The sequence below is a fragment of the Pseudomonas sp. DC1.2 genome (genome assembly GCF_034351645.1).
GTDB lineage: Bacteria > Pseudomonadota > Gammaproteobacteria > Pseudomonadales > Pseudomonadaceae > Aquipseudomonas.
The window spans coordinates 2,874,087-2,989,429 of sequence record NZ_CP133782.1; the positions used below are offsets into that span (position 1 = coordinate 2,874,087).

At 57.2% G+C, this 115,343-nt stretch carries 88 protein-coding genes, 3 tRNA genes and 9 pseudogenes (2 of these 100 cut by a window edge); 38 read left to right on the forward strand and 62 right to left on the reverse strand.

Annotation, left to right across the window (positions count from 1 at the left end):
- From RHM68_RS13010 to RHM68_RS13040, 7 genes and pseudogenes are all read left to right on the forward strand, one after another.
- A protein-coding gene (locus RHM68_RS13010; RefSeq protein WP_322223592.1) for a hypothetical protein crosses the window boundary here: on the forward strand, positions 1 to 495 show its end. 804 nt of this gene lie to the left of the window's left edge; only the last 495 of its 1,299 coding nucleotides appear in the window; its start codon lies beyond the left edge, outside the window; it ends in the stop codon at positions 493 to 495.
- Between the two features lie 12 nt (positions 496 to 507).
- A complete protein-coding gene (locus RHM68_RS13015; protein WP_322223595.1) occupies positions 508 to 1,374 on the forward strand; it encodes a deoxyribonuclease in 867 nt (288 codons plus the stop codon).
- Complete coding sequence (locus RHM68_RS13020; RefSeq protein ID WP_322223597.1) at positions 1,371 to 2,006, forward strand: hypothetical protein; 636 nt, start codon at positions 1,371 to 1,373, stop codon at positions 2,004 to 2,006. Before RHM68_RS13015 ends, RHM68_RS13020 begins: the two co-directional genes overlap by 4 nt.
- A gap of 98 nt (positions 2,007 to 2,104) precedes the next feature.
- On the forward strand, positions 2,105 to 3,625 hold the full coding sequence (locus tag RHM68_RS13025) for a hypothetical protein (RefSeq protein ID WP_322223600.1): 1,521 nt from the start codon (positions 2,105 to 2,107) through the stop codon (positions 3,623 to 3,625).
- A complete protein-coding gene (locus RHM68_RS13030; protein ID WP_322223602.1) occupies positions 3,607 to 5,652 on the forward strand; it encodes a hypothetical protein in 2,046 nt (681 codons plus the stop codon). Before RHM68_RS13025 ends, RHM68_RS13030 begins: the two co-directional genes overlap by 19 nt.
- Positions 5,649 to 18,674: a LysM peptidoglycan-binding domain-containing protein gene (locus tag RHM68_RS13035; RefSeq protein ID WP_322223605.1), complete on the forward strand. Its 13,026-nt coding sequence runs from the start codon at positions 5,649 to 5,651 to the stop codon at positions 18,672 to 18,674. Before RHM68_RS13030 ends, RHM68_RS13035 begins: the two co-directional genes overlap by 4 nt.
- Positions 18,675 to 19,759: 1,085 nt before the next feature.
- Positions 19,760 to 20,259, forward strand: a pseudogene (locus tag RHM68_RS13040) (ParA family protein); the annotation flags it as partial.
- 165 nt (positions 20,260 to 20,424) lie between these two features.
- Here RHM68_RS13040 and RHM68_RS13045 read toward each other — a convergent pair.
- The 4 genes and pseudogenes from RHM68_RS13045 to RHM68_RS13060 all read right to left on the reverse strand — a co-directional run bounded on the left by RHM68_RS13045 (position 20,425) and on the right by RHM68_RS13060 (position 28,353).
- A pseudogene (locus RHM68_RS13045) lies at positions 20,425 to 20,900 on the reverse strand (hypothetical protein).
- Positions 20,901 to 21,306: 406 nt separating this feature from the next.
- Positions 21,307 to 22,248, reverse strand: coding sequence for an HNH endonuclease (locus tag RHM68_RS13050; protein WP_322223607.1), 942 nt, complete (start codon positions 22,246 to 22,248; stop codon positions 21,307 to 21,309).
- A gap of 2 nt (positions 22,249 to 22,250) precedes the next feature.
- The gene (locus RHM68_RS13055; RefSeq protein ID WP_322223609.1) at positions 22,251 to 24,548 is read right to left on the reverse strand and encodes an AAA family ATPase; all 2,298 of its coding nucleotides are present in this window, start codon (positions 24,546 to 24,548) and stop codon (positions 22,251 to 22,253) included.
- The gene (locus RHM68_RS13060) at positions 24,535 to 28,353 is read right to left on the reverse strand and encodes a hypothetical protein (RefSeq protein ID WP_322223611.1); all 3,819 of its coding nucleotides are present in this window, start codon (positions 28,351 to 28,353) and stop codon (positions 24,535 to 24,537) included. Before RHM68_RS13060 ends, RHM68_RS13055 begins: the two co-directional genes overlap by 14 nt.
- 385 nt (positions 28,354 to 28,738) lie before the next feature.
- Here RHM68_RS13060 and RHM68_RS13065 point away from each other — a divergent pair, with 385 nt between their 5' ends.
- From RHM68_RS13065 to RHM68_RS13075, 3 genes are all read left to right on the forward strand, one after another.
- Positions 28,739 to 29,287, forward strand: a complete 549-nt coding sequence (locus tag RHM68_RS13065; RefSeq protein ID WP_322223613.1) for a hypothetical protein — start codon at positions 28,739 to 28,741, stop codon at positions 29,285 to 29,287.
- A gap of 168 nt (positions 29,288 to 29,455) precedes the next feature.
- Positions 29,456 to 30,025: a hypothetical protein gene (locus tag RHM68_RS13070; protein ID WP_322223615.1), complete on the forward strand. Its 570-nt coding sequence runs from the start codon at positions 29,456 to 29,458 to the stop codon at positions 30,023 to 30,025.
- Positions 30,025 to 31,926, forward strand: coding sequence for a caspase family protein (locus tag RHM68_RS13075; RefSeq protein WP_322223617.1), 1,902 nt, complete (start codon positions 30,025 to 30,027; stop codon positions 31,924 to 31,926). The genes RHM68_RS13070 and RHM68_RS13075 overlap by 1 nt, the downstream gene beginning before the upstream one ends.
- A 373-nt stretch (positions 31,927 to 32,299) precedes the next feature.
- On the opposite strand, the gene RHM68_RS13080 is transcribed toward RHM68_RS13075, so the two are convergent.
- Positions 32,300 to 32,500: a hypothetical protein gene (locus RHM68_RS13080; protein ID WP_322223619.1), complete on the reverse strand. Its 201-nt coding sequence runs from the start codon at positions 32,498 to 32,500 to the stop codon at positions 32,300 to 32,302.
- 236 nt (positions 32,501 to 32,736) lie between these two features.
- Between RHM68_RS13080 and RHM68_RS13085 the strand changes: the two genes are divergently transcribed.
- Positions 32,737 to 33,899 (forward strand): IS3 family transposase gene (locus RHM68_RS13085; protein ID WP_322220497.1). Its coding sequence is split into 2 segments (ribosomal slippage): positions 32,737 to 32,989 and positions 32,989 to 33,899, totalling 1,164 coding nucleotides; the frame shifts between segments, so codons are not numbered across the junction.
- On the opposite strand, the gene RHM68_RS13090 is transcribed toward RHM68_RS13085, so the two are convergent.
- From RHM68_RS13090 to RHM68_RS13125, 8 genes are all read right to left on the reverse strand, one after another.
- Entirely contained in the window at positions 33,857 to 35,359 is a 1,503-nt protein-coding gene (locus RHM68_RS13090; RefSeq protein ID WP_322223621.1) for a hypothetical protein, read from the reverse strand. The genes RHM68_RS13085 and RHM68_RS13090 overlap by 43 nt on opposite strands.
- Positions 35,346 to 36,866, reverse strand: a complete 1,521-nt coding sequence (locus RHM68_RS13095) for a tyrosine-type recombinase/integrase (RefSeq protein WP_322223623.1) — start codon at positions 36,864 to 36,866, stop codon at positions 35,346 to 35,348. The genes RHM68_RS13090 and RHM68_RS13095 overlap by 14 nt, the downstream gene beginning before the upstream one ends.
- 11 nt (positions 36,867 to 36,877) lie before the next feature.
- A complete protein-coding gene (locus RHM68_RS13100; RefSeq protein WP_137205986.1) occupies positions 36,878 to 38,131 on the reverse strand; it encodes a tyrosine-type recombinase/integrase in 1,254 nt (417 codons plus the stop codon).
- 237 nt (positions 38,132 to 38,368) lie between these two features.
- A complete protein-coding gene (locus RHM68_RS13105; protein WP_322215231.1) occupies positions 38,369 to 38,665 on the reverse strand; it encodes a hypothetical protein in 297 nt (98 codons plus the stop codon).
- A 334-nt stretch (positions 38,666 to 38,999) separates the two neighbouring features.
- On the reverse strand, positions 39,000 to 39,446 hold the full coding sequence (locus tag RHM68_RS13110; RefSeq protein WP_322215233.1) for a hypothetical protein: 447 nt from the start codon (positions 39,444 to 39,446) through the stop codon (positions 39,000 to 39,002).
- Between the two features lie 817 nt (positions 39,447 to 40,263).
- Positions 40,264 to 40,758, reverse strand: coding sequence for a hypothetical protein (locus RHM68_RS13115; RefSeq protein WP_322215235.1), 495 nt, complete (start codon positions 40,756 to 40,758; stop codon positions 40,264 to 40,266).
- A gap of 138 nt (positions 40,759 to 40,896) precedes the next feature.
- Positions 40,897 to 41,259, reverse strand: coding sequence for a DUF4279 domain-containing protein (locus RHM68_RS13120; RefSeq protein ID WP_322215238.1), 363 nt, complete (start codon positions 41,257 to 41,259; stop codon positions 40,897 to 40,899).
- A gap of 328 nt (positions 41,260 to 41,587) precedes the next feature.
- Positions 41,588 to 41,860 carry a hypothetical protein gene (locus RHM68_RS13125; RefSeq protein WP_322215240.1) on the reverse strand — a complete coding sequence of 91 codons (273 nt, stop codon included), beginning with the start codon at positions 41,858 to 41,860 and terminating at the stop codon, positions 41,588 to 41,590.
- 248 nt (positions 41,861 to 42,108) lie between these two features.
- Here RHM68_RS13125 and RHM68_RS13130 point away from each other — a divergent pair.
- Positions 42,109 to 43,138: pseudogene (locus RHM68_RS13130) on the forward strand (IS110 family transposase).
- Here the strand turns inward: RHM68_RS13130 and RHM68_RS13135 are convergent.
- The 15 genes and pseudogenes from RHM68_RS13135 to RHM68_RS13205 all read right to left on the reverse strand — a co-directional run bounded on the left by RHM68_RS13135 (position 43,130) and on the right by RHM68_RS13205 (position 58,002).
- A protein-coding gene (locus RHM68_RS13135; RefSeq protein WP_322215242.1) for an IS3 family transposase occupies positions 43,130 to 44,346 on the reverse strand; the annotation gives its coding sequence in 2 pieces (ribosomal slippage) (positions 43,130 to 44,001 and positions 44,001 to 44,346; 1,218 coding nt in all). The pseudogene RHM68_RS13130 and the gene RHM68_RS13135 sit on opposite strands and share 9 nt — an antisense overlap.
- Before the next feature lie 2,042 nt (positions 44,347 to 46,388).
- Positions 46,389 to 46,475, reverse strand: a tRNA-Leu gene (locus RHM68_RS13140).
- Between the two features lie 197 nt (positions 46,476 to 46,672).
- Positions 46,673 to 46,746, reverse strand: a tRNA-Cys gene (locus RHM68_RS13145).
- A gap of 257 nt (positions 46,747 to 47,003) precedes the next feature.
- Positions 47,004 to 47,492, reverse strand: a complete 489-nt coding sequence (locus RHM68_RS13150) for an Lrp/AsnC family transcriptional regulator (protein WP_008055821.1) — start codon at positions 47,490 to 47,492, stop codon at positions 47,004 to 47,006.
- A gap of 45 nt (positions 47,493 to 47,537) precedes the next feature.
- Positions 47,538 to 48,204 (reverse strand): annotated as a pseudogene (locus RHM68_RS13155) (2-haloalkanoic acid dehalogenase).
- Between the two features lie 95 nt (positions 48,205 to 48,299).
- Positions 48,300 to 49,592, reverse strand: coding sequence for a 4-aminobutyrate--2-oxoglutarate transaminase (gene gabT / locus RHM68_RS13160; RefSeq protein ID WP_322215250.1), 1,293 nt, complete (start codon positions 49,590 to 49,592; stop codon positions 48,300 to 48,302).
- 284 nt (positions 49,593 to 49,876) lie between these two features.
- Positions 49,877 to 50,086 (reverse strand): annotated as a pseudogene (locus RHM68_RS13165) (ABC transporter substrate-binding protein); the annotation flags it as partial.
- 133 nt (positions 50,087 to 50,219) lie between these two features.
- Entirely contained in the window at positions 50,220 to 51,431 is a 1,212-nt protein-coding gene (locus RHM68_RS13170; RefSeq protein ID WP_322215253.1) for an ABC transporter substrate-binding protein, read from the reverse strand.
- The gene (locus tag RHM68_RS13175; RefSeq protein ID WP_322215256.1) at positions 51,428 to 52,435 is read right to left on the reverse strand and encodes a GTP-binding protein; all 1,008 of its coding nucleotides are present in this window, start codon (positions 52,433 to 52,435) and stop codon (positions 51,428 to 51,430) included. Before RHM68_RS13175 ends, RHM68_RS13170 begins: the two co-directional genes overlap by 4 nt.
- Positions 52,432 to 52,731, reverse strand: coding sequence for a hypothetical protein (locus RHM68_RS13180; protein WP_322215258.1), 300 nt, complete (start codon positions 52,729 to 52,731; stop codon positions 52,432 to 52,434). Before RHM68_RS13180 ends, RHM68_RS13175 begins: the two co-directional genes overlap by 4 nt.
- A 14-nt stretch (positions 52,732 to 52,745) precedes the next feature.
- Entirely contained in the window at positions 52,746 to 53,495 is a 750-nt protein-coding gene (locus RHM68_RS13185) for an SDR family NAD(P)-dependent oxidoreductase (protein WP_322215260.1), read from the reverse strand.
- Between the two features lie 68 nt (positions 53,496 to 53,563).
- Positions 53,564 to 54,325, reverse strand: a complete 762-nt coding sequence (locus tag RHM68_RS13190) for an SDR family NAD(P)-dependent oxidoreductase (RefSeq protein ID WP_322215261.1) — start codon at positions 54,323 to 54,325, stop codon at positions 53,564 to 53,566.
- 10 nt (positions 54,326 to 54,335) lie between these two features.
- Positions 54,336 to 55,676: an MFS transporter gene (locus RHM68_RS13195; protein WP_322215263.1), complete on the reverse strand. Its 1,341-nt coding sequence runs from the start codon at positions 55,674 to 55,676 to the stop codon at positions 54,336 to 54,338.
- 28 nt (positions 55,677 to 55,704) lie between these two features.
- Positions 55,705 to 56,586, reverse strand: coding sequence for a polysaccharide deacetylase (locus RHM68_RS13200; RefSeq protein ID WP_322215265.1), 882 nt, complete (start codon positions 56,584 to 56,586; stop codon positions 55,705 to 55,707).
- Between the two features lie 54 nt (positions 56,587 to 56,640).
- Positions 56,641 to 58,002, reverse strand: a complete 1,362-nt coding sequence (locus tag RHM68_RS13205; protein WP_322215267.1) for an amidase — start codon at positions 58,000 to 58,002, stop codon at positions 56,641 to 56,643.
- A 347-nt stretch (positions 58,003 to 58,349) separates the two neighbouring features.
- On the opposite strand from RHM68_RS13205, the gene RHM68_RS13210 reads away from it, so the two are divergent.
- Positions 58,350 to 59,351, forward strand: coding sequence for a GntR family transcriptional regulator (locus RHM68_RS13210; RefSeq protein WP_322215269.1), 1,002 nt, complete (start codon positions 58,350 to 58,352; stop codon positions 59,349 to 59,351).
- Between the two features lie 148 nt (positions 59,352 to 59,499).
- Here the strand turns inward: RHM68_RS13210 and RHM68_RS13215 are convergent, their stop codons facing one another.
- The 6 genes and pseudogenes from RHM68_RS13215 to RHM68_RS13240 all read right to left on the reverse strand — a co-directional run bounded on the left by RHM68_RS13215 (position 59,500) and on the right by RHM68_RS13240 (position 66,281).
- Positions 59,500 to 59,715 carry a TOBE domain-containing protein gene (locus RHM68_RS13215; protein WP_045061257.1) on the reverse strand — a complete coding sequence of 72 codons (216 nt, stop codon included), beginning with the start codon at positions 59,713 to 59,715 and terminating at the stop codon, positions 59,500 to 59,502.
- A gap of 194 nt (positions 59,716 to 59,909) precedes the next feature.
- Positions 59,910 to 60,401 (reverse strand): GAF domain-containing protein, encoded by a 492-nt coding sequence (locus tag RHM68_RS13220; RefSeq protein ID WP_322223787.1) that lies wholly within the window; start codon positions 60,399 to 60,401, stop codon positions 59,910 to 59,912.
- A gap of 221 nt (positions 60,402 to 60,622) precedes the next feature.
- Positions 60,623 to 61,492, reverse strand: a pseudogene (locus tag RHM68_RS13225) (type II secretion system protein GspD); the annotation flags it as partial.
- A gap of 676 nt (positions 61,493 to 62,168) precedes the next feature.
- Positions 62,169 to 63,155 (reverse strand): XopAH/AvrB family type III secretion system effector, encoded by a 987-nt coding sequence (gene xopAH / locus RHM68_RS13230; RefSeq protein ID WP_322215272.1) that lies wholly within the window; start codon positions 63,153 to 63,155, stop codon positions 62,169 to 62,171.
- A gap of 173 nt (positions 63,156 to 63,328) precedes the next feature.
- Positions 63,329 to 65,641, reverse strand: a complete 2,313-nt coding sequence (locus RHM68_RS13235; RefSeq protein ID WP_322215275.1) for a type III effector HrpK domain-containing protein — start codon at positions 65,639 to 65,641, stop codon at positions 63,329 to 63,331.
- A gap of 85 nt (positions 65,642 to 65,726) precedes the next feature.
- Positions 65,727 to 66,281: an RNA polymerase sigma factor gene (locus RHM68_RS13240; RefSeq protein WP_322215277.1), complete on the reverse strand. Its 555-nt coding sequence runs from the start codon at positions 66,279 to 66,281 to the stop codon at positions 65,727 to 65,729.
- A 244-nt stretch (positions 66,282 to 66,525) separates the two neighbouring features.
- Between RHM68_RS13240 and sctW the strand changes: the two genes are divergently transcribed.
- The 3 genes and pseudogenes from sctW to RHM68_RS26735 all read left to right on the forward strand — a co-directional run.
- On the forward strand, positions 66,526 to 67,632 hold the full coding sequence (gene sctW, locus RHM68_RS13245; protein WP_322215279.1) for a type III secretion system gatekeeper subunit SctW: 1,107 nt from the start codon (positions 66,526 to 66,528) through the stop codon (positions 67,630 to 67,632).
- The gene (sctV, locus tag RHM68_RS13250; protein WP_322215281.1) at positions 67,629 to 69,728 is read left to right on the forward strand and encodes a type III secretion system export apparatus subunit SctV; all 2,100 of its coding nucleotides are present in this window, start codon (positions 67,629 to 67,631) and stop codon (positions 69,726 to 69,728) included. Before sctW ends, sctV begins: the two co-directional genes overlap by 4 nt.
- A 33-nt stretch (positions 69,729 to 69,761) precedes the next feature.
- Positions 69,762 to 69,980: pseudogene (locus RHM68_RS26735) on the forward strand (FHA domain-containing protein); the annotation flags it as partial.
- Here RHM68_RS26735 and RHM68_RS26740 read toward each other — a convergent pair.
- The 8 genes and pseudogenes from RHM68_RS26740 to norR all read right to left on the reverse strand — a co-directional run bounded on the left by RHM68_RS26740 (position 69,971) and on the right by norR (position 76,588).
- Entirely contained in the window at positions 69,971 to 70,279 is a 309-nt protein-coding gene (locus tag RHM68_RS26740; protein WP_416195195.1) for a hypothetical protein, read from the reverse strand. The pseudogene RHM68_RS26735 and the gene RHM68_RS26740 overlap by 10 nt on opposite strands.
- Before the next feature lie 17 nt (positions 70,280 to 70,296).
- Positions 70,297 to 70,425: pseudogene (locus tag RHM68_RS13260) on the reverse strand (SCP2 domain-containing protein); the annotation flags it as partial.
- On the reverse strand, positions 70,419 to 71,309 hold the full coding sequence (locus tag RHM68_RS13265) for a U32 family peptidase (RefSeq protein WP_322215283.1): 891 nt from the start codon (positions 71,307 to 71,309) through the stop codon (positions 70,419 to 70,421). The pseudogene RHM68_RS13260 and the gene RHM68_RS13265, both read right to left, overlap by 7 nt.
- 10 nt (positions 71,310 to 71,319) lie before the next feature.
- The gene (gene ubiU / locus RHM68_RS13270) at positions 71,320 to 72,315 is read right to left on the reverse strand and encodes a ubiquinone anaerobic biosynthesis protein UbiU (RefSeq protein WP_322215285.1); all 996 of its coding nucleotides are present in this window, start codon (positions 72,313 to 72,315) and stop codon (positions 71,320 to 71,322) included.
- Positions 72,316 to 72,435: 120 nt separating this feature from the next.
- On the reverse strand, positions 72,436 to 73,671 hold the full coding sequence (glp, locus tag RHM68_RS13275) for a gephyrin-like molybdotransferase Glp (protein ID WP_322215286.1): 1,236 nt from the start codon (positions 73,669 to 73,671) through the stop codon (positions 72,436 to 72,438).
- Entirely contained in the window at positions 73,668 to 74,222 is a 555-nt protein-coding gene (gene moaB / locus RHM68_RS13280) for a molybdenum cofactor biosynthesis protein B (RefSeq protein ID WP_322215289.1), read from the reverse strand. Before moaB ends, glp begins: the two co-directional genes overlap by 4 nt.
- Positions 74,223 to 74,322: 100 nt before the next feature.
- Positions 74,323 to 74,970 (reverse strand): pyridoxamine 5'-phosphate oxidase, encoded by a 648-nt coding sequence (gene pdxH / locus RHM68_RS13285; RefSeq protein WP_322215291.1) that lies wholly within the window; start codon positions 74,968 to 74,970, stop codon positions 74,323 to 74,325.
- 88 nt (positions 74,971 to 75,058) lie between these two features.
- Positions 75,059 to 76,588, reverse strand: a complete 1,530-nt coding sequence (gene norR / locus RHM68_RS13290) for a nitric oxide reductase transcriptional regulator NorR (RefSeq protein WP_322215293.1) — start codon at positions 76,586 to 76,588, stop codon at positions 75,059 to 75,061.
- Positions 76,589 to 76,742: 154 nt separating this feature from the next.
- On the opposite strand from norR, the gene ytfE reads away from it, so the two are divergent.
- On the forward strand, positions 76,743 to 77,417 hold the full coding sequence (gene ytfE, locus RHM68_RS13295; protein WP_322215295.1) for an iron-sulfur cluster repair protein YtfE: 675 nt from the start codon (positions 76,743 to 76,745) through the stop codon (positions 77,415 to 77,417).
- 75 nt (positions 77,418 to 77,492) lie between these two features.
- Here the strand turns inward: ytfE and RHM68_RS13300 are convergent, their stop codons facing one another.
- On the reverse strand, positions 77,493 to 77,930 hold the full coding sequence (locus RHM68_RS13300; protein WP_322223789.1) for a hypothetical protein: 438 nt from the start codon (positions 77,928 to 77,930) through the stop codon (positions 77,493 to 77,495).
- A 28-nt stretch (positions 77,931 to 77,958) separates the two neighbouring features.
- Entirely contained in the window at positions 77,959 to 79,149 is a 1,191-nt protein-coding gene (locus RHM68_RS13305) for an NnrS family protein (protein ID WP_322215298.1), read from the reverse strand.
- A 475-nt stretch (positions 79,150 to 79,624) separates the two neighbouring features.
- On the opposite strand from RHM68_RS13305, the gene RHM68_RS13310 reads away from it, so the two are divergent.
- Entirely contained in the window at positions 79,625 to 80,308 is a 684-nt protein-coding gene (locus RHM68_RS13310; RefSeq protein WP_322215300.1) for a Crp/Fnr family transcriptional regulator, read from the forward strand.
- Positions 80,305 to 80,505 carry a protein DnrP gene (locus tag RHM68_RS13315; RefSeq protein WP_322215302.1) on the forward strand — a complete coding sequence of 67 codons (201 nt, stop codon included), beginning with the start codon at positions 80,305 to 80,307 and terminating at the stop codon, positions 80,503 to 80,505. The genes RHM68_RS13310 and RHM68_RS13315 overlap by 4 nt, the downstream gene beginning before the upstream one ends.
- A 23-nt stretch (positions 80,506 to 80,528) precedes the next feature.
- On the opposite strand, the gene RHM68_RS13320 is transcribed toward RHM68_RS13315, so the two are convergent.
- The 6 genes from RHM68_RS13320 to RHM68_RS13345 form a co-directional block, all read right to left on the reverse strand.
- Positions 80,529 to 82,370, reverse strand: a complete 1,842-nt coding sequence (locus RHM68_RS13320) for a nitric oxide reductase activation protein NorD (RefSeq protein WP_322215304.1) — start codon at positions 82,368 to 82,370, stop codon at positions 80,529 to 80,531.
- 77 nt (positions 82,371 to 82,447) lie between these two features.
- The gene (locus RHM68_RS13325) at positions 82,448 to 83,875 is read right to left on the reverse strand and encodes a cbb3-type cytochrome c oxidase subunit I (RefSeq protein ID WP_322215307.1); all 1,428 of its coding nucleotides are present in this window, start codon (positions 83,873 to 83,875) and stop codon (positions 82,448 to 82,450) included.
- A gap of 3 nt (positions 83,876 to 83,878) precedes the next feature.
- Positions 83,879 to 84,319 (reverse strand): cytochrome c, encoded by a 441-nt coding sequence (locus tag RHM68_RS13330; RefSeq protein ID WP_322215309.1) that lies wholly within the window; start codon positions 84,317 to 84,319, stop codon positions 83,879 to 83,881.
- A 103-nt stretch (positions 84,320 to 84,422) separates the two neighbouring features.
- A complete protein-coding gene (locus RHM68_RS13335; protein WP_322215311.1) occupies positions 84,423 to 84,680 on the reverse strand; it encodes a cytochrome C oxidase subunit IV family protein in 258 nt (85 codons plus the stop codon).
- 11 nt (positions 84,681 to 84,691) lie between these two features.
- Positions 84,692 to 85,279: a cytochrome c oxidase subunit 3 gene (locus RHM68_RS13340; protein ID WP_322215315.1), complete on the reverse strand. Its 588-nt coding sequence runs from the start codon at positions 85,277 to 85,279 to the stop codon at positions 84,692 to 84,694.
- A complete protein-coding gene (locus tag RHM68_RS13345; protein ID WP_322215317.1) occupies positions 85,263 to 86,066 on the reverse strand; it encodes a CbbQ/NirQ/NorQ/GpvN family protein in 804 nt (267 codons plus the stop codon). Before RHM68_RS13345 ends, RHM68_RS13340 begins: the two co-directional genes overlap by 17 nt.
- Before the next feature lie 199 nt (positions 86,067 to 86,265).
- On the opposite strand from RHM68_RS13345, the gene RHM68_RS13350 reads away from it, so the two are divergent.
- The 11 genes from RHM68_RS13350 to RHM68_RS13400 all read left to right on the forward strand — a co-directional run bounded on the left by RHM68_RS13350 (position 86,266) and on the right by RHM68_RS13400 (position 95,316).
- Positions 86,266 to 87,957: a nitrite reductase gene (locus RHM68_RS13350; protein WP_322215320.1), complete on the forward strand. Its 1,692-nt coding sequence runs from the start codon at positions 86,266 to 86,268 to the stop codon at positions 87,955 to 87,957.
- Positions 87,958 to 87,981: 24 nt separating this feature from the next.
- On the forward strand, positions 87,982 to 88,296 hold the full coding sequence (locus tag RHM68_RS13355) for a c-type cytochrome (protein ID WP_322215322.1): 315 nt from the start codon (positions 87,982 to 87,984) through the stop codon (positions 88,294 to 88,296).
- A 15-nt stretch (positions 88,297 to 88,311) separates the two neighbouring features.
- Positions 88,312 to 88,638 carry a cytochrome c gene (locus RHM68_RS13360; RefSeq protein ID WP_322215324.1) on the forward strand — a complete coding sequence of 109 codons (327 nt, stop codon included), beginning with the start codon at positions 88,312 to 88,314 and terminating at the stop codon, positions 88,636 to 88,638.
- Positions 88,635 to 89,813 (forward strand): cytochrome D1 domain-containing protein, encoded by a 1,179-nt coding sequence (locus tag RHM68_RS13365; RefSeq protein WP_322215326.1) that lies wholly within the window; start codon positions 88,635 to 88,637, stop codon positions 89,811 to 89,813. The genes RHM68_RS13360 and RHM68_RS13365 overlap by 4 nt, the downstream gene beginning before the upstream one ends.
- A 1-nt stretch (position 89,814) precedes the next feature.
- Positions 89,815 to 90,273 (forward strand): Lrp/AsnC family transcriptional regulator, encoded by a 459-nt coding sequence (locus RHM68_RS13370; RefSeq protein ID WP_322215328.1) that lies wholly within the window; start codon positions 89,815 to 89,817, stop codon positions 90,271 to 90,273.
- Positions 90,270 to 90,785: an AsnC family protein gene (locus RHM68_RS13375; RefSeq protein WP_322215329.1), complete on the forward strand. Its 516-nt coding sequence runs from the start codon at positions 90,270 to 90,272 to the stop codon at positions 90,783 to 90,785. Before RHM68_RS13370 ends, RHM68_RS13375 begins: the two co-directional genes overlap by 4 nt.
- A complete protein-coding gene (locus tag RHM68_RS13380) occupies positions 90,778 to 91,221 on the forward strand; it encodes an AsnC family transcriptional regulator (RefSeq protein ID WP_322215331.1) in 444 nt (147 codons plus the stop codon). The genes RHM68_RS13375 and RHM68_RS13380 overlap by 8 nt, the downstream gene beginning before the upstream one ends.
- Positions 91,196 to 91,687 carry a nitrite reductase gene (locus RHM68_RS13385; protein ID WP_322215333.1) on the forward strand — a complete coding sequence of 164 codons (492 nt, stop codon included), beginning with the start codon at positions 91,196 to 91,198 and terminating at the stop codon, positions 91,685 to 91,687. The genes RHM68_RS13380 and RHM68_RS13385 overlap by 26 nt, the downstream gene beginning before the upstream one ends.
- Before the next feature lie 38 nt (positions 91,688 to 91,725).
- Positions 91,726 to 92,904 carry a heme d1 biosynthesis radical SAM protein NirJ gene (gene nirJ, locus RHM68_RS13390; RefSeq protein WP_322215335.1) on the forward strand — a complete coding sequence of 393 codons (1,179 nt, stop codon included), beginning with the start codon at positions 91,726 to 91,728 and terminating at the stop codon, positions 92,902 to 92,904.
- A 70-nt stretch (positions 92,905 to 92,974) separates the two neighbouring features.
- Positions 92,975 to 93,814, forward strand: coding sequence for a uroporphyrinogen-III C-methyltransferase (gene cobA, locus RHM68_RS13395; RefSeq protein ID WP_322215337.1), 840 nt, complete (start codon positions 92,975 to 92,977; stop codon positions 93,812 to 93,814).
- Complete coding sequence (locus RHM68_RS13400) at positions 93,811 to 95,316, forward strand: cytochrome D1 domain-containing protein (RefSeq protein ID WP_322215339.1); 1,506 nt, start codon at positions 93,811 to 93,813, stop codon at positions 95,314 to 95,316. Before cobA ends, RHM68_RS13400 begins: the two co-directional genes overlap by 4 nt.
- 55 nt (positions 95,317 to 95,371) lie before the next feature.
- Here the strand turns inward: RHM68_RS13400 and RHM68_RS13405 are convergent, their stop codons facing one another.
- From RHM68_RS13405 to RHM68_RS13425, 5 genes and pseudogenes are all read right to left on the reverse strand, one after another.
- Positions 95,372 to 96,115: an SDR family oxidoreductase gene (locus RHM68_RS13405; RefSeq protein ID WP_322223791.1), complete on the reverse strand. Its 744-nt coding sequence runs from the start codon at positions 96,113 to 96,115 to the stop codon at positions 95,372 to 95,374.
- Between the two features lie 121 nt (positions 96,116 to 96,236).
- Positions 96,237 to 97,625 carry an oxygen-independent coproporphyrinogen III oxidase gene (hemN, locus tag RHM68_RS13410; protein ID WP_322215341.1) on the reverse strand — a complete coding sequence of 463 codons (1,389 nt, stop codon included), beginning with the start codon at positions 97,623 to 97,625 and terminating at the stop codon, positions 96,237 to 96,239.
- Complete coding sequence (locus RHM68_RS13415; RefSeq protein WP_322215343.1) at positions 97,609 to 98,994, reverse strand: coproporphyrinogen III oxidase; 1,386 nt, start codon at positions 98,992 to 98,994, stop codon at positions 97,609 to 97,611. The genes hemN and RHM68_RS13415 overlap by 17 nt, the downstream gene beginning before the upstream one ends.
- 120 nt (positions 98,995 to 99,114) lie before the next feature.
- Complete coding sequence (locus RHM68_RS13420) at positions 99,115 to 99,558, reverse strand: hypothetical protein (protein WP_322215345.1); 444 nt, start codon at positions 99,556 to 99,558, stop codon at positions 99,115 to 99,117.
- Positions 99,559 to 99,636: 78 nt separating this feature from the next.
- A pseudogene (locus tag RHM68_RS13425) lies at positions 99,637 to 99,806 on the reverse strand (cyclic pyranopterin monophosphate synthase MoaC); the annotation flags it as partial.
- Positions 99,807 to 100,158: 352 nt separating this feature from the next.
- Between RHM68_RS13425 and RHM68_RS13430 the strand changes: the two are divergent.
- Complete coding sequence (locus RHM68_RS13430; protein WP_322215346.1) at positions 100,159 to 100,839, forward strand: class I SAM-dependent methyltransferase; 681 nt, start codon at positions 100,159 to 100,161, stop codon at positions 100,837 to 100,839.
- A 185-nt stretch (positions 100,840 to 101,024) separates the two neighbouring features.
- Here RHM68_RS13430 and RHM68_RS13435 read toward each other — a convergent pair.
- The 6 genes from RHM68_RS13435 to RHM68_RS13460 form a co-directional block, all read right to left on the reverse strand.
- Positions 101,025 to 101,100, reverse strand: a tRNA-Gly gene (locus RHM68_RS13435).
- A gap of 63 nt (positions 101,101 to 101,163) precedes the next feature.
- The gene (gene pgsA, locus RHM68_RS13440; RefSeq protein ID WP_322215348.1) at positions 101,164 to 101,724 is read right to left on the reverse strand and encodes a CDP-diacylglycerol--glycerol-3-phosphate 3-phosphatidyltransferase; all 561 of its coding nucleotides are present in this window, start codon (positions 101,722 to 101,724) and stop codon (positions 101,164 to 101,166) included.
- Positions 101,725 to 101,757: 33 nt separating this feature from the next.
- Positions 101,758 to 103,581 (reverse strand): excinuclease ABC subunit UvrC, encoded by a 1,824-nt coding sequence (gene uvrC, locus RHM68_RS13445; protein ID WP_322215350.1) that lies wholly within the window; start codon positions 103,579 to 103,581, stop codon positions 101,758 to 101,760.
- Between the two features lie 2 nt (positions 103,582 to 103,583).
- On the reverse strand, positions 103,584 to 104,225 hold the full coding sequence (gene uvrY, locus RHM68_RS13450) for a UvrY/SirA/GacA family response regulator transcription factor (RefSeq protein WP_082069126.1): 642 nt from the start codon (positions 104,223 to 104,225) through the stop codon (positions 103,584 to 103,586).
- Between the two features lie 127 nt (positions 104,226 to 104,352).
- The gene (locus RHM68_RS13455; RefSeq protein ID WP_322215354.1) at positions 104,353 to 104,793 is read right to left on the reverse strand and encodes a GNAT family N-acetyltransferase; all 441 of its coding nucleotides are present in this window, start codon (positions 104,791 to 104,793) and stop codon (positions 104,353 to 104,355) included.
- A gap of 3 nt (positions 104,794 to 104,796) precedes the next feature.
- Entirely contained in the window at positions 104,797 to 105,555 is a 759-nt protein-coding gene (locus RHM68_RS13460; RefSeq protein WP_322215357.1) for a carbon-nitrogen hydrolase family protein, read from the reverse strand.
- Positions 105,556 to 106,180: 625 nt separating this feature from the next.
- On the opposite strand from RHM68_RS13460, the gene RHM68_RS13465 reads away from it, so the two are divergent.
- Positions 106,181 to 107,269: a 3-deoxy-7-phosphoheptulonate synthase gene (locus tag RHM68_RS13465; RefSeq protein ID WP_322215360.1), complete on the forward strand. Its 1,089-nt coding sequence runs from the start codon at positions 106,181 to 106,183 to the stop codon at positions 107,267 to 107,269.
- 72 nt (positions 107,270 to 107,341) lie between these two features.
- On the opposite strand, the gene RHM68_RS13470 is transcribed toward RHM68_RS13465, so the two are convergent.
- Positions 107,342 to 108,394, reverse strand: coding sequence for a hypothetical protein (locus RHM68_RS13470; protein ID WP_322215363.1), 1,053 nt, complete (start codon positions 108,392 to 108,394; stop codon positions 107,342 to 107,344).
- A 340-nt stretch (positions 108,395 to 108,734) separates the two neighbouring features.
- On the opposite strand from RHM68_RS13470, the gene RHM68_RS13475 reads away from it, so the two are divergent.
- The 6 genes from RHM68_RS13475 to RHM68_RS13500 all read left to right on the forward strand — a co-directional run.
- On the forward strand, positions 108,735 to 109,616 hold the full coding sequence (locus RHM68_RS13475) for a triacylglycerol lipase (RefSeq protein WP_322215366.1): 882 nt from the start codon (positions 108,735 to 108,737) through the stop codon (positions 109,614 to 109,616).
- Between the two features lie 122 nt (positions 109,617 to 109,738).
- Positions 109,739 to 110,020: a peptidylprolyl isomerase gene (locus tag RHM68_RS13480; RefSeq protein WP_322215368.1), complete on the forward strand. Its 282-nt coding sequence runs from the start codon at positions 109,739 to 109,741 to the stop codon at positions 110,018 to 110,020.
- Positions 110,021 to 110,154: 134 nt separating this feature from the next.
- Positions 110,155 to 112,023 (forward strand): extracellular solute-binding protein, encoded by a 1,869-nt coding sequence (locus RHM68_RS13485; RefSeq protein WP_322215371.1) that lies wholly within the window; start codon positions 110,155 to 110,157, stop codon positions 112,021 to 112,023.
- Positions 112,023 to 113,084 carry a microcin C ABC transporter permease YejB gene (locus RHM68_RS13490; protein ID WP_322215372.1) on the forward strand — a complete coding sequence of 354 codons (1,062 nt, stop codon included), beginning with the start codon at positions 112,023 to 112,025 and terminating at the stop codon, positions 113,082 to 113,084. Before RHM68_RS13485 ends, RHM68_RS13490 begins: the two co-directional genes overlap by 1 nt.
- Entirely contained in the window at positions 113,084 to 114,106 is a 1,023-nt protein-coding gene (locus tag RHM68_RS13495) for an ABC transporter permease (protein ID WP_322215375.1), read from the forward strand. The genes RHM68_RS13490 and RHM68_RS13495 overlap by 1 nt, the downstream gene beginning before the upstream one ends.
- 14 nt (positions 114,107 to 114,120) lie before the next feature.
- A protein-coding gene (locus RHM68_RS13500) for an ABC transporter ATP-binding protein (RefSeq protein ID WP_322215378.1) crosses the window boundary here: on the forward strand, positions 114,121 to 115,343 show its 5' portion. Its footprint extends 352 nt past the window's final position; 1,223 of the gene's 1,575 nt are visible here — the first part of the coding sequence; its start codon is at positions 114,121 to 114,123; the stop codon falls past the right edge of the window.

Here is a 115,343-nt window from a genome sequence, read left to right on the forward strand (position 1 = left end):
CTGGATAATAGCGGCCCGCAGCAACAGCTCAGCTCGTGGTTAATCGGAGCCGACACATTTGCCGATCTCGAAGCCGCCACTACCGACATTCTCAATGGCGGGACCGGCTGCGGCAAGCAGGTAAGCGGAAACCCGATTGTAAGCATCAGCTTTACCAGCAGGGTCATGCTGGTTCCCGAAATTACAGTACTTCTGAACGGCAATCCGATGCCCGTTCCATTAGGGACCACGGTCAAAAACCTGGTTGCGGAATATGCCGACCCGACATCGGCCCAATACAGGAACAGCAATAATATAAATTCCGACTTGAGCCTCGGCATGAACCGACGACTTCAGAACACTGGCGCGCCCAGCGCCGCGGCGACCACCAAGTACTATCAAGCCAACTTTATCTTTCTTCCGAGCAATTCGGCACAGCCTCCGATCTATTCGGGTAAAGCTGGGGATCAGTATGACTCGCCGCTCCTCAAGGGCGACTCTATAAATATCACCTGATGGGGTGGAATTATGCTTCGGAAGTTGAGCGTTCTCCTCTCGGCCTGGATGCTTGCGCTTTTTCTGAGCGCCAGCGCGAATGCAGCTGACCTGACAGTCGGCGCCTTAAATGCGCTCCATCTTGGGTGGGGCACGACAACCACCACAAAGAATAAATGTGATCAAATAAAAACCCTAATGGGTACAGTGGATATACTGTTTTTACAAGAGACAATGCAGACGTCCGTGCCGTGCACGGGGCTGGGTACTGGCATCAAGCAAGATTGCTCGGCAATGAAGGGGGCAAGTTCCTACAAGGAGGCTTACTGTTTCGTTTATCAATCCAGCAAGATAACAGTTATTGCCTATATCAATGCACCCAGCACTTCGTACAGTCGTCCTCCCTACGCGATACTTACACAAATCAAAGTGGCGGGGAAGGCCGACAAATATGCATGGTTCGCCAATATTCATTCTGTTTTCGGTAAGACGGTAAAACCACGTCAAGACGAGGCCACGGCAGCAGGCGCATTTTTCAAGAGCCTCACCACGACGACGTACGGCACAATAAAGATTCCTCCCTCAGGCTTTCCAGTGGTGATCGGTGGTGACTGGAATCTGGCAGTGACCAACAAAAAAAATGCCTATCAGAACGGCTTTAAATGGGCTGATCCGACAACGAATCCAACAACCGCGCCGTCGGCCTGTCCGACAAATACTCCGACCAGCCTGACCGCCAAGGGGGCGCCTTCCAGTCCTTATGACCACTTTGTAATAACCGGTGTTTCCCTGACGGGTGATCCTTCTTGTTACTTCACCACCAACAGTCTGTCCGGGCTCGGGTGGCGGCAAAACGTATCCGATCATAAGGCGATATACTGGGGAGTGACATTCAAATGAAACGCCACCTTACGTTTTTAGCCTTTACTGTTCTGTTGCTACCTCCTCGTTTGTACGCGGATACAGATTTTATTATTCCCGAGCAATGCACTCAGGGCGCAACTGGAGCAGCTTCCAGCGATCTGGCAACAGCAGGAGATCCGCCGATTGTAGAGGTTTACAGATCAAACACGTCAACCCCGGACAAGTACGCGACCGTCACCAATATATACACCGACGGCAGTAAAAATTGGTACGTGGAATTCGATGCTCCACAGTATGACTCCTACGCCATCAAGGCATCTTACACCCCGTTTTTGACCACTTATCAGTCGGCTTATTACTACCAAGGACCGTCTGGCAAGGTCGCCCTTGCTGTGCCTGTAGGCACTGCAAAGAGCCGTATCGGGGAGTATTACAATATAAAACTTGGGAATGCGTTAGGCGGCGCATTTATCGAGTTTGTGCCAGACATTGTCGCCGACGATCCATTTACCATGCAGGTGAATGACAGCGGCGATATAACGGTTTATTGCTATCAAGAGGTTTCCGGCGGTCAGGCCGTCACGGTTTACGATAAAGATCATGAGTTTTATGGCACTGGCAAAATACAAAGCGACGGCACTATCCGTTGGGACCAATCGGAACAATAACACTCTTACGAGGCCGGAAAATGTCAGCCCTTCGCCAATATCCGTCGCAGACTAGTTTATATGTGCCTGATGCCTTATCGCCTGGTGATAGCGTGTGGATGGCGTACCTGCTGCCAGCGAGTGTGACGGGGCCCCAAACGCTGAGCCTGTCCGATGCACTTTCCTCGCCGGGCTGGTTCATCGTGGTCCCTGGGTTGAAGCCGGCTCAAATCGACAGCTTTGTTTCAGCCGCTCAGGTCTATTTTGCCAACAGTGCCAGAGCCGGCGCGTTCGCCGCGTGGTTTCAAAACATTGAAAATCCCGCGGTCGGGCTAAGTGCCATGGTTGTCTATGCGGCTCGCTCCGGCGCGCAAGCTGTAATGAGCCGGTCGGCTCTGATCCAGGGTGCCAATCTCTCCATCAATATGGACAGTGGTTCCATTATTGCCGTTTCCGAAGATGGATTGAGCTTGTCCATCTCCGGAAGCGGCAATAGCTGGTCGGTGACCCCGTTCGGCTCACGCCAGCCCTATCAACTGCCTTGGTTGAGCGGCGGCGCCATTAATGTGCTCGGCCCAAGTGCCACCGCGGGTTGTTTTCAGTTTTTGGTGTCCGTCAGCGATGCCGCTGCCGAACAGTTGGATGTGGGCCTGCGCTCCTACACAGCGCCGGTTGGTGGCGGTTACACCCAGAGCGCCAGCCACAGGTTTCTGAATTTCGGCACCTCCGGCATCTTGCTGGACATGACGCTCGACCCATTGACTCCGCTCGACCATCTACGCAGTTTCGCGGGGTTTAGCGCCAATCAGTCGCCGCTAGCTTCAACCTATCGCACGGCCGTTGGCGAAACTGTCAGTCTTGCACCGGCCGCCAGTGCCTCGCTGGTATTTACTGATCGCCTGCTGGCGGTCGACAGCAACGGCAATCCTGTCGTCTTGTCAGGCAATAAGGTCGTTGCCATGACACCCAGCGGGGATTTCACTTTATCGCTGCCTGTGACCAAACAGGTGTCGCTGCCTGGTTCTGCACCAAACCTCAGCGCCACGCTGATGTGTGGCTTGTCTGCGGTGGAGTACCTGGATGTCAACGCGGCAGCGACGTTGAATTTCGTTCCGGATCAACCGGCATTTGCAGCGACGCTCAAAGCCGCCACCGGCACCGGCCCCAGTGAAACGAAGCGCGTGTTTGGGCCGCTCACCGGTTCAGGCCAGACTTCATGGGCATACTTGTCCGTAAACGACGGCTCGACCTACTTCGCGCAGCCCGACAGCTCGGTTTTGCACAATGGGCCGGGGGACACGACCTCTCCGTTCTTGAACTATCTGCCGGTGGAGCTCGGAGTACTCCCACCTTCAGCGTTGCGCTCCAATGCGCTTGGAGAGGGGCTGGATGGCTATCCGTTATTGCCTTACGCCGGTGTGACGGTCGGCGTCGGCCTGACCACCGATGACATCTCGCAGTTCGAAATGCAGGCCTGGGCCCCCAAGCGCAAGGCGCTGATCCAGCAGGCGGTCAATCTCAGCGCGAGCCGTCTCACCGCATCTGCCGCAACGCTACCCTCACCGCCGTTCGGCACAACCCCCAAGGCCTGCTGCTTGAGTTCAACCAGGCCGGAAACGAATTGGGCTGGGCTCACCTGACCCTGGGTAACTCTCCTTCAGTCGTGCCGATGTATCGCAGCGACACAGTCGTTCTCAGCGCTGTCGATGGCCCATTGAAGGACGCGCTACAAACAAACCAGTTGGCGCTCATCATGTCCTCTGGAGATCGCTTTGCGGCCTGTGGCAGCTTCCCATATGTACTGACGCAGGAACGCTATCTGACCCTGAAAAACGTCATCACGGATGCGAGTGTAACCACGGCGATCGCCCCCTTGGTTGTTGGCGTTAGCCCCGGTTCTGGCATGTGGCCAGATGAAGCCGCGCTGAACATTTCGCTGCAGAGTGTCCTGACGACAACTCAGTACGATACCTGGGCCCAGACAATCCGTTCTTATACCGGCGACTTCAGTCTCTTCGTCGCTGATTGGGAGTTTGACTTGTCCCCATGGCGCTGGGCGGATCACAACTCAATCGTCATTTTTAAATTCTGCAATAAGCAGTTGGTACAGATCGTTGCAGACACCGCTCAATGGACTGAGGGCGACGCCTTCAATACTTCGACGGCTGCGACTCAAAAGATCATCTCCGACATTTTCGATGACGCGACAAGCCGGCTGAAAGCAGGCGATACCCACCTCAGTTACTTCGTTAACACGGTGATGCTGAGCTCCAACTGGAACGGCATACTTGTGTTGAATGGAGAAGTCCCCCTTTCCGGACTGCCGCCGCAGTTGGAGGGACTTGCCGCCGGCATCGACGCGTCGAAGTTCCAGGCCCACCATTTAGGCATCACCGTCACCCCGGTCGTCACCGGTGCCGCTGAGTACGTGACGACAGCGAGCTCGGCGTTCGGCCTTATCGACTATAACTCGCTTGAACCTTTGACCAGCACTCAGCCATATGACTACAAGGTGCTGTCACTGAAGGTCGGGATCGCCAATTCAGAAATCATTTCGTTTTCCAGTTCGATCGAACTGATGATTAATGAACTGTTCTGCGAACAATCAACGCAAGAGAACGCGTCCGACAATAATCTGTTCCTCTACGGCACTTATCAGAAGAGCGGAGGGGTAGGGGCCTACTCCTTTACCAGTAATGGCCCCACGTCCTACAGCATGTCGAGCAGTACGCTCTACATGGTCAACATTCAGACCGCGTCCTTCATCACGGTGACCAGCGGTGAAGACGATCCAGGCGACACCACGGTTAATTCGCTTTTTCAACTGAGCGGTTCGGTGTCGTTCCTGCCGCAGACCGGGTTCGATCTTTTCTCCTATGGTCCCGAGCAAGCTGTCATCGATATCGGCGGAATAGGGAGCGGCCTTGCCTATTCGGCGTTGTCGATCGACATGACCTTCGATCAAGCATCGCCCACTTATCGGACGTTTGTGTTTGATGCCACAAAGATTTTGCTCGACCAGGGCGCCAGCCAGGTCCGAGCGCTCAGCCTGGCTGCCCACTTCCCAATGAAGCTAACGGGTTTGGTGCAGGGTACAGGGAAGACAACGCCGGACTCGATGGGCTTCATGGCTGTTGATTCTCCGATTCAGGGAAGCATGCTCACAGCGCCATGGTTCGGCCTGGAATTCGAACTCGATCTCGGGTCTCTTGGCGCGCTCGCTGCGCAGGCGGGCTTTACCGCATCGCTGATGTTGGGATGGGCGCCCAATCTGAACGGTGTAACCAACTATGTAGGCCTCAGCATGCCAGGCGTCAGCGCAGGTGATCGCGCGATTTCGCTGCAAGGCGTGCTCAAGCTGGCGTTCGGTGATGTTTCGTTCCTGGTTCAGCCACCGACTTACATTCTTCAGCTCAAAGACATCGCGTTGAAGTTCTTGAGCCTCAGTTTCCCGCCGAACGGGCAGATCAACATGCTGATGTTCGGCAATCCGGACGCCCAAACCAGCGGCGCCCTGGGCTGGTACGCCTCGTATCTGAAAAACGGCGCGGGCGGTAACACGGGTACAGGTAACAATGCTGTCAGCCGCCTCAAGGCCACTGCATACGGAAGTACGGTGCTGATTGCGCCGCAACACGAGATCAGAAGGCAGGGAGCCAAGAAATGAACATCCAGGATCTTTGGACCAGCCTCCACACGAATGACTATCTGAACGCTTCGAACACGAGCCTGGCCCTGCCGGCCGACAATCAACTGGGATCGGCACCTCTGACAGCGCTGCTCAGTGATGCCACGCTGTTTCCAAGCGCCAGCCTCGAAATGGCGCTCATAAGCGCAACGCCGCCGGGCACGGTCATCACACTTGTTGGCACGTTGACCGGCACCTTCATGGGCTTCACGAAGCCGGCTGCCACCGCCGTGTTCAGTGTCGATAGCAATGGAGTGGCCGAACTATCTCTCGCGGTCACTTTGGGTGACGGGCAGGTGCTGGGTATCGCGTTTGCCAAGATCGCCAACGACGTTCCAGGTCAATATGATTTCACGGGGGCCAGCCTGACTGCGGCGTCAGCAGCATCGGGCAGTACGCTGACCTTTTCAGGCGTGCCGGTTCCTCCCAAGACCTATGCCAAGCTCTGGAGCGGTTCCATTTCACCGGTGACCGGCGCAATCACAAGCTGGGCTAACCCTAGCACCACATGCCCTGTTTTCTCGCTCTCAAATAAGCTAGCTATCACCGCTCCACAGGCCGGGTTGCTCACCTTCAAGGCCCAAATCTCGCTGACGAGTTCGTCTTCCGGTGGTGCGGGTCAACTGGTCGGTGAGATCCCCGCCGGACAATTGGCGGTCAGTGCTGTCCCGATGTCGAGCGTATTGCCTGTCAATGAGGGGACCGGCCCGGTTTTCAGCACCGCGGATGGCTGGAAGCTTAATATCCCGGACCTTTCGAGCCTCGCTGCGCTGTTCGTCGGCACGCAGCTTGCCGCTTATGTCCCACCCCGTTTTCCCCTTGGAAGTGCACTCAACGTTACCCGTATAGCGTTGTCGCTGGCCTATGGCGGCGCCACATCGTCCGTGATGACTACAAAAGTGGTTGAGGACACCTCTGTCTCGCTACTGCCCCTTAATGCGGCGAACCTGGATAGCATCGAGTTCTCGTTCTCTATGGTGCTCACCAATGTGTTGAGCTTGAGTATCAGTGTCGGGGGCAATTTTCATTTCTTCGGTAGCCAGACCCTCAGCTTCTACGCAGGTGTCTCTGTTCCCTCACTGATCGGTCGGTTCTACAACAACAACGCTATCGACGTTTCTGACCTGCTTTCCGTTGTCGGTATAACGGGCATCCCGCAAAGCGGTTGTGTGTTCGACACGCTGAGCGCCACCGTAGATGTCAACAACGGATACTATTCCTTTACTGGCCAAGCACTCTTTAGCCAAGGTGACTGGTCAATCAATCTCGGTAGCGGAATTACACTTATCGAGATCGACAGTCTTGGCCTGACTATCAATAAATCGGCAGCGACCACAACGGCTCAGCTCTCGACTTCATTTGTGTTTCTAGGCTCTGAGTTTTACGCGACGGCTTATAACAGCTCCGGTTCAGCGGGGTGGGTATTAACCGGTACGATGTCGCCGAGCACACCGATGAAGATCGCCGATGTCGCGCGTCAACTCCTGCCCTGGATCGCTGACGCCGTACCGGACATCACCATCAACTACCTTCAGTGCCAACTCGACACCAGCAACAATACCTACATGGTCAACGTCCAGGTCATGTGGAAACTGGACATTTTGCCGATATCGATCGCGGCTGAATTCATGCTGCGATCCAGCCGCGTGAGTTCCACTGCTCCGGCCCAGTATTCCGGTTATGTTCGAGGCATCGTCGACATCAATGGCATGATCCTGGGCGTGGCCTACCTCTTTGATCCGACCACCAGCGACATCATCTTCAGTTACAAGAGCCTGTCGGTCACCTATCACAAAGACAACCAGGTAGCCGCCAATACCTATGTGGCGGTTAGTCTGAACAACAGCACCGTCGGCGATCTGTTCAGTTTCCTGTTGGAGTTCGCCGACCCGGGTCGGAACATCTCGCTCTCTTCGCCTTGGGACGTACTGGAAAAAATTGGCTTACCGAACCTGACAGTCAAAGTCTATCTCCAGACCAAGAACATTGAAGTCGACATGGATCTGAGCGTCGATCTGGGCTTCATGAAACTCACTAAATTTGTCCTGAAGTACAGCAAGCAGTATGGCAAATCGAAGTTCGACCTCCAGCTCAGCGGGAATTTCCTGGGGCAGGATTACGGCCAGAACGGCGCCGCGCCACTCAGTTGGGATCCGCTGAACCAGACACCGCCCGTTGTGCCAGGCTCCGGCACCCAAAGCTTCGATCTTGAATACCTTGGCCTGGGTCAGCGCATGGCCCTGCGAGAGACACCACCGGCGACGATGGATGGTGTCATCAAGGCACTTGAAAAAGCGCTGGTTCCAACGGGCAACCCCCAGCAAAATCCGGCCACACAATTACCAGGGCTTTCCTACGACGCGGGCTCTAACTGGCTGATCGGAACCCGTTTCACCGCGATGTCCACGGTGCAGCTCAGCGTCGTCTTCAACGACCCCAATCTCTACGGCCTGCTGATCCAGCTTTCCGGCAGCCGGGCAGGCTCTTTGGCGGGCCTTCGCTTCGAAATTCTGTACCGCAAGATCAGCGACACCATCGGCGTCTACCATATCGAGTTGACACTGCCCGATGCCATGCGACACATCGAGTTGGGCGAAGTGTCGATCACCTTGCCTATCATCACGCTGGACATCTATACCAACGGCAACTTCCGTGTGGACGTCGGCTTTCCGCCAAGTCTTACTGACTTTTCCAGATCCGGCTCGGTCCAGGTTTTCCCGTTCATTGGCTATGGCGGCTTTTACTTTGCGGTTCTCAACGGGACGACCTCGACCAACGTCCCCGTTATCTCTAACGGCAATTTCTCTCCTGTTCTCGAGTTCGGTCTGGCACTCCAGGTTGGCGTCGGAAAAACCATCTCACTGGGCATCCTGTCTGGAGGTATCAGCATTACTGTCGGTGGACAGGTTCAGGGGGTACTTGCCTGGTTCAATCCCACTTCGGCCAACCTGTCGCCGGAACGTTACCTGCATCTGCGCGGGACCGTGGCGGTTGTCGGTATTGTCTACGCGACCGTCGACTTCGGAATCATCCAGGCCAGCGTCAATCTCACAGTCTATGCTTCTGTTTCTCTGGACATGCAGAGCTACAAGGCCATCCTGCTTGAGATCAGTGCAGGGGTGCGCGTCAGTGTCTCGATCAAAATCGTCTTCATCCGCATCCGTTTCTCCTTCTCGGCCACCATCACCGAGAGCTTCACCATAGGCTCAGACTCCACCCCCCCCTGGCTCATTGCCTCGAATTCAAACCCTCAGAGCATCCTGCGGGGTTCTTACCGGACCCAGCCCCCGGTGCTGCGCCAGCGGCCCTACGCGAAGCTGCGCAGCCGACCCGCTCGCAGCCTGCAAAAGCGTGGCGTGCTGCTGCGCCGGTCCGCACTCAACCTGACAGCGACGACTACGGTCAACCTGACGACGATTCCCTTGATCTCCCAGGCGTTGCCCAGCGACTTCAGTTTCCCGGGTGCCCCGACCTTTCCTGGTACCAGCATGAACCCGGTACTTGCCCTGCTGCTGGGCATGGAGACGTCGACGGATCCCGCCTCTGGTACCAACCAGTTCCTGACATTTGTCACCGACTGGATCACCGATGCTATCGGTCACGCTCAGGAGACGCTTTCAGCTGCGGTGATCGACGAAATTCTTGACGCGTTGTCCTTGAGCGATGTGGCGTCCACGATCTTCACCTACAGCGCATTGGAGACGTTGTTCACCAGCAACAACATCCAGTTTGCGGTCGCGGCTCGGCCGACAACGGATCCCGGCGCAGAGATCCCCATGGCCTTGATGGCCATGATTCCCGAACTGACGATGTCTACGCCTGATTTCTCTATAAACTTCTTGTCTGACCGCGTGCCGGAAGGCGATTACGAACAGACGATCCAACAGTACTTTGCCGACCTAGCCGCCCAATTCGCCGCCCGTAATACGGGCCCAACCCTGCAGGCCGAGGAGTTGATGGACACGCCGCAATCCATGGCAACCCTCATATTCCGCTACTACTTTCAGATGCTGACCAAGGGGCTGATGCAACAGGCCAAGAGTCTGCTGGCCGATCTCGACCTGCAACTTGACGAAACCCAGACCGCAGCCGCCTCGCTGACCTCGATCGCCAACAACTTTACCAATAACTACACGGTACGTACCGGCGATACGCTTGCCTCGATTGCCCACTTATTCGGCGTGAGCGAAGCGGATCTCAGGGCGATCAATCCGCACTACCAGAGCGTTGACCCGACTGTCGGCCAGACGATTTTCATCCCCACGACTACGGTCACGTACACCAGCCAGAGCGGCGATACCCTGGCCGGGCTCAGTGCATGTTTCGGCGTCTCTCAGGCCGATCTTCAGGCCGCCAATCCCAGCGTGGACTTCGACAACCTACCGGCGGGGACTGCGCTCACGATCCCGGCGATGCGCATCCTGCACACTGTCATTGCCGGTGAAAGCGGGGCATCGGTCGCCGCAGATTTCGGCATCGATCCGGGCACGCTCAAAGCAGCCAACCCAGGTGTCGACTTTAATCCGCTGCCGGCCGGTACGGAGTTGTTGATACCTCTGCAGGTGACTCCTTATATGGTCGCCGCCGGTAATCAGGCCGCACAGAACGTCCTCAATACCGCGGTTACGCTTGCTCTCGGTGACATCATCTTTACGGCCAAATCAACCGACAGCATCACCTCGTTGGCGGCCCAGTTTGGCGTCACCGCCGAGCAATTGGTGACGACAAACGCCGAGAGCCTGACCGTGATAAACCCGGGCCAGTCAATTGTGCTCGGTGATCTGACCACGGTGACCCGGGCAGGGGACACCTACAACTCAATCATCGGTTACTGGTACGACCGTGTGGCTGATTTCGATCCTACGACACTGACCACAGCCAATCCGAACCTGACCTTTACGGGCGGTCAGACGCTCTCGATCCCGCAGACCACCACGAATAACACGATCTACACGGTTCACAATGAAGACACCTTCGCCAAGGTGGCCGCGGCGTATCCAGGCCTCACGCTCTCCCAACTGCTCAGCAACAACGCCGCAATCAGCCTGGATATCGGCCAAACCGTCAACTTGCCAGCCGTCTCGGTTCCAACCAGCAGCAGTTTCATCCTGCCCTATGCGGCCACGACGGGCGATACACTGACCTCTATCGCCGCAGCGTTCTTCGCGGCCGATGACCGAACCCAGGCGGCGGCGATCCAGAGTTTGCAACAGTGGAATGGCACCCTGGTCGCAACGGCCCCGCTGGCTGTCGGCCAGATCATCAACGTCCCGTATGCCAGCAGCTTCGGGAACATCCAGCGCCAGTATAAAGTCTCTGCGAAGTTGATCGCAGACAGCACGGCCTCAGGGATGGCATCACTTCTGGCCGCCCGGGCGTCGCTGACAGCACCGAATGTGGGCCATTCGATCGCGGCCGCCGACACCCTGGGCGGCATTGGCGCGGCCTACGACCTTTCCCTCGAACAGCTGACGGATCGCATCGCCTTGGTCACAGGCCTCTTTATGGTCGATGCCACGTCGAAGGTGCTGACCATGTCTGTTGTTGCTATCCCTGGCATGCGCTTGTCGGTGCTCACCAATAACCTGGCGTCCATGGGGATGTTCACCGATGCGCTGAACATGACCAGCCGTTTCATGATGAGCGGCCTGAGAGCCCCGGCCCCGCAGTTCGCTGGGCAGCCAGCGCCATCGGCAACGGTGGCATACCCGCTCTATGCCCTTATCGGTCAGGAGTACCCGCTGGGCGCGGTTGCCATTGGATACGACATCAACATTGGCAGCTCGGGTGCGTCGTGGGTGTCCGTTGACCCCAGCGCTGCCGTCATGCCGCTGGTCCAGCCAGAAGTCGACCAGATCAATAGCTTCAAGACGCTTACTTTCCAGCCTAGCGTCTCCCAAGCCATTGCATTGCCGCAGTTTAGCTACACGGCCGATTGCCAGTCGGTGGGCACGATCAATCGCTGGGTGACCCCGCAAGTTCCGGCGGCCATCGTCCCGAGTGGCCAGAAAGTGGTGCAGCCGTCGATGTGGACGCTGCCCGATGCCATGATATCGGCGCTTGCCGCCAGTCCGACCGGCACGCTGCTGTACCAGCCAAAATCCGGCACCACGGTGTCCGATGGCAGCATCGAGAGCGTTGTCCTCGAAAACGCGTGCTACGCGACCTCGATCAGCATCGATATCCAGACGATCCCTGACGCGCCCGATGGCACCTATATGGTCGCCGGAGCGGATCAGGCGGGGATGCAGCGGCTGTTGGCACTGTGGGAATTTCTTACCACCAACAGCGAGACCGCGACCCTCTATATCGCTTATCCGGATCAGAGCTCGTCCAGCACGACCGGCGTTCTGGTCTCTGACACGCTGAGCCGCACCGACAGCTTCATCCTGAAGACGAACCTCAGTACAGAAAGCCATGGCTCACCACAACTTACGCTGCGCAAAACGCCGATTCGCATGATCAACACCGGCCTTCTGGAAACGCCGCTGGCCGATCTCGAACCCGCCAATTCGCTCAACTTCCTGCAATTGCTGTGGGAATGCAGTGTGGTCAAATCCGGTGGTTACTATTTGCGCTATGTGACGACCGACGGAACACTGGGGCTGCCCCAAACCCTTTTCACCGGCGGAACCCAGGCGACCATTGAGATCATTGTTGTGGCCGACAATCAGGTGGCGGGTAGCCCGGTAGCGTACTCCTTCAACAACGTGGCGCTGATCGGTGACAACGTAGATGGCGGTACTCACAACATCTTTTTCGAGGCGCTGACCCATGAGGTCACGAGCTCAGACACGCTTGCCAGTGTGGCGCAGCTCTATGCCTCTTATGTCAGTCTTGATGCCGTCTCGCTGGCTGAGCTGAACCAGACCGTTGTCGGAACCATGGTGCCGGGCACCACCGTAACGGGAGCGTCCGGCCAGGTCGCAGCGCTGGCCACTGACAGTTTCCTCTGCCTGGCGCAGCGCGCCGGCGTGACGGTAGCCGCGATTGCAGCCGAGAAAGCCCAGGTGACTGGCTGGCTCCAACCGGGCAATGATCTTCAGTTCTCCGGTAACCCGGTCCAGGTCGTCGCGCCCGGCGATACGCTGGCATCCATCTCGCAGGAATATGACTTCCTCGATCCGGAGGCGCTGGCCGCTCTCAATCTCAACACGGTTAACCTGCTCTTGGTCGGGGCGACACTCACGATCCCAACTAAGGCTGACTACATCATTCAGGCCGGTGACACCTTTGGCAGCATCGCGTCTGCCCAGGCGATCGATCTGTCACTGATTGCCGATACAAACCAGGACGCGCAGATCCTGGCGGATGGCCAATCCATCATTGTAGGAGGCGGTACACTCAACCTCACCGCGACCTTGCCGCAAGGGCACATCGGTTTCGACGTCACCCGGGAGAACCCACAGCCGGCCGATCCAGCAGAGGAAACCGATCAGCAAGCGCTGAACACGCTCTTCAACCTGCTCGGCTTCCAGATCACAGAAACGGCTGCCCTCAAGGCCAGCAATGAGGGGCTGCCCGCCGGCCCCACGACTGAGAACGATGATGCCCCCTGGGATTACCAGCAGGTTATGTCGGTGCTTGCCTTTGCGAAGGTCAACCATGCGATCGACAGCGCTCCGTTGCCGCCTCCCGCGTTGAACCCCTATGCAGGCATCAGCCCCAATGCAATGTCCGAGGTCGCACTTGCGTTCCAGGATGTACTCGGCAACCGCACCAACGGCTCGATTCTAAGCCCCATCGATCAGCTGCTGGGCTACACCGATTCGATGGTTTCAGTCGGGGCGTGGCCCTCGGCGACGACGGCTTATCGTTTCTCTTCTCCGGCATCGGGGGGCAACAATCTGTCGGTCACCGTTTCGATTTCGCCGACTCAGTTCCTGCCGGACAACTCTGCACTGCAGATGCTGGGGGGCGCGCCAAGTGCCGAGCTGTCAACAGCAGCAGCCATACGCGCCAGCGGTGCCCTGGCAACCTATCAAACCGTTTCTTACCAACTGCAACAGCCCGATGTGACCGGTTGGCTGAGCACGACGCTAGGCACTGTCGCTGATGCGCAAAACGTTGGCGAAACGGCTCGCGTTCGTCTCCTCGGCCTGGCGAACTCCGCCTATGTCTTCTTGACCGGCGCGCAGGGCCTGGTCGTTGATCCGGTGACGCTGGGGGCCAATGGCTACAAGGACATTGGGTCGTTGTTAAACCTTACGTTGTCGCAGAGCTCCACAGGCTATGCGGTGACAGCCGCCAATCTGGGGCAATACAACGCTGCTGCCCGGGCCGATCTGCTGTGGGGGCAGGGCACTCGACTCGCTGTTCCGAGCAATTATCTGGTGCTGTCAGGCGATACGCCTCAAGCCATCGTCACTCGCCTGGACGGCGCCATCGACCTGGCCACGCTGGCAGACAACAACGCCGCAGTAAAAGTGGCCCAGGATGTAATGGTTCACACAGCCGTACGCTCTGCCACGGTTGGCTCGGCTGGGCTGTCCCTCAGCGCGATCGGGCTTCAGGTCGGCACACTGGTGGTTGATGGCCCTGGCAGTGTTCCGGGGCTGGTGACGCCGAACTCGACGGCGCCGCTCAGCGCAAACCTGACGCTGACCTATTCCGACACAACGGGGCAGTACAGCTACCAGACAACGGCCAGCGTGACGCTGGAAGACGCTGCGGACAGCTTCACCGAGCAAGTGCGCAAGAACAGCGGTGATCAGGAGGCTGTCGTCACAGTACTTGAAGTCGCCGGGGCCAATGAGTTCCTGGATGACATCTGGCCAGTGGGTACGGAGCTCACAATCTCAAGCGTGCTGGCAAACTCGAACGACACCTTGACGTCACTGGCCAACGATTTCGGCGCTCCGCCCGGCGCAACGGGCACGCCTGAAGCCCAGTTCCTTGCAGGCAATGCTGAGGTGCCCGGTATTTGGGAGGTCAATACCGCTCTGTTCATTGAGACGGTGCCGGTTTCTATTGCAGAGGGCGAGACGCTGGCGGATATCGCCGGTGCGCATGCCAGCGACGTGGGCTCGGTACTTGATCAGAACCGCTCGGTGCCATTCCTCGACTCGGCCCTGCTTGCCATTCCGTACCTGGCGAATAACACCGGTATTAGCGCCAGCGTCTATGGCGCAACGGGTGCCGAGACGCTTTCGGACATTATCGCCAAATATCTGGGGTGGAGCCTGGATGGGCTCACTCAATATAATGGTGACGTACCGGGCCTGTTCGCTTCGGTGGCGATCAACCTCAATGGTCGGACGATAACGCCGACCGTGACATCGACGATCAACACGCTGGCGCTGGCATTCGGTCTCAGCGTCAGCGACTTCATGGCCCAGATAACCGGGGTCGCCGGGATCATCGCGGCAGAGGCCGCCATTGTCGCTCCGGCGATGACCTCGCTCAGCGGCGATACCCTCCATGACGTGGCGTCCCGCTACAGCCTGGATGACGGCAGCCTTGCTTCGGCTTGTGCTTCGTTGCCAGGTTTTCTGCCCGCCAACATGACGATTACCATTGATGGCACCCAATACCGGACGTATGCCAACGACACCTTTGGCTTGCTGACGGCGCGTATCAACGCCGACCGATTGGCGCAGAACCTCACACAGATCAGTGTGGCCGATGTTGCCGCGGCGGCGTCCGGTGTTGCGGTCAGCGCCCGTACGCTGCTGGCGCCGCCGCTGACCGGTTCTGTGATGGCGGCGGTTACCCCGGCTAAAACCAAGGCAATCTTAAGTCTTGGCGTGACCCTGACGATGAGCCGTGATCCGTCCCTGCTGGCTCCGGCCTTCGCAGGAGCGCCTCATGTCGTTTCAGCGCGGACCGATATACCGGCCCAGCCATTTTCCGGCTTGACGGCTGTCGACCAAGGATCGCTCCAACAGTTCGCGAGTGATTTCGAGACGGCTTTCCCAGGGCTGAAAATCGCAACCGGCCCCGCATCGACACAGACCCAGGGTACCACGCAGATCAAGAAACCCTCGTTGAAGCTGGCAGCCACTGCCAACCCGGCGTCATCGACAGGTGGAAAGACGCTGTGGGTGGTCAACTTATCAGAGTCCGGCGTGGGCATCACCTACGAGGTCAACAAATCCGGGGTCCGCTACTTCGGCGTAACGCCTCTCTCGACCGTGGCCTGGAACAACACCGTCGAAGTCCCAACCTATTCCAGCGACAAGGGCTTGGTCTGGAGCGGTAAGCAGCAGGCTTTCCGCGCTTCGGATCCAGACCAATGGAACCAGCAGTTCCTGGCCGCTATCGACCTGTTGCTGTCGCCGTCATATGCCGTGCCGGGCTCCTCGGACAGTAAGGTCGCCGCCAATATTGCCGACGTGATTGCCGCTAAAGGTGGGATCGCGACCGGCATGTCCGGGATCGTTGCGCCGATTCTCGGGACCGACAACATGGGGCTTGATGAGGCTCAGGCCACGCTCAAGCAACAGTTGCTGACGACCTTGAGCTCCGCATACTCAGTGCAGACGTTGGTCCAAATCGATCTCGATGTTCAGGGCAGCGGGGCTGGCAATGACCCAACCACGGCGCCACAGCTCTCCGGCAACCTGGTGGCCGGGGTCATCCGTACGCCGGATGATACGGCTGCGGTCACCGATCCGAACCAACCGTTCGCACCGCTGGCGGCCCGGGCCCAGGTTTCCCAGAGCTTCCTCGTGGAGACCATTTTTTATGTCCCGAACATCATTCGCCCGGGGCTGACTGTGAGCTATGCCGGTGTCCCTGATACCTACACGACCACGGGCGCCGATACGCTCAGCACGATTGCCGAGTTCTTCAAGGTCAAGCAGCCCGGGGATCTACCTATCGGGTTGACGCTGGCCGCCACCGATGAGTCGCTGTTCCTGGGTTCCACGGCGATCAACGTGACGTCCTATGTGGTGCCGGCCTCGCTCGCCACGATCACGGACGTGGCGGCATGGATGAACGTCGAGATAGCGAATGTGGTCAACGCCAGCTCAGAGCGCACGGGCTTCTTCGCCGTGGGCAGTACGGTCACCGTCGACGGCAATGCGTTCACGCCGAGCGCTACAGATACGCTGGAAGCGATCGCCACCCATTTCGGTGGTCAAGATCAGTTCTCGGACAACCTGGCGGATATTGATGCAGGAACACTGCCTGGCAGCTACACGTTGAACAGCTCGGCGCCTGCTCGTGGCATTCAGAACGTCCCACAAATGAGCATTGCCACTGCAAAGGGTGCGCTTTCCACCAACGGATCACGAATTACCACCCTGTTCGGGGTCAAGGACCCGGCCATTCAGAAGTCGGTCGTGCTCAATCTCGACTATCAGGTCAGCCAGCTGGAGTTCGATCTTCATTCGGTGGATGGTATCCAGGGGTACAAGAGCTCGTCCTGGCTTAACTTCATCGTTCCCATCGTCAACGGCGCCGACACTGATGGATATGTCGGCCAGATCCAGGTCCCGGTCCCCTTACGCGGTTACCCGGGCCCCGCGATCATCTCGGATCAGTCTGCGAGCAACGCAACCGATACGCCGGAGCCGGCTAAAGTGCTGGCCCAGTGGGACTACGGCTTCACCACGAAGCGGCAGTACGCGGCTCAAGATCAAATGACGCTGGAGGTTCGTTTCAACCAGACCAGCGATGACAGCGCGGATGCCCTGGACTATGCGAACGAGCCTAAGTACGAGAGTGTCATTGAGGTGTTGGCGGCTTTCTCGGCGGTCTGGCCCGCGATATCGGCTGACCTTGCGCAACTGCCAGATACTTTGGCCGATACCGCGAGCCCGGCCGCTGCCAATGCGGTAGCCGCGCTCGCAGACCTCGCGGGCAGGCTCCAGAATGCGTGGAGCGGCGTGCATGCCATGAAGCTGTTCGCAGGCCTGCCTGAAAAGACTTTCAGTTATCTGATGTCGACGTTGGTCCGCGGGGTGCCGGCCCATATCAGCGGTGTCACGCTGGATCGCATCGGGCAGATGACGGATTTTTCGGTAGACCCTGACGATTTCCTTTTCGTGACCGATGCAAGCTATAAGGTCGATCTAAACAATGGGGTTGTTCCGGCCGCGCTGGCGACCGAGTTCGATGGGTATGGCTTCAAGCTCAGTGGCGAGCAGACGGTCAAGCCTGCGGTCGTCGGGAGCGGTAACACCGACTGGCTGGTCGTCGATCCGGCGGGCACGCAAAAAATAATAGATGGGCAAAACAATCCTCAAGTCTTTACTGCACCGCAAACCTACAGACTGACGTTGTCGGGTACGCAGGCATCAGCGGTGATCAAGGTATACCGCCAGATACTGTGGCCGGGCCTGAAGTATGTGCCTCCCGGCAATGGGGTTGAAGGGCAGGGGGCCTGGCTGAATGCCTCTCAGGCAGGGACCCGCTTGGCGTTTGCGCTGGAAAAAGAGCAGGCTCTGGTCTCAGACCAGTTGGAACTCGATTACGACTTCTACCGGCTCAATCTGCTGTTGCTGCAGAACGCCAGCGGCGGAACGTCGATCTCGCGCAACGCCAACTTGATTGCCGGCGCCCAGATAAACCCACTGTTCATCTACAAGACACCGGTTGTGAAGTTTCCGACACGGATCACTCCGCTGCTCAGTCATACCGAACCTGTGCTCATGACGGGGCCAGACTTGACTTGCGCACTCAGCAATTTTTTCGAGACGCTGGTGGCATCCCAGACCCAGGCCTTACCGGGGACGATGCGCCAAATGCGCATCGGCGCCGCTTACTGGCAATCGGTGGATGGAAAGACCGATCCGACAATGCCGGGCAGTCTTTCCTTCCGTAATCCTTTGATATTGGTGCCGACCGTTCAGTTCAACGTCGACACAGACTGGAAGGCCTCTGGTCTTGTAGGAGCACTGGCTTGCGCCATGACAAGCAGCGCCGAGCAAATGGGTATTACGGCCGCGGCGCCAGGGCAGTGGGTACTCGATGTGCTGGTCTATAGCTACGTTGATGGCGCCGATAAGCTCACCGGGATTCTAGATATTCAAAATCAGATCTACCCTGCCTGAGTAGCGCGCAGTTCAGGCGAAGCCGCTTTTCACCCATGAGAGGAAGGATCGAAAATGGCAACTTCGGACACCGTATTTGGAGTGGTATACAGCCCGACATGGACGACATGGTCTCCCCCTATTCCAACTCCGGGGCACAAGCGCAGTTCTCTGACTCCAACTTCTTTAACGACAGTTTCCAGGCGCTTTGGAATACCGGGCAGGACTCAAGCAGCAACGCCTACCGAAACGATATCGGAGTGATCGGCAGCTTCGGCTTTAACTTGGTTCGCCTCTATGACTGGGGCGCAACACGCGGTTGGAACGGAACGTATGGCACCGCGCATGTCAACTTTCTGGACTATGCGCATCAAAATGGCGTCAAGGTTGTGGTGCCCATATCCAATTATTTCCTGTCTGACGACACTTATGCCTGGAACGGTAACGACCCTGACGCCTCGTACAGCTTCGACAGCGCGCCGTCCGACATACAGAGCGCACTGAAGCAATTTGTCAGTAGCGTGGTGGTCAGCGGCAATATCCATCCGGCCGTCCATAGTTTCTCCGTTGGCAACGAGATCGATATCAATACGTTTGTCGGTCAGGGAAGCAGTGGGGCGGTTGCTCCGGGATCACGTCTGGCCAGGGTGATTTGGTGGATCGTTAACCTGCAACTGCAGATCAGTACCGCGAAATATCGCTACGTGTTACTGACCAGCCCCATCTCGAACGCCGACCAGGGCAATCCATCGTCGGGTAATCCGCCGTTGAGCTACTGGTTTCAGGCTTTCCTCAATGGTGTGTCGACCAACACTAATCTGCCGGAGGGCACCACTGGCGGCGATGGCGCGACTTTCTCAGCCGCCTGGGCCGGCATCGGCGATATCATCGGTTATAACAACCTCTGGTACTTCAATAGCGTCAATATCTATCAAGTTGGGGAGGGCTTGACCACTACGTTGAGGCAATACGACAGCTGGTCCAGTAACGCGACGACAAACAGCCTGAACTGGCCCGGTCAGCAATTTGGCGTTCCCCTGCTGCTCAGTGAAATAGGGGTAACGCGGTCGGACAATGGAGCAAGCGGGCAGCAAGCACAGTTCACCACGGTCACCCTCGAGCTAGCCGATCTACAGCCAAAGCTCGAAGCTAAATTTAAAATCAACAAGCTGCGCCGGCTACTGGAAGAGCTCGCACAAGACTATGACCGCATCTACATCGATACTCCCCCAGCGTTGAATTTTTATACGTTCAGCGCTCTGATTGCGGCGGATTCAGTTCTGATCCCGTTTGACTGCGATACCTTTGCGCGCCATGCCTTGTATCAGGTATTAGCCCAGGTTGAAGAGCTTAAAGCTGACCATAATGAATCACTGGTCGTTGAAGGGATTGTTATCAATCAATATTCGAACACTGCAGGCATAAGGTAATGGTGGAGGAGTTGATCGCTGAGGGGCTTCCGGTACTCCCCACCTACCTGAGTAGTTCGGTCAAGATGCGAGAGTCTCACGAACGGTGCCAACCCCTCGTTTACCTCGACCGCCGACACAAGCTGACTGGGCAGTTTGTCGAGCTGTTGCAGGTCTTGGAGCGTGCCCAAAACTAGGTAGGTCACCTATCTCCGTGCTCGGCCAAGCTTGCCTGTATGACACTCCTCGCGTACGTCGGAAATCCCATTGGCCAGAGGGAGGTCATACAATCCGCTTTGAATGAAAGTGCGCATAAGTTGATAATCTGCGACTGAGCGGTTATCCAAAAAGCGTCCTTGAAATTACTGCGAGCTGAGCCAAGCTTCCAGTTTTTGTAGCCTGCCCAACTCGAAAAGCTTTGGCATTCCTAAATTCAAAATATCGAGGAGCTTTACCCTATCCTCTGAAGTGGGAAACCATTCTGCGATCTCAATATTACAGTGCTCGGACTCGCTCAGTGCCCACTTCACAACCATGTCGACGGTGGCTCGATAATGATCCGCCATGTACAGCTGTCGACCTTCTACAGACCAGCCGCGCTGTACAAGGTGACCAGTGACGTCGATGATGCCTACGTCGCCAAAAAAACTGGTGGTAGCAGGATAGTGGATGCCCGCCAATGACACCTTCGCCACCCCAGTCTCTCGGTCAAAGTAAGACAGTTAGTGCCACCCCCAGTGGTGCTCCCCGGATGCGGAAAATTGATGGCGGCCTTCCCTGTGATGTAGTGCTGGCGGGACACGCGTTTGAGATCAAAATCAAAGAGCGGCGGGGTCATGGAAGCTTTTTTAGCCGGGCGTGTTAACGCCAACGCTGAATTGACCGACCTGCTGACGTGGGATTAACCCACCCTCAAGTCAACACAAATCCAGTAAAAGTAGTGGTTATCGAGGAGCCTGCCCGGGTCAGTGATATCTCGGCAACTGGGTCAATTCGGCGCCGGCGCCAACAACCGGTTACTCGCTCTTAGAAATCCGCACAAATGTTGATAGTTGAGGGGCGTGCGTGGCTCGCCTCGGAAACAATTGCTTCTGCCTGAAACTAACCTCGGCGGTTAAACCTGCTGCTGTGCAACAGTGGAAAAATCGCTCGCTAGTTGTGGTAATCGTCCTATGTATTTGTCGACAAACTAGAAGTGGCACTACGATCTGGTTTGGTAGTTGACAAAGGTTGTTTTGAAAGATTTACAAGAGGAGCTCATCCGTGAACTGTGCGAGCCAGGCGCGGGCCATCGACGCATAAGGAGCTTCCGGCGCGGTGGCAGCCTTCAATTCGGTGAGCAAGCGATCTTGGAGAAGGCGAAGACGTGTGGTGACACCTGCCGCAGGCGTACCCTCCAATATGCGCTGTGTGGCGGGTTCCTCCAGTGCGGTGATCGACTCAGCCAATTCAGTGACCAAATCACCGAGGAATTGTAATTTCCGCAACACGCGGTTGCGATCTTGGAACAGCTTCAGGCGGTTCAGCCCATATACGTAAATAGACGAATTGGCGCGCGCTTGCTGTTGCGCATTGCCTACGGCCACGATCAAACCCGTGGGCAGCTGTGGATCGATGCTATGCGCTAAATACGTGGCAGGATCATCTTCGCAAGGATTGATGAGTAGCGGCAATTCTCTGGAAAAGTTAGTGGTCTCTGCCGTGGCGCGCACGCCCGTGTCCGCGAGCGGAAAGCTATCCTTCTTGCCTGCTTGTCGGGTCCTTATCGCGGCCGTGCCCGCCAGCACTACAAGGCTATTCGATGCATCAGCCAGAACCTGACCCCGTTTGCGGTTGCAGTCAATGCACGACGGCAGCAGATTTTCCCACTGCATGGCAATCCACCAATAACCACCATGCGCGACATCATCCGCCACCGCACCTTTGGGCCGGTAATGCTCGATATCTACTGGGGCAGAGGCCGCATAGTACGTCTCGCAGTATGCACACTTGCCGTGGAACAGTTTCTCCAAGGCCTGTCGCACATCGGCGCCTTTGTAAGCCTTGTACTTAAATTCCTTCTTCTTTGTGCCTGGGACCAGCGCAGTGGCGCGGTGGCTGCGGGCATCATCTAACTCCAGAGGTCCAGCGCCACCCGCTAGTAGCGAGGAGGGGGGAGGCACTGAAAATCGGTCAACGCGACGCATATTCAAAGCCTCTCTAGGGCAGACAGAATTTGATCCTTGGCTGCCCGTCGCAAATTACGCAACCGCTCGCTACTGGCGGCACGGCGTTTTGCCAGGTATTCACCCACGGCCAGTTGGACAATTTGATGGACTTCGCTCGAGCCAACTGGAAGGGCGTTAGTGATATCTTCATTAAAGTCCTGCAAGACTCGCTCATCCTCCGCGCTCAACTCACCATTAGCGTGTGCAGCCATCAGATCGGCGATTCTCGCCAAGCGACGGTCAGCATGCGCATCATCGGTAGATAGCATCTGGAAGAAGTCAGAGGTGAGCAGTTGCTCAAGCCTCAGATCGGCCACCGGGGGCAGGTCGGCCATGCTTTCAATGGTGATCGGCATCTGACGCTGCGCCTGGCTGTCAGCGCTAGCGATGCGTTGCAGTACCACCACTTCTCCTTGCTCCATACCTCGCAGGCACAATGGGTCATGGGTGGTGACGATAAATGTCATGCTTGGCAGGGCTGCGCGTAAACGAGACATGACTTGGACCTTCCAGCGTGGGTGCAGGTGCGCCTCGATTTCGTCGATCAGGACGACCCCTCGGGTCGATTGAAAGCTCTCGAAACCGGGGTGAATAGTTGGGTTCATGAGCCCTTTGAGGATGTCACAGATCATTGCCAGCATAGAGCGATACCCGGAAGACACAGCGTGCAGCGGGGTACGATTGAAGCGGAGCGCGCCGTCCGGTTCGCTGATGGCCGTCACCATGTACAAGATATCGCTCTCCTGAGCGCGTTGGATTACATCGAAATCGCCATCTATTGCGAGCACTTCGCGTAGGGTACGAATCACCATGTCGAATCGATCTTGTCTAAGCTGACTTAGCCAAGGCTCAGGATTTGACAGCACGTTGCCGTCGAACAGATTGCGGACATGGGCATGCGGGCTTGTTCGCTGGCTGGCTCGGGTGAATCTACGAAACGCGCCATAGGCAAACACAGGGACTTGCTGGTTATCTAAGTTGCTGGAGTGGCCGTGGGCTTGCTGGTCGATGGTCAGCTCAACCCAGTGTTGATTGGATAGCTCGATACGAATCTGTGCACGAGTAGCCTGATCACCACCGTCCACGCCGAGCTGGGCAGGATCCATGACCAGCTCAGCCAGCGATATGTTGAGTGCGTTCCGAACTGCTGCAGGGACCAGAGTCAACGCGACAGCTTCAAGTATGGAGCTCTTGCCGGTGGCATTTTCTCCCAGAATCACCAAGGCAGGGGCCAGAGGCTCACTGCGCGCGAGCGACCGCGCCGGTGCCTCCTTGAGCTTAAGATCAAGCTGCTCGATTGCTTTGAAATTGCGGATGTGGATGGCGGTGATCGATTCGACGACCGGCTCTGGCGCCATCGCCTGTTTGTCGCTTGCGTGCAGCCTCGCATCTTCGCGTTGCAGCATATGGTGTGCTTGCGCCAAGAGCGCCGCCGCGTCCGTGGCTTTCGCCCATCGATGAAGCGCGGGGCCAACCTGCTTGGGCGTCGGGTTACGCACGATTCCATTGACAGGAAGATGGTTGAGTAGCCGTCGGAGCAGCAGGTACCACGTCCCGCCAAACTCAAGAGTTGCAAAGTCTACTAGTCGATCGATCCTGGACAGGTCTGAGGGTGTGGTGCAGCTGCGAAGCTCCTCCAGGCGCTGCTGGTAGGTGATATAGCGCTGGTGACGTCGTTCCCCCCGATTCAGGTCGAAATGGGCAATGGTGTACGCACCCCGTGTCGAGCCGGGCAGTAAACCACCATCCAAGGCCGGAATGAGGTGGCCGGCGAACTGGCGTACTTCCGTGGGATCGAGGAGCATGGCTTTTTCGCTAGGCATGTCAAACTGCCAGAGACCATCTCCGCTGTTCACATAGGCCTCAACCTGTTCACGGGCCGGTAGCGGGCAACGACGTCCTCGCACCGCAAATTGGGGCTCAATCGGTACACAGCCGGGGCAGATGGGGAAAAGGTTTTGCCAGGCATCCGCTAGCCAGAGGTAGAAAAGGTGGGCGTCACTGGACCGAGACATGGGCAAGGCATTACCTGCGGGCCGGAAGCGATGCACTTCTAGCCAATCGCTGGCCTCACAAAACGCGCATCGCTGCCTATTCAGGTTTGCCAACGCTTCACGCAGGAGGTGTTCGTCTTCATTGACGTTAATGATGGGGACACTGGTTTGCGATCGTCGTCCGGGCTCTATCAGCCAGTATTCCAGCATCGATTTGCGCGATGCTTGAGTTAGCGGTGACTTCAGAATCGCGGGAGGCTGGCTTGGCCGCTCAAAGTACTGCACGGGGGGGCTCCGGCGAAGTGTCGACGGCGTTAATCACTGTCAGACGACGCGCAACATTGGCGACCTCATCTTCACTCCACAATACTAGATCCCCATCTACCGTAGCGCGCTGCAGAGCAGAAGCGCGCATATAAGCACGAAAACGGGGATCAGGGTGCGCAACGGCAATCTCGAGAATGGTTCGGTAAGTTGCCTCTTTAGGTAATTCGCTAAGCAGGCCGAACAGGCGCTCCCTGGCATCCTGTGCATCATCACGCAGCGTTGGGGAGTAAACACCGGTGTTAGCCCGATTGAGGTCATCTCTGGCGCGGACCACGCGATGCACCAGCAAATACAACTCCTTCAGGATACTCGGTGTCTGGAATCTGCCGTTACCTTTGACCGTCTCACGTCTTCCGCCCAGCAGCGCTACACTGAAGACTTCGCCGAAGCGCTCAGCCTTTGTCGCGGAAAGCGAGCGGAATAAATGCTTAAGAGGTGGTAACGCCAGATAGGGGTCGGCGTGCACTCGGACGGCGTGCCAGACCGGCAGTAGTTGAGGGGGGGTAGAAGGGTCGCTAACCTTAGCTGCCGCCAATCCTGCTATCTGCGTAGCTGATATGTCCCCGGCGGTCATGATCAGTCGGCAGTAGTTCAAGCAGTCATGGTTCACGACCTGATGCTTCGATATCCACTCATAGATTGCCGGAGCTAAAGCACCATGCATCCCTGAAGCGTAGTACACCAAGTTGTGTAACACATAGTAGGAGTTTTGCTCGGGCAGGCTACTCTGCAGCTCCCATTGAATTTCCGGGTGCAAGACGTTCGTCACCGCAAGGGGATACAGCCGGCATAACGGTTCAAACCATTGCGGAAAACCATTGATCTCCCAAAGTGCGTATCGCAGTGCAGCTTCCGCTTCCGCGTTAGTCAAGTGAGCAATGGCGCTCTCGCTTTCAAATTCAATTTCAAGGCCGGCCAGGCCAAACATCACCGCCACGGGGATGCTATTCGGCGCGGCGCCTTCTGAACGAGTATCTGGTTGGTAAGCACGCCAGAACGCAATCGCTGCATCGCGGTAAGCCCCGGCTACCTCGTCGCCGAACTCTGGGATCAGTGCACTCCAGTTAGCTCCCTCAGATCGCTTATATATGCCATTGCCTGCTCGGATATGTTCCATCAAGTGATACTGGATTTGGCTCAATTCGTTCGCTTTGAGACCCGGTGGGTGACGTACAATCTGCGGATTATCCTTCACTCGAGCGATGAAGGCGTCCCAGTCCTTACTCCGCTTTTTTTTACGCCGTGCGTAGAGCTGCTGGTGCTTACGCTCTTGTGCTTGGAGGTTCAAGGTTGCCGGGGCTGGTGGAGGGTTGAGCCACGCCTGAAGGGTGGCCTTTAGCCCAGTATGGTCGTGCGTAGCGACAAGCAACTGATCCAACCAGCACTTCGGCTGGCTATTTTCCCTATAGGTCCGATAAGCGCGGGCAAGGGCTACGTAACGGTCATCTTCCTGAGCTCGCTGATTTACCCACGCCAATGTTCTGGGAAAACTGGCTTCATCGAACGACCAGAAATGCCCTGGCCAGGTCACCGGCCAATCATCCCTGAGCGGTTGGCCAGACCTCTTCGTCTGTTTCCGGCATTCGGCGACAGTCCACCAAAACAACGCGTCATTCAATTCGGTCCATTGGGGTACTAGCATGTCGAACGTCTTCCGCGCTTCTTGAAGCTCGGCTCCGTGCCAGTGGAGAAGGGCAGGTACCGCCGAGAGGAGGGCCAATGATGTCGAGGACAAAGCGGCCGGAGCGCGCACAGCAATCAAGTGTTCGACGCAGAGCAAGGCGGTGGGCATCAGCCACTGATACTCTTTCGAAACAGCGCAGTCACCCCGTTCTATATGCGGCGTCTTTTTCAGAAGTCCAAGCAAGCCCTCGGCAAACCCATGGAGTAGCTCAATTGCGTTTGACTTACCGCTCAAGGTCAGCCGTTTAACGAAATCGGCCAAGCTGGAAGTGAGTCCGCTTGCGTCATATCCGTCATGCTTTCCTGATCTAGTAAGGGTCTGCAGGATGAGCTCGCTCGACTCCTGTTTGCTGGGTGCATACGAAACCAGTTCCGAGAAGACGCCTCGCGGAACCGATACTTCGCATGCCAAGATGTCTTGCCACAGCTGAAGGAAGCGTTGAGTATCACTCAGTGCTGCAACCGCTCTCACCGACACGATCCGAGCATACAGGCCGCGGCCGGACTCGACAGCGATGTTCGCCAGCGGCTCCACGCATCGGAGCATCTTGCCCTGCCAGGCTAAACGACCCAGGATGAAAATCGCGTCGTCATGCTTCGCGTGCTTGCCAATCAGCTCGAGGGTCAGGGCTTCAAGATCTAGGCCTGCGATTCGTATGATGGCGTCATTGTCCAGTCCCCGAATCGCTGAATTTTCATCAGTGATCTGTTCAATCACTCGCGTCAATGTCTCTGCTCGAGCTGCAAAAGGCAGTACTGTAGCATCCCCTCCTTCAAGCACAACATCAGGGTAGTCACGGGTGACCCTGTTTCGAATGCTCTCGTCGAGCAGAATCAACCAAGGCAGCAGGGGACGCATGCGTACACTCAGTACCGTCTGCTCATACTGCCGACGAAATATCCATGACTCAATTTCGCTGCGATTCGCCTCGACTCCCAGATGTTTGCTAATCCAGCGCGCTGCCAGCAATTCCCTTATTTCTCGATGGCGGAACCGAACCTCGCCATAGACGGGCTCGCCAAAAATTCCGCATGTCAAAAGGGCATTGAGCTCCGCATAGGACCATCCCTGGAGTAAGGTGTCCGGTCTGATAGCTGCCTCGGAGCCAGTTTCTTGTACCCGCAGGCTCGAAATGCCTGTCAATACAACCCCGATGGCCAAGAGTTCGGCACCCTCTTCGAGGCGAGACCGAGTGAGAGTCGGCAAATCCCGGGCGGCTTGATCAAGCTGTCGGGCGATACTCTGTTGCAGGATCGTTAGCCTGTTCGCAAGAGCATGTTCAGCGTTCCATGTGCCGATCAAATCGCGTAAATCAAAAGGAAGCCCCGCGAGTGTGAGCAGGTGACCGCGCTCCAGCTCTTCGAGAAACACAGTCGCGTCCGAGACGCCACTATGCTGGGCAAAAATCTTAATGTCGTTAATGCTCAGCGGGGTTAACTGATAAAGGCGCAGGGCGGATAGGGGGGCATCGGCTGTTTGGGTAGTGTAGTGCTCAGCCGCAACTTCGGTGTCTTCTGCGGGATCATCGATGCCATCAGTTTCGAGCGACGTCGTCTGCGGCGCAAAGGGGAGTAACTCCTCCAAAAGGGCACGGTCACGTTGCGGCCGCCAGGCATAGGGCCGGCTTGAGACATACACATGGGTGCGTTGGCTGGCTGGCCCCACCTGATCAGCGAAATATCGCAATGCCTGCTCAAAGGCTCTCGCTTCTGTCAGGCGAAGCTCATCCACGGAGTCCAGAAAGAACCAGGCTTCATCCGTACCTGATAGCCAGGCCGAGAATGCTTCTGCGCTGCCTATCTCGAAAGCTGTCTCGAAGCGGTCGCTTATGTCTTCGATTCGGATGAAAAATGCCGCCTGGCCTTGGTTTCGCAGTAGGTTTGCGGCCCACTGTAGCTCGTAGGTTTTACCTGCTCCAGCCTCGGCGAGGATGACCACCCGGTACTCCGTAAAGAGCGTCTTCCACGTCTGATTTTCACCGTGTGAAGATCCCAGCCACAGTTCGCCTAAAGGTAGATCTTCTTTCTGATAGGCTTCTGGAATCAGACGGAAATGCCGGGTTAGCGGTACTGGAGGCATTTGGCGTCCTTGCAAAAAAATTGGGTAATCAGCTGATTGGGATCGGCAAGCGGGCTAAGACTGCTTGTTTTGCCTATTATCGGCGGATGTAAACTTGTGTTGGTCGGACTTATGTGGAAATCGTATTGATATTGCTGTCCTGGCTCAACCTCTTTGGAGGATGACCAGCAGATACTCAAACAGTTTAAAGCAGATTTGACGGAGGTTAAGAAACAACTGGCCTGACGTCTATAAATCCTTTAAGTGCCTATCGTTGACTCAGCTTCCTGTCGATCGCATTGGTGATCATTGCCCCACCTACATCGCTAGGATAATGTCTGCATTTGATAAGGTTAGCGGAGGCTGGGAATGGACTGGGGCGCTTTGATCAAGATCGCAGCTTCGATTGGGGGGGGCGATTGTAACGGTTGTCACCGCCGGGCGTGCTATCAACAAACTCAAAAGACACATTGCCGAATATCGAGAGATAACGGCTCCGCAACCCGCGCAACCTCATTTGCAACTCGTTTTTCAATGGGTGGGTGACCTAAAACTAAATATGATCCATGCCCCCGAGATCGTTTTCCGTATCGGAAATCGTCAAAACAGAATCCTCTACCTCAACAAAATCCAGTGGTGCGCTCCCGCCTACCGGTTGCATTGGGATGCCAAAGGCTCGGACGCCTCAGGACAAACGATTCAACCGGGTCAAGGGCTTACATTCAAGTTCGACCCCGAAGACACGCTTGAGCCGATCATCGATAGCGGTTTCTGGACACGATATATGTCGCAGATACGCTTGATCTGCGGGCTGCGGTTGAGCGTTCAACTGCAAAGCGGTGAGGAACTTAGTATTCCTGCTCCCAGGGTTTTGAAGGTTTATCTGGCCTACCTGCACCACTTACCAACTTTGGCTCAGAACTACATCAGATTTCAGTCATTCTTACGCCCCTAGCCAATAAGCAGACCCACGGTGCTCGCGTTGAGCATTGCGGTCTCGACCCGGGGTCATACCGTTCCCGTTAATAGTCGTGCTTGACGAGGCGTCGCATACTCTTTGAGGAATGAAAATATGAGGGGGAAATCCCATCCTTTCCCGTTTGATACCCAGGCAGAGAGCGTCATGAAAGCTTTCATGGCGGCCACCGGCGAGAGGCTCAATCGTGCGCAGAAGCAGGTCGGTGGGGGCGATGAAATTCAGAGATTCAGCCATGGTGGATCCTGGCAATCACACCACAGCTACGATCCCGACCGCGTCGATCAGATGCAAACGATTGAACACGAAACGAGATTGCGCTTCGAGGACATTATGCAGGGCCAGCTCGACATCATTGAGCGCACAGCAGATGAAATTTCAAATAGCATGGCTGACAGCTATGCGAGGGCTTTTTACCAGATGCTCTCGGACACCTGTGAAGAGCACGGTAATGTCATTGATGGGGCGGCAAGCAATTTGGGCGAGCAGATGCTCAAGGCAATTGAAACCGTTGAGTATTCTGTTGGCCGGGATGGAGAGGTAACACTTCCGGAGTTTCGCGTACACCCCGCCATGGCACACCGCTTGAGAACCGACCCGTCACTACACTCCCCAGAGTTACTAGCCAGGGTCGAGGAGGTGACGAAGCTCAAAAGTGCTCAGGCTCTGGCAGCGGAAGCCGCCCGGAAAGCTAAATTCCGTAGAGGAGAACAGTGATGGGCGCCAGGGTGTTGCTTTGCATTGGCTGTGACGACTATCAGTCGCTGAACAAACTGTCTGGTGCCGAGCGTGACGCGCTTTCAATGCACACTGCTCTGTCGAGCGGGCCATTGAGCCGTATCAGCCAAGAAGACTCATATTTACTTAAATCCCCATCCAGAAGCCAGCTGGATGAGATGCTGCTAGGGCTACAAGACCGATACGATGAGATCGAGAGCTTTACCCTCTTTTTCGCAGGTCACGGTGGAGAAGCTAATGACAGTTACTTCTTCTGTCTGAGCGACACCCGCGCAGACCGTCTCTCGACGACAGGATTTGCTCTCAGTCGTCTTTTTGAATATTTCAACGAGCTCAAAGCTGCTCATTGCAATGTCATTATTGATGCTTGCAACGCAGGGGGCATGGTCTCCAATCTAGGCATCTTGTTGAAGCCAGAAGTCATCGGCAAGGCTAAAACCTTCGGCGTATCATTTTTCGTGTCGTCAGCGGCTGATCAATATGCCTCCGAGAACAGCCTCGGTGGGTTCGGAACTGTCGCTCTTCTGAAGGTGTTGCACGGTGAGATCGACACGGGATCTAGGGCAGCAGTGCTTGACCTCCTGGATATCGGTCGTCCTGCCGCGCAACACGTGTCTGACCAGACCGGGGGCGAGCAGATGCCGTCCGTGTGGAGTGTCAACTTGTATGGTCACATGCCGCTATCTGGGAATCCGCACGCTAGCGACAATTCGGTATCGTCCCTGCTAACAATTACTGGAATCTCGCCTGCTTCGCCTGCCGGTCAAGCCATTAGCAGCCACTCTTCCGAGCTGTACAAGCTGATGTTCGCCCCAGAGCATGAACTCAGTGCTGAGAACCTTTTCCCTGTTCTTTCCAAATTTGTCCATCGCTTGGTAGACATACCCAATGCGTCTGGCGCTTTCATCGGTGGTGTGTGGCAATCGCTGGAAAAGGGGGCGAGACATCATTCCAATTTGTTTGCACGGGTTGAGTTAAGCGCGACATGTATCTCGCTGCTACTTGAGTCGTCTCAAAAGGACAGCGCCTCGGGTGACTGCGTTATAGGGCTTGCGCACGAGATCGTGGTCGAGATCGAGTACCTGCTTTCGGAAATCGTCTCCGGGCTACGAGAAGACCCGTGCTCGTTGAGCCGCCATGGCATCCCTGACCTGTTCTACCTTCCGCAACGCATTTCCAGGATATTGGGCTGGGCCGGAGCTTCCCTGCACTTGGCAAGGGAGCTCGGCCGCAGTGACACCGTTATCCTGGAAGCTCTACAGGAGATGAGCGGGTACCTCATGGAGCATTACGCGAGCGTCTTGGCAGGAATGAGCGAGGACGAAGCGCCGTTCTGGGCAGCATTTCTCACCGCCATCAAGATTGATGAACTCAACGGTCTTGGGGAACTGGTGGTCAGTAAACTGATCAATGTACTCATCGAGCACGATGGACGACTCGCAAGGCCCTTACTGCCCGCAAAAGACGTATTTGCTTATCTCAAGGCGCGTGCAGATAAAGATTCCGTTGCCTTGAAGAGTTTGAGCAGCTCACCCTCAGAGACGCTGGCACTCGTCCTGCTGATCAGTGAAAGGCACTCGCTTCGGGACGAGTTGGATTTCAACCTTGTAAGCCTCGATCACGCCCACCTCAACATCTTCATCCCCCAAAGCTATCTGGAGTTTAGCCAACCATTCGTTCGCAACGGCATCAACCATGTGTTCCAGATCGGCCATAAAGTATGGACAGTGGAGGATGTTACCCAGCGGTGGGAAGCAGCATGCAAGCCGCAAATGCTCCAGGACGCCTCGCTACAAAATCTTGCTACTCGAATTGGGGCGATTTGCGCATCGCTGATTTTTCCGAATCGGGTGCCGTGGTTTCTGGTCAGCGCCCCATGACCTTGAGATGATTCATCTTCACGTCGATTCTGTGCGTGTCGTTTCTAATTGCTATTCAGTTGATTATGCATTTCCGGTGTCAGCTCGCACCGGGGATTTCCAAAGAAACAGGTATTGCCTGTAGCCCGCGCACCAACTACCGAGCGCAACATCCCCTTGTGGTTCTTGGCGTAGGTTCATGTTCATTGAGCTTGACGACTAACCAGTAGACATCGTCCCGAACGCGCTGCGGGCGGCAGCAGCCATTTCATGATTGTTTCTTGAACATCAGTGCTACCACCGGAGTCGGTTTCATCGAGCAGTCCAAGCAATTCAAGCATCGCGATCGACACAGCTGCGCTGTTTTTAAGGAGGGTAGAAATCGAAGTTTCGCCTATCGGGCGAACTCTGGTGGGGGAATGCGTTGACGGCGCGTTCCAGCGGGCTTTTTCATCACCTCTTTCAAACGCTGAGCAGATTCTTCTAGCTCGGACGGCGAAGCAAGGCTAACGGCAAGCATTAACGCATCACGGCGTTTCCGTTTACCTTCCAAAATTTCAGAGAGACTATTTTCCGGCTTTACTGGGTGCTTCATCGGTGCTGACCTCGATCTTCGGATCAAATTGGATGCTAGCACAAGCCTTACAACCCACAGTCTTCCGTTGATCCCCTTTGCTTATGGAACGTAATCCGTCAGATGTTCATTTCATCTCGCTTGGCAGTTCCGTTCGAATTCGGGAAAACAGTTCGTCGAGGGAGATCGGATTTGTAGTGGTCTAATGAAACCGGACACCCATTTAGGCGAGAATGCTCGCCAGATCGAGGTGTCAGATGACCAAACAACGCCGTGTGTTTTCCGCTGAATTCAAACGCGAGGCTGCCGACCTCGTACTCAAGCAAAACTACAGCTACATCGAAGCCAGCCGTTCACTCGGTGTCGGCGAATCGGCCTTGCGCCGTTGGGTCGATCAAGTCCAGAAGGAACGCCAAGGCGTTACCCCGCAGAGCAAGGCGCTGACACCGGAACAGCAGAAAATTCAGGAACTGGAAGCTCGTATCGCTCGACTTGAGCGAGAGAAATCCATCTTAAAAAAGGCTACCGCGCTCTTGATGTCGGAAGATCACGAGCGTTCGCGCTGATTGACCAGCTGAGCGTCCACGAGCCGGTTGATTGGCTGTGCAAGGTGTTTGAAGTCACCCGCTCGTGTTTCTACGCCCAGCGTCTCAGACGCCGGACTCCTGATGTTGAGCGGCTTCGGCTACGCAGTCGGGTCAATGAACTGTTCACGCAAAGTCGCAGTGCTGCGGGCAGCCGCAGCATCTTGTCGATGATGCGTGAAGACGGTGAGCAACTGGGCCGGTTCAAAGTACGTAGCTTAATGCGCGAACTTGAGCTTGTGAGCAAACAGCCTGGTTCTCACGCCTATAAACGAGCGACGGTTGAACGACTGGATATCCCGAATACGTTGAATCGGGAGTTCGATGTCCCCGCGCCCAATCAGGTCTGGTGCGGCGACATTACTTACATCTGGGCCCAAGGCAAATGGCACTACCTGGCTGTTGTGCTGGATCTTTGTGCGCGTCGGATAGTGGGCTGGGCATTGTCGGAAAAGCCGGACGCCGAGCTGGTTATCAAGGCGCTGGACATGGCCTACCAGCAACGTGGAAGGCCTCAGGGGTTGCTGTTTCACTCGGATCAAGGGTCGCAGTATGCGAGCCGTTTGTTCCGCCAGCGGCTCTGGCGTTATCGAATGCGCCAGAGCATGAGTCGCCGAGGAAACTGCTGGGACAATGCGCCGATGGAGCGGGTATTTCGGAGTTTGAAAACCGAATGGATTCCAACCACGGGCTACCGAACGGCCCAAGAGGCCCAGCGCGACATCAGTCATTTTTTGATGCATCGGTACAACTGGATTCGGCCCCATCAATTCAACGCTGGGCTCGCGCCAGCTCAGGCCGAGAAAAAACTTAACGTCGTGTCCGGGATTAGTTGACCACTACAGTTTCGCCAGTGTCGAGGTTGGTGACTGGTTAGCCGAATCGGATTTCCATCGGCTTCAACGAACGACCGGCGGGAAAAAATAGATGGGTATCGCGGATCAGCGCCCAGCGCCCGATTGATATCTTGCAAGGTCACCCGGCGCGGTATTGCACGAAATATATTTTCCTCACGTCCACCGCAACGAAATTGACCGTCGAAGGCAATGGCCAATGTTTCGCTAGTTCTAAGTATTACTTGAAGCCCGCTGGAATGAGCTTCTGCCAGGGTTACATGGTCACCGACTTTAGGTGCGATGAGAGTCTCAATCTCTCCGGCAGAGTAACAGCGATATTCTTCATCACCTTCATCCGACCAGCCAACGGGATGCACGCCGTTGCGATCTAAATAAAGACCCAGGTTTCTGAAGTTGCTAAAGCCTAACCACTTGATGACTTCATTCTCTGGCAAAATTGTATTCGACAAGTGCTCCCAAATACGGCCTGGATTTTTTTCTTGCCATTGCGCTATCTTACGCTGCTCGATAGTTAAAATTTTTAACCGCTCAATAGCACGCCTCGCCAAAGGAATGTCGCTTTCTGCGAGCCAATGCACACGAGATTGAAATTGCTTTTCCGCAAAATACCTGATCCCGCATTCGACCAGAGGCCTGCCGTAGGCATCTACAACCACCTCGCCTGTCGCCCCTTTGATCGGCCTTTCGACCCAACAGTCATAGGGGACTACTGCTACCTCATTGCCTCGTTGCCCTGTCGCGATCAATAAATCGATTACTCGTAACAATACTTCTTCGCCGTCACTGAGCGGCTTGTTCGAACACAGAGCGTAAGCTTCCATCGCCTCGCGAGAAGGCAATTTATCATCAGATTTACGCTGTTTTACCGCACGATCAGGATCGTGCAATGAAATGTAGTCGTGGCGACGGTTTTCTGGTTTGGCATCATGCTCAAAGTGGATGGCGATCTCGGTTAATTGCATTTTATCAATCGTATCCGCTATTACCTGAAGGTGAGAGACCGCATCGTAAAGATTCTTGTAGCCACTCTCGCGGAGAAATCCTACGACGCGGTCAAAATCGTCCCGAGTCAACTCTGTGGGGTCGGATACGCCGCGTTCAAATAACGGGTTGTACAGTCGCCGGACGGCAATATTGTACGCAGCGACCATAGAAAACTTCAGACTCCGGGTGCGCTGCAGATATACGATTAGTGCCTTGCAAAAATCCTGGAAACCCAAGGGGAGGGCAGTTTTAGGAGGAACAGAATAGCCATACCTTTCAAGCGATTGTCGATGTGTTTCAAAGGTTATGGTCTGTTGCTTTAGCCGTTGCGGCAACCAACGCTCGACCGACCACAATGTTGATGCCCACGGCGTTGTAATCGGTAATGACCGAAAAACCACTTGTTCCTGTTTAATGAAGCCTTCGAGACTCTGCCTTGCCCTAGACTGCGTCATCTGCGGCATCCTCCGTGTGTTTCCGGCAGCGCTCGATCGTAGCGCTTACCGCCAGGATGGTTGTCTGATGCTGGGCGAGGGGCCGGTTGTGAATGAGATCTCCGGCTTGTTCTGCCACGTCTATGAACCGTTGCGCTTCTAGTTGCAGCGCCTCTTTTACCTGCTCATGGCGGCCGTCAGCAAAGGGGTGGAACTTCTTGCAGGTGTAGCAGGCGTAGACGGGATTGTAGGGGCAGTGCGTATGAACCGGGAGGGCGCATGCACCGATGTCCCCAATGTACTGTGTGTCGATCACGCCACGGATCGCTCTTTCGGCAACAGTATCGCGGCGTTGCACGACTTCCCCGGTCAAGAGACTGCGCATAATGCGTTGATAGGCGGGACTCTTGCCGAGTGCTTTTTCTTTGATCCGGGCAATGTTGGGAGTTGCCGTGACGTAAGCGCGCGCCGCTACTGTGCTGTTGTGGCCAAGCAGTTCGGCAATCATGTCTGCCGGTGTTCCCTGGTCAGCCAAACCTTGCCCGAGGTGATGACGCAACAAGATAGTTACCTGGTTAGGCTTGTCTATCCCTGCTTCACGCAGTTCATGTTTAAGGCCTATACCGATTTCGTTAACTGACAGACGTTTTCCATTAGGACTGACAAATAATGGTCCGCAGTCACTGCCAAATTGGCGTTGAATTTCCGAGATGTGGCGTGAGATTTTTTCACCTAGTCGGGAGGTGACTTTGCGGGGCCGTCGCTCAGGCCTGCGCTGGCCGACCTTTTTGGCCATAGGTAGCCACAGGGTGTAGTACCTCTCATGATCAGCGCTTTCAATGAACTCAAAATCCGCGATGTCAAGCGAGTGGAATTGAATCGAGCGTGGTGCGAGTTCGAAACCTAAGTGAAGTACTATATTGAACTGGGCCTCCTCCCAAGAGATAGGTGAAACCTCTCGTTCAATGCGTTTGAGCAATCGAACTTCCTCATCGAGGTCTAAACCAGACTGCGAGAGAAAAATTCGCGCATACGGGTCAACTCGATCTGATTTCACATCCTTGATTTTTAAGTAGGTGATTGGATCGAAGCCATTGATTCCTCTATCCATTGCCCATCGGTAAAACCTTCGAAATCCTATAAGTACCGCCCTCGTTTTTTTGAGTTTCTCGAGAGCAGTGACCAGTTGATGGGTGTCCCAAGGAAGTCCGGTCGCGAGATTTGTACTAGATAAAAAGCGTAGGGTATCTGCGAACATTACCGCGGTTCGAGGAGCATATTTCTCAAGTGCATAGGCCATAAAACCTTTGCCTATTTCTATTAGCTCCGAATTCAATTGGAGTGCAGCCCAATCGATTTTCATCGCGAGTCCACCGTCGTACCACGTCCACACCGGCATCCGGGTATCGACATATCGTGGCTGGTCAGTGGTGCGAGTTCGAATCGCGACCTGAGCCGGACCCTCGAACGCGTAGGTCTGAAAAGAGGAGGAGGGTGAAGCGTGTTCTTGATCGGCTGATTTGGTCACGGCGAACCTCCTTAACTGTCAAGTCGGCTCCAGGCTGCCGAAGCACGCTGGGCGTTGTGGAGGTTAGCCGACTCGGCTAGATAACGACTTGCATAACGGCGTGGCATCGTCGAAGTGTCGGACCAACCGCAGACTCGCCGGAGTTCGTCCGTGGCCCGCTCGAGGTCATACCCACGCTTCTCGACAAGGTAAGCCAAAAACCGATCGGCAAAGGTGTGGCGAAAGTCATGCGCGGAAAGTGTAGGCAACAACCCCGGATGAGCCAGTTCAATGGTCAGAAACAGCCGATCAAGGACGTTAGACAACGCGCGGATCGACAGCGGGCGACCTCGGTCAGAGATGAACAAATAGCGGTACAGCAATTTCATTGGTTTGCCATTACGCAGGGGGCGTCGCTCGCCCTGGATATAACGCTCGTAGACCTCATACAACTGCGCGGAGATACCTACTGTTCGTCCGTGTGTTTTCAGCGCAGGCTCTTCAGCGCGCGGGTCGCCGGGATCATGTTCGCGGTCATTGATGCTGACATAGGCATGCTGAGAACCCTCATTGACATCGGTGGTGTAGAGCTTTAGAAGCTCCCCTCGGCGCATACCGGTCTCCAGTAGTAATTCAATCATTAGCCAATTGCGCAGCTGCAGCCTTTCCGGGAACGGATTCTCCGTAGCGCCGGGGCGAATCAATGTGCGAATGATCTGGAGTTGCGTATCCGTCAGGCTGCGGTAACGAGCGCGGTCCTGCCGAACGTTGATGATATGGCTCTCAAAGCGCCGCTCAATGACGTCGGCGACATCTGCAAATACAACCTCGATGTTAGCCAGGGTGGTTGGATTTTGACGAGCGCGCGGGATGTATCGGGTGACACACCAGGACAGGTATAGCTTCAGCAAACGCAGGTACTGGTCACGAGTACGCGGATCGATATACGGAAAAGGTGCCGTTTCAGCTTTGCCGATTCGGGCGACCAGGTTGTCGGCTTGACGGCCGCTTTGGAGCCAAATGGCGTAACCGTCCAGTAAAGCCAAAATCGATTCGAATTGGCAGGCCAAGATGGCGTCATCAATATTGAGGTCACGGCTTTTGGCATAGATATAGAAAGCCTGGATCGCGCGCAGATGTGCCGCCGCCGTATTGTAAGCCCGGTGCCTGAGTCTGAGTTGGACGTAGATGAACGGAACGAGTATGGGCAACGGCTCCGCGTTACCAGCGTGCACGAGCAGCGGAACACGCTGACCTGAAGAGAAACGGCACTGAATCAGCTTCATCGGCAGCCACCACATTGAATGACTAGTCATGAACACGACGAACATGGCCCGTTGAGAGAGTGGACGTCAGAAACGGATTTGTCGAATCAGTGGCTTAGACAGCTCATGAACATCTATGACATGACCTGTCGTTTAACATAATATACATTATGCGAAGCATCACGTGCGGAGCTGGGGGGCTCTTGTGAATGTCAGCTAAAGGCGGGAACGCTTGGTCGTTTAAAATTTCTAGTTAAATCAATTAGATAGGATCAAACCATAAAACCACTTTTTTGAAAGAAGACATCCTTTTTTAGCGAGAGTCTCTTCTAAAGCATTGATTAGATTGAAGAAATTTGTCGTTGCTAAGCGACGGTAACGGCACCTCCGCTTAGCATTTGAAAACGGAACTGGTTGCGGGAAAAATGGGCAATTTGAGACGTTTTTTTCAGGATTGGCTCCGTTCAACGCTTTGCAACCCGATCGGTGAAGAAATTTAATCACCAAATTTATTCCTCTTTTAACTGTTAAATAGGTACTGCCATACATATTCACATCGGTCCCTCCGGTCGCCACTGAAATGATTAACAAGCGGATTTATCCCGCTAAAATTGAACGGACTTATCGATGGCGATTCACCGTAATTCGAGTCGGTATGCGCAATTCTTCCGTTGATTGTTTAGACTAGCTTGGCACCTGGCCACAGGTGCAAATTTTGGCACTGATTTCGTTGGAAGCCAGCGAAGCGCGTGCCCACTCCCGTTTTTTTCCGTTACTTACGCGATAACTGCGGACAAATCGAAAATTCCCGCTAACACATTGATAATTCAACTAAACGGCTATTTAGTTGAGCTAATTCCATACGCTCTATGATGATCAGGGTCAGATGTCACACCTGCCCTCCTTTTCCATTGATGATGTTGCCATTGCCAACGCCGCCACTAATGAACACGCTGGCACCTGAATTCAGGTTGAGGGTGTCGTCATAGAGCGAAAGCGTCAGCGAACTACCCGTTTCCAACCCAACCGTGTCATAGATCCCGGACAAAACCTCACTCACCCCACCGAACGAAATCGAACTGTGGTTGGCCGTAATCGTATCGCCCTCGCCGCTGATAAGGTCAGCAGCCCCCGAGGTGTTCATAATCGTTAGGGAGACATTGCTGCTTGCAATCGTGTCACCCGAATCCGCCAAGACATCGCCGGTGCCTGCAACGAAAATCGTATTGCCACCGCCCACCACATCAACCGACACGTCGTTGCCCAACGTGATGCTCTGATCACCGGTGGCGTTCACTTCGAATTCATGAGCGAGGCAAAACTCTTTTATATCCATCTCTCGACTCGGCTCATTGGCCGCCTAAAAGGTTGCTTTAAAAACTGTGTGTCAGCAACGCCGCTGGGACCGAACCGACACGTGCGGACAGCGTGGAGGCCTCGACACTGAAGAACGCTATATCCCGTCAACGATCTGCTGAAGTCAAAGCGTAGTGCATGATTTACCACCTGGTATGAGGCATGATAGGTCGGCCGTTTTGAGCAATGAGCGGATGTTAGGCCCTGCCTGCTCTCGACCCAAACGAGACGGTCGCTCTGGGTCGTTTTCAGCCGGTCGCGACGGGCAGAGAACGGCCAAAAGCAGTCAATCGAATTGTACCGTCACCTATCTGATAGCGGCCAACTTCCTTTCCGAAGCACTTACCGCGAATACACCAACGCTCCCGATGGTCAGAGCAACAGCATCAGTTCCACCGATGTTAGCCGTCAGGGTCTATGATTCTCGGACACGGCATTACTACCCGAGATTAAATAAACATGACGCCCTACCATGAAAACCAACTTTCAAAAAATGTACGTCGGCACCGAAAAATGTTCTGGCTGTGGCTACCTATTGGATTTTTGATTGATTCTATAACGCTAACATCAATAGACTTTTTTTGGGGCAAACCACCTGGGTGGGTGCTTACCTCACTTAACATTGGCTGGGCAGCCGTTGCCTTCATACTACTGATAAAACTTACAAATGTGCGCTGCCCCAAGTGCGGGAACAAGGCATTTCGATTTGCCCCCATAGCCACGAAACATGTTTTCTGTAAATGGTGTGACTACCCAAAAAAGGAGTAAAGCAACGCACGTGGAAGGAGAGTCTATATTTAGGTTGATTTTCTTGTAGATAATTCTGTAGTTATATTATTTTTCTGAGCGTACACATTGATCAGCCTTATTAGCTCTGATTTATTTTCAGACTGATCCGTAAAACCCATTTTCCCTGATGGGGTCATTCGGTATTTTGGTTTTACCTTAGGGAATATATTAATCCCTCTTATAGCTGTCTTACTGTACTGGTTAGGTATCGAAAATTCCGTAACAAGCTCTATATTGCTCCATTCGAATTTTTGCCAGACTCTGCCAAAAAGACGTCGAGAGATACAATATTCATCAATCACAATATCTGAGCGACCGCGCAATATCAGTCCGCCAACGAAAACAGTAAAAGGTAATGATATAAGCAAATAAATCCCCCCTCCGGTATTAAATGATCGGGTGATCCATATCCCGCCCAGGATGATATGCACGCTCAACATAAACAAAAGCCAAACAACTATCCATGCCTGTCCGCGAAATTTAAACTCTCTTTCGCCACTCATTGATTGATCCCCGAATAAGGCGGAAGCACATTTCTTCATTTATTCTACAGATTATAGAGTATGCACAGCGTTTAGTGTGTTGCATCGATATATTGAATCCGCAGTCGAGAGCGGATATCGCAAGCTCGACCGAATACCTTACGGCCCGTAAATTTCAAGGGACAGCTCTATACCTCGACGTGACAACGCGTCAAGGCTTGTAACCGACAGTGATAAACCCTGGTTGTCATTGCTCATGAACAGACCGCAGAACAGGTCTACTTCAAACCGCGCACCTATTCGCGCCCACACACTGCGGTCGGGCGTAAGCTTGCTGAGTAGCTCAGCGATTTGACCATCTAAATCCTCTGGGCTCGACTCCGTCGCCTCTAGCCTCCAGCCCCCCGTTTTGGCTTCAAAATCCGAGCCTGCCTTGATAGGCAGGCCTTTGGTTTGAGCGCGCGTAGGTGGACATCCAAGTAAATTCGTCAACTCATCAGGATTTAGGTCGTCACCGAACATGCGAAGTGTCACCTTGGAGCGCCCTATTGGGCACATAGCTCTCTCTCAAAAACTTGATTTTAGCAGTTCGTCTCCATCCCGTTTTCACTGACTGCTATCGGCCGAGGCTGTGTAAAAACGTTTTAGAGCAGATTTGAGGTTCGGAATTGGTGCGAAAATTGCTTAGTTACGCAAATTTCAGGTCCGCTAAATAACTAAGCGCTGGCAGATTTTACGTCGCGACGCAGGCTTCAAACCGGTGCCTACGTTTTTACACCACCAAGGCAAAAAGGGAGCATCTGCTTGCTGGGGGGACCCGATACTCGCGTTGGTTGCTCAAAGGCGGTGACTAGTTTTCCAAGCAAACTATTTTCACCGTTATGCCATCCTTGTATGCGTAATACTCCGCACATTTTTTACCATCCTTGACCACCTCGCGTTTTCCAATATCACTGGCGGCGAGAAAATCACCCAAAGAGGTATTTCCCTTTTGTTCCCAATCCATCTCGGACCAAGAGTACCCCTGTCGGGCACTCGCCACCGACCGTGCGACAAAATACAAAACTAATAACACCATCACGGTAGAGAAAAGCACAACAAGCACTCTCTTTGCAGTCCCCAAGGCAATTCACCTTTTTTGCTGGATTATTGGCCGGAGTATTACCTTTGCCAGGAGCGTTAGCCAGATGAATTGTTCTGGCTCAATTTTGAGAAAAATCTTCGATTTTGATGTTTTTGAGTCGATAGTGTGCTGCGTCGACCGGTTGAATCCACAGCCAAAAGCAATGGGATGGACTTCTCCTCACTTCGGCATCTTGAGTGCCAGACTGAAAGTGCGAACCACAGTCAACGGTGAGAAGGCGTCCACACATGAAGCTTATGCGAATTGGGGTCGACCTGGCCAAGAACGTGTTTCAGATCCACGGCGTGGATTGTCATGAGCTACCCGTCTGGCGGCAGCGCCTACCGCGTGATCGCTGGCTGCAAACGGTGTTGGAAAAGATCGAACCTGGCTGTGAGATCGGGATGGAGAGTTGTGGCGGTGCGCATCACTGGGCTCGGCAGCTACAAGCCCACGGATTTCGGGTAAAGCTGGTCGCGCCGCAGTTCGTCAAACCGTACGTCAAGAGCAACAAGAACGACGCGAACGATGCCGAGGCGATCTGTGAAGCGATGAGCCGTCCCAGCATGCGCTTCGTCGCCATCAAGACCATTGAACAACAGGATATCCAGGCGACGCATCGCATCCGGGCCGGCTTAATCGAACAGCGGACGGCCAAAGCCAATCAGATCCGCGGGCTGGTCGCCGAGTACGGTCTCGTTGCACCGAAGGAATTGCTGATGCTGCGTCGTGCAATACCATGCTGGCTAGGGGATGCGGATAACGGTTTGACGGCACGCTTTCGTCGTCTGCTGGATGGTTTGTGGGACGACCTTCGTGCGCTGGATGGGCGTGTTTGCCAGCTCGACGGCGAGATCACTGCGATCGCGACAAACGAGCCGTCCGCCGTTCGCCTTCAACAGCTGCGCGGTGTCGGTCCAATGATCGCCACAGCGCTCGTCGTCGCTCTCGGTGATGCCCGTCAGTTTGCCAATGGCCGACAGTTTGCCGCCTCGCTGGGACTGACACCGAGGCAACACAGTTCTGGTGGTAAGGATCGACTACTCGGTATCAGCAAGCGCGGTGATACGTATCTGCGATACATTGATGGTGCATGGCGCAGGCTCGGCGCTACGCACAGCCAAATCCAAAGAGGATCGGCTCAGCCAGTGGGCCGTTCGTTTAGCCGAGCGATCGCATCCCAATGTGGCCGCTATTGCGCTGGCCAACAAAACTACACGCATGGCTTGGGCTGGACTGGCCCCTATCAAACCGGACACCTGCACCCCGTTAAATTGATGCCGCTGCCAAACGCCTAAACTCCCGTGGTGAACGGTATTTCAGCGCGCTGTGCGGATGCTCCTCGTTGTAATGCTCAAAGGCAATCGTCAGGTTACGCAAGGCTGTTTCCCGGTCAGGTTTGGGCATGTGCGCGACGTAGTCGCGTTTCATCGTTTTGACGAAGCTCTCGGCCATGCCGTTGCTCTGCGGGCTACCCACCGGTGTGGTCACCGGTTGCAAACCGATCTGTCGGGCAAACTGGCGTGTCTGTTCAGCGATGTAGGCCGAGCCATTGTCGCTCAGCCATTGCACCGGGGTGGCAGGCGCCTCTTCACCGAAGCGTTTTTCCACCGCCTCCAGCATCAGATCACGGATATCGTCGCCGCTGTACCCGGTCGGGCTGGCCACCCAACCGATGGCTTCGCGGTCGCAGCAGTCCAGGGCAAAGGTCACGCTCAGCTTGGCGTTATCATCACAGCGAAACTCAAACCCGTCCGAGCACCACCGGGTATCGCTGGTGGCCACGGCAATTCGGCCTTCGTGACGGCGTGCCACACCCGGTTGTTTAATCCGTCGCTCCAGCAGCAACTGATGATCGCGCATGACGCGATAAACCCGCTTGACGTTGATCGGCGCCTGACTCTGCTTTTCACGCCGACGACGCAGCAACCCCCACACACGGCGGTACCCGTAGCTGGGCAGTTCACTCACTTCAGCCTGAATTTCTTCGACCAGTGCGGCATCGTCCAGCGCAGGGCGACGCCGCTCGACCTGAGCATTTGGGTTGAGTCGAACCGTCAATTGCGAGCGCGCTACACCGAGACTTTCACTGATCAGCTTCACTGGTCGTCCCCCGGCAACAAGGGTGAGTGCGCAATCCATTTTCGCGACCGAGCAATCTCCACAGCTTCCTGAAGGATCTCGACCTGCATGGTTTTCTTGCCAAGCATGCGCTGTAGCTCGCGGATCTGCTTGAGCGCATCGGCCAGCTCGGAAGCGGGCACCACGCTCTCCCCAGCACTGACAGCCGAGAGACTGCCGCTCTGATAGAGCTTGCGCCACTGAAACAACTGGTTGGCATTCACGCCATTCTGTCGAGCCACCACCGAGACGCTTTGCCCCGGTTGCAGGCTCTCGCGAACCATGGCCAGTTTTTGCTCCGGGCTCCAGCGGCGACGCCGCTCCTGACCCAAAAGCTCCCCACCCTTATCGTTTCTATTAGTCATATACACAGTCGTTTGCCTATCCCTTATGTTAAGGGGGAAACGGTGTCCTGTCTTTCAGGGGGCTCGTCCATGGGCAATGCTGCGTCACGGCACTGATTACCAACCGAATCAGGCAGCGGCCTGATCTATTTACCCGACGTGTTCTACGAGAGAAACAACTCTTAACCACGATTGCGAAGCAACCTGAACGATGGCAAACCGGTCGAACCGGCGTCGGCAAAACCCTTGAATGTCCAAGTGCGAAAAGCACGAAAAAGCGATCGGGAGCCGGCGCGCGAATAGCCCATCATGGCCCTGCATCGAAACGATGCCGTATTTAGAGGCCGAATATACGTGTGCAGTCGGCACGGGCGCCAGAGCAACGGGGCTTGCAATGAGGGGGAGTCCATATACGGTCATTCAGACTTCGCCGATTACGACCAGAAACCGCCATCGATGCCCAAGGCATCTGCGAAATTACGCGTAGTCAAAGCAAAGAGTGATATGTAACTGCTATACCTTCACCTCCTGCGTTCCAGCATAGTAAGAAGGTAAATGAACATGGGATTTCTTGGAGACACCTACCAGCAAATCATTACATGGCGCCGGCTCAGCGATTCGGCGGCAGTGAGATACGTCTGTTTTTTAAATTTCCAAACCTCACTGTACACAGTACAAAGCGCTGATTTTTTTAACCTGCCATTGGACACCTCTAATCAAACCTTCCTTGATAGTCAGTTGATTGAGCTATTCATCGAGGTTTCGCCGCGCGATCGGAGCGATGGGTATCGAAGTTTGACGGAAGCTATGGACGCTCACGATGCAGCGTTCTGAAAGCACTCGGCGCCCCTCCTCTGTATATTTCCCGCTTACAACCGGCCAATTTTTTCCACCTTGCGAATGACTGCTCTGAGTCGATTGCAACCCCTTCGTGACAGACAACAATCGGCCAGACGTTCGCCAGTGGATGCTTACGACATTAAACTGCGATTGAGATGATACGAATTGGAGGATCGGTATGGATGTAGTTTCTGCACACCAATTTTGTAAAGATCATCGCACCCAAATTGAGGCAAGTGATCGCTGTCTCTGACCCAGATGTAGTACCCCTTATTGAAGTCTATCTACATACAGCCCACAAAAAACTGCACGGTACTTTACCCGCTTTCAACAGACAAATTGGATAGGTAGCCTAACTGCGGTCCTGGTCGTTCGTTGAGATGAGTTAACTGTAATGGATCATCAACGGACGATCGTGTCTGACCGTTCTCGACCAAGAACCGAACTATCGCGAGAGATCGCAATCGACCAAAATCGGTCAGCTGTAGTCCTTTCAGACAGGCTGCAATCGGCTAGAAGCCGCCCTCCCCAGCTTCACCTCTGCTATGCCTTCCACCGTATCCGATGTTGCAAGCCGGCACTGAGCACACTGGAGATCCTCGGCGAATCTAATGGCCAGCGTAGCCGTGGACGGCGGAAGTCACGTCACAGGCGCTACGGTGAAATGGCCGCACCGCGTGGGACGCCGGACGCATCTTGGCGGCTAGGGGTATCAGCGGTTCAAAAACCTTCTGCCTGTTTGCCGTAGAACAATACGTCTACCGAGCCACCCAGCACTGCCACGCCTATCCCGTTCCATTGAACCATTGTGGTCCCGCGAGCACATTCGACTCCAAAGCACCAATTTTACTGAACAGACGCTGAATGGCGAGTTGAGCTCATATCCAGCAAGAGGCCACCGGTTGCTGCGCGTAGCCACGCCACTTAGCAGCCCGTTCAGCGGGCAACTTCGACTTCAGGGAGGCCTACATGAATCGATTCCATAGCTTTCACCACAGCTGGTAAAGCCGGAACTCTACTGCGTCATCTTTACGTTGATGTGTGTTTATACCTATGGATCCTTCCGCTTCATCCTCCTTGGCTGAGTCGCTGGCATCGATGCCGCAACCGAAAGCCCCAAAAAGCGTCACCGACGAAGTGAGTTGCGCACCAGATCAAAAATAGCGGACCGGAAACAAACAAGGGTTTGCATCAGCTTTCGCCCGCAAACCCTTGATTTTAAATGGTGCCCGAAGCCGGAATCGAACCGGCACGTCCTTACGAACGGGGGATTTTAAGTCCCATGCGTCTACCAATTTCGCCATTCGGGCGGTAGCGCGGTTAAACAATCTAAACGTTGCCAGCTGTAGCTATCTGACAGTTGTAACGCGTGTGCAGCAGAGGTGGAAATATATACATCCCTCACCCGCGAAGCAAGTTCGCAAATGCCCTTTTCAAGGCTAAATCTTACAAGGGGTAAAAAATAAAAAAGCTCCGTAGATCAACGATCTACGGAGCTAGTTTAAAGTGGAGGCCGAGGTCGGAATCGAACCGGCGTAGGTGGATTTGCAATCCACTGCATAACCATTTTGCTACTCGGCCTCAAACGCTTGATGTCAGTAGCACGACATCAAACGCGTACAAACTTTGAGCTTCAAACGAAATTTCATTCGCTCTCTATCTCTTTGAAAACGTTGAGCTTTTTCAGCTGGCAGCGCTTTCGATGGCGTGAATTATGTACTCATTTCCCGATGCTGACAACCCCTTGATTTCAAAAAAATTATGCTAAGTCGAAGGCCTGCCTAGCTCTTTCGTTAACGTCGTGTCACAGGGCACGGATGCACGGGCGCGGAACGTTATCAGTGACGCAGCAGCTTGCGCAACGGTACGCCGTCCTTGAGCACCGGTGACTTGATGACGATGTAGCTGAAGTATTTGGAGATGCCAATGTTTTTGTCCAACAGGCTTTCGATCACTTCCTGGTAGTGCTGGATGCTGCGGGTCATGAAGCGCACCAGGTAATCGTAGCCACCACTGATCAAATGGCATTCAAGCACTTCGTCCACCAGACGGATGTTGGACTCGAATTTGGCGAAGTCTTCGCGTTTGTGGTCGCTCAACGTGATCTCAGTGAACACCGTCACCGAGTCGGTGATCTTCGCTAAGTTCAGATGTGCTTTGTAGCTGGAGATATACCCCGCCGACTCTAATCGTTTGACCCGCTGCAAGCAGGGGCTGGCGGATAAACCTACGGCATCGGCGAGGCTGACGTTTGTCATACGCCCGTCTTTTTGCAGCTCAACCAGAATGCTGATGTCGATTCGGTCCAGCTTCACTAAACCTTCCATTGCGTACCTCTTGACTGCCGTTCGTAAGACAATCTTCTAGCAAAATCAGCGCCGTAAAGACAGCTGATGCTGCGCAACAAGGTCCGCCATGCTGGTGATGCAATAGTGTGCAGCACACGGCAACGAGGGTGTTGCCCGTCCGCGACAAATCAGGCACACATCCGTGGTGGCCTGCAGGCCAGCGGCCGACGGCCGACGGCCGGGTCACGTGCAAAATCGCTCCAACATCCAGCGCGTTCGTGTGCAGCCAGTCCTGATCCTGCAAGGGGTGCGTAGCCAGGGAAATGAAATCATCGGGTAGGATCCCCAACCGTTCGCACAGTACGCCTCGGTCTTCGGCATCCCGATCTCCGTGTACCAGCAAGCGATAGAACTTGCGCAGGTACAACATGGCGCCGGGCGCGTCTTCGAACAACGACCAGCCCGCCACTGAACGAGCAAAGCTCATGCCCTCCTCCCAGCTTGCTTTCAATTCCCAGCTTTCGGCCAACTGGCGGTGGGCAAAACACAGCAAACCGCTAAAGCCTAGCTCAGCGAAGCGTGGGTAGAGTGCCCTGACCACCTCAGTGTATTCGGCCAGCACCTGTTCTTTCTCTGGATGGCCACCCCGGCTGTCGAGCAAGGGTTGCAACGCCGTCCACACCCCTGAGTCCCGATCTACTAGAACCTCATCGCAATCAATGAGTAACGCTCGATATTCAGTCAGCCCCATGGTGCGCCAAGCCTCCGATGATGCAGTCCATCAATCCATGCTCCATAAACGCTCACGAACGGTGCCTTAAGACACCGTCCCGAGCCGGCAGCAGCTCAGTTCAAGACGCGTGCCAATGCACCATCGAGAATGTGCAATGCTTCGTCGATCTGTTCTTCATGGGTTACCAGTGGTGCGAGGAAGCGCAAGACGTTGCGGTACACGCCGCACTTGATCACCAGCAGGCCGCCTTTGCGGGCCTCATCGATCAACCGCTGGTTCAACTCGGCATCCGGCGTCCGGGCTTCGTCCTGTTTAATCAGTTCGATCGCCAGCATGAAGCCAATACCACGCACGTCGCCGATTTGCGGATAACGAGCTTGCAAACTCAACAGACCTTGGCGCAAGCGCTCGCCCAGTAATTCGCTACGCGCCAGCAGGTCTTCTTGCTCGAACGCGTCTATCACCGCCAGCGCCGCCGCGCACGACAACGCGTTACCGCCGTAGGTACCGCCCAAACCGCCTGGCAGCGGCGCGTCCATGATAGCCGCCTTGCCGACCACGCCCGACAACGGCAGGCCACCGGCCAGACTTTTGGCGACAGTCACCAGGTCCGGCTGGATGCCCGAGTGCTGAAAACCGAACCATTTGCCGGTGCGACCAAAACCGGTCTGGATTTCATCGAGAATCAGCACAATGCCGTGCTTTTCAGTCAGCGCGCGCAGGGCTTGCAGGAACTCCACCGGCGCCGACAGAAATCCACCGTCGCCCTGCACCGGTTCGATGAGGATCGCCGCAACCCGATCGGGTGCGACCTGAGTCGCCAACAATTCATCGAGCGCCTTAAGTGCCATGTCGCTGCTGACGCCTCTATAGGCATTCGGGTACGGCGTATGAAACACCTCCGGCGCGAATGGCCCAAAGTTCTGCTTATACGGCTGGCTCATCCCGGTCAGCGTGGTGCCCAGTAAGGTCCGACCGTGGAAACCACCGCGAAAGGCAATAACGGCCGAGCGATTGGTGTGAGCGCGGGCGATTTTCACCGCGTTTTCCACGGCCTCGGCGCCCGAGGTGAAGAACGCTGCTTTGTAAGCCTCGTTGCCGCCGACCATTTCACACAGACGCTGAGCCAAGTCGAGATAAGGCTGATAGGCGGCCACCTGGAAACAGGCATGGGAGACCTTTTGCAACTGCGCCTGAACTGCCGCCACTACCTTGGGGTGGTTGTGCCCGATGTTCAATACGCCAATACCGCCAACGAAGTCCAGATACCGCTTGCCATCCACGTCCCACAGCTCAGCGCCTTGGGCGCGATCAATCACCAACGGATGAGCAGTAACCAGGCCACGTGGCACGAACTGATCGCGCTGACGGAGCAAATGAGGGGTTTCGTCGACTTTGCTATTCATGGCATTTTCCATCGTCAGTCCGGCAACCGAGAGGTGGTTGCGATGCTGTTCAGGTTAAAGCCTGCGCGGAACGGACTACGCCGAACTTGCGTCCTGAGAAATTCGGATCGACTGTTTTCACCCTGCCAAACGGCAGATTCCTTTAGCCCGCCGAATCTACCGAGGCGGCGCTGATAGAGCCTTGCGCAATGCGTTTGACTCAGCGCTTTCAACAGATCCTGCGTTGGCGTTACGCGATGATGGAAACACCTTCACCCTTCAGGAAATGCCCATGGCCCTGCTCTATAAAGCTGACCCTGTTTGGCTGGGTCCATTTCAACGCGGGCGGCGGCAACCGGCGCTTTAACCTTGTCGTTCTTGTAGCCGCTCCTGTAGTTCATGTTGCTGTCGTCGCTCAGCACGAAGGTGGTTTTCTGGTCCGGGTCAAAAATGTCATTGGTCCAGTACATCACGGACATGTCGTAGTCACCGGCGATGAGCATCTCCCAACTCTGTATGCCGCACGTCGAGGCGCGCGAATTGTGCATGCAGGTCGTCAACGATTTTTTAGCGACGCGTCATGTCTGATGGCGCGCCGGGTTGGGGCCTCGCGAGGTCAACCCTGGGGATCGGCAAACGTGTCGCGCTTTAGCTCTTGCCGCGTCCCGCGACCTTGCTGCCTGCGCGAAGAAAATCGCCCCAACGTCGCACCAGATAGTTGTGCTCATCCATCACCGAATTCCACACTGAGATATGCCCCATGCGTTGCTCATAAGAGCCGCCATCACGGGTCTCACCCATCTCAATCAAAGGTTCACCATCGCTGCCCGCGAGCTGTTCACGCGCCGGTTTGCCGGCGTACCAGTAATCCCATTCGGCGCTGCTCAAGTGGTCACGACTGCGGGGCGGGTTGCTGATGTAGTAACCCTGGCGCGCCATCACCGCACCGGGCCATCCCGAAAGCCACCAGTTTAAGTAAGCATACGCGGCGTCCAGCACCGCACCGTGGGCATGGCGTGACACCGACAAACCGCCGAACCAGGCCCGATAACCTTCACGGGGCACCGCCAAACGATATTTAACACCGGCGCGATGCAACCGCATCAAGGTCGGCGACCATAGGCTCTGGATATCAATACGGGGGCTGAGCATCAATTGCGCGGCCTCTTCATCGTCAGACCAGAAAGCCGCAAAATGCCCCTCGCGCTGCTTGCGCACGAGAATGTCCGCCATGCTGTCGATTTCTTCGATGCTCAGGTTGCCGATGTCTTTAAACGACCCCAGGCCGCTGCCGCGAATGGCCAGGGCAGCATCCAGTGCGCCAATCGCGGCATCGCTTTGCAGGGCAATCCGACCACTCCAAGCCGGGTCCAGCAACCATCCCCAGCTCTCGTCAGCGCTGGAAAACCCTGCGGGCAAACGCTCCGGGCGGTAGGCAAAACTGTCGGCATTATGGGTCAGGGGCAGCATGCTGATTCGCTCGCTGACGGTGTTGCCCAAACTACCGTCGTGCTGCACAAAGAGACGCTCGCTCGGCACACTGCCACTGCCTGGACGATCATTGGCCGACAAACGCCCGCGTTTCGGCAGGTCGTTGATTTCATGCCACAGGGCAATGCGCCGCGTATCGATAGGCTGAATCGCCCGAGCGGGCCAAACAAAATCAACGTTGTGGAACCATTGATCGTAAAGGTCGTAACTCTCCGGTTGCATCACCGCGATGCGTTGCGCTTGCTCAACATCATGCACCTGATAAACCAGACGAATACCCAGGTCCTGCTCGGCTCGAATACGCAAAGACTCAAGCAAGGTAACTGAGGTGCCAAGCACCCGTAGCGTAATGGGAGACGTCGCTCTCATGTCATCAGCTCCGCAGTCGCCGGGGCGAAACTACGCGCGAAGACCTCGAAAGAGTGCCTTAGCTGCTCCGGCGCAAGGCCGCGCAAAATGAACACCAGCCGTGAATGGCGGTCAACGCCCGGCCAACGGGAAAGATGCACGGGCGCATGCAGGCAGTGCTGCACACCATGGATGACGATAGGAGCCTGGCTGGCGTTCACGTTGAGCAGTCCTTTAACGCGAAGAATGCGTTCGCCGTGGCAGCTTAACAGCATCGACAACCAGACCCCGAAGCCGATCCAGTCCAGAGGCTGCTCGAATTCGAGGCAGCAGACTTGAGCCGCACCGTGTTGAGAGGCGGTGACCGAAGGCTGATGCAACTGCCAGCGCGCCACCTCGGCTTCAGGCGCCACGCCGCGTAAACCTTCGCCCAGTAGCAACTGGTCGCCGCTGTGTACCTCATCCGTGCGCAGCATCACCGCATCCGGGTTCAGCGCTAGCAAACGCTGACGCAAACGGTCGACTCTGTGAGGCTCGGTGCAGTCGGTCTTGCTCAGCAACAAACGGTCAGCGGCAGCCACCTGCGCCAGCCATTCCGGGTGTATGCGTTCCTGCAACTCTGCGTGGCTGGCGTCCACCAAGGTGACCACCAGGCCAAGATGAAAACGCCCACGTAATTGCACATCATTGTTCAGTGTGGCGAGAATCGGCGCCGGATCCGCCAGCCCGGTGGTTTCTAAAATCACCCGGCGAAAGGCTGGAATCTCACCCCGGCTACGCCGTGCCAGCAAGCTCAGCAATGCTTCTTTGAGTTCGCCACGAATGGAGCAACAGATACAACCGCTGGGCAGCAGCACGGTATCGGGTGCCACTTCCTCCACCAGCAGATGGTCGATACCGACATCACCGAACTCGTTGATCAACAGCGCCGTATCGCCAAGGCTTTCGCCCCGCAGCAGACGGTTGAGCAAGGTGGTTTTGCCACTGCCGAGAAAACCGGTGATGACGTTCAAAGCGATGCTCATGACGTCTGCTCCAGATGGTTCAACACGACGGGGTCCAACGGGTCCACCGCACGCCCGATCATCGAGTGCGCCACCGCCCAAATCTGTTCCAGCCCGCTGGCCAGTTCCTGCTTACCGGTAGCGCCCAGCACCAGGTAGGCCGAGCCCTGGAAGTCCTCTACCTTTAGCCGCAACGGGGCCAGCACCCGATTGATCGTCGAGATCCGTCGCTGCCGTTCACGTCGGCGTGGCAGCTCGCTGTTCAGAGGGTCGTTCCAATGGACGTCTTCGCCCAGCAATCCGCAGAGGCCACACATGTTCTAGCGCTCCTTCATGGCATGACGTCGCCGGAGTTGGGTCCCAGGGTCTGCCCCACGAACAGGTTGCCCCCCGGCTCGCTGGCCAACAGCACGGCAGTCGGCGCCACCTCATCGGCCACACCGAAGCGCCCGAGTGGCAACTGCGCGGCCTTGGCGGCTTTCCAGTCGCTGCTGATGGCCGCCACCAACGGCGTCTCGATCGGGCCAGGGGCAATGGCGTTAACCAGAACGTTGTCCTTGGCCACCTCAAGCGCCAGGGACTTAGTGAAACCAATGACTGCGGCCTTGGCGGCAGCATAGTGAGTCAACTCGGCACCACCCTTGATCCCGAGCTGGGAAGCGACGTTGATGATTCGCCCCCAGCGTTGCGCCAGCATGTGCGGCAAGGCGCGCTGACTGGCGACGAAAACGCTGGTGAGATCGACCCGAAGCATGTCGTTCCACATCTCGATAGTCAGGTCGACACAGCGTGCCTGGGTCAGCATGCCGGCGTTATTTACCAAAATGTCGATGCCGGCGAAGTGCTCGACACACGCATCGACACTGGCTTGCGCGCCTTCGACGGTCCCGACATCGGCCACACACTCATAGACATCGGCGCCCAGTTCGCGGCAAGCGTTAGCACTGATCGCAAGGCATTTCGGGTCGCGATCAGCCAGCAACAAACGCGCACCTTGCGCCGCATAGGCTCGGGCAATGGCCGCACCGATGCCGCTACCGGCCCCGGTCACTACCGCACGACGATTTTTAAGTTGTTGCATGTTCAGTCTCCTGTTTGAGGTCGAGGTCATGGCGGACAGCCGGGCTGCGGGCCTGGCTGATGGGCCAATTAATCCGGCCAGCGCACTGTGAGACCACCGTCGATGACGATGCTCTGGCCGGTCACGTAGCTCGACTCTTCACTGGTCAAAAACCGCACCAGCGCGGCCACTTCATCGGCCCGCCCTACCCGCCCCAGAGGGATGGATTTGGCGGCCTTGGACAGACCTGCAGGCCCCAGAGAGTTTTGGCTATCCAACGACTGCGGGGTTTCGATCAGGCCCGGAATCACCGCATTGCAACGAATCCCGCGAGCCGCCAGTTCGACCGCCAGTGAGCGACACAAACCGGGAACACCGGCCTTTGCCGCCGCGTAGTGCGAATGGTCCTGCCAGCCGTAGACGCCGCCGGCAATCGAGGAGATAGCCACCAGCGCCCCACCGTCCCCCATGTGTCGAACGGCTGCGCGAAAGGTCCGCATAACGCCCGTCAGATCTACGTCGAGCATCGCGTTCCAAGCATCGTCGGTCATCTCCAGCAACGGAGCGCGACGCAGCAGTCCTGCATTCGCAACCGCGTAATCGAGACGACCAAACGCCTTTACCGCCTGCTCCGCAAGGTCGTCCACCGAACGGGTGTCGGTCACGTCCAGTGCAAACATCAGGCACTCGCCTCCCGCCGCCTCCACAAGGTGGCAGGTATGTTGTGGGTCGTGGGGATCGGCGGGGTAAAAACCGCCTACCACCGCCACCCCTTGACGGGCATAAGCCAGCGCCAGAGCCTGGCCGATGCCGCTGGCAGCGCCAGTAATCAATGCGACTTTACGGGTCATGGGCGAATCCTTATTTCACGGTTTCAGGACGAACGTGGCGGGCGGCAAACATTAAGGCGCCGGATAAAAAGCAAGGTATCGCACCGAAGTACAGGGCGGACGTCTGCCAGTCGCCGCCCGCAGAAAGCACCTGGGTGGCGCCAAAACCTGCGACCACGGCACCCAGTGGCCCCATGGCATGGATGATTGCGCCGCCGGTGGCGCGGATGCTGGTGGGGAAACTTTCGCTAATGAAGAACAGCGCCGCCGAGTAAGGACCGATCAGGAAAAACAGCCCCAAGCTATATAGACCGACCACCGTCGGCATGTTACTTGGCCCGTACAGCATGCCGGCAAAGGCCAGCCCGCCGAGCATCCAACCCAAGCCAATCACGTTGCGGCGGCCGATTTTGTCGCCCATCCAGCCGTGGCTCAGGTAGCCGCAGTAGCCGACCAAATTGGACAGCACCAGAATGATCAGCGAGTTCTCGAAAGAGACGTGGTGTACGCTCACGATCACCGACGTACCCAATACGCTGAACACCTGAATCGCCGCCCAGTTCAGCAGGATGGCTGCGCCGATCACCAGGGTTGCGCGGCGCGAGGAGCCACGGAAAGCAGCAGCCACTCCGGCCTTGCTGTGCTCGTCGTAATCCACGCCATAGGTGCTGGCGACCGCTTGGGCCTCACTGATCTCACCGCGTTTACGTAACTGAGTGATGCGCTGATGGATCTGGAACTGCGGGCTCTCCTTGAGCTTGCGCGCCATGATTGCAATCACAATGGCCGGGATGGCCGCAAAGATGAAGCACCCCTGCCAACCGATGATCGGCAGCAGCACCGCCGTCAGACCGGCTGCGATCAAGGCGCCAACCGGCCAGCCGCCCTGCACCAGGCTGTAAATGAAGCCCCGGCGTTTAGCCAGTTTCGGGTCATCCGACGCCGCGTACAGCTCACTCAGGTAAGTCGCGTTCACCGTCTCCTCCGCATAACCCAGCCCGCCGAGGGAGCGGATAAGAATCAGCGGCGACTTGCCCCATGACCCGCCGATAGCCGTCAGGGCTGAACAAATTGCCGAGCCACTGACCGTGAAGATGATGCCCATGCGCCGCCCCAGTCGATCCACCAATGGACCAATGGCCAGCGCCACCACCGCGGTTCCCACGGCCACCCACGTGGCGATTTGCGCTTGCTCAATCTCGTTCCAGCCAAAATGCCGGCCGATTTCCGGCAGCAAGGTGCCGAACAAAATGAAGTCATACACTGCAAAAACCCAGGCAAAAAAGGCAATCCAGGTCGCGAACCGCACTTGGGCCGGGGTCAATTGCTGGGGCTTCCAGCCAGCCAGGTCGAGCTTGTTATAGATAGACATGAATCGCGCCTCGATAAGGTTGCAGTGCTCAGCCGTTGCGTGGGCTGCGGCGGATAAAGTCATCGGCAATTTCGTCGAAGGTGACGAAGCGCACGCCGGCATGGCTCTGGATGTGTTCGATCAAGCGTTCCAGCATCAGCAGCACTTGCGGGCGACCGGAGACATCGGGGTGAATGGTCATGGTAAATACCGCGTGCTCATGCTCGCGATAGACCCAGTCGAACTGGTCACGCCACATTTCTTCGAGGTGCCTGGGGTTGACGAACCCATGGCTATTGGGTGCTTTTTTGATAAACATCATTGGCGGCAGATCGTCGAGGTACCAGTTGGCCGGAATCTCTACCAGATCGGTTTCCTGCCCTCGCACCAACGGCTTCATCCACGTGTCGGGGTGCTGGCTGTAATCGATTTTGGTCCAGCTGTCGCCGACCCTTACGTAGTAAGGATGAAAGTCGTTGTGCATCAAGCTGTGGTCATACTTGATACCTTTTTTCAGCAGTAACTCGTTGGTCACCTTGCTGAACTCCCACCAGGGCGCGACGTAACCCGTTGGGCGCTTACCAGTCACTTGGGTGATCAGTTCGATGGATTTATCGAGGACGATTTCTTCCTGCTCCGCGGTCATCGCAATCGGGTTTTCATGGCTATAGCCATGTACACCGATCTCGTGGCCGGCGTCGGCAACGGCCTTCATCTGTTCAGGGAAGGTTTCCATCGAATGCCCTGGAATAAACCAGGTGGTCCGCAAGCCGTAGCGTTCAAACAATTTAAGCAAGCGTGGCGCCCCTATCTCGCCGGCGAACAGCCCACGGGAGATGTCGTCCGGTGAGTCTTCACCGCCATAGGACCCAAGCCAGCCGGCCACCGCGTCTACATCGACACCAAATGCACAGAGAATTTCTTTAGCCATTAGCGGCCTCCAGTGACTGCTTATTGTTGGAGAAAATTAAAGCGTTATGACCCATCAGATGCGTTGCAGCGCCGCCTCCACCGCCAGCGCGGCACGCAACAAACGCGCGTCGTTGCTTTGAGGCAGGCTCAGTAGCAGGCTGGTGGGCAAACCTTGGGCATCGCGACCGCTGGGTAAGGCGACGCCGGGCATGTCCAGCAGGCTCCCCGGCATGGTCAGGCGCAGGGTGGCGAGGTTGGTCTGCACAAAAAGGTTGTCATCCGTTTCCAGTGGCGCCAAAGGGGGGGCCACATGCGCCACGGTGGGGGTAATCAGCGCGGCGCCGTCCAGTTCATCCAGCAGTTGCTGTTGCAGCAATAGCCGCGCTTCGTAGAGTTTGAGCAACTGGTCGGCGGGCATCTGGCGTGCGCTCTCCAGCCGTCGACGCACGCGGGGGTCCAGGCGCTGGGCGGCGTCGCTGTCGAGCAGCGGCCTATGCAGGGCGAACGCTTCGGCAGCACCGAGCCAGCCGAACGCCTGAGTCAACTGCAAGGTGGCCTGAAAAGCATTGAGCGGGCGCAACTGCACCAACGCTCCAGCGTCCTGCAAGCATCCAACAGCGATCAGCAGGTTGTCGCGTACCGCGGGTTGGATAGCCGGGTCGTCCAGCAACGTCGTATCGACCCAAAAATGTTGCCCCGCCAGGCTGCGCACGGGCGGCGCCTGACGCGGATCGCGCCCATGCAGCAGCTCATCGATCATCCAGGCATCGCGCACGCTACGGGTCAGTGGTCCCAGACTGTCGAGGGTATGTGCCAGCGGGAATAGACCCTCGCGGCTGTAACGCCGCGTGCTGCTGCGAAAGCCCACCAAGCCGTTGAAAGCAGCGGGAATACGGATCGAGCCGGCCGTGTCTGTGCCCATGGCGATGGGCACTATTGCCGCGGCTACGGCCACGGCGGAACCCGCTGACGAACCGCCGGGGATGCGCGGTTGTACATCGCTGTGAGGATTGATCGGCGTCCCAAAATGCGGATTAAGCCCGAGCCCGGAATAGGCAAACTCACTTAAGTTAGTCTTGCCAACATTAACCATCCCCGCACGTGTGAGTAACCCCACACTGTGGGCGTCAAGCAACGCGGGCTGTCCGTCACGACGGACTTGCGCGCCGGCCGTTGTGACGCTGCCCGCGACATCGAACAGATCCTTCCACGCAACCGGTACTCCGTCGAACAGGCTCAACGGTTGCCCAGCACGCCAACGCGCGGCAGACGCTTGCGCCTCACGTCGGGCCCTGTCCGAGCACAGCGCGATAAACACGTGCGCTGAACGTCCCGCCTGCTCCAGCGTCTGTTCCAGCACTTGGACCGGATCAGTGCGGCGAGCTGCAAACGCTCCCGCCAAGGCGGTGGCATCAACCAACATAGAGGGGGTCATGGGACGACACTCCAGAATTCTCATAAAACGTATATATTAATAAAATATACATTTTATACAGAGCATGTTCCGTGCCACCTGCTTCGTCAGCAGGTGCGAATGTTGCGCTAAAACCTCGGACGTTCCCCAGTGATTATTGAAATAGACAGATCGCTGAGCTGAGCGCACCGTGCGAGCCAATGCCCACCTCTAATAATGTATCTTTTAATCCAATGTACATTTTGGTGCAGAAACGTAACAGCTCCCCTGATTAAGCCCCAGGACAGGGCAGAAAAACGTGGTGCGCAGTGACACTCGCCAACTGTGAGAGAATTCCCGGCCATCGCTGCCAACACCCAGAGGAATAGATGAAAGCAGTCTCCGCCGAGGCCCCGCGCACCGCGTCGCGTTACGCGATGATTTATCAGGTCTTACGCGACGCAATCATCCAGGGCACAGCGTTGCAAGGCCTGGTATTGCTGGAAGCGCCTTTGGCCGACCTGTTCGGCACCAGTCGAGTGCCGGTGCGCAGAGCCCTTCACCTCTTGTACGAGGAAGCGTTGATCAGTCGCTTCGACGGCCGCGGCTACCTGATTAACCCTCAGGGCATTGAGATCGAACCGCTGCGCTTGCCCTTGAGTGCTGAGCACCTCGGTTTGGAAACTGGCGAAGAACGGGTCGACACACGGCCACTGGGCGAGCGTATCTACGAAGAGATTGGTGCGGCGCTGTCGACCTGTATCGCCTTCGGCCATTACCGCCTCGACGAACAGGCCGCCGCCCAGCATTACGGCGTTAGCCGTGCCGTCGTGCGTGAGGCGCTGATGCGCCTGAGGGATCGTGGGCTGGTGGAAAAGGAGCCCTATTCGCAATGGCTGGCAGGACCGTTGACCGCGCGCGAAGTCACTGAAGACTATGAACTGCGCGCCTGCCTTGAGCCCGAAGCCCTGCGCCTGAGTGCGCCGGCGCTGGACCGTGAGCGGCTAGAGGCAATGCTGCAACGAGTCTTACAAGCGCAGCAGGCCGAACATTGCAGCCTGGAAGAGATAGAGCGCATTGAGGAAGACTTGCATCAGCAGTGCCTGGATGGCTTGCAGAATCGCAAAATGGCCGCGCTGATTCGCCAAGCTCAGAGCCCGATGATCATCAACCGCATTTTTTATCAGTTGCTGGGCATAGGTGCCGATCAGGCGATGCTTGCCGAACACCGCCTGATTCTGGAGTTGCTGCTGCACGGCGCCTTCGATGCCGCGGCCCTGAACCTCAAGGAACATTTGCAGCGCTCGCGGCAAAGGATGTTGCAGCGCTTGAAGGTGTTGTCGGTGGTTCCGGAGCCTTCATTGCCGGGGTTTCTCAGCAAAATCAGCTGACACAGGAACGCTGCTCGCTCACCCGCTAAAGCAAAGACGCCGCGCCGAATTAATAACTGCCTGTGAATTGACCAGAAGCAGCCGGGGTTTTGAACACGATAAAAAAAGCGGCCGAGGCCGCCTGTCTTCAATATCAAATCGTGCTATTTCAAAGCTTGGCGATCGAGACTTCGGTGGATTTGACGAAGGCAATGACCTCGCTACCCACTCTCAACTCCAGATCGCGTACTGAACGGGTGGTAATCACCGACGTCACAATGCCGGAGGCGGTTTGCACATCGATTTCGGAGACCACCTCGCCTTGGACTATTTCCTTGATGACGCCCTTGAACTGATTTCGAACGTTGATCGCTTTGATGGTCATGACGAGGCTTCCTGTCTTGGAGTGGGCACTTGAGCACACAGTGCAGGCCTTCAAAATGCACGTTCCGAGACAACATCAAAAGGAATAAATAACGATTTATATATTCCTTTTGGAAATAACAAAGCAAGCCTGGTCAAGACCTTAAACTGATACCCGCCGTGATGTCTGGAGCGTCATCAGCCAAAACGAATAACCTACGATCCTGTCTCGTTTTTCATCCTGCGTTGCAAATCCAATGTGGTGCTGATCAGCCGGGTAAGGATTGTTAAAACTTCCATAATTTGCGGATTTTCGAGCCGTTTGGGCAATGTATCCAGCGCGCACAATGTGCCGAAAAAAGTACCGTCTGCAAAAATGATAGGTAAAGAAATATAGCTTTCAAAACCATGGTGTTTAGGCAAAGGATGCTGCGCAAAAACAGGATCGAAGCTGGCATGTTCAATCACTATCGCCTTTCGATGGATGCGCAGTTCATTACACAATGTCGTTTCAATTAAAAGCTCATCGCCCTTTTCAATTCCAAAATGCAACTCGTCATGTACGGCGCACGCTATCCAGTGGCTGTCAGTCACTTTAGCGATTGCGGCGAAGCGCATATCTGTCAAACGAGTGACCAGTCTTAAAATGTTAGAAGTTGCCTCTATTTCAGCAATCGCAGAGACTTCCTCATCCGTAAGATTATTAATACTGACCTCCTCTAACTTCTACGATAAAAATAAAGGTAACCACACCCTGTTGCCCTTGATCCGTCATACGCATTAATCAACCGGAAACCGGTGAAAATGTCAACGGACATCCTGGCGTGTGAGCAAAAATAGAAGCACTCCCGCCATACGGCCCGCAAGCACACAGGGCCTGACGCGCAGGTGTGCGGACGACGTGTATACAAGAGAGAAACGCCGTTAGCATCAGTGACCTGTCGCGACTGACTGCTGCTGGTGATCACACGCGGAGTGATCAGTACGATCAGCTCAGTTCGGTCCTTGGACTTGCTGGTATTGCCGAACAGCCAGCGTAAGCCGGGGATTTTTCCGAGGTACGGCACTGCGCTCACACTCCCGGCGTTGTCTTGTTTGATCAGTCCACCGAGCAGCACGGTCTGGCCACTTTGTACGGCAACCTGAGTCGAAACCGAGCGTGTTGAAATACGCGGCTTAGTTTGGGTCGTGGTGGTAGGCGTTTCTGCATCGCTGACTTGCTGTTGAATATCCATGTACACCAAACCGCCCGGATTGATGCGGGGTACTACATCCAGAATGACGCCCGTTTGCACATATTCAACGCTGCTCAGGGTGGTGTCGGAGTTACTGATATTAACCGTGGTCTGACTGATAGGAATATTGTCATCCACCTGAATCTGCGCCGGTTGGTTGTTCATTACTACCAGCGATGGTGCTGACACTACTTGTGTACGGCCGTTGGTTTCCAACGCATTTAAGGCCACCTGCAAGTTAGCACTGACAAAGGAATAGAGCAGCGAGTCGTTCCCCAGGCCCGCACCGCCGCCACCCGATGCGCCCTGGCTACCCGACGCGTTGGCGACCGTGGTGCTGGAAGAGTGACCGGCCAGTCGCCCCAAATACCATTGAACCCCCAAGTCCAGTTCACCAGTGCGTTTGACCTCCAGAATGCGCGTCTCGATCTGCACTTGCAGCGGCGGATAGTCTAGACGCTTGATCGCCGATTCGATTCCCTTCCACTGCACAGGACGCGTGCGCACCGACAACTGGTTGCTACTTTTTTGCGCGGTGATGCGCGTGCCCGCATCAAAACTTTTGGCGGTGTTGTCGCCGGCGGCATCCTGATCGGCGGTGTCGGCCTCCTCGCTGCCCTCGCTTGAGCTGTCGAGCGACGCGTCCGAGTCTGCTTGTTCGTCATCGGCATTTTCGCGGTTGCCACCATCAACGATCCCGCCCGCGCTCGTCACTTACTGACAAACGATGCGCAATGGGTACTGAGCGATTATCCGGATTTTCTGACGCCTCCGGCACACAGGAGCCAGCCATGAACGACTGGAAACAGCGATTGGTAGCTGTCGAATTGATGGCACAGGCAAGTTCGTCAGCGGCTCTGCGTTGTGGGGCATCGCCCTCTCTTAGCTGCACGACGCTCAAACAGTGGTAGCCGCTATCGCTTACCCCGCGCTCGGCTACAGGCCACACTTTCTATTTTTATAACCTGAATAAAACCGGTAGAAAGCAAACCATGAGTACACGCTAAACGTTAGAAAAAAGTTTTCAGCCGAAGAATTTATCCGCACAAATTACGCCTTGAAAAAGCGACGTGCATCATCAGCCTGCTCATTGAATGTCACTAATAAAACGTTCATCGACGAGCACATTGCCAAGCCTGACATGATCGGATTTATAGCCCTTGGCGAATTGGCCAAGGGCTTAACCCCGTTAATGATCGTTGAACGGTATTACCCGCAATCGCGTCGAGTGACGGTGATATCAAATACGCTCGAGAAAACCTTCGTACTTTTTGACAAAGTCTTTTAACGGCAGAGTAAGCGCCTCCAGATCGGGCACGATACCGTGTTTCATAGGCGCGAGGTCCATGCCTCTCGCCTGAGCGATCGAGCGTACACAGAGTTCCGTTTTGGCGGCACTTCCACGCTTGTCCGGCATGGCATGCGCCATCCACCAGTGAATTTCCGCTAGCGTTTTCAGCGCTCGCGCATCCGAGACGGTCGCGTCGGTCGCCTGCGCATAAAGCGTTTCAACATGCTGCATGATTTGCGGCACATATTCAGCACTCGTGTGAGACATCAAGTTCGGCTCGCCTAAATCCCTAAGCCTTCGGTTTCGCAACCCTACGTAGGGCTCTGCCATCCGGTTGGCATGGTGATCGGTACTTATGGAGAGTCGAGTAAGAGGAATGCGTTCCCCGTCGATTTCCCCACTGAAACGAAACACCTGCTGTTTCGGGAGAAAATCTGCGCCGCGCTCCATTTCGCCATCTTTGCGATGTGCGAATTTGTATTTTATATAGTCGTACTGTTCCGCCAACGGCGTGGCGTACTGTCGATAAGCATTAGGGTTACGAGGACTAAGAAACTTATCGGCATCCAGTCCAGCCCGGGATCCTCGCCACTCACGAGCTTCATTCCAAAGCGCATGAAAACTGCCGATATTTGCAGTGGCAATTTCCGCGCCCAACGCTCGGCTTTTATTGTAGAAAGATTGGCCGTACTCCATTTGTTGAGGAACATCATCTTGATTGAAGTGCGGATCTGGCCAACGAGCAACACCCACCAACGCCTGTTGATACTGCATTAACCGGCTTGGCTGCGGCCCCTGAAGTTCTCCATACCGAGGCGATCTGGCCCGGTGTTGTACCGGCGACGACTCGGCCCTTAAATGAGCTGGAGAGTTTAACTGCGATGAGCGAAAGCTCTCCGAAGAGATGACAGACGCTTTTGAAGATACGCAACCCATTCGAATACCCTACTTTCGATTAATGAGTGATGAGGCGTGATACCGTTCTGAAACTTGCAATAACGCCTTGTTTTTTTACAGCGTAAATGGCCACGCACACGCTCTTTTATAGCGTCGTATGCGGTCACCAGATTTTTAAGGAAAGGGGCATCAGCCCCGATTCTTTTCGACAGTTAATGCGCCTTGGCAATCCCAAACTGGGTCAGTACGGGGTCGACGTTATGATCGAATGCCTTCTGGGCTTTGTGCTTCTTGACTGCGTCGATAATCGCGGAAATACCAAAACCAATCGCCATGGCAGCGTCGGCAACCCAACCGATGATCGGAATCGACGCGCCCAAGGCGGCCCCGGCGGCAAGTCCAGTGGCTTCCCCAGCAACCATTGCCACTGCGCGCCCCGCCACTTGCCCGGCCATGCGACCCAGCCCGGCCGACGCCTCGCGGCCTACCATTTTGGCCGCGGCGTCATAGCCACCTTTGATCGCTTGCAAACCGGTTTTGGTGCTGTCGTAGAGGGTTTGCGCAGCGCCGGCCTTGTTGCCTTGGGCGAGCATGTCAGACACCGACGCGAACCCCATGACCGATTGCAGTGCCCTTGGCCCCATTTCCGAAGCGAGCTGGGTCGCCACCGATGGTCCATGGTCCTGATCGACCTTGCCCTCAAGCAACTTGCGACCCTTTTTCGAAGCCTGCAATTGCCCCAGCGTGGCGTCTACGTAGTCGCTTTGCTGGCCTTGGGTAAAATCGCTGGGCAGCGCACTCTCGTACAGCGCTTTGCGGTTGTCAGCCGTTTGTAGCGCATCACTGGCATCGACTTTTTTCTGGCCGAGCAGTTGCTTCAACGCACCGCCCTCGCTGAAGTTGTGAACATAGGATTGCGCGACTGCGTTCTGCAGGTCTGGCCGGCTGCTCAACACGCGCTCGGCGTCGGGCACTTCGGCGTCTGGGAACAGGTCCTTTTGCAACTGCAACTGAGCGGATAACCCACTGATGGCGCCGCTGTAGTCTGCATTTGGATTACGTTTGTTGGTGGCCCGGTCCGCCGTCGCCATATCGGTCTGCAAGGCCTGGCCGCTGTTGACGTTTTGCATCTGTTCGGTGACCGCTTTTTGCAGCGAGGCGTCACTGCGCACCAGCGAGCGTTCCTGCTCGGGAATGCTTTTGCCAAGGAACGCCTGCACGTCGGCGTCAGCCTGTAGTTGGCTGATTCGGTCGGCCAGTCCCTCTTCGGTTTTTTCAGTGTTGTGCAGGCTTCGTCCAGCGATAACGCTTTGCTGGGTCTGTTGCAGCTTGACCATCACCGCTGCTTTCTGCGCGCCACTGTAGGAGGCCGGCTTATCGAAGACGTTGGCGTCGAGCTTACTGATATCGATGCCGGCCACCGCATTCAACGTCGCAGCGTCGCTGAGCATGCTGGCGAACTGGCCGCCATTTGTGGGCGCCTGACTTTTGATCCAGTTAGTCAGGTTATTGGCATTGAACAATTGGTCGGGACTGTGCGCCGCCAGGTCGCGGCCCTTCTTCCCAGCTTGGTCGAGCTGACCAAGAAAGCCTGGCTGCGACCAGGTGTTGCAGGACTGTTTTAGCGCCCCGGCAAGCCCTGGGTTGCTCTCACTCAAGCCTTTCATGTCATCAGCGCTGATGTTGCCGTCGATTGCGCTCTTGTTCGCAGCACCCAGCGCGTGATGAGGGTCGGCAGCGCTGACCAGCGGCAAATTGGCCTGCATCAACGAGGCGTTACGCACCAGTTCCAAGGATTGCGGGTCGGCGTCGGGGTTATCTTTTGGGTATTTGATCAACTCCTTGTCAGCGTTATTCGCTGCATTTTCCATATGTTTGGCAAAGGCTTTGAGGTCTTTGTTGGTGATCTTGCCGTCCGCGTTGCCACCATGTTTACCGACGTCTACAGCTGTTTTAAGCGCCGGATTGGCATTGATGAACTCCATCGCCTGGGCCGATTCAGGCCCCTTGCCGGCGGCCATCCGCGCCGCTGCGATCGGCCGGTTAAGTTCTTTTTGCGCTTGCAGACGCTCATCGGGCGGCAAATTGGCCACCAACGGTTCCCAGCGCTTCAGGGCCTCAGGGGACGAATACACAGAGTTGTCGAGAAACGCAGCGTCGGCCGCTTTCGGGGCATTGGCAGGATCGTTGGCATCGGTGCTCGGCGAACCTGCCACCGGGGCGACCGGGTCGGTCGGTGCGACTTCGGCAGGCGCAGCACCGCACGACAGCGGCTCGACGGTTGGGGCGACGCTGGTCGGAGCATCACCCTGGCCTTGGAACAACAGGGCAAGAAGCGACGATGCCGTCTGCTCAGTGCCTTTGAGCGCGACCTGTGGATTTTCCGTGGCCTGACCGAACTGCACGCCGGTTTGGGCGTTGCCCGCCGGTGCAAGCATGGCGTTGGCAAGCGGCGACTCACCAACCAGTTCGCCAGAGGTGGGTGGAGTCACGATACCGCTGAAGGGGGAACTGGAAATACGCATGGGAAGTTGCCATCCGAGAGTGAAGGATGGCAACTGTGTGGCTGGCGACGCGAGTTGGTTCCCAAAAACCTGAAGAAAGCGCTCGTCAGGCAAACGGGTCCATCTGCTGCTTCAACTGCACCCGTGCCCGTGACAGCCTGGAGCGCACGGTGCCAATCGGCACCCCCAGGCTGTTCGCCGTCTCCTGATAGTTACCGTCCATTTCCAGCGAGACCTCCAGCACCTTCTGCATATTCGATGGCAGGCAGCCAATGGCCTCGATCACCCGTGCGAGCTGCCGATGCCCATCCACTTGATGGCTGATATCGGTATACCCGTCGAGCTCTGAGTGAACGTCCTCTTCCCAACTTTCCTGATACGGCTGGCGGTACATTTTGCGAAAGTGATTGCGAATAAGGTTCAGCGCGATGCCACACCACCAGGTTTGCGGTTTGCTGGCATGTTGGAATTTGTGCTCGCTGCGCAGTGCTTCAAGAAATACGCACTGGAGGATGTCATCGACATCGTCCGGGTTCATGACACGTTTCTGGATAAACGCCCTGAGCATCTGTATTTGATCATCCGTCAGCTGGCGGATGCCGGCAGGCGTCGGCTGTTGGCGAGGTTCAACTGCATCATGAATTACACGATTTTGGAGCATGGGGCTTACTCTTTTTTAGTAGTGTGCAAGCCCTATAGCGATAACCATGCCACTCAAATAAACCTTATAAGCTACTGATTTATAACAAAATAAAATAACTTGAAAATTCCTGTAATACAAAATTTTGCGCAGCCGCCATTTGGCGCCTACAAGATTTGGCACAAACGCAATAACACGCTTAAGCAGGGAACTGAACTGAGCCTGCGCCCCACTCAACGGGCATGACCAGGCTCAGAACCGCCCTATGAAAATCGTCGCTCCGCCTCTCTTGCAGACACTTCCGATCGCGCCGACAAGCGTCGTGGCACCTGCCGCGCAGCCGCTCCACAGCCCCACGCAGTACAGCGCCGGAACGTCGCCGCAACAGGTCTCACGTTTTGCCGCAGCACTGGTGCAGCACAGCCGTATATTGAGTCAGCGCGAGTTGGTGGCGAGTGCCAATGCCTTGCAGTCGCGGGCAGTCAAACTCGGCGAGCTCTATCAGTTGCTGATGGGCACTCAAGACACCGGGCTCGACACCGCAGCGGCGCTGCTGCGCAAAAAACTTCTGCTGCAAAATTCGACAGACCTGTCACAGATAATGGATTACGCCGACGGTGACGCGGCCAAGGCTCACGTGGTGCTGCAAGCTGCACGCAAACAAGCTCAGGCCGATGGCGCCATGGGCGAACACGTGGTGCTGACCCACCAGTTGAAGCTGCTGCGGCGCAAATACGGGACGCGCGCCAGGGCCGGCATCAACACCGCCAAAGCGTTCGCTCGGACCCACATCGACAACAAGCGCCGTGCCGCCTTGCGCAACCTCTACAACGTGGCCGTTTCCGGCCAGCCGAACATCACCGGGTTGATCGAAGCGCTGCTCAGCGAGCAAGAGGAACCTGGGCAATTCGACCTCAACCTGCGCGACATGCGCAGCGCGATAGCCGACGACCTATCGGCCTTGACCCCATCTGCCTCCCACGAGCAATTGCGCACACTGATGCACGGCCTTAATACCGCCCGGCACGTGACCACCCTGTTGCGCGGTTGCGAGCATTTGTTGGGGCGTATGCGCAACAAGAACCCTGACTTGAAAGTCGACCCGCCGGCTTTCCTCAAGCACCTGCTGACCCTGACGGCCAATGGCATGAATGTGAACCAAACCCTGCAATTGACCCAGCACATCGGCGGCAAGCAACTCAAACACCAACTGGCATTCCTCAATGCGTTACGGCCAATGCTGCTGCAACTGCCCATCCTGCTCTGGCGTGACATGAAAAGCCGTCAGAACGCTTTGAATAACCTGCTCATTCTGATGGCCGAACTCACTCAGCAGGAACAAAAGCAGCTTTACGGGGGGCTCGTCAGATGAATCAAGTGATTAACCTGCTGAACCAGATCGCCCTGGCAGCCATGCGCCGCTCGGAACTGGTCGGTGCATTCTTCGTCATCGCCATCGTGTTTATGATGATCACGCCTCTGCCCACCGGCCTGGTTGACGTGCTGATCGCGGTCAATATTTGTATTTCCTGCCTGTTGATCATGCTGGCCATGCACTTGCCAAGGCCATTGGCGTTCTCAACGTTCCCCGCCGTACTGTTGTTGACCACTATGTTTCGGCTGGCGCTATCGATTTCCACCACACGCCTGATTTTGCTCAACCAGGACGCTGGGCACATTGTCGAAGCCTTCGGCCAGTTTGTGGTGGGCGGCAACCTTGCGGTGGGTCTGGTGATTTTCCTGATCCTGACGGTGGTCAACTTTCTGGTGATCACCAAGGGATCTGAACGGGTTGCCGAGGTCGGGGCACGGTTCACACTGGATGCCATGCCCGGTAAGCAAATGTCTATCGACAGCGACTTACGGGCGAACCTGATCAGCGTGTACGAAGCGCGTAACCGTCGAGCGGAGCTGAATAAGGAAAGCCAACTGTTCGGCGCCATGGACGGGGCAATGAAATTCGTCAACGGTGACGCGATTGCCAGCCTGATCATCGTTGCAATCAACATGATCGGAGGCATTTCCATCGGCATGGTGCAGCACGGCATGAGCGGATCAGACGCCTTGCAGCTGTATACCGTACTGACCATTGGCGACGGCCTGATTGCACAGATTCCGGCACTATTGATCTCCGTCACTTGCGGCATGATCATCACGCGCGTGCCCAACACCGACTCGGGCGTCGAGGCCAACATCGGCCGCGAAATCGCCGAACAGATCACCAGTCAACCCAAGGCCTGGATCATTGCCGCCGTGGCCATGCTCGGCTTTGCTGCCCTGCCGGGGATGCCGACCGGTGTGTTCATCACCATCGCGATCATCTGTGGCAGCGGCGGCCTGCTGCAATTACAACGGGCCAAACCCAAAGCGGCCCAGGACAGCGCCGTCGCCGTGGCCCCGGAAATGAATGGCCGGGAAGACCTGCGCACTTTCTCCCCAAGTCGCCAGTTTGTCCTGCAATTCCACCCTGGGCAAAACACCGCGCAGGTCGATGCGCTGGTCAGCGAAATACGTCAACGGCGCAACCGACTGGTCGTGCAATACGGCCTGACCTTACCCTCGTTCATTATCGAATACGCCGAGCATCTGCAACCGGATGAGTTCCGCTTTACCGTCTACGACGTGCCGTTGCTCAAAGCGACGTTTACCCAGACCCACGTCGCGGTGGATGTGCGCCTTTTAGAGGACGAAACCACGCCCGCGGCGACGCCAGGCAGCGTCGACCGCCAGGAAGATCAGTGGGTCTGGCTGCCCGCCGACACCCCCCAACTGCAAGGCGGCGAGTTAGCCATGGTCAGCGCCACGACCCTGATCATCGAGCGTATGGAGCGCGCGCTACAGTCGTGTGGGCCGCAATTCATCGGTTTACAGGAAACCAAGGCGATCCTCGGCTGGCTTGAATCCGAGCAACCCGAGCTCGCTCAAGAAATGCAGCGGGTACTCACACTGACGCGGTTCTCGGCGGTATTGCAACGACTGGCCTCGGAATGCGTGCCGCTGCGAGCGATCCGAGTAATTGCCGAAACCCTGATCGAACACTGCCAGCACGAGCGCGACATCAGCGTACTGACGGACTACGTGCGCATCGCGCTCAAATCACAGATCTACCACCAATACTGCGGCGCTGACGGTTTGCAAGTGTGGCTGCTGACGCCGGAAAGCGAAGGCCTCTTGCGCGACGGCTTGCGCCAAACGCAAACCGAAACCTTCTTTGCGCTGAACAACGAAATCAGCCAAATGCTTGTGCAACAACTGCACATCGCCTTCCCCCTGCGCGCACCAGAACAATCAGTGCTGTTAGTTGCGCAAGACCTGCGCAGCCCGCTGCGCACTCTGCTGAAGGAAGAGTTCTATCACGTTCCCGTGCTGTCTTTTGCGGAGATCAGCAACGCGGCGAAGGTCAAGGTCATGGGGCGTTTTGACCTGGAAGATGACCTTGAACCACTGGATAACGAGTATGCCGCTTGAGCCGGCCGGGCTTTAGCATCGAGGGATTGTCGGATGTTTGAATTACGCGTACTGAACGGCCAGCACCAAGGCGCCGCTTTACCGTTGGTGGGCGAGCAGTGGTCGATTGGTTCCGCTGCGCAACAGGATTTAGCCCTGGACGACCCTGGCGTGGAACACCTGCACTGCCGCCTGCAACGCGAGGGCGACAGCTGGATGTTAAACGCCGAAGAGGGTCCCGTTTGCGATGAAGAAGGCAACAGTCAAGCCCGTACCGAATTGATCCCCAACACCGCTTTTATGCTGGGTTCGGTGTGGCTGTGCGTCTCATCAGCCAGCGACGCCTGGCGTTCCGTGCCGGCGGTCATCACTCGGCCGACACCGGCTGAGGCAGAACCGGCGCGCAGCGCAGCGCCCCTGGAAAAAGTGGAGTCGCGTTCACAACTGCTAAACCGCACCACGGGGATCATTGCCGGGGTGATGCTCGGCATCATCGGCAGTGCCTGGAGCCTGACTCGTCCGGCACCCATCGCGTTGGAGCAGAGCACCGAGCAAATCACTCCGACGGTCACGGCCAAACCGCCGCCAACAACGGCTCGGCGAGGCAGCGATTCAACGCCTGTTGAAGCGCCAAACGTTGCACAGCAAAGGGCACTCGGCGCACCAGCGGCAGCAAGCAGTCGGCTCCTTTCAACAACCATTTTTTTCGGTTCAACACAGGCCGGCCTCCTCAACACGCAGCATGCCGGCCTGGCCATGCCAATAGCCGTTGCAGCCTTCGACGAACAGCGGCGGTGTCTCGCCCAGACGAACCCGTTGATAGGCCTCAATCACCTCGGCCATGCCCTGAGCACGTGGGCTCAGGCGCAGCAGGTCGGCACCGCAGGCCACCAAACCGCAATAGTCGGCCAGTAAGTTGGTAACGTCCGCCGACATCGTTTGAATACCATTGAGGGTGAACAACGGCTGCCCTTCCTGGCTGTTCAGCGCCAAGCCATCCGGGTAGTTGATGCAGCAAAACTGGCAGTCATCCTTGGGCCGGTTTTCCGCTCGAGCGGTAAAGCAGCGTGCGGAATAGGCCAACGGCAAATGCCCATAGGCGAAAATTTCTACTTCTGGCACGTCGCGACCGAGCTCGCGGACCTGCTCGATCACATCACCAATCAACGCCGCCGAACATTCCACCGGCGGTACCCAACGGGTCATTCCGCAGTCCAGCAATTGCGTCAGCGCATGGCCGTTGTAAACGTTGAGCGCCGGGCCGCCCACGAACGGCAACTTGCGTTCAGCCAGAAACTGCACCGCGCCCATGTCATTGGCTTCCACAAGCAACTGGCCGTTGTCGCAGAGCCGGCGCAGGCTGGAAAGTTCTGACGCGGCCTCGATCAGAGTCAGGCTAGAGATCACCAGTTGGGCCTGGCTGCAGGCCTGCAGTTCACGCCCCAGCCCCAGCCATTGATCGAGTGAAAAAGCCCGACGTTTAGAACACACGGTTTCCCCCAGATAAATCACGTCCAGAGGCAGGGCCGACATCTCGGCGTAAAAATTGCTGAGTTGCTCTTTGTCCCAATAAAACAGGACCGGTCCAAGGCTGAGCTTCATGTTCCGTCCCTCATTGCCATGATCGATGGTAAGCACCCAGGGTGGTCTGGCTGCCTTCGGACAAACCAGCCAACACCTGACGCCATTCCTCCTTGACCCGAAAACTGCCCGGCGAACCGCGATGTGCATCCAGTGCCGCTCGCCAGACGCGGGTGACTTGCTCGACATAGGCCGGGCTACGTTGACGGCCCTCAATCTTCACCGCTTCGACGCCGATGGCGGTCAGCTCCGGGAGTAAGTCGAGTGTGTCGAGGCTCGTGGGCTCTTCCAGCGCATGAAAGCGTTTGCCGCCGACCAGAAAGCGGCCCTTGCACAATGTCGGGTAACCGGCCGGTTCGTCCGGGGTGTAGCGGTCAATCAGCACTTCGCTGAGTCGCGCGCTCAAGCCTTGGGCATCCTCGCTCCAGCGCACCGCCTTGGCCGGCGAACAGACACCGCACAGGTTCGGCGACTCGCCGGTGATGTAGGAAGACAGGTGGCAGCGACCTTCAGCCATGATGCACAAGCTGCCAAAGCCAAAGACCTCGATCGGCACCGGGCTGTTGGCGGCGACCTGGCGGACCTGCGCCAACGACAGCACCCGTGGCAGCACCGCACGCCGAATGCCGTAGCGCTGGGCATAAAACTCCAGCGCCGCGGCATGCGTTGCCGAGCCCTGGACCGAGAGGTGCAACGCCAGTTGCGGGTACCGCTGACTGGCATAGTTGAGCACTCCGGGGTCGGCGGCGATCAGCGCATCCACGCCGAAATCGGCAGCCCGATCGACTGCCCGCTGCCAGCGCTCCCAGCCCTTGGGTTGCGGGTAGGTATTCACCGCGACGTAGAGTTTGCGTTGATGCTGGCGGATGTGGGCGACCGCAGCGTCGAACTGCTTGTCATCCATGTTCAGGCCCGCAAAATGCCGGGCGTTGGTGTCATCGCGAAAACCGACATAGACGGCATCCGCGCCTTGGCGCACCGCCGCTTTAAGCGCAGGCAGATTCCCTGCCGGACAGACCAGTTGCATGGGTAATCCTCATAAAAAACACGTCTCGACCATCACCCGGGATCGGTAATGCACCGATCAAAAAGGCGCTGCCAGTCTAGCCAGGCCAGCGGGTATGGCCTTGACGACAATCAACTGCAATCAATGCATCAGGTCGGCAAAGGACAGGAACATGACGTTGTCGTGCTTGAGCACTTGCTGCTCGCACTCGATCACCGCCAGGCCGTCAGCCCAGCACGCAGCCGTCAACATTGCCGAGCTTTGCTGAGGGTGCAGCGCAACGCTCAATTGGCCGTCGGTGCCGGGGGTCAATCTGGCCCGCAGATACTGGCGGCGCTTGTTACGTTGCAACCAGTCGAAGCCGGCCGGCACGACCAATGGCGCCGGCATTACGTGCGTCACGCCCTGTGCCCTGAGGAGAAATGGACGCACGACCACCAACGCGGTAATCAACGCCGCCGAAGGATTGCCCGGCATGCCGATCCAGGGTTTGCCGGCGACTTCGCCAAAAGCCAGGGGTTTCCCCGGCTGAATGGCCAGCCGCCAGAAATCCAGGCTGCCCAGTTCCTTGATCGCCTGTTTAAGATGGTCTTCCTCGCCGACCGAGACGCCACCGGAACTCAGCAGCAAGTCGCACTCAGAAGACGCGAGACTCAAGGCATGTCGGCTGGCAGCCAACTCATCCACCATGACGCCGTAGTCATGCACCTCAACGCCCCAGCCACGCAACAACGCGGCCAGGCAATAGCGATTGCTGTTGTAAATCTGCCCCCGTGCCAAGGCATCGCCCGGTTCGCGCAGCTCATTGCCGCTGCTGAGCAAACACACCTGCAATGGTCGATAAACCTCGACCCGCGCCACGCCCGCACCCGCCAGCAACCCCAGTTCTTGTGGGCGCAGGCGTTTGCCGGCCTTGAGCAACAGATCTCCACGGTGAACCTCTTCACCTTCTTTGCGCACGTGATCACCCACGTTGACGGACGGGAACCAGACGCGCTCACCCTCGATCCGACAGCGCTCTTGCGGCACGACCGTATCGGCCCCCGCAGGCAATGGCGCGCCGGTAAAAATCTGCACCGCCTGCTGCGCGAGCAATGGCGAGCCGGCCCGATCCCCGGCAGCAATTCGCCCGCCAATGGGCAAGCAACCACCCTGCAAAGGCAGGTCGGCTGCCCGGAGCGCGTAACCGTCCATGGCGCTGTTGTCCCAGGCTGGCAGGTTCACCAAGGAGTGAATGTCCGTCGCCAGCACTCGCCCCAAGGCTTGATCCAGAGCGATCAGTTGCGCCACGGGGGGTGGCGGCGCCTGATCCAGCAGACGGTGGATCGCCTCGTCCACCGGGATCAGCTTGCCGAGGTCGCACACCCGACCGCTCATGAGCGCGTCTCGCAGGCATCAATGCCTGGTTGCGATTGCGGCTTCAAATGCGGGGCGAAATTGCAGGGCCCGGTGCGACTGTCCAGTTGCTCCAGCAATATCATGTTCCAGGCTGTCCGGCAGGCACCTGGCGAACCCGGGACGCAACACACCAACACGCCGTTGCTCATTCCAGCCAGTGCCCGTGACTGCAAACTGGACATGCCGATTTCCGCCAGGGATACCTGGCGGAACAGTTCGCCAAAGCCTTCAACATGTTTGTCGAGTAGCGGCAAAACCGCTTGCGGCGTGTTGTCGCGCGCGGTGAAACCGGTGCCGCCGGTCATCAGTACGACTTGCACCTGGGGGTCGGCAATCCACCGGGAAACGGTGGCGCGGATCTGATAAATGTCGTCCTTGACCAGCGCCCGGTCGATCAACACATGCCCGGCGGTTTGCAGCAAATCAGTCAGGGTTTGCCCTGAGGTATCAGTGTCAAAGGTGCGTGTATCGCTGATGGTCAGCACGGCGATGTTTAGGGGAACAAACGTGTGTTGCGCCAAATGGGCCATATCCAAGCCTTCCCGTCGATGAGGGTTTGGCCAAGCCTGAACCGGAATGATGGCCAGGCCTATTCCTCCAACGAGGTACCTCCACAGGGCGAATCAAGACTTAAGGCGCCAGACGGGTGCGATACCATTCGCCGTTCTGCAAACGGTAATCGAGGCGGTCATGCAGGCGGTCGACACGCCCCTGCCAGAACTCCAGCCGATGTGGGCGCAGGCAGTAGCCGCCCCAATGTTCCGGTCGCGGCACGCTCTGGCCAACGAAACGCTTGATGGTATCGGCCAACAGCGAATCAAGTGTCGCCCGACTGGCCAGCGTCCGGCTCTGGGGTGAAGCCCAGGCACCCAGGCGACTGGCCACCGAGCGCGAATCGAAGTACGCGTCCGAGAGCTGCGGATCGAGCCTGGACACCGGTCCTTCAATACGCACCTGACGCTCCAGCCCCGGCCAGAAAAATGTCATCGCAGCATTCGGGTTGGCGGCCAGTTGTAGCCCTTTGTCGCTCTGGTAATTGCCAAAAAACGTAAAGCCGTCGTCGCTCAAGCCCTTGAGCAGCAGGACCCGGCAGTGCGGTCGCCCGTCACTGTCGACCGTCGCCAACATCATGCTGTTGGCCTCGACAGGCGCGCACTCGGTGTCCCGCGCTTGCTGCATCCACTGTCGAAACATGGCCAGGGGATCGTCCAGCGCGGCCTCATCCTGCAAGCCGTTAAGGGTGTAGTTGCGGCGCATCTGGGCCAGGGAAAGAGGCATGACAGTGATCTCCGGAGGATTTTGCCCAGTGTGCGAGCCACTGGGCGAAGCCACCTTGATCACCATCAACATGCCCCGCCGCGCCGGCTTATTTAAGACGAAGCCGCCGGGCCAATTTATGCAGATTGCTCGGATCGACGTCCAACAGTCGCGCGGCGCTGGCCCAGTTGTCCCCGGAAAGACTCAGGGCGTGAAGAATTTTTTGCCGCTGACAGTCATCAACGGCGTCGCCCAAGGCCTGGAACGGCGCATCAGACATCACCTCTGGCAGCCGTTCGAGGAGCATCCCCGACGCCCCCATCGCACTGTCGAGGTCGAGGACTTGCGGCTCTAGCGTCATGATCAACGCCCGACTGGTGCCGCGACTGAGTTGCTTCAACGCAGCGCGACTGATCACATGTTCCAGCTCGCGCACATTGCCCGGCCAGGTATACGCCAGCAAGCTGCGCTCGGCCGCTGGCGACAAACGCAAACCACGCAGGCCAAGCCGCGCCCGGTTGAGTTCAAGGAAATGCCCGGCGAGCATCAACACATCGTTACCGCGCTCGCGCAGAGGCGGAATCGGCACCGGGTACACCGAGAGCCGGTGATACAGGTCAGCCCGAAACACGCCGTCGCGGATGCTGTCGGGCAGGTGCCGGTTAGTCGCGGCGATAATCCGTACATCCACGTGCAACGGTTTATCCGCCCCCAAGCGCTGGATCTCGCCGTTTTGCAAAGTGCGTAACAGTTTCGCCTGAACGCTTAACGGCAACTCACCGACTTCATCGAGAAACAGTGTGCCCCCGTTGGCGGCATCGAAACGTCCGGCGCGGTCACTGGTGGCGCCGGAAAAGGCGCCTTTGACATGCCCGAACAACTCACTCTCTGCCAGCGATTCCGGCAACGCGGCGCAGTTGACCTGCACCAACGGCTTGTGACTGCGCCGTGACAAACGATGCAGGCGCCGGGCAAACAACTCTTTGCCGACGCCGGTTTCGCCCAACAGCAACACCGGCAGATCAGAATCCGCCAGCACATCCAGCTCATTCAGCAACTGGTGTAACACCTCACTCTGTCCAAGGATTTCGCCTTCATCGGCGGGCAAACGCACGTCTTGAAGATCGCTGCGGGACAGGCGCAAGCTGCGGTTTTCCTGTTCAAGCCGGGTGACGCGCACGGCCGCTTCGATCTGCAAGGTGCAACGCTTGAGTTCCTCACGCGCTCGGCTGTCGAAGGTGCCGGCATGCAACGCATCGAGGGTAATGGCGCCCCAGATCCGCCCCTCCACATACAGGCTCACGCCCATGCAGTCATGCACCGGCAACGGTTCACCGACATGGTTGTCGAGCAAGCCGTCGTAGGGGTCCGGCAAGCGGCTGTCAGGCTCGAACCAGGTCGGCTCGCGTGACGCCATGATCGCTGCCAGTCGCGGATGCTGAGCGATGACAAACCGGCGTCCCAATGCTTCATGAACCAAACCCACCGTCGCGACAGGTCGCAGGCTATCTTCGTCCAGACGCAGCAATCCCACGGCACCGCTGTTGAAATATTCACGCAGGGTCTGGACCAGTCGCTGGAACCGTACCGCATTGGGCAACTCGACAATCAGGTCGGCTGCCAGGCTTTCTCGCAGCATGGTAGTAATCACCCTCTATGGTTGGATTCACCCTAAAGTGTCAGGGTGACAATCACCACAACTTAAATATTATTGATAATTTTCAACATGTTAAATATGGCATGCCGGATGCAATGTGCCTGGGGAACCGTTGAAATCCAAACAAGGAACCCTCATGAGCCAGACCCTACTGGAACAAAGCCTCGGCCAACTGGCCTGCGACATTCCCGGCGCCACCCGGATTTTTCACACCTTCAAACTGGACTTCTGTTGCGGTGGCCATAAAAGCCTGCGTGAAGCAGCCATGGGTAAAGACCTTGACCCGATGTTGATTGCCGACGCTCTGCACATCCTGCAAGGAGTCGGCGAAACTCAACTTGACTGGCGCAACGAACCGTCGCAAGAGTTGATCGCTCACCTCCTCACCCGCTACCACGCCCGCCACCGCGAGCAACTGCCGGAGCTGATCCGCCTGGCCCGTCGGGTTGAGCACGTCCACGGGGCGCGCAGCAGTTGCCCCAACGGCTTGGCCGACCTGCTAACCGACATTCAACAAGAACTCGAAGGCCACATGCTCAAGGAGGAACAAGTGCTCTTCCCGATGCTGCTACAAGGCATCGGCCCCCAGGCTGCCCCGCCGATCCAGGTGCTGCGCTTCGAACATGATCAACATGGCCAGGCGCTGGAAAAACTCCTGGCACTGACCAACAACATCACCCCGCCAGCGGATGCCTGTAACACCTGGCGCGCCTTGTATCGCGGGTTGCTGGAGTTTCGCGATGACCTGATGCAACACATCCATCTGGAAAACAATGTGCTGTTCGTAAACGCCCTGAACCCCCGTCATTGATCGATTGCCGCTTACCCCAAACCCGCGCCAGCCCACCGGTTGTCGCGGGTTTTGTCTGTCGGGGACTGTTGGCGCTCAGCCATGCCAATAGAACATGGCCTTGGCGAGGATCACGATCAACACCATGTGCCCGAGGATGCTACGGCGAATCCAGCTCGCCCGGGTGGTGGTCAGGCGTGAGCTTTTCAGCCAATACGCCAACAGCAAATAATGACCGATGATGCTTAGGGCCAACAGGATCTTCAGGCTCAGCATCGTGCCAAAAATGCTGGCCAGCGGCTGACTCAAAGCGCCACGGTACTGCCACGCCAAACTGATGCCTGCGCCATACAACAGCAACACCACGCCATGCAGCACCTTGCGCGAACGCACGGCAATCGCCTGATCCGCCGTCGACTGTGGCGCCTCCGGCAACTGTTGGCGGGCGTGATGCCAGATCACTACGTCGAAAAACAGCGTGCCAATGAAGGCGATCGCCGCGAGCAAGTGGGTCACCAACAAAATGGGATACATCACTGACCACCTCCCTCATGTCGCCGGCTCAACCCGGATGACCGTCAACCCGAGTGCGCAGCAGCATCGGCCCGTAACGCCAGGCGTACAGCGCAAACGCCAGCGCCCAGCACAGGCCGGCCAGCCACAACGCCAACAGCGGCAAAAACAGGATCAACACGACCCGACTGAGGCACGCCAGATTGAGCAAAATAAACGCCAGGGTCATGCCCGATGGAGGCTTCAGGGGGCGGCCGGTATGACCCAGGCTGACCCGCGCGATCATCGCCAGTACCAAGCCACCCATGGCACCGATTGTCAGGCAATGCACCGCCAGACTCGGGTTGATCGGTACACCGAAATGCCACAGCGCCATGCCCAGGCACGCCGCCGCCAACCAGCCATAGGCCAGGTGCAGTGACCACAACAACGGCACACGCCAGAGTGCCCGATCATGCCAGCGAACAAGGCGCACAACATGCCCCGCCGCCAACACCGCGAACAGCAGACCCACCCAGACATTGGGGTTGAGCGCCGGTCCCGCCGCATAAAGCAACGCAACCAGTGGCGAACCGATCAACAACAGCCAATCCAGCCACGGCCAGGGAGCAACGCCCTCGACCCGACCAAGACCACGCTGGGTGAAAAACGGAATGACCCTCCCGCCGATCAACCCCATCATCGCCGCCACCAGCCAGATGCCGATCAGCACGCCTTGGCGCTGCCAGCCTTGATGACCGTCGAGCAGGCCGTAAAGCGACAACCCATCGGCCACGGCCAACAGCAGCAACACCACCACAATCGGGTAATTACGTTTCTGCCGCGCTTTCCACAGGCTGATACCCATGAGCAACGCCACCGCCAACGGGAACGCCAACTCCAGTACCGCGAGCAGCGGCCACGGCGCATTGACCAGCCAGGCCGCCCGCGCGCACAACCACAGCAACGCCAGCGCCGCGAGGGGGGTTGCGCTGATACCTGGACGACTGGTCCAGGTCTGCACCGCCGTCAGCAAAAAGCCTGCGATGATCGCCAGCCCGAACCCGAACAACAGTTCATGCCGATGCCAGCCCAGCCAACCGCCAGCCGGTGTCCAGTGGGCTATCGAACCGCTGAAAGCGGCCAGCCAGAGCGGTATGACCAGCACTGCCAACAGGCAGCCCGCGAGGAAAAAGGGCCGGAAGGCCAACCGTAACAGCGGCGGGATCGCCATCGCTTTACGGCGCTCAAGCACTTGCATAACGCCACTCCTCTAACGTGTTGCGGACCTGACACTCACCCGCAAGCGTCGAGGTAAATCCAGGGTGGATCATCGGGTATCGGCGATCAAACGCAGTTGTCGCAGATCAAGAGTGCAAGGGCCGTGCCCCCAGGCCCATCAGCGCCCGGAGCGGCGCCCTCACATGCAACAACGAATGAATCAGGGTAAAAATGACCCTTACTCGGTTATTTAAACCCTATCGAGCAGGGTCATTTTCACCCTGACGCTGACGTCCCCCCACAAACAAGGGCCTCCAGGCATGGCCCGCGTCTTGCTCAAGCGTCTAGAACTCAAAGAAAACCTCGATCTGCGGGAGTCATCATGAAAAAAGTCATTCACTCACTGGCCTGGTTTGTGGTGTTGACCTCAGTCCTGGCCATGGCCAGCAGCCTCGCTTTGGGCCTCGTCTGACGACGTCAGCCGACCCTTTCTCAACCTTGCAGGATGAATTTCCATGGTGCCTCATCGCGTCCACCACCAGATTTTGCGCAGTCATCATTTATTCGAACCGCTGAACGAAGAGCAGCTGGATCAATTGATGAGTAGCAGCCACTTGCTGAGCATCGACAAAGGCGAACCCTTGTTCCGACAAGGCGAGCCAGCCGACTCGTTCTATTTCGTGATCGCCGGGGCGGTGAAAATCTACCGGCTGACACCCGATGGGCAGGAGAAAGTGTTTGAAGTCATCGGCGATCGACAAACCTTCGCCGAGGCGATGATGTTGATGGACACCCCCAACTATGTGGCCTCGGCCGAGGCGGTCTGCCCTACTCAGCTCTACCGCTTATCCAACAGCACCTACATGCGCCTGCTTCAAAGCAATAGCCGGCTGACCTTTGCGTTGCTCGGCAAGCTTTGCGTGCGTTTGCACCAAAGGGTCAATGAAATCGAAACCCTGTCGCTGAAAAACGCCACCCACCGGGTCGTGCGTTACCTGCTGACGCAACTGGTGCGCTTGCAGCCGGTTGACAGCCAATTCGAGCTGCCGATGGCCAAGCAATTGATTGCCGGGCATCTGTCGATCCAACCGGAAACGTTTTCGCGGATCATTCGGCGCCTGATCGATGAAAAAATCATCACTCAGGACGGCCGCCAGATTGCCATTCTTGATCGCCTGCGCCTGGAGCAGTTCGAGTGAGTGCCATGCCCGTCTGCCTGTATTGCCAACACATTAACCCGCCACAGCAATCCGAATGCCTGCGATGCGGCATGCCCCTGCCCGCGATGGCCGAACGCATCGAGGAACGTCGACTGCACCGATTCAGGTGGTTTTGTATTGGCCTGACGATCTTTTGCATAACGATGTTTTTCGTATTGCCGCGCAGCATCAGCTGATGCCGCTTGATTCAGACCGGGGCTCAACGCTGAGTCAGTTGGCGATACAGGTGCGGCAAGCGCAAAGGTAATTGCTCAGGCTGACAAATCAAGGTGTAGCCATTGGCACCGAACATGTATGGGAGATAATCCCCGGCCTCGCGATCGATAGTGATACAGAACGGCGTCAGCCCTTGACGCCGAGCCTCCAGCACCGCCTCGCGGGTGTCTTCAACACCGTAGCGGCCCTCATACACATCCAGATCATTCGGTTTGCCATCCGTCAGCAGCAACAACAGTTTGCTGCGCCGCTTGCTCCTGCCCATTAGGTGCGTGGCTTGGCGAATCGCTGCGCCCATGCGCGTGTAATACCCCGGTTTGAGCCCTTGAATACGCCCGCGGGTGTTGTCGTCATAACGCTGGGTGAAGGACTTGAGTTCCTGCATGCGCACTTGCTGGCGACGCAGTGAGGAAAACCCGTACAGGGCGAAATCATCCCCCAGCCCCGACAGGGTTTCGCCAAACAGCAGCAGGCTGTCGCGAATGACATCGATGACCCGATGCTCATCGTTCAGGTGCGCGTCGGTGGACATCGAGACATCGGCCAGCAACAGGCACGCCAGGTCGCGGCGCGTCTGACGTTGCTCCATGAACAGACCGCGCTCGGCGCACCAACCATGCTCGCGTTCAACGTGAAAATCCAGCCATGCCTGCAGATCCAGTTCAGTCCCTTGAGGTTGCTGGCGCAGCCACTGGCGGTCATTGCGCACGTGCTCGAATTGGCGTCGCAGACGCAGCGCCGAAACCTTCAGCCGTGGCGGCAGCGGCTGCGCTTCACAATCACGGGGCACCATCATTTGCAGATTGACGAACGCGTCCTGCATCTGCTGTTTGCGATAGTCCCACTCGGGCAACTTGATGCCCTCGCCCAGCGGAATATCGTCAACATCCGCGGGAGGCAAATCCAGGTGCAGCTTTAAGCCGCCACCCTTGCGCAGGCGGGTGCTCGACAGGGTCAATTCGTCCAGGTCGTCGGCGACCCTGGCGGCGTCCGAGTCTTCGCTGTCATCCGACCAGCGATCCAGGTCCACGTGCTCGGTCCAACTGAACAGGTTCTCCAGCCGCACCACCAACAAACCACCGTCGCGGGGGCTGTCATCAAAGCGTTTGGCGCGTTTGCGCCCGCCTTTCTGCTCGCCTGGCAGCGTCGTCAACGACTCTTCGGACTCCTCACCCAGATCGGCAGCCAGCGGACTGGCGAGATGTTGCGGCGGGTATAACCACAACGGCAACGGCCACGCCGCCCTTTCGCTGCGCGGAAAATTCTCGACACTGCCAGGCTCGCGTAACGCCTGACATAGCGCGCGCTCCAGTGCCGCTTCACTGCGGTTCAACGAAGCAGGGTCTGGGCGCAATTGCAGATGGGCGTCGACCAGTCGCTGGTAACGCGCGCGCAACGCTGGGTAGCGCCGCAACAGCCGTTGCGTCCAGCGCTGGTTGTCCCGCCCCCAATGCCGCATCTGATCGGCCTGCGCTGCCAGCAGCGCGAGCCAACGATAGAGTTCCTCGTTAAGGGCCACTTCAGGGAAGACCGCGAGGCTTGATGGCAGACGAAGGCTATTTTCGTCACACCATGCCAAGGGCACTTGTTTGCAGGTGCCGGCGATCTGCTGCAGTACGTTGCGTCGCAACAATAGATCGCGGACGCTGGCCGCTTCCACACCGATGCCATTGGCACCGCCCATGGCGCGAAACAACAGCGCCAGCGAGCGTTGCTGGTTGGCCAGTTCAACGCGCGCTTCAGGAAAATCCGGACTGGCGCGCCGGGTGATGAAGCGATGCCAGACACTGCCTACCCACTCTTCCAGTTCGACGGTAAAGGCCATGCTGTTTGCCCTTATTGGAAAGCAAAAAACGGCCCGCTGTATCAGCCGGGCCAACCCTTTCTAGCCGTTATCTCGGCTCATGAAGGCACCACCGCGGCCGGAGCACGCAAGGCTGCGCGCCCCCGCTGCTTGAAGCTGAACAAATAGCAGAGCAGCCCCGCGAGGAATCCGACCCCTGCCCCCAGACGCGCCCAGAACAGCACCTGCAAATGTTCGACCGTGGCCATGAACGGCAACGCAATCCCGTCGGCCGGCCAGCGTTGTAGATAGATCTGTACGACACCGGCAGCCGTCAGCAACAGCGTGATCATCACCATCGACAACGTCATCAACCAGAAGCCCCAGATCTCAAGCTTTTGCGAGCGCTCGTCCGCGGCCTCACCCAAGCCGCGCAAGCGCGGCATGGCGTAGCTGATCAACGTCATCACGATCATTGCGTAAGCGCCATAAAAGGACAGGTGAGCGTGAGCATTCGTCAACTGCGTGCCATGAGTGTAGAAATTGACCGGTGCCAAGGTGTGCAGAAACCCCCAGACGCCGGCGCCGAAAAAGGCGGTCACCGTCGTCCCCTTGGCCCACAACGTCGCGGCGCGGTTCGGGTGTTGCCGACGACGGTTCTTCACCACACTAAAGGCGAATATCACCATGGCCAAGAAGGGCAGCGGCTCCAGTGCGGAGAAGATTGAACCGACCCATAGCCAGACCTCGGGCCCACCAATCCAGAAGTAGTGGTGGCCGGTGCCGATGATTCCGGTAATCAGCGCCATAGCGATGATCACGTAGAGCCATTTCTCGACCACTTCACGGTCTACCCCAGTGATTTTGATCAGCACGAAAGCCAGCATCGAGCCCATGATCAACTCCCAGACGCCTTCCACCCAAAGATGCACCACCCACCACCAATAGAACTTGTCGCGGACCAGGTTTCCAGGGTTGTAGAAGGAGAATAGGAAGAACACAGCAAGCAGGGTCAGACCGGTCATCATCACCACGCTGACCGTGGTCTTGCGACCTTTGAGCAGGGTCATCCCGATGTTGTAGAGAAAACCCAGGCACACCAGCACAATCCCCATTTTGGCGATGGTCGGCTGTTCCAGATAAACACGGCCCATGGTCGGCAGCAGCTCGTTGTGGGTCAGCCTGGCCAGCCCGGCATAAGGCACCAGCAGATAACCCAGGATCGTCAGCACACCGGTGACGGCAAATACCCAGAACAAAATGATCGCCAGCCTGGGACTGTGCAGTTCGCGATCAGCCTCTTCCGGAATCAAGTAGTAAGCGGCGCCCATAAAGCCGAACAGTAACCAGACGATCAACAGATTGGTGTGGACTATTCGCGCCACGTTGAAGGGGATGATCGGGAACAGAAAATCCCCGATCACGTATTGCAGGCCCATGATCAAACCGAACAGCACCTGGCCGAAAAACAGCATCAGGGCAAACACGAAGTAAGGTTTGGCCACGGCTTGCGAGGCGAATTTCAGATGCGGATTAGCCATGCTCATCTCTCAGCCCTCCTTGTTTGGCGGCCAGCCATTGGTGTTGATTTTCGAACTCCATTTGAGGAACTCGGCGATGTCATCCACCTCCTGGTCACTCAATTTGAACTGAGGCATCGCTCGCCGGCCCGGAATGCCCAGTGGCTGTATTTTCATCCAGGCATGCAAAAAAGGTTTAAAACCCTCCTCCCCGCCCCGACGCTGGAACACGTTGCCCAGTTCGGGCGCAAAGTAGGCACCCTCGCCCAGTAACGTGTGGCAGCCGACACAGTTGTTTTGCTCCCAGACCAGCTTGCCGCGCACCACTGATTCGCTTAACTGCGCTTCATTGCTGCGCACTGGAAAGGTCTGTTCCGTGTGATAGGTCAAAGCCAGGAATATCAGGAAGAAGAAGATGCTTCCCCCGAAGTAGATATTCCTGGCCATGCCTTTTGTGAAGGTGTCTGACATGGTCGCTTCCTCGTTGCTTGGCCCGTCCATGATAGGAAGCGAGGGCTTGAAAGCTGCTTGATGGCGATCAAGAAAGTCAGATCGTTTTGGTCAGGTATTACCTTTAACCAATTGAAACCAGGCTCAGCCCGACAACGGCTGCCAACACCAATGCCCAGCTCAACATCAACAGACGCCACGGGCGCGGCGCCCGACGTAGCTCCATGAAGCCGTCAGTGATCAGCCAGGCCTTGCCGACCGCCACCAGCAAGATGGCGGTCGATAACCACACCGTCGCGCCGACCCGAGCCAGCGCCACCGTGCATACGCTTAACGTGGCCAGCGCAGCCCAGCAGACGAGCAATAACCTGGATGCGGACATCAAACCTCCCGTCAATTGAGCACGTAGACCAGCGGAAACAGCACGACCCAGATCAGATCGACCATGTGCCAATACAGCACGCCACATTCAAACCCGCTGCGGTTGTCAGCGTTGTACAGGCCACGACGGCAGCGCTCGGCCAGCCCTCCGAGGATAAACATGCCGAGCACTACGTGGAGAAAATGAAACCCGGTAAGGATCCAGTAGAGGGTGAAAAACGTGTTGTGCTCCATGCTGAGTCCCGAGGCCAGCAAGTGCCGGTACTCGGTGACTTTCAGCACCACGTAGACACTCGCAGCGAACAACGCGATCAGCAGAAAAACAGCGCCTTGACGGGGCCGTGAGCGCCGGACTTGCTCCTGGGCCAGAGCAGCGAACAACCCGGCGGTGATCAAACTCAATGTCATTGCCAAACCGGTAGACGTGTTAAGCAGCAGCCGGCTATCACTGAACATTTGCGGCTTGAGTGCCTGGGTTACCGCGAACGCCAGAATCAGGATAGCGAACACCGTCAGCTCGGCCAGGATGAAAAACCACATCGCCAGATCGCCCGGCAGATGGCCACGGGAAACGTCGCTGGATTCAGCCAAAGTGGACATCAACCACGTCCATCAGCGCGGCAACCGTTAAAGGATCATCGCTCAGCGGCTCGGCCAGACACGCCATGCACGCCTCACGCGGGCTCATGCCGGAGCGGATCATGCGCGCGGTGAAAATCAGCAGCCGCGTCGAGGCAACTTCCTCCAAATCATGCTGATCGAGCCGGCGCAAGGCCTGTCCGAGCCTGACTACCTGTGCCGCCAGTGCGCTGTCCACCTGAGCCTCCCGGGCGACAATGCGTTCCTCATCGGCCACTGGCGGATAGCCGAAGCGCATCGCCACGAACCGTTGTCGGGTGCTGGGTTTCATGCCCTTGAGCAGGTTCTGATAACCGGGGTTGTAAGACACCACCAGCATGAATGACGACGGCGCCTTTAACACTTCGCCAGTGCGTTCCAGGAACAATTCCCGACGATCATCGGCCAGTGGATGCAGCACCACGACGGTGTCCTGACGGGCCTCGACCACTTCGTCGAGGTAGCAGATACCGCCTTCCCGGACCGCGCGGGTCAACGGTCCGTCCTGCCACCACGTGCCTTGGGCGCCGATCAAATGGCGGCCGAGCAGGTCGGCGGCACTCAGGTCGTCGTGGCACGCCACGGTGTAGAGCGGCAGTTTCAAGCGATGGGCCATGTGCTGGACGAAACGGGTCTTGCCGCACCCGGTCGGGCCTTTGATCAGCACCGGCATACCGTGGCGCCAGGCCTGTTCGAACAACACCTCTTCGTTATCGCGCGGTTGATAGAAGGGTTCGACGGGGTGTTCGCAAGACGGGATACGGTCCATGGGCTGCCTGTTCCAAAAGCGGATTCAAGGCACACGCTACGGGCGCCTGCGACAACCTGGCAAGTGACATGGCCGGCAAACTTGATCGCCGTCAAGCAAGCATTGGCCTGCTCAGGCATAGCCTTGCAGCGCACTAAGAACCTGCGTACTGCGCTGCCGTTCCAGCACATCGCAAAGGTCTTGCCTGAGGAGAAATGGAATGCTGATCAGCAATAGAAAACCGTTTGCCCTGACTGTCGTCACTCTCTGTTCGGCGCTGGCCATGGCGATAAGTCAGGTCGCTGGTGCTGACGAACCTGCCGCGGCTGTGGTCATCCCGCCCATGGTCAAAACCGCCGGCGCGCCTGACCTGAGCCAGGCCGAGTTCGACGCGTCCAAGGAAATTTATTTCCAGCGCTGCGCCGGTTGCCACGGCGTTCTGCGCAAAGGGGCCACGGGCAAACCCTTGACCCCGGACATAACCCAGTCCCGCGGGCAACCGTATCTGGAAGCGTTGATTACCTACGGATCACCGGCGGGCATGCCGAATTGGGGAACGTCCAATGCCCTGACCAAAGAGCAGATCACCGCGATGGCGAAATTCATTCAGCAAACGCCACCGACACCGCCGGAATGGGGCATGGCCGAGACGCTGAAGACCTGGAAAGTGCTGGTCAAGCCCGAGGATCGCCCGAAGAAGCAACTGAGCACACTCAACCTGCCGAACCTGTTTTCGGTGACGCTGCGCGATGACGGCAAAATCGCTCTGGTCGACGGCGACAGCAAGAAAATCGTCAAACTGATCGAGACCGGTTATGCGGTACACATCTCGCGAATCTCCGCGTCGGGCCGCTATCTGCTGGTGATTGGACGAGACGCGCGGATCGACATGATCGACCTGTGGCCAGTGGAGCCGACCAAAGTTGCCGAAGTCAAAGTGGGCATTGAAGCGCGCTCGGTGGAGACCTCCAAGTTCAAGGGCTACGAAGACAAATACACCATCGCCGGCTCTTATTGGCCGCCGCAGTTCACCATCATGGATGGCGAAACCCTGGAGCCCAAGCAAATCGTCTCGACCCGGGGCATGACCGTCGACAAGCAGGAGTACCACCCCGAACCCCGGGTCGCGGCGATCATCGCCTCCCACGAATGGCCCGAGTTCATCGTCAACGTCAAGGAAACCGGCAAGGTCATGCTGGTCAATTACCAGGACATCAAGAACCTCACCATCACCTACATTGATGCCGCGCCGTTCCTGCATGACGGCGGTTGGGACAGCACGCACCGCTACTTCATGACCGCCGCCAACAACTCCAACAAGGTCGCTGTGATCGACTCCAGGGAGCGCAAACTGACCGCGTTGGTGGACGTTGGCAAAACCCCTCATCCGGGGCGCGGCGCCAACTTCGAGCACCCGGTCTACGGTCCGGTCTGGGCCACCAGCCACCTGGGCGATGACGGTATCTCGCTGATCGGCACCGACCCGGTAAAACACCCGCAATACGCTTGGAAACAAGTCGCCTCACTCAAGGGCCAAGGCGGTGGTTCGTTGTTCATCAAAACCCACCCCAACTCCCGCCACCTGTATGTCGACACCACCCTTAACCCGGACCCCAAGCTCAGTCAGTCGGTGGCGGTGTTCAATCTCGACAAACTCGATGCCGGATACACCGTGCTGCCCATCGCCGAGTACGCCGGCATCAAGCAAGGCGCTATGCGCGTCGTGCAACCGGAATACAACAAGGCCGGCGATGAGGTCTGGTTCTCCGTCTGGAGCGGTCAGGCGGATGAATCGGCACTGGTGGTGATCGACGACAAAACCCTGAAGCTCAAAGCGGTAATCAAGGACAAACGCCTGATTACACCCACCGGAAAATTCAACGTCTACAACACTCAACACGACATCTATTGAGCTCCATCAATGCAAGGAATCGTCATGAAAAATACGCTGCCTTCACTGTTTGCCCTGACCGCTGCGCTGAGTGTGCAGCCGGCCATCGCGCAAGACGCGCTGGAGCTGTTCAAGAGTAAACCTTGCGCCGCCTGCCACTCCATCGACACCAAAGTGGTCGGCCCTGCGCTCAAGGATGTCGCGGCCAAAAACGCCGGCGTTGCCGGTGCCGTGGACACCCTGGCGAGCCATATCAAAAATGGCACACAAGGTAATTGGGGGCCGATACCGATGCCGGCCAACCCGGTGACGGAAGAGGAAGCGAAAACCCTCGCGAGCTGGGTACTGACGCTCAAATAACCCCGGGAGGGCGTCATGAACACCTATCGACACGCTTTGATTCTGGCGGCCCTCCTACTCTTTTGCGCGACCTCGGTTGCGGCGCCGGACGCCAAGCGTCAGGTGCAACTCGAACGCCTGCTGGCTCAGGACTGCGGCGCCTGCCATGGGCTGTACTTGACCGGCGGGCTAGGCCCCGAACTGACCCGCGCGGCATTAGCCGACGAGTCGCGGGCCAGCCTGATTGCCACCATCACCCACGGACGCCCCGGTACGGCAATGCCCGGCTGGGGCCCGCTACTCAGTGCTGACGACATCCGTTGGCTGGTCGATTTTCTTCTCCAGGGATATCCCGCACCATGATCCGTTCAATCCTACTGTCAGCGGCGACCGGCCTCTTGTTATCCGCCTGCGCTCAGTCGCCCTTGCGGGGCACGGGCGATCTTGGGGTAGTGGTGGAACGCGGCACCGGTAGCGTCCAAATCATCGAAAGCCAGACGCACACCGCCCTGGCACGACTCAAAGGTTTTGGCGACCTGTCCCATGCCTCAGTGGTGTTTTCCCATGACCAGCGTTATGCCTACGTTTTCGGCCGCGACGGCGGGTTGAGCAAAATCGACCTACTGACGCGGCGTATCGATCACCGGATCATCCAGGGCGGCAACAGCATCGGTGGCGCCATCAGTCAGGACGGCAAGCTGATCGCGGTGTCCAACTACGTGCCCGGCGGCGTCAAGGTATTCGATGCCGACACCCTGCAACAGGTGGCCGACATCCCCGCCACGGCCTTGGCCGATGGCAGCAAACGCTCTCGGGTCGTCGGCTTGGTGGACGCCCCCGGACAGCGCTTTGTATTCAGCCTGTTCGATACCGGTGAGATCTGGACCGCCGATTTCAGCCAGGGCAATTCACCGCAGATTAGCCGCTTCAAAAACATCGGCCAACAACCCTACGACGCGCTGATAACCCCGGACGGACGCTATTACATGGCTGGGCTGTTCGGCGAAGACGGGATGGCCCAACTCGACCTCTGGCATCCGGAACGAGGTGTGCAGCGAATACTCGGCGACTACGGTCACGGTCAGGAAAAACTCCCGGTTTACAAAATGCCGCACCTGGAAGGCTGGGCCGTCGCCGACAACCAGGCATTTGTGCCCGCCGTCGGCCACCATCAAGTGCTGGTGATGGATTCGCGCAACTGGCAACAGACGGCGGCCATCCCGGTCGCCGGTCAGCCGGTGTTCGTCACTTCTCGGCCAGATGGTCGACAGTTGTGGGTCAATTTCGCCTACCCGGACAACGACCGGGTGCAGGTGATCGACACCGAAACCCACGCAGTGATCGCCGACCTGCGGCCGGGCCCGGCGGTGCTGCACATGGAGTTCACCGCCCGTGGCGACCAATTGTGGCTGTCATCACGGGACGCTGATCAGGTGCAGGTCTGGGACCCGTACAGCCTGAAACGGCTGACCACCCTGCCGGCCAGCGCGCCGAGCGGCATCTTCTTCAGCAGCCGTGCGCAAAAAGTGGGGCATTGAAATGAACCTGGATCTGCTCAGTCGCCAATTGACGGATCGCTTCCAGCACGGCATGCCGCTGTGCCCGGAACCGTTTAAAGAGATGGCCAACGTCCTCGGTTGCGCCGAGGCCCACGTGATGGCCTGCCTGCAAGCCATGGATCAGGCCGGCACCCTCTCACGAGTCGGCCCAGTGTTCGAACACAGCCGCGCCGGAGCCAGCACCCTGGCCGCGTTCGCCGTGCCTGCCGAACGCCTGCATCAGGTCGCAGAGCGCGTCAGCCAGTATCCCGAGGTCAATCACAACTACGCACGGGAGCATGCCTACAACCTGTGGTTTGTGTTGACCGGCCCTGATCGACCACACATCGAGCGCGTACTCAACGAACTCGAAAAAGATACCGGCCTCACGCCACTGGACCTGCCGATGTTGACTGCCTACCGCATCGACCTCGGTTTTTCCCTGGGAGAAACGCCATGAAGACCGGCTTAACCCCCGGGCAAGCGCTGGCGCTGCGTCGCCACCTTGAAGGTGGCCTGCCGCTGGTATCACGCCCCTACCAAACCCTCGCCGAACGGATAAACGCCGACGAAGACCAGGTGCTCGGGAAGATGCGCCAGTGGCACGCGCAAGGCTTGTTTCGCCGGGTCGGCCTGGTGCTCAACCATCGTGCCCTGGGCTTTACCGCCAATGCGATGTTGGTACTGGATGTTCCGGACGCGCTGATCGACGAAGTCGGCCAGCGCCTGGGGCGAGCGCACGGCATCACCCTCTGCTATCAACGACCACGGCGTTTTCCGCAGTGGCGATACAACCTGTTCTGCATGGTTCACGGGCGTCACCGTGATCAGGTCGAGACGCATATTCAGGCATTGCTGAACGAGCACCTGCTGAGCGACCTACCCCATCAAGTGCTGTTCAGCACCCACGCTTTCAAACAATGCGGCGCACGCTTTTCAGCCTCTTTAGCGGGGGCCCCACACCATGGATGATCTCGACCGTCGACTGATCAATCGCTTGCAACTGGGGCTGCCGCTGGTACGCCACCCTTGGCAGGCGCTGGCCCGCGAACTGGACACCAGCAGCGCTGAATTGCTCCACCGCCTCCACGAAATGCTCTGCGAAGGAATACTCACGCGCTTCGGCCCGATGTTCGACATCGAGCGGCTGGGGGGCGCCTTTACCCTCGCCGCGCTGGCGGTGCCGGAAGCACGTTTCGAGGAAGTTGCCGAGCAACTGCACGCCCTGCCCGAGGTGGCGCACAACTATCGACGCGAACACGTCTGGAACATGTGGTTCGTCCTTGCCTGCCCGACAGTACAGGGGCTCGCCGAGGCCCTGCAGCACATCGAAAACCTGACCGGCCTGCCGCTGCTCAACCTGCCCAAAGAGGAGACCTACCATGTCGGTCTGTATTTCCCGGTCTGAAGAAACCCAGTCCCGGCGCCTGATCGAACTGACCCAGGCCGGCCTGCCATTGTTGGACGATCCATGGGCCTGGCTCGCCGAGCAGTTGCATCTGAGCGTCGACTCCACCCTGAATCTGCTCAAGCGCCTGCAAGCCGAAGGCGCGATCCGCCGGATTGCCGCCGTCCCCAATCACTACCGCCTCGGCTATCGCCACAACGGCATGACCGTCTGGGACGTGCGCGATGCAGACATGCCGCGCCTTGGCGCACTGATCGGCGCGCAGCCGTGCGTCAGCCATTGCTATCGGCGCCCGCGCCAGACCGCCTGGCGCTACAACCTATTCGCCATGGTCCATGGCCGCAGCAGCGATGAAATCAACGCCTACCGCGAACACCTGCGCTACTTGCTGGGCGACGCCTGTGTCGCCGACGAAATGCTGGTGAGCAGCCGCATCCTGAAAAAAACCGGTTTGCGGCTACCCTAAGCCGCCACGTTGAACACGTGATGACGCAGGAGAATTGCATGTTAAGGATCAGTCAATACCTGCGCGCGCTGAGCGGTCAGGCGCCCGCACCCAGAACCAGCCCACCGGGCAGTAATCTGCCGCCGGTGGTGATCTGGAACCTGCTGCGGCGCTGCAACTTGACCTGCAAACACTGCTACGCGACCTCGGCCGACAGTGTCTTTCGCGATGAACTGGATACGCCCGCCGCGCTGACGGTGATCGACGACCTTCACAAGGCTGGCGTGAAGGTGCTGATATTTTCCGGGGGTGAACCGCTATTGCGCGAAGACCTGTTCGTGCTCAGCACGTCTGCCCGCGCCAAGGGCTTTTTCGTGGCGTTATCCACCAACGGCACGCTTATCGATGAACAGAACATCGCGCAGATCAGCGCGGCAAAGTTTGATTATGTCGGCATCAGCATTGATGGCCTGGAAGCTACCCATGACGCCTTCCGCCAACTGAAAGGCAGCTTTACCCGCTCCATGCACGCAATCCGGCTCTGTCGCGAACACGGCATTCGTGTCGGCCTGCGGACTACATTGACTCAGGAGAACCACGCGCAGTTGCCCCAACTGCTGACACTGCTGCGCGAGTACGACGTACAGAAGTTTTACCTGTCGCACCTCAACTACAGCGGCCGCGGTAAACGCAGCCGCCAACTCGATGCGCAGCGGCAGATGAGCCGCGAAGCGATGACATCGATCTTCGAGCGCGCCTGGGAAGACATTCAACAAGGCCACGACAGCGATTTTGTCAGTGGCAACAACGATGCCGACGCCATTCTCTTGCTTCAATGGGCCGCGCTTCGCCTGCCTGCGTATTACCCGCACCTGGAAAATATGCTTCGCGCCTGGGGTGGCAACGCCTCGGGCAGCGGCATCGCCAATATCGATAACACCGGCGAGGTGCATCCGGACACCTATTGGTGGCAACACTCGGTGGGCAATGTCCGGCACACGCCATTTCGCACGCTGTGGCTGGATCAGCCGGATGCGCTGCTGTCTAGACTGCGAGAGCATCCCCGTACCGTTGGCGGCCGTTGTGCGAAATGCCGCTGGTTGCCCATCTGCAACGGCAATACCCGAACCCGCGCCTGGGCCGAGGGCGATCTCTGGGGCCAGGACCCCGGCTGTCATCTAAGTGATGAAGAGATCGGCGTGCAGCCGTCACCCATCATCCCTTGCGTGACTCACTGAATCGCCCGTCCGGCAAACCCTCTGACAAACGAGTGAGCCGGCCAACCTGATGAAGCACCAAGGACCTCCCATGCCTCCATCCATTGCACTACCGGCCGCACTTGAGTCGCCGTTCAGACCGGGCGAAGTCGCCCTGGTCGGCGCCGGCCCCGGCGACCCGCGCTTGCTGACCTTACGCGCCTGGAGCCTGTTGATGCAGGCCGACGCAGTGGTATACGACCGTCTCATCAGCGACGAATTGCTGACGTTGATCCCTCTGACCTGCGCGCGGCATTACGTCGGCAAGGCAAGCGGCTGCCACAGCCTGCCCCAGGAACAGATCAACGAACTGCTCGCCGACCTCGCCGATCAGGGGCAGCGCGTGGTGCGACTCAAGGGCGGTGATCCGTTCATCTTCGGTCGCGGGGCCGAAGAGCTTCAATACTTGCTGCAACGCGGCATCGACTGCCAGGTGGTTCCGGGGATCACCGCCGCTTCCGGCTGTAGCGCCTATGCGGGGATTCCGCTGACCCACCGGGACCTGGTCAACTCCTGCCGCTTCATCACCGGGCACCTGCAACGCGACGGAGAATTGTCACTGCCCTGGAGCAGCCTGGCCGACAGCACTCAAACCCTGGTGTTTTACATGGGGTTATCGAACCTTGGGGTTATCGCGCGGCGCTTGATCGAGGCCGGAATGCCCGCCGATATGCCGGCGGCGCTGATCTGCAACGGCACGCGGCCCGACCAGCATGTCGCCCGGGGCTTGCTGTATCAATTGCCGACCCTGGCGCTGGAGTGCCCGCCCGGGATTCCAACGCTGACGGTGATCGGCACAGTGGTCGATCTGTTCGCCGAACAACCACTGGAATACCCGGCGCGCCTCTACCCCACTCAGGTGCTGCAACACCCGATCGAAGTGACGCGATGAGGCGCCTCGTGCTTGCACCGCTGCTATGGGTCACTGCCGTCCAGGCCGGCGCTGCGGTACCCTCCTCAAGCGCGATTCTTGAACAGGCCGCGAGCAACTACCGACAACATTGCCAGAGCTGCCACGGCGCCAACCGTTTCGGTGCTGCCGGCCCGGCCTTGCTGCCGGAAAGTCTGAGCCGGATCAAACCGGAGGAAATTCGCAGCGTGATTGAAAGCGGTCGCCCTGCCAGCCAGATGTCAGGTTACGCCGACGTACTCAGCGCCGCGCAGATCGAGGCGATGGTCGACTATTTGCAGCAACCGCCCACAACGGCGCCGACCTGGAGCAACGCCGACATTCTCGCCAGTCACTCGCTACTCGCCGATATCAGCAAGCTGCCCAACACGCCTCAGCATGGGGCCGACCCGCTGAACCTGTTCGTGGTGGTGGAAGCGGGCGATCATCACATCGATATCCTCGACGGTGACCGCTTTGAAGTGTTGGCACGGTTTGCTTCGCACTTTGCGGTGCATGGCGGGCCGAAGTTTTCGCCGGACGGCCGCTTCGTCTACATAGCCTCTCGCGATGGCTGGGTCAGCCTGTACGACTTGCACAACCTGAAACTGATCGCCGAGGTCCGCGTGGGGCTCAATACCCGCAACCTTGCGGTAAGCAAAGATGGACGCTGGGTGCTGGTGGGCAATTACCTGCCGGGCAATCTCGTGGTGCTGGATGCCCGCGACTTGTCGCTGATCAAAACCATTGCGACAATCGGTCAGGACGGTACTGCGTCACGGGTCAGCGCGGTCTACACCGCCCCGCCGCGTGACAGTTTCATCGTGGCGCTCAAGGACGTTAACGAGGTCTGGGAGCTGTCGAGCGCCGGCACACCAAACTTCGTACCACGACGAATCCATGCCGAAGATGTGCTAGACGACTTTTCCTTTTCGCCGGACTACAAGCAACTGCTGGCCACGTCGCGCAAGGCCAAAGGCGGCCAGGTGATTGACCTCGACAGTGGCAAGGTGGTCACCGATATACCGCTACCGGGGATGCCGCACTTGGGGTCCGGAACTTATTGGAAACGTAACGGTGAGTGGGTATTCGCCACGCCGAACATCAGCAAGGGTCTGATCTCGGTCATCGATTTCAAGACCTGGAAGCTGATCAAGGAAATTCCGACCCTGGGGCCGGGTTTCTTCATGCGCAGTCACGTCAATTCACGTTACGCCTGGACCGACGTGTTCTTTGGGCCCGACAACGATGCGATCCACCTGATCGACAAACAAACCCTGGAAATCGCCTACACCCTGCGCCCGATGCCCGGCAAGACCGCCGCCCACGTCGAGTTCACTCGCGACGGCCGCTACCTGTTGCTGAGCATCTGGGCCACTGATGGTGCGCTGATCGTTTACGACAGCAATACCCTCAAGGAAATTAAACGCATCCCGATGAACAAGCCCTCGGGCAAGTACAACGTCGGCAACAAAATCGAGTTTGCCGAGGGTACGTCGCACTAACCCGAATACGGGATGTACCTCATCACAGGGTTGTCACTCACCTTCCCCCGCAGCTTCAGCCCAAGGTGTAACCGTTATCGACTTTCCAGTCCTGACCGTAGACACCCCGGGCACCTTGGGACAGTTGAAAGACAATCACGTTGGCCACCGCTGACGCATCGAGGAAATGACCGGGCAACAGACGTTTGCCAAGGGTGTCGGCGACGTCGCCGAGTTCCCCTTCGTTCAAGCCCAGGTTGTCCCACATCGCGGTCGCGGTCGGCCCTGGGGAGACCACATTGATTCGTACATCAAAGCGCGCGAACTCCACCGCCAACGTGCGTGCCTGAGCCGTGAGCGCAGCCTTGCTGGCAATGCAGGTCGCCAGGCCCGGGAAGGTCGATCCCGTCAGGAAACTCCCGACAAACACCACCGAAGCCGGACTGGCCAACGTCCCGCGCAACGCCGACAGGGTGTTCAGCGCCCCGGCACCGTTGACCGCCCACTGACGCTGGAAGGCTGGCATGTCGAGGCTGTCGGCCATTTCGGCGATCCCCGCGTTAGGCACCAGATAGTCCACTGGGCCCAGCGCCGAAGCGCGTTCGGCCAGATCCCGTAGATCGTCCTGACAGGTGACGTCCCCGGCGCACCATTGCAGTCGTTCGCCATAGATCTGCTGCAAGGTCGGCAATTCGCCGACGGTCCGTGACATCGCCAGCACCTTGACCCCTCGCGGCAAAAGCGCCGCGCACAAGGCCAAGCCAATCCCGGAGCTGGCCCCGGTGATCACGGCCACACGATCCTGAAACTCGGTTTGCATCATGTTCTCCTGGGCATCGTTGATGCCAAGCATTAGGGACATTGCGAGCCCCTATCTTTGAACAGGTGCAAAAATACCGACTTGACGGCGATCAGATTTCTACACGGGTGATTTCGATACTTCAAACAGTGCGGGAAAACTGACCTTTCTGTGCGCCACCCAGGTAGGCGTCAAACGCCATTGCGACGCTGCGCATCATCAAATACCCTTGGGGCAACAGCAGCAATTGGTCGCGGTGAATCTCCAGCAGTCCGTCACGCACATGCTCATCCAATTGCGCCAGCGCGTCGGCAAAATATTGGGTAAAGCAAATGCCATGACCCGCCTCGAACTTGCCGAAATCGACCCGGCCATGGCACATCAGGTCGCTGATCACATCACGGCGCAGCAGGTCATCGGCCTTCAAACGGTAACCCCGATGCACCGGCAACAAGCCTTGATCAATACGGGCGTAGTACTGCGAAAGCTCCTTGACGCTCTGGCTGTAGCTGTCACCGACCTTGCCAATCGAAGACACCCCAAGACCGATCAAATCGCAGTCAGCGTGGGTCGAGTAACCCTGAAAATTGCGTTGCAACGTACCCTGGGTGCGGGCCAGCGCCAGCTCATCGTCCGGTAACGCAAAGTGATCCATGCCGATATAGACATAACCGGCCTCGGTCAGACGGAGGATGGTCAGTTCAAGCAACTCAAGTTTGCGCTCCGGTGGTGGCATGTCGGCTGGACGAATCAGTCGTTGCGCGCGCACCCGCTCCGGCAAATGAGCGTAGCTGTAGGCGGCAATTCGATCAGGACGCAACGCGATGATTTTGCCGAGGGTGACATCGAAACTCTTCACCGTTTGCAGTGGCAGGCCGTAAATCAGGTCGACGCTGATCGACTTGAATTGCGCCCGGCGCGCCGCAGCGACCAGCGCATAAATCTGCTCTTCACTTTGCTGGCGATTGACCGCCGCTTGCACGTCGGGGTCGAAGTCCTGCACGCCAAAACTCAGGCGATTGAAGCCCAACTGGCGCATCGACTGGATCTGCTCGGTGCTGATGGTACGGGGGTCGACTTCGATGGAAAACTCATGGTCGTCGCTGTCGTCCATGTCGAATGCCTGGTGTAGACAGCCCATCAGGTCCGCCAACTGCTCACTGGTCAAATAGGTCGGCGTGCCCCCGCCCAGGTGCAATTGCGTGAGTTTTCGCGTGCGGTCGAACAAGGCGGCTTGCATCACGATTTCGCGCTTGAGGTACGTCAGGTATTCGACAGCGCGGTGAGTTTTCTGGGTAATGATTTTGTTGCAGGCGCAGTAGTAACAAAGGCTCTTGCAGAACGGAATGTGGATGTACACCGACAGAGACTTGGGCAGAGGCGCCAGGTTGCTGTCGGCGGCGGCACGTTGATAGTCATCGACGGCAAACGCTTGATGAAATTGCGGCGCGGTTGGATAGGAGGTATAGCGCGGCCCCGGACGGTCATATTTTTCGACCAGAGCGCGATCGAAATCAAATGAAGTCGTCATGATCAATCCACTCGCTATGGGGTTCATGCCCCCCACCGCCCGAATCCTTTTCAAACAAGTTGCAGATGGCATCTACGTGCGGCCGACCGGCCGGAAGAATACTGATGAACCGGTCAGACAGCTCAATCAACCCGTCACTGGCCAATTGCTCCAGCACAGGCCAGACGGCGTAAAAGTACTGGCGAAAGATCAGTCCATAACGCCTCTCGATTGACTGGACATCCAGCTCCAGATCACACGCCATGCGTTCGGTGACCATTTGCCTGACCTGGCTCCCTGCCTCACAGCGCCAGCCACGACTCGTCGGCAATTGGTCCATGTCCAAGCATTGCTGATACCGTTCCAGTTCGTCGGTATTCTGTGCATACAAATCGTCGATCTGACTGATAGCGCCCAAGCCGAACCCGATATGGTCGCAATACCCGTAACGGGTAAACCCCTCACAATTACGACGTAATCGACCGCGCTCCTGGGCAATCGCCAAGTCATCATCGGGCCGGACAAACTGCCCCAGGCCGATGTAGTGGTAACCTGCGCCGAGCAACTGTTCAAAGCAGATCTCGCGCATGGCGCCTTTATCGTCCTCGCTCGAAAACACCTTGAGGGTGTCGGCGGCCATCGCCCGATAGCGTTGAGGTGGCCGGGAATAATCAAATACCAGCAGCCGGTCCGGCTCCAGTTCGACGAGAGTGGCCAATTTCAGCGCGAAACTTTCCGGCGTCTGCCAGGCATGGCCATAACCCAAATCAACATTGATGGATCGATAACCAAAGGTACGCGCGGCATCGATAAGCGAATGAATGGGTGCCGGGTTCTGGTAGCAGTCCACCGACATATCACTGTCGGCATCAATGTCCGGAACGCCGATGCTGACGTGGTTGAACCCCAAATCTCGCAGCACGCCCATGGTCGACCAATCAGTGTGGTGAAGGTCAACTTCAACGCTGTACTCACTGAACTCATGGTCGAGAAAGTTGAATCGCTCACGAAGTTGACTCATCAGCCGTTTCAGGTGGGCAATGATGGGTGTTCCGCCCCCCAAGTGAAACTGCTCGACCCGCTGCCCTGTCCCCAGGTGACAGCCGACGAGGTCGATCTCATGGAGCAGGCGCTGAAGATAGTGTTCGATACCATTGTGCTCGCATGAAATACCGCGAGGGGAACACAAGGCAGGTCTCAGGTTAGAAGGCAGCTGCACGTTCAGGGACAACGGACGGCGCATCTGGCGACTGATGCGCAAAGACCGAAGCAAATCCAGTGAACCGATGCCGTCATGGAACTTGTCAGTTTCGACATGGCAATTGGGGTCAAGCACGCCTTGATCGCACCGAGCATTCAGCTCGCCGGGGCGGTGAAATAGATTGAGCATTACGGGGCTCCGAGACTGGCTGCGCACTACCAGTGTCGGGGCCTGGCGATCAATGCTCCTTGATTTGTATCAAGCGCGAGCAAAGTGCTGGTTGTGCAGCTGACCGCCGGGTACGTCAGATCACCACGTCAGATAAAACATGCCCTTGGCCAGCAGCACGATGACGATCATGTGGCAGAACAGGCTGCTATGGATGAAATGCAGGTATCGGCCATTCATCCGGCCACTTTTGAACAAAAACATGGCGACCAGAAAGTGCAGCAGTACGCTGACGGCTAGCAAGATCTTCAACATCAACAAGGTGCCGAACGATGAGGCCAACGGTGTGGCAAGGGCCGGCAAATAGCGCAACCAGACCATTCCCGACCCCGCACCAAACAGCACCAGCAAAACCCATGGAATCAAGGTACGGGCGCGTCGACCGATACCCTGTTCGACCAACAGCATCACCTTGACGGGGAGCTGTTTACGGATACTTTCCAGGAACAGAACTTCGAAGAATACCGTGCCGATAAAAATCAGCGCGGCAAACAGATGCAACGTCAGAAACAGCGGATAGAGCATGGAATTTTCGCTCTTATTTCAGCTCAACACGATTCACTCACAGTGCGGGAACCGTCAGTCCAATGGTTGCATCGCCACGCGATCACTGTCGCGAGCCTCGACCCAATGGGTCAGGGCCGCCACACTGACAGCGGTTAACGCCTCCATCTCGACACCGGTTTGCCCAGACAACTTGCACCGGGGAACAACTCGCTCGTGCGCTTGGCCGCCTGGATGCCAGCGATCCTCGCGACTGCAAATACATCACCTACCACTGGCGATCAGTTGTCAGGTTTCGGCTTGCATACATGCGCGCGCGCCCCCGTGAGTAGAGGTGAGTCAGCGTTAATTCGGTCATAAGCAAAAGCCTTGCCCTTCCAGCTGCAGGTTACTGCGTAGAATACAGAGCAGGTCGACTCATGCGGTTGACATCAATCAAGTAATTACAACAAGGCCATGCCTACAACCTTGCGTAAACCTGGATGTCGAACACGGCACATGCTTACAGCATATTGGCTGTCAGCATTTCCACCAGGCGCAGGTAAAGCGTCACCGACAAGGTCCGCTCCACCACCACTTGTCCTATCCTTGATCCACCTCCCCACAACTGCGGACTTCGACATGCCCGTCCCCGAATCCACCCTCCTCCAAAGCTGGCACCACAACGCCCAATCCTGGATCGAAGCCATCCGCACCGGCACCATCCAAAGCCGCCTCAAGGTCACCGACCAGGCAATCCTGCTGGCGGTGCTGGGCTGTCGGCCCGAGCGTGTGCTTGACCTGGGTTGTGGCGAGGGCTGGCTGTTGCGGGCGCTGACTGAACGGGCGATCGAAGCGGTCGGTGTGGATGGCGACCCGACGCTGGTTGAGGCAGCGCGGACAGCGGGCTCTGCGCGGGTGCATTTGGCAAGCTATGAAGAGTTGGTAGAGACGAGGGTGGACATCGGCAGTGGCTACAACATGATCTGCGCCAACTTCGCCTTGTTGCACCAGGACATTATCCCTCTGCTTGCCGCCATGCACGCCCTGCTCGCCCTGCTCGCCCCCGGCGGCGCCTTGGTGATCCAGACGCTGCACCCGTGGACCGCAGCCGCGGGCGACTATCAGGATGGTTGGCGGGAAGAGACCTTCGCTGGGTTCAAGGGGCAGTGGCAACCCATGCCTTGGTACTCGCGCACCTTATCCAGTTGGTTCAACGCGCTGGAAATGGCCGGTTTTCGGCTGACCGGCCTGCAGGAACCGCAGCACCCGCAAAGTCCTGTGCCGCAGTCATTGCTACTGGTGGCCGAGCAGCGTGGATAAGTGCAATCGGGCCGCGAGTACCAGAAAAAAATCACCTACCCAGTATTGGATTTCACGTACTAGAAAATGTACTAAAAAACGTGGCTAGTAGTGTTTTCGAGCGGAACTTACTGGAACGAAAAAAGAGGCCGAAGCCTCTTTTTTCAGTTTCTGCAGACTTCAATGAAAGCCTGCAGAACAATATTTGGAGCGGGAAACGAGACTCGAACTCGCGACCCCGACCTTGGCAAGGTCGTGCTCTACCAACTGAGCTATTCCCGCTTCTTGGTGTGGCGCATTCTATAGAATCCAGAAGCTCCGTCAACCCTTTGATTCAAAAAAGTTTTATTTCTTTTGTACATCCGTCTTCAGATGTGGCCATGCGGCACGTAAGTATTGAACCATGGACCACAGTGTCAGACCTGCCGATACCAGCAGCAACGCATAGCCCACCAGCACCCAAAAGCTGAAATCCGACGGGTTGGCCAATAGAATGACCAGCGCCAGCATTTGCGCGGCGGTTTTCCATTTGCCCAAGTTCGATACGGCAACGTGGGCCCGTGCCCCAAGCTCGGCCATCCACTCGCGAAGTGCAGAGACCACAATCTCGCGACCGATGATCACCGCTGCCGGCAGTGTAAGCCACAGATTGCCATGCTCTTGCACCAGCAGCACCAGCGCTACCGCAACCATTAGCTTGTCAGCAACAGGGTCGAGGAAAGCCCCGAAAGGCGTGCTCTGTTCCAGGCGGCGTGCAAGATAGCCGTCCAGCCAATCGGTGGCAGCGGCAAATGCAAAGACCGAGCTGGACGCCAGGTAGCTCCATTGGTAAGGCAGGTAGAACAGTAAAATGAAGATCGGGATAAGCAGGACGCGTAGAACGGTAATCAGATTAGGGATATTCATCGGCACAACTGGCTACGAGGTGAGTTGGGCATTCTACTCGCTGTGCAGGTTTGCATAAATCGACTCAGCGAGCTTTTTACTGATCCCCGGTGCTTTGGCGATCTCTTCGATGCTTGCACGAGACAGCTCCTGCAATCCACCAAAATGTTTCAACAAATCGCGCCGACGTGTCGGCCCAACTCCCGCAATCCCTTCAAGCGTTGACGTTCGGCGGGTTTTCCCGCGCCGTGCGCGATGCCCGGTAATTGCGAAACGGTGAGCCTCGTCGCGAATCTGCTGAATCAAATGCAATGCAGGAGAATCACCGCGCAAAGTAAATTCGTGAGCGGCATCGTTAAGGTACAACGTTTCAAAACCCGCCTTACGCGTCGCGCCTTTAGCCACGCCTAACAAAATCAGATCAGGCACCGACAATTCATTGAGCACGTCGCGGGCCATCGACAGCTGACCTTTACCGCCATCCACCAGCAAGATATCAGGCAGCTTGCCCTCTCCGTCCTTGAGTTTGCTGAAGCGCCGGGTCAGTGCCTGATGCATCGCCGCGTAATCATCGCCCGGCGTCACGCCCTCGATGTTGTAACGACGGTAATCAGACTTGATCGGACCTTCAGGGCCAAACACCACGCACGAAGCCACGGTAGCTTCGCCGCTGGAGTGGCTGATGTCGTAACACTCGAGGCGCTGCGGTGGCTCATCCAGGTTCAATACTTCTGCCAGTGCGTCGAAACGTGCGGCAACATGCTGACGATTGGCCAGGCGCGCGCTCAGCGCCTGCTCAGCATTGGTGACCGCCAATTGCTGCCAGCGTGCTCGCGTACCACGCACTCGATAGCTGATAGAGAGTTCGCGGCCACGCAGCTCATCAATAGCCGCGATCAGGGTCGGAAAATCTTCATGCACCACGTTGACGATCAACTCGCTTGGCAGGTCGCGCTCGGGACTGGTGATAAAGTACTGTCCCAAAAACGCCGCCATGACTTCGGAAACGTCCTCATCAATCCCCACCTGCGGGAAGAAGTTCTTGCTTCCCAGCACTCGGCCGCCACGCACGCTGATCAAATGCACGCAAGCGCCGCCTGGATTGACAAACGCGGCGATGACATCGATATCGCCTGTCCCGCCCTCCATGCTCTGCTGGTCTTGGACCCGCCGTAACAATGAGATCTGGTCTCGCAGTTCGGCGGCGCGCTCAAACTCGAGATTGATCGCCGCCTCTTCCATCCCGCCAGACAACTCATCGGTCAACGCATTGCTCCGCCCCTCGAGGAACATCACCGAGTGCCGTACATCTTCGGCATACACTTCAGGCTCCACAAGACCGACACACGGCGCCTTGCAGCGTTTGATCTGATATTGAAGGCAAGGCCGGGTACGGTTTTTGTAGTAGCTGTCTTCACACTGACGAACGAAAAAAGTTTTCTGTAGCAGGCTCAAGCTTTCACGAATGGCACCCGCACTCGGATAAGGACCAAAATACTTGCCTTTGGCTTTTTTCGCACCACGATGAATGCTTAGTCGCGGGAACTGGCCATCCGAGAGAAAGACATAAGGGTAGGATTTATCATCGCGCAGCAGAATATTGTACGGAGGGCGCCATTCCTTGATCAGCGTCTGCTCGAGCAGCAACGCCTCGGTTTCGTTAGCCGTGATTGTGGTTTCAACTTGAGCGATCCGCCCTACCAGCGCAGCAGTCTTCGGAGCAAGACCGGTCTTGCGAAAGTAGCTGGCCAAACGCTTCTTGAGATTCTTGGCTTTACCGACATACAGAAGGCGCGCATCGCCGTCGAACATGCGATAAACGCCAGGGCGCCCACTCACGGTCGATAAAAATGCGCCTGGATCGAAGACTTCACTCATTTTCAGAGACTGGCATCAACCATGCCATGACGAACCGCCAGCAGCGTCAGCTCAACGTCGCTGCTAATCGAAAGCTTCTCGAAAATACGATAACGGTAAGTGTTCACGGTTTTTGGCGACAGGCATAACTTGTCAGAAATGATCTGAACCTTCTGACAACCAACGATCATCAACGCGATCTGAATCTCACGTTCTGATAACGCGTCAAAAGGCGAATCGCTGGTCGGCTGAAAGGATTTGATCGCGAGTTGCTGGGCGATTTGCGGGCTGATGTAGCGTTGCCCTGCAAACACCAGCCGAATGGCTTGGACCATTTCCGGCAAACCTGCGCCCTTGGTCAGATAACCAGCGGCACCGGCCTGTAAAAGCCGCGTAGGAAACGGATCTTCTTCGCACACGGTGACAGCGACAACTTTGATATCAGGATGACTGCGCAGCAGTTTACGCGTGGCCTCAAGACCACCAATTCCAGGCATCTTGACGTCCATCAGCACCACATCGGGTTTCAACTCACGCGCCTTGAGCAGGGACTCTTCTCCCGACTCGGCCTGGCCGACTACTTGCAGGCCATCGATGTCCGCCAGCATCCGTGTAATGCCTGTACGAACGAGATCATGGTCATCGACTACTAGCACCCTAATCAAGCAGACACCTCGCGATATGGTCTTATTGGGTTGGCCGACACCTTAGCAAAAAGCGACTGGCAGACCTAGCGGCAAGCAGCATATAAAAAGTTTCAATTCATCTTTGAAGGCTTGCCGCCTGCGTGTTTCAGCGCGGGGCCCGGTCAATATCACGCTGCATTCGCAGGAAACACTCGTCCTCGCCGACCACCTCCAGCCCCATTCGTTGATACAACACCTGGGCTGGATTATTTTTAAAAACGGTCAGGCGCAAAGCAGGCCGCCTCTCTAGCCGAGCCATGGCCGATACTTGATCGATCACCCAAGAACCCGCGCCTTGCCTGCGAAATGCTTGCAGGACATGCAGTTCACGGATGTACAACGCTTTGGCTTCACGACTCAAACTGACATAACCCACGGCGGCGTCACGCTGCACGATCAGCCAGTTCTCACGCCCAGCCCATGCCACATCGAACGCCTCATCCAGCCACAACAGATCGTGCTGAATGTAATAACGCAGCATGTTCTGACAGGTCAGTTCTCGGGCAAAGGCCAGATCCCGAAGCGTAGCAGGGCGTAATTCAAACACCCTTCAATACTCCGGGACGGTCACGACTTGCCCCTCCCAGTCCCCACCGGTACGGCGACCAATGACCATCAGGTTACCGGTGCCGGGGGCCGCAGCAATCAGCGCGCCTCCCTTCGCCCAAATCGCGCTGCGCCCAGCCGATAGCCAGCCTCCTGTCGCCCCGCCATGATTGGCCATCAGGACAACCATCGAATGCTCGCTGGCATAGCCCTTTAATAGTGCCGTGTCGGGGGCATAGCCGTTCTCAGTGATTAGCACGCCGGCAGCGTAGACATCTGCACCCTGCTCTGCTGCTGCAGCAGCGTGACTGGCATGGGAAAAATCAGCACACACCGCCAGCGCGACCGTGTCGCCACCAATCCCCAGTGTCGAACCACCGACCCCTGGCGCAAACGCCACCTCCTCGCCGGAGTGCAGGTGCTGTTTGCTGTAAACACCAAGCGAACCATCGGCACCCAAAACCAAGGCGCCAATCAAGACCGGTGAATGCTCCGACGGACGAATCGGCATCCCGACCACAGCCGTCACACCGGCCTCTCTGGCAAAATCGCGCAACGGTTGAAGAACCTCGGCATCGGGTGCAATAGCCAGCTCTGCTGCGCACCCACGCTCATAACCTGTCAGCGACAACTCAGGAAAAACCAGCAGTTGCACCCCCTGCTCAGCCGCGACCTGAATAAAGCGTTGATGCCATGCGATATTGGCCTCGAGATTGCCCGCAATGGAGATCGATTGGGCAGCAGCAATGCACAGAGTCGTCATGACGCGTCCTTGTGAGGGTGTGTTTTGATCAAAGCCCAGAGTGTGCCACAGCCGATAAAGGACTCAAGTGATAGAAAGAACTGACTGTGCTCGATAGCATTTTCTGATTGAACCCTCGCACCGCCCTCTAGTAAGCTCGGCGCATTCATCGGAGACACATCATGCTCAACGCCCTCTCTCAGCCTTACACTGCCAGCGCTCTGCGCTCGGTTACGGCTGCCCGGGCGACTGATGTTTGCGCTTCGACCAGCTTTTATTTTGGGTATTGGTTTAGCCATTGGCGCGCCTGATACCCACACGGCGGCCACATTAAACGGGCCGCCGCCAAAGAATTTAAAACCCCCGGCCGGCTCCCCGACCGGGGGTTTTGTTTTTTCGCCCGGCACACTTCTAGCGACAACCAGACAATCTGAGGATTCACGACATGAACTACGCCACTTATTACCGTTACGACATTTTTTCCGCCTGGCGATTTACCAACCTCCGCTCGGGACAGCCTGCCGCCTCCGATCGGTCACCCACCGGTGGCAAGCACACACACGCAGCCAATCCGGCTAATTGTCGAACACCCCAGTAGGGCCGAGCGCGCGGGAACAAACCCGCCGCCAGCCCAGGAAGCCCTGACATGAACTCGTCCCTCTCTGCTCTGCCAGTGTCCACCTTGAGCCCCGCAAATGAGGCGCTGACCCTGCGTCTGCCCAGCTCATTGCAACTCAAACAGCAATTGCCCCTGACCCACGCCCTGAGTCAACAAGTCGCCAATCACCGCCAGGCGATCCGCGCAATTCTCAAGGGTGAGGACTCGCGCCTGCTAGTCATTGTCGGCCCCTGCTCCATTCACGACCCTCAATCTGCCCTTGAGTACGCAGGCCACCTCGCTCGCCTCGCGGCCAACGTCAGCGATGAAATGCTGCTGGTGATGCGTGCCTACGTCGAAAAGCCTCGAACCACAGTGGGTTGGAAGGGCCTGGCTTACGATCCGCACCTGGATGGCAGCGACGATATGACAGGCGGCCTGACCCTATCCCGAGAACTGATGCGTGAAATGCTCAGACTGGGTTTACCGATTGCGACCGAGTTGCTGCAACCGATGGCCGCCGGCTACTTCGACGATTTACTCAGTTGGGTCGCCATCGGCGCCCGTACCACTGAGTCGCAAATCCATCGGGAAATGGCCAGTGGCCTGGGTATGCCCGTAGGCTTCAAAAACGGCACCGATGGCGGCGTTGCTGTCGCCACTGACGCCATGCGCTCAGCCGCTCACGCGCATCGCCATTTCGGGGTAGACAGCCAAGGGCATCCTGCAATCATTCAAACCCAGGGCAACCCGGACACCCATCTGGTACTTCGAGGAGGGCATAGCGGCCCGAACTACGATCAAAACAACGTCGCCCGGATCAACAGCGACCTGACCCGGCTCAAGATCCCGACGCGGGTCATGGTCGATTGCAGTCACGCCAATAGCGGCAAAGACCCGCTGCGTCAACCCGCTGTATTCAACGACGTACTGGAACAGCGCCTGCAAGGTGATCGATCGCTGATCGGCATGATGATCGAAAGTCACTTGTTTGAAGGCTGCCAGCCGCTGAGTTCTTCACTGCAGTACGGCGTGTCGGTAACCGACGGCTGTCTCGGCTGGGCCAGCACTGAACAGTTGTTGCGCCAGGCTGCCGAGCGGCTCCGCACACAGCGCAGCGCGCAACAACCGGCATGACCAGGTCGCCTTCCAGCCTTCAACCGAGGGCTGGAAGGCCGCGTCATATCGCAATCGATAGCCGAGACCGAGTCAGGAATGCACCTGCACCAGCATCACTTCGGACTCCTGACTCACACCATCCAGTCGTTCTACCGAGTAAAACACCCGAACCGTCGTATCTTGATGCTCCCTCCAGAAGCGGTATGGAACGATAAACACCAGCGGCTCGCCGGCCATACCCCTTGAAATTTCACGCTCATCACGGTGACTGAAGTGTGTGCCGTTGCACTTCAAGTACACCAGCTCACCTTCTTCAGTTCGGGCGTTATCGATGACGACGGTGACCCCGTCAATCGAATCCGGAAGATCCAGCCACCCTTCATCGGCCTCCAGCACGACCGGGGCCAGCAATGGACCTCGCACAAGCCTGCCTATCGATAACTGCGCAGGCTCAGAGTCACGGGGCAACTGCCCGCATTGCTCGACGCGATAACTGATCGTCACGGCTGATCCCAGACTCGGCGCAATGAATTCCGGCCTGACCCAGAATGAGAGCGTTTGCCCCACCGCGAAGGTTTCAATATTCAATCGGTCACTAAACGTCGTTTGTGCCGTTACGCCCTTCCACGACAGCACGATTCGGTCACCCGCCGCCATCCTGGCGTAAGGTCTAATCGCCACACATACCCCTTCAACGACCCGGTCCGGATCAAGTGTTCCACCCACAGCGCCATTTACCACGACCGGTAACAACTGGGATCGAGGGTCACCTACGTTCAACTGCAACAGCAGGGAATCTGCGCTGCTGGGCAAAGACATACTGCTGAGGGTGTAGCTAATCTTTACTGATCCGCCATCCAACGCCTCGATGTGTTCGCCGGCGACGGCAAAGATAATGTCCTTGCCCACCTGCCCTTCGCTAACAAAACGCGACACCTCATGTCGGTATTCAGCGCCCTCGGCGTCCAGCCCCACCCAGCACAGGACCAGTTTGTCCCCGCACGCCATAGCCAGGTAAGGCGCTACCTTGACAATAGCTTTGCTGATTGCCGGATCAAGGGCGCCGGCGCGCGCCTGTTCCAGGCAGGGTGCGGCCAGGCATTTATCTACAGCACGGTCTACATCTGCTTCATGCGGGATCATTCAAACGCTCCAGTCCTTGGAAAAGGTGCAGACCCGCAGGCCTGCACAGGAAGAAGCCTATTAAACCGCCAAAGCATGGCTCAGCGATGTCGGGTGATGACAGCCGATAGCGCAGAAAAACGCCATTCGACGAGTCAGTCATTGGTGATGAATCAGCCTTAGCCTCACCTAAAGATGTCCAAATGTTCAGACACAAGCTTCGCTCGCATCCGAATTTTCATACGCTTTTTAATCTGCTTTCGCCCTCATTAAAGCGGCATTTCATACATCGCCGCCCTCGTTGAGTGTTTAAAGTGAGGCGTGGCCAAAAAAAGCAAACTCCTGCGAAAAAGGTATGAACATGCAACGGAATGCAACAAATCGATACCCAATCTTGCTGATACACGGCCTCTTCGGCTTCGACCGTATCGGCTCATTCGAACTCTTCCATGATGTCAAGCAGGCACTCAGAAACGCCGGGGCCAGGGTGTTCATCCCACACCTGTCAGCCACCCACAGCAACGAGGCGCGTGGTGACCAGTTAATGGCACAGATTGAACGGGTACTGGCAGGGACCGGCGCGCGCAAAGTCAACCTGATCGGACACAGTCAAGGGGCACTGGCTGCACGCTATGCGGCGGCCGTCGAACCGCAAATAGTAGCGTCAGTGACGTCAGTCTGCGGGCCCAACCATGGCTCGGAACTGGCTGATTTCTTGCGTAAAGCCCTGGAGCCCGGACGATTACCGGAACATGTCGCCAGGGCTGTCGCCACACTGTTTGTCGACTTTCTGTCGCTGCTCAGCGGCAACGTTCGTCTACCGCAGAATGCGATTGCAGCGCTCAACGCACTGACCACCGAGGGCGTCGGCGCTTTTAACGACAAATACCCACAGGGACTGCCTGAAAACTGGGGCGGTCAGGGCCCTGAGCTGGTTAATGGCGTGCGGTACTACTCGTGGAGCGGCACCCTAAAGCAAAATATCGGCGCCGCTGTGCTTGATGCTCTCGACCCGGTGCAATTTTTTTGCCGGGCCTTTTCCGAGTACTTCATCACCGAGGCCGAGCAAAACGACGGCATGGTCGGTCGATACAGTTCCCACTTGGGCAACGTCATCCGCTCCGACTACCCCATGAATCATTTGGACAGCATCCGTCAGACGCCGGGGGTTGGCACCCAAGGCTTCGACTCAATAGCGTTGTACTTACAGCACGCAGAACGCTTGAGGCGAGCCGGACTTTAACCGGCCCTTTTATGGCGTTCGCGCGAGGGTTGGCGAACGTACTGATGGAACTTTGAGAAGAAATAGGCCACTGAATCCGGTAGTCTCGGCACTTTACTGAACATTGAATGGAGAATTTCCCCATGGCTAAAGCCACTGCCCGTCACATCCTTGTTGCCAGCGAAGCCAAGTGCAACGAACTCAAGACTCAGATCGAAGACGGCGCTGACTTCGCCGACGTTGCCAAAGCCAACTCCACCTGCCCTTCCAGCCGTCAGGGCGGCGACCTCGGCTCGTTCGGTCCTGGCCAGATGGTAAAGGAGTTCGACACCGTCGTTTTCAGTGCTCCGATTAACGTCGTGCAAGGCCCCGTCAAGACCCAGTTCGGCTATCACCTGCTGGAAGTAACCAGCCGTCAGGACTGATCTGTCCTCAGGTTTCTCTACAACGGCCCACCTTTTGGTGGGCCGTTGCGTTTGCGTGACGTGATTCGGCTGGTGAGTGACGCGCCGCTAGCGTACAAATTGTGCTTATCGATTTCCCGGCTCTAAGGCTGACAATGCGACTGGTTTTCCCAACTTTGATTTTCACTGCCGTGGCCCTATTGCTGGGAGCCGCCGGTGTGAATGCAACACCGCAACACGCGTTGACCGTGTACGGTGAACCGGCAAAGTATCCTGCCGGATTCAGCCATTTCGCCTACACCAACCCCCAAGCCCCCAAGGGCGGCACGCTGCGCCGTTCGGCCATCGAAATCGGCCACTTCGACCATCTTCTGCCCTACATCGACAAAGGTATCGGCGTTTCCCAGATCGACGGCATGCTCTATTCACCGCTGGCCCAGCGCTCGCTGGACGAACCCTATACCGTTTATGGCCTGGTGGCGCAGCAGATGGAACGCTCGGACGACGGCTTGTCGCTGCGCTTTTTCCTGAATCCCAAGGCCCGTTTCGCTGACGGCAAGCCGATCACTGCCAACGATGTGCGTTACACCTTTGACCTGCTGATGACCCAGGGCAGCCTGCGCTATCGCACCCAGTTTGCCGACGTCAAAGGCGTCGAGGTCGAAGCGCCGCTGACCATTCGATTCGACTTCAAAAACAGCGAAAACCGCACCCTGCCCCTGGACATCGCAACCTTGCCGGTCTTTCCCGAGCATTGGTGGAAAGCTCGCGATTTCGCCAGCGGCGGCGGTTACGAACCGCCACTGGGGAGCGGTCCTTATCGTGTGAGCAAAGTCGATTCAGGGCGCAGTATCACCTTCGAACGTAACGCCGACTGGTGGGGTAAAGACCTGCCGGTCAGCCGTGGCCTCTACAACTTTGATCGTTTCAGCATCGAATATTTTGGCGACACCGACGTCGCTCGTCAGGTCCTGCTAGGGGGCGCCTACGACTACAACCGAGAGTTCTCCGCCACCGGCTACTCCGTGCGCTACGACAGCCCCGCGTTGAGTGACGGGCGTCTGCAAAAGGCTCATTTGGCAACGCAGGCACCACAACCAGCGCAAGGCTTCGTCTTTAACTTGCAAAAGCCGATATTCCAGGACCGACGTGTGCGCCAGGCGCTGGCAATGCTTTGGGATTTCGAGTGGAGCAACCGGCAGATGATGCGCAACCTGTACATCCGCCAGCAGAGCTTTTTCTCCAATACCGACCTGGCTGCAAGGCAATTACCCGATGCTGGCGAAAAAGCGATTCTAGAACCTCTGCGCGGACAGATTCCTGACGAGGTCTTTACGCAGGTCTTCGAAGCACCGAAAACCGATGGTAGCGGAGTGATTCGCGACAAACAGTTACAGGCCTTGGAGTTGCTTGAACAGGCGGGCTGGAAACCCGACGGCGATCAGTTGGTGAATGACGCCGGTGAACCCCTGAGTTTCACCTTTTTGACCAGCCAGAACGGACTGGACCGGCTACTGCTGCCCTACAAGCGCACACTGAAACAAATCGGTATCGACTTGAACATCCGGCGTATCGACTCCTCGCAGTACGTCAATCGTCTGATGTCACGGGATTACGACATGGTCATTACTGGCTACCCGGTCACAACTGCTCCAGGGGGCGAGTTGCTCAATTACTTCGGCTCGATCTCGGCCAACGATCCCGGTGCCAACAACTACATGGTGCTGAAGAACCCGGCGGTCGATACCCTGATCAATGGCTTGATTCGCGCCGCGACCCAGGCCGACATGTTGCGCTACGCCCACGCGTTGGACCGGGTACTGCAATGGAACTATTACTGGATCCCCAACTATTACCCGCCCGGCAGCGCGACCGTGTGGTGGAACCGTTTCGGCATTCCCAGCGTGCAAGCGAGCAATGACGAAGCGATCGAGAGCTGGTGGGAAGTGAGTACCACGCCCCTGACCAACCAACAGATGACCGCCGAACTCATCAAGCGTGGCAAACCCGGAGGAGCACGCTGATGTGGGCTTACGTAGCGCGACGCCTGCTGCTGATCATTCCGACGCTGGTCATCATTCTCCTGGTTAACTTCGTCATCGTTCAGGCGGCGCCCGGTGGCCCGGTGGAACAGGCCATCGCGCACCTGCAAGGCATCGGCGGCGCAGCTGTCGGCGGCAGTGCCGGTGAAGTCATGAGCAACAGCTCGCGCGCCAGCCGCGGCCTCGATCCGCAATTGATCAAGGAAATCGAAAAGCAGTACGGTTTCGACAAACCGGCCCCGGAGCGTCTTTGGCTGATGCTCAAAAACTATGCCCACCTGGACTTCGGCAAGAGCTTTTTTCGCGGCGCCCCGGTCACCGACTTGATCCTCGAAAAAATGCCCGTGACCATTTCACTGGGGCTGTGGGCCACGCTGATCACCTACCTGGTGTCGATCCCTCTGGGCATCCGCAAGGCCGTCCACCACGGTAGCCATTTCGACATCTGGAGCAGCACCGCGATCATCATTGGTTATGCGATGCCGGCGTTCCTGTTCGCGATGTTCCTGATCGTGGTGTTCGCCGGAGGCACGTTACTGAACTGGTTCCCGGTACGGGGTTTGGTGTCAGAGAATTTCGATTCGCTGTCAACCGTAGGCAAAATTGCCGACTACTTCTGGCACCTGGTGTTGCCGGTCACGGCGTTGGTGATTGGCGGTTTCGCCACACTGACCATCCTCACCAAAAACTCCTTTCTCAACGAAATCACCCGCCAATACGTGGTCACCGCACGCGCAAAGGGCATGAGCGAACGCCGTGTGCTTTATGGCCACGTGTTTCGCAATGCCATGCTGTTAGTAGTGTCAGGGATTCCTCAAGCCTTCATCAGCGTGTTCTTCGCCGGCTCCTTGCTGATCGAAGTGATTTTCTCCCTCGATGGTCTGGGCCGCATGAGCTATGAAGCCGCGGTGTCACGTGACTATCCCGTGGTGTTTGGTTCACTGTTCATCTTTACGTTGTTCGGCCTCTTGATAAAACTGATCGGCGACCTCTGCTACACCCTCGTTGACCCGCGTATCGACTTCTCCGCGAGGAACGCCTGATGTTCAGTTTCTCGCCGTTAGGCCGTCGTCGTTTCGAACGGTTCAAGAAAAACCGCCGAGGCTGGTGGTCGTTATGGTTGTTCATCGGCCTGCTGCTGCTGACCTTGGGCGGAGAATTGATCGCCAATGACAAACCGCTGGTCGTCAGTTATCAGGGCACGCTGTACTTCCCGGCGCTCAAGCGCCATACCGAGCAGGAGTTTGGCGGCCAACTGCCGTTCCAGGCCGACTACCGCAGTGACTACGTACAGAAGCTGATCCACAAGGACGGCGGCTGGATGCTCTTTGCGCCAATCCCGTTCAGCGATGACACGCCCAACTACGACCTCAATCAACCGGCGCCGAGCCCACCGTCAAAGGTCAACTGGCTGGGCACCGACGACCAGGCCCGTGATGTGTTGGCCAGGGTGATTTTCGGGGCGCGGGTGTCAATCCTCTTTGCCTTGATGCTGACCTTCGTCAGTGCGCTGATCGGCATCGCCGCCGGCGCACTCCAGGGGTATTACGGCGGCTGGGTCGACTTGTTGGGGCAGCGTTTGCTGGAGGTCTGGTCGGGATTGCCGGTGTTGTACCTTCTGATCATCCTGTCGGGGTTCGTCGAGCCCAATTTCTGGTGGTTACTGGGAATCATGGCGTTGTTTTCCTGGCTCGCGCTGGTCGATGTGGTGCGCGCCGAATTTTTGCGCGGGCGCAACCTCGAATACGTCAAGGCTGCCCGCGCACTGGGCCTGACCGACCGCAAAATTATCGTCCGGCATATCTTGCCGAATGCAATGAATGCCACGCTGAGCTACCTGCCGTTCATTCTGACGGGAGCGATTTCGACCCTGACGGCCTTGGATTTCCTTGGCTTCGGTATGCCTGCGGGAAGTGCTTCGCTGGGAGAGTTGATCGGTCAGGGCAAGCAAAACCTGCAAGCACCGTGGTTGGGGCTGACAGCGTTTTTCACGCTGGCGTTGATTCTTTCGCTATTGGTATTTATCGGCGAGGCGTTACGTGACGCCTTCGATCCTCGATCTTGAAGCGGACTTTAGACATGAGTGACAACCTGATCGAAATCCGCAACCTCAGCGTGGCCTTCAACGGCCAGACCGTGGTGCGCAACCTGTGCCTGGATATCCGCCCCGGCGAGTGCCTGGCGTTGGTGGGTGAGTCGGGGTCCGGCAAATCAGTCACCGCCCATTCCATCCTGCAACTGTTGCCAGAAGGCGGCACCGACAGTACCGGTAGCATTCGCTATCGCAACCGCGAATTGCTCGGTGCCCCGACGAAAGTGCTGCGCGAGTTGCGCGGAAATCGAATTGCAATGATTTTTCAGGAGCCCATGACCTCCCTGAACCCACTGCACAGTATCGAAAAGCAGATTGGCGAAACCCTGCTGCTGCACAAAGGCCTGGCCGGTAAAAAGGCACAAGCCCGGACGCTCGAACTGCTTGAGCTGGTGGGTATCCAGAAACCCAGGGAGCGGCTCAAGGCTTACCCTCATCAGTTATCAGGCGGCCAGCGACAACGGGTGATGATCGCCATGGCGCTGGCCTGCGAACCGGAACTGTTGATCGCTGACGAACCGACCACGGCGCTGGATGTGACGGTGCAACGCAAGATTCTGCTGTTGCTTAAGTCCCTGCAGCAGCGGCTGGGTATGTCGCTGCTGCTGATCAGCCATGACTTGAATCTGGTGCGCAGCATCGCGCAACGCGTGTGCGTGATGAAGTCCGGAGAAATCGTCGAACAGGCCACTTGCGAGACGCTGTTTACCGACCCGCAGCACCCTTACAGTTGCGAGCTGCTGAACGCCGAACCACAGGGCCTGGCCTTGCCCCGTGACGAGCGGGAGAACGTCCTTGAGGTCAACAACCTGAGCGTGCAATTTGCTCTGGGTGGCAGCCTGTTTCAGCGCAAGACTTACCTGCGGGCGGTGGACGGTATTAGCCTGAAGGTTCAACGCGGCAAGACCTTGGGCATCGTCGGAGAGTCAGGTTCGGGCAAGTCCACCCTGGGCCAGGCGATCCTGAGACTGCTCGACTCCGAGGGCAGCATTCGCTTTCAGGGAGCACCCCTGGAAGGCCTGACGCAAAAACAACTCCGCCCATGGCGCAAGAAAATGCAGGTGGTGTTCCAGGACCCTTTCGGCAGCCTGAGCCCGCGACTGTCCGTGGCACAAATCATTAGCGAAGGGTTGGAAGTTCACAGTCAATCGACGCCCCAAGAGCGTGAAGCCCAAGTGATTCGGGCGCTGGAAGAAGTCGGCCTCGACCC

Coding starts and splice junctions, on each gene's coding strand:
- RHM68_RS13200 (WP_322215265.1), bottom strand. CDS start 56,586: ATGGCTAAAGAAATTCTCTGTGCATTTGGTGTCGATGTAGACGCGGTG.
- RHM68_RS13015 (WP_322223595.1), top strand. CDS start 508: ATGCTTCGGAAGTTGAGCGTTCTCCTCTCGGCCTGGATGCTTGCGCTT.
- RHM68_RS13300 (WP_322223789.1), bottom strand. CDS start 77,930: ATGTATCCCATTTTGTTGGTGACCCACTTGCTCGCGGCGATCGCCTTC.
- xopAH (WP_322215272.1), bottom strand. CDS start 63,155: ATGGGTTGCGTATCTTCAAAAGCGTCTGTCATCTCTTCGGAGAGCTTT.
- RHM68_RS13490 (WP_322215372.1), top strand. CDS start 112,023: ATGTGGGCTTACGTAGCGCGACGCCTGCTGCTGATCATTCCGACGCTG.
- RHM68_RS13360 (WP_322215324.1), top strand. CDS start 88,312: ATGAACACCTATCGACACGCTTTGATTCTGGCGGCCCTCCTACTCTTT.
- RHM68_RS13195 (WP_322215263.1), bottom strand. CDS start 55,676: ATGTCTATCTATAACAAGCTCGACCTGGCTGGCTGGAAGCCCCAGCAA.
- RHM68_RS13265 (WP_322215283.1), bottom strand. CDS start 71,309: ATGAAGCTCAGCCTTGGACCGGTCCTGTTTTATTGGGACAAAGAGCAA.
- uvrC (WP_322215350.1), bottom strand. CDS start 103,581: ATGAGTGAAGTCTTCGATCCAGGCGCATTTTTATCGACCGTGAGTGGG.
- RHM68_RS13475 (WP_322215366.1), top strand. CDS start 108,735: ATGCAACGGAATGCAACAAATCGATACCCAATCTTGCTGATACACGGC.
- RHM68_RS13020 (WP_322223597.1), top strand. CDS start 1,371: ATGAAACGCCACCTTACGTTTTTAGCCTTTACTGTTCTGTTGCTACCT.
- RHM68_RS13050 (WP_322223607.1), bottom strand. CDS start 22,248: ATGCGTCGCGTTGACCGATTTTCAGTGCCTCCCCCCTCCTCGCTACTA.
- RHM68_RS13370 (WP_322215328.1), top strand. CDS start 89,815: ATGAACCTGGATCTGCTCAGTCGCCAATTGACGGATCGCTTCCAGCAC.
- glp (WP_322215286.1), bottom strand. CDS start 73,671: ATGAGCGGTCGGGTGTGCGACCTCGGCAAGCTGATCCCGGTGGACGAG.
- RHM68_RS13075 (WP_322223617.1), top strand. CDS start 30,025: ATGGGCGCCAGGGTGTTGCTTTGCATTGGCTGTGACGACTATCAGTCG.
- hemN (WP_322215341.1), bottom strand. CDS start 97,625: ATGACGACTTCATTTGATTTCGATCGCGCTCTGGTCGAAAAATATGAC.
- RHM68_RS13185 (WP_322215260.1), bottom strand. CDS start 53,495: ATGCAACAACTTAAAAATCGTCGTGCGGTAGTGACCGGGGCCGGTAGC.
- RHM68_RS13380 (WP_322215331.1), top strand. CDS start 90,778: ATGGATGATCTCGACCGTCGACTGATCAATCGCTTGCAACTGGGGCTG.
- RHM68_RS13405 (WP_322223791.1), bottom strand. CDS start 96,115: ATGCAAACCGAGTTTCAGGATCGTGTGGCCGTGATCACCGGGGCCAGC.
- pdxH (WP_322215291.1), bottom strand. CDS start 74,970: ATGCCTCTTTCCCTGGCCCAGATGCGCCGCAACTACACCCTTAACGGC.
- RHM68_RS13210 (WP_322215269.1), top strand. CDS start 58,350: ATGAAAGCAGTCTCCGCCGAGGCCCCGCGCACCGCGTCGCGTTACGCG.
- RHM68_RS13375 (WP_322215329.1), top strand. CDS start 90,270: ATGAAGACCGGCTTAACCCCCGGGCAAGCGCTGGCGCTGCGTCGCCAC.
- RHM68_RS13345 (WP_322215317.1), bottom strand. CDS start 86,066: ATGGACCGTATCCCGTCTTGCGAACACCCCGTCGAACCCTTCTATCAA.
- RHM68_RS13205 (WP_322215267.1), bottom strand. CDS start 58,002: ATGACCCCCTCTATGTTGGTTGATGCCACCGCCTTGGCGGGAGCGTTT.
- RHM68_RS13100 (WP_137205986.1), bottom strand. CDS start 38,131: ATGAAGCTGATTCAGTGCCGTTTCTCTTCAGGTCAGCGTGTTCCGCTG.
- sctV (WP_322215281.1), top strand. CDS start 67,629: ATGAATCAAGTGATTAACCTGCTGAACCAGATCGCCCTGGCAGCCATG.
- RHM68_RS13430 (WP_322215346.1), top strand. CDS start 100,159: ATGCCCGTCCCCGAATCCACCCTCCTCCAAAGCTGGCACCACAACGCC.
- RHM68_RS13180 (WP_322215258.1), bottom strand. CDS start 52,731: ATGTGTGGCCTCTGCGGATTGCTGGGCGAAGACGTCCATTGGAACGAC.
- RHM68_RS13480 (WP_322215368.1), top strand. CDS start 109,739: ATGGCTAAAGCCACTGCCCGTCACATCCTTGTTGCCAGCGAAGCCAAG.
- RHM68_RS13310 (WP_322215300.1), top strand. CDS start 79,625: ATGGTGCCTCATCGCGTCCACCACCAGATTTTGCGCAGTCATCATTTA.
- norR (WP_322215293.1), bottom strand. CDS start 76,588: ATGCTGCGAGAAAGCCTGGCAGCCGACCTGATTGTCGAGTTGCCCAAT.
- RHM68_RS13355 (WP_322215322.1), top strand. CDS start 87,982: ATGAAAAATACGCTGCCTTCACTGTTTGCCCTGACCGCTGCGCTGAGT.
- RHM68_RS13240 (WP_322215277.1), bottom strand. CDS start 66,281: ATGCTCCAAAATCGTGTAATTCATGATGCAGTTGAACCTCGCCAACAG.
- RHM68_RS13415 (WP_322215343.1), bottom strand. CDS start 98,994: ATGCTCAATCTATTTCACCGCCCCGGCGAGCTGAATGCTCGGTGCGAT.
- RHM68_RS13215 (WP_045061257.1), bottom strand. CDS start 59,715: ATGACCATCAAAGCGATCAACGTTCGAAATCAGTTCAAGGGCGTCATC.
- ytfE (WP_322215295.1), top strand. CDS start 76,743: ATGAGCCAGACCCTACTGGAACAAAGCCTCGGCCAACTGGCCTGCGAC.
- cobA (WP_322215337.1), top strand. CDS start 92,975: ATGCCTCCATCCATTGCACTACCGGCCGCACTTGAGTCGCCGTTCAGA.
- RHM68_RS13120 (WP_322215238.1), bottom strand. CDS start 41,259: ATGTTCGGTGACGACCTAAATCCTGATGAGTTGACGAATTTACTTGGA.
- RHM68_RS13485 (WP_322215371.1), top strand. CDS start 110,155: ATGCGACTGGTTTTCCCAACTTTGATTTTCACTGCCGTGGCCCTATTG.
- RHM68_RS13350 (WP_322215320.1), top strand. CDS start 86,266: ATGCTGATCAGCAATAGAAAACCGTTTGCCCTGACTGTCGTCACTCTC.
- pgsA (WP_322215348.1), bottom strand. CDS start 101,724: ATGAATATCCCTAATCTGATTACCGTTCTACGCGTCCTGCTTATCCCG.
- RHM68_RS13190 (WP_322215261.1), bottom strand. CDS start 54,325: ATGACCCGTAAAGTCGCATTGATTACTGGCGCTGCCAGCGGCATCGGC.
- RHM68_RS13150 (WP_008055821.1), bottom strand. CDS start 47,492: ATGGAAGGTTTAGTGAAGCTGGACCGAATCGACATCAGCATTCTGGTT.
- RHM68_RS13460 (WP_322215357.1), bottom strand. CDS start 105,555: ATGACGACTCTGTGCATTGCTGCTGCCCAATCGATCTCCATTGCGGGC.
- RHM68_RS13465 (WP_322215360.1), top strand. CDS start 106,181: ATGAACTCGTCCCTCTCTGCTCTGCCAGTGTCCACCTTGAGCCCCGCA.
- RHM68_RS13365 (WP_322215326.1), top strand. CDS start 88,635: ATGATCCGTTCAATCCTACTGTCAGCGGCGACCGGCCTCTTGTTATCC.
- RHM68_RS13025 (WP_322223600.1), top strand. CDS start 2,105: ATGGCGTACCTGCTGCCAGCGAGTGTGACGGGGCCCCAAACGCTGAGC.
- RHM68_RS13420 (WP_322215345.1), bottom strand. CDS start 99,558: ATGCTCTATCCGCTGTTTCTGACGTTGCATCTGTTTGCCGCGCTGATT.
- RHM68_RS13400 (WP_322215339.1), top strand. CDS start 93,811: ATGAGGCGCCTCGTGCTTGCACCGCTGCTATGGGTCACTGCCGTCCAG.
- RHM68_RS13470 (WP_322215363.1), bottom strand. CDS start 108,394: ATGATCCCGCATGAAGCAGATGTAGACCGTGCTGTAGATAAATGCCTG.
- RHM68_RS13115 (WP_322215235.1), bottom strand. CDS start 40,758: ATGAGTGGCGAAAGAGAGTTTAAATTTCGCGGACAGGCATGGATAGTT.
- RHM68_RS13320 (WP_322215304.1), bottom strand. CDS start 82,370: ATGGCCTTTACCGTCGAACTGGAAGAGTGGGTAGGCAGTGTCTGGCAT.
- RHM68_RS13235 (WP_322215275.1), bottom strand. CDS start 65,641: ATGCGTATTTCCAGTTCCCCCTTCAGCGGTATCGTGACTCCACCCACC.
- gabT (WP_322215250.1), bottom strand. CDS start 49,592: ATGAATAGCAAAGTCGACGAAACCCCTCATTTGCTCCGTCAGCGCGAT.
- RHM68_RS13060 (WP_322223611.1), bottom strand. CDS start 28,353: ATGCCTCCAGTACCGCTAACCCGGCATTTCCGTCTGATTCCAGAAGCC.
- sctW (WP_322215279.1), top strand. CDS start 66,526: ATGAAAATCGTCGCTCCGCCTCTCTTGCAGACACTTCCGATCGCGCCG.
- moaB (WP_322215289.1), bottom strand. CDS start 74,222: ATGGCCCATTTGGCGCAACACACGTTTGTTCCCCTAAACATCGCCGTG.
- nirJ (WP_322215335.1), top strand. CDS start 91,726: ATGTTAAGGATCAGTCAATACCTGCGCGCGCTGAGCGGTCAGGCGCCC.
- RHM68_RS13035 (WP_322223605.1), top strand. CDS start 5,649: ATGAACATCCAGGATCTTTGGACCAGCCTCCACACGAATGACTATCTG.
- RHM68_RS13305 (WP_322215298.1), bottom strand. CDS start 79,149: ATGCAAGTGCTTGAGCGCCGTAAAGCGATGGCGATCCCGCCGCTGTTA.
- RHM68_RS13340 (WP_322215315.1), bottom strand. CDS start 85,279: ATGTCCACTTTGGCTGAATCCAGCGACGTTTCCCGTGGCCATCTGCCG.
- RHM68_RS13330 (WP_322215309.1), bottom strand. CDS start 84,319: ATGTCAGACACCTTCACAAAAGGCATGGCCAGGAATATCTACTTCGGG.
- RHM68_RS13070 (WP_322223615.1), top strand. CDS start 29,456: ATGAAAGCTTTCATGGCGGCCACCGGCGAGAGGCTCAATCGTGCGCAG.
- ubiU (WP_322215285.1), bottom strand. CDS start 72,315: ATGCAACTGGTCTGTCCGGCAGGGAATCTGCCTGCGCTTAAAGCGGCG.
- RHM68_RS13080 (WP_322223619.1), bottom strand. CDS start 32,500: ATGAAGCACCCAGTAAAGCCGGAAAATAGTCTCTCTGAAATTTTGGAA.
- RHM68_RS13090 (WP_322223621.1), bottom strand. CDS start 35,359: ATGACGCAGTCTAGGGCAAGGCAGAGTCTCGAAGGCTTCATTAAACAG.
- RHM68_RS13495 (WP_322215375.1), top strand. CDS start 113,084: ATGTTCAGTTTCTCGCCGTTAGGCCGTCGTCGTTTCGAACGGTTCAAG.
- RHM68_RS13110 (WP_322215233.1), bottom strand. CDS start 39,446: ATGGATATAAAAGAGTTTTGCCTCGCTCATGAATTCGAAGTGAACGCC.
- RHM68_RS13325 (WP_322215307.1), bottom strand. CDS start 83,875: ATGAGCATGGCTAATCCGCATCTGAAATTCGCCTCGCAAGCCGTGGCC.
- RHM68_RS13175 (WP_322215256.1), bottom strand. CDS start 52,435: ATGAGCATCGCTTTGAACGTCATCACCGGTTTTCTCGGCAGTGGCAAA.
- RHM68_RS13170 (WP_322215253.1), bottom strand. CDS start 51,431: ATGAGAGCGACGTCTCCCATTACGCTACGGGTGCTTGGCACCTCAGTT.
- RHM68_RS13335 (WP_322215311.1), bottom strand. CDS start 84,680: ATGTCCGCATCCAGGTTATTGCTCGTCTGCTGGGCTGCGCTGGCCACG.
- RHM68_RS13385 (WP_322215333.1), top strand. CDS start 91,196: ATGTCGGTCTGTATTTCCCGGTCTGAAGAAACCCAGTCCCGGCGCCTG.